The sequence below is a fragment of the Bacillus sp. FSL R5-0286 genome (genome assembly GCF_038593245.1).
In the GTDB taxonomy this organism is placed as follows: domain Bacteria; phylum Bacillota; class Bacilli; order Bacillales; family Bacillaceae; genus Bacillus; species Bacillus altitudinis.
Window position 1 is genome coordinate 1,840,195 of the sequence record NZ_CP151977.1, and the last position, 115,343, is coordinate 1,955,537.

At 42.1% G+C, this 115,343-nt stretch carries 97 protein-coding genes and 3 pseudogenes (2 of these 100 only partly in view); 34 read left to right on the forward strand and 66 right to left on the reverse strand.

The features are described 5' to 3' along the window. The 5 genes from NST24_RS09345 to NST24_RS09365 all read right to left on the reverse strand — a co-directional run. Positions 1-474, reverse strand: the 5' end (the start) of a protein-coding gene (locus tag NST24_RS09345) for a LacI family DNA-binding transcriptional regulator (RefSeq protein WP_342462598.1). Its footprint begins 567 nt before the window's first position; 474 of the gene's 1,041 nt are visible here — the first part of the coding sequence; the start codon lies at positions 472-474; its stop codon lies beyond the left edge, outside the window. A 184-nt stretch (positions 475-658) separates the two neighbouring features. Continuing rightward, a complete protein-coding gene (gene alsE, locus NST24_RS09350) occupies positions 659-1,351 on the reverse strand; it encodes a D-allulose 6-phosphate 3-epimerase (protein WP_008343724.1) in 693 nt (230 codons plus the stop codon). 17 nt (positions 1,352-1,368) lie between these two features. Continuing rightward, the gene (locus NST24_RS09355) at positions 1,369-2,631 is read right to left on the reverse strand and encodes a PTS ascorbate transporter subunit IIC (protein ID WP_282747278.1); all 1,263 of its coding nucleotides are present in this window, start codon (positions 2,629-2,631) and stop codon (positions 1,369-1,371) included. A gap of 25 nt (positions 2,632-2,656) precedes the next feature. Next, positions 2,657-2,923, reverse strand: a complete 267-nt coding sequence (locus tag NST24_RS09360; RefSeq protein ID WP_342462599.1) for a PTS sugar transporter subunit IIB — start codon at positions 2,921-2,923, stop codon at positions 2,657-2,659. Between the two features lie 15 nt (positions 2,924-2,938). Then, a complete protein-coding gene (locus NST24_RS09365; protein ID WP_342462629.1) occupies positions 2,939-5,011 on the reverse strand; it encodes a BglG family transcription antiterminator in 2,073 nt (690 codons plus the stop codon). 257 nt (positions 5,012-5,268) lie between these two features. Here NST24_RS09365 and NST24_RS09370 point away from each other — a divergent pair, with 257 nt between their 5' ends. Further along, positions 5,269-6,231 carry a collagen-like protein gene (locus NST24_RS09370; protein ID WP_342462600.1) on the forward strand — a complete coding sequence of 321 codons (963 nt, stop codon included), beginning with the start codon at positions 5,269-5,271 and terminating at the stop codon, positions 6,229-6,231. Positions 6,232-6,829: 598 nt separating this feature from the next. Here NST24_RS09370 and NST24_RS09375 read toward each other — a convergent pair. The 3 genes from NST24_RS09375 to NST24_RS09385 form a co-directional block, all read right to left on the reverse strand. Next, positions 6,830-7,129, reverse strand: a complete 300-nt coding sequence (locus tag NST24_RS09375) for a contact-dependent growth inhibition system immunity protein (protein ID WP_342462601.1) — start codon at positions 7,127-7,129, stop codon at positions 6,830-6,832. A 143-nt stretch (positions 7,130-7,272) separates the two neighbouring features. Further along, positions 7,273-7,746 (reverse strand): GNAT family N-acetyltransferase, encoded by a 474-nt coding sequence (locus NST24_RS09380; RefSeq protein WP_142155210.1) that lies wholly within the window; start codon positions 7,744-7,746, stop codon positions 7,273-7,275. Between the two features lie 131 nt (positions 7,747-7,877). Beyond that, the gene (locus tag NST24_RS09385; RefSeq protein ID WP_342462630.1) at positions 7,878-8,297 is read right to left on the reverse strand and encodes a MarR family transcriptional regulator; all 420 of its coding nucleotides are present in this window, start codon (positions 8,295-8,297) and stop codon (positions 7,878-7,880) included. Positions 8,298-8,467: 170 nt separating this feature from the next. Between NST24_RS09385 and NST24_RS09390 the strand changes: the two genes are divergently transcribed. Continuing rightward, the gene (locus NST24_RS09390) at positions 8,468-9,991 is read left to right on the forward strand and encodes an MDR family MFS transporter (protein WP_100325072.1); all 1,524 of its coding nucleotides are present in this window, start codon (positions 8,468-8,470) and stop codon (positions 9,989-9,991) included. Between the two features lie 41 nt (positions 9,992-10,032). On the opposite strand, the gene NST24_RS09395 is transcribed toward NST24_RS09390, so the two are convergent. The 5 genes from NST24_RS09395 to NST24_RS09415 form a co-directional block, all read right to left on the reverse strand. Next, positions 10,033-10,902 (reverse strand): class II fructose-bisphosphate aldolase, encoded by an 870-nt coding sequence (locus tag NST24_RS09395; protein ID WP_342462602.1) that lies wholly within the window; start codon positions 10,900-10,902, stop codon positions 10,033-10,035. A gap of 2 nt (positions 10,903-10,904) precedes the next feature. Next, entirely contained in the window at positions 10,905-11,363 is a 459-nt protein-coding gene (locus NST24_RS09400; RefSeq protein ID WP_342462603.1) for a fructose PTS transporter subunit IIA, read from the reverse strand. Positions 11,364-11,378: 15 nt separating this feature from the next. Then, entirely contained in the window at positions 11,379-12,794 is a 1,416-nt protein-coding gene (locus NST24_RS09405; protein WP_045034781.1) for a PTS fructose transporter subunit IIBC, read from the reverse strand. A 12-nt stretch (positions 12,795-12,806) separates the two neighbouring features. Next, positions 12,807-13,721, reverse strand: coding sequence for a 1-phosphofructokinase (gene pfkB, locus NST24_RS09410; protein WP_342462604.1), 915 nt, complete (start codon positions 13,719-13,721; stop codon positions 12,807-12,809). Positions 13,722-13,851: 130 nt separating this feature from the next. Then, a complete protein-coding gene (locus NST24_RS09415; RefSeq protein ID WP_007499235.1) occupies positions 13,852-14,628 on the reverse strand; it encodes a MurR/RpiR family transcriptional regulator in 777 nt (258 codons plus the stop codon). A gap of 160 nt (positions 14,629-14,788) precedes the next feature. Between NST24_RS09415 and NST24_RS09420 the strand changes: the two genes are divergently transcribed. Then, complete coding sequence (locus NST24_RS09420) at positions 14,789-16,195, forward strand: phospholipase D family protein (RefSeq protein ID WP_342462605.1); 1,407 nt, start codon at positions 14,789-14,791, stop codon at positions 16,193-16,195. A 12-nt stretch (positions 16,196-16,207) separates the two neighbouring features. Here NST24_RS09420 and NST24_RS09425 read toward each other — a convergent pair whose 3' ends face one another. From NST24_RS09425 to NST24_RS09435, 3 genes are read right to left on the reverse strand one after another with little or no spacing between them, the layout of a single operon-like run. Beyond that, on the reverse strand, positions 16,208-16,693 hold the full coding sequence (locus NST24_RS09425; RefSeq protein WP_024718278.1) for a DMT family transporter: 486 nt from the start codon (positions 16,691-16,693) through the stop codon (positions 16,208-16,210). A gap of 21 nt (positions 16,694-16,714) precedes the next feature. Then, a complete protein-coding gene (locus NST24_RS09430; RefSeq protein ID WP_342462606.1) occupies positions 16,715-17,401 on the reverse strand; it encodes a Crp/Fnr family transcriptional regulator in 687 nt (228 codons plus the stop codon). 13 nt (positions 17,402-17,414) lie between these two features. Further along, positions 17,415-17,840, reverse strand: a complete 426-nt coding sequence (locus tag NST24_RS09435; protein WP_008343684.1) for a DMT family transporter — start codon at positions 17,838-17,840, stop codon at positions 17,415-17,417. Between the two features lie 211 nt (positions 17,841-18,051). Here NST24_RS09435 and NST24_RS09440 point away from each other — a divergent pair, with 211 nt between their 5' ends. Continuing rightward, positions 18,052-19,479, forward strand: a complete 1,428-nt coding sequence (locus tag NST24_RS09440) for an aldehyde dehydrogenase family protein (protein WP_135008810.1) — start codon at positions 18,052-18,054, stop codon at positions 19,477-19,479. A 179-nt stretch (positions 19,480-19,658) separates the two neighbouring features. On the opposite strand, the gene NST24_RS09445 is transcribed toward NST24_RS09440, so the two are convergent. Next, positions 19,659-20,354, reverse strand: a complete 696-nt coding sequence (locus NST24_RS09445) for a hypothetical protein (protein ID WP_152668752.1) — start codon at positions 20,352-20,354, stop codon at positions 19,659-19,661. 159 nt (positions 20,355-20,513) lie between these two features. Here NST24_RS09445 and NST24_RS09450 point away from each other — a divergent pair, with 159 nt between their 5' ends. Together NST24_RS09450 and cysI are read left to right on the forward strand one after the other, a co-directional pair. Next, the gene (locus NST24_RS09450; RefSeq protein ID WP_342462607.1) at positions 20,514-22,325 is read left to right on the forward strand and encodes an assimilatory sulfite reductase (NADPH) flavoprotein subunit; all 1,812 of its coding nucleotides are present in this window, start codon (positions 20,514-20,516) and stop codon (positions 22,323-22,325) included. A 33-nt stretch (positions 22,326-22,358) separates the two neighbouring features. Then, positions 22,359-24,077 (forward strand): assimilatory sulfite reductase (NADPH) hemoprotein subunit, encoded by a 1,719-nt coding sequence (gene cysI, locus NST24_RS09455; RefSeq protein ID WP_342462608.1) that lies wholly within the window; start codon positions 22,359-22,361, stop codon positions 24,075-24,077. Positions 24,078-24,105: 28 nt separating this feature from the next. Here the strand turns inward: cysI and NST24_RS09460 are convergent, their stop codons facing one another. The 10 genes from NST24_RS09460 to NST24_RS09505 all read right to left on the reverse strand — a co-directional run bounded on the left by NST24_RS09460 (position 24,106) and on the right by NST24_RS09505 (position 36,309). Next, positions 24,106-26,040 carry an AMP-binding protein gene (locus NST24_RS09460; RefSeq protein ID WP_342462609.1) on the reverse strand — a complete coding sequence of 645 codons (1,935 nt, stop codon included), beginning with the start codon at positions 26,038-26,040 and terminating at the stop codon, positions 24,106-24,108. Between the two features lie 14 nt (positions 26,041-26,054). Next, entirely contained in the window at positions 26,055-27,578 is a 1,524-nt protein-coding gene (locus NST24_RS09465; RefSeq protein WP_342462610.1) for an acyl-CoA carboxylase subunit beta, read from the reverse strand. A gap of 18 nt (positions 27,579-27,596) precedes the next feature. Continuing rightward, positions 27,597-28,376, reverse strand: a complete 780-nt coding sequence (locus NST24_RS09470; RefSeq protein ID WP_047947138.1) for an enoyl-CoA hydratase — start codon at positions 28,374-28,376, stop codon at positions 27,597-27,599. A 15-nt stretch (positions 28,377-28,391) separates the two neighbouring features. Continuing rightward, positions 28,392-29,297: a hydroxymethylglutaryl-CoA lyase gene (locus tag NST24_RS09475; protein WP_342462611.1), complete on the reverse strand. Its 906-nt coding sequence runs from the start codon at positions 29,295-29,297 to the stop codon at positions 28,392-28,394. Between the two features lie 12 nt (positions 29,298-29,309). After that, a complete protein-coding gene (locus tag NST24_RS09480) occupies positions 29,310-29,525 on the reverse strand; it encodes an acetyl-CoA carboxylase biotin carboxyl carrier protein subunit (protein WP_017367387.1) in 216 nt (71 codons plus the stop codon). Then, positions 29,522-30,871 (reverse strand): acetyl-CoA carboxylase biotin carboxylase subunit, encoded by a 1,350-nt coding sequence (locus NST24_RS09485; protein ID WP_041507175.1) that lies wholly within the window; start codon positions 30,869-30,871, stop codon positions 29,522-29,524. Before NST24_RS09485 ends, NST24_RS09480 begins: the two co-directional genes overlap by 4 nt. Positions 30,872-30,879: 8 nt before the next feature. Then, positions 30,880-32,517, reverse strand: coding sequence for an AMP-binding protein (locus tag NST24_RS09490; protein ID WP_342462612.1), 1,638 nt, complete (start codon positions 32,515-32,517; stop codon positions 30,880-30,882). A 42-nt stretch (positions 32,518-32,559) separates the two neighbouring features. After that, the gene (locus NST24_RS09495; RefSeq protein ID WP_024718287.1) at positions 32,560-33,702 is read right to left on the reverse strand and encodes an acyl-CoA dehydrogenase family protein; all 1,143 of its coding nucleotides are present in this window, start codon (positions 33,700-33,702) and stop codon (positions 32,560-32,562) included. Positions 33,703-33,861: 159 nt separating this feature from the next. Then, entirely contained in the window at positions 33,862-35,397 is a 1,536-nt protein-coding gene (locus NST24_RS09500; protein WP_342462613.1) for a family 10 glycosylhydrolase, read from the reverse strand. Positions 35,398-35,421: 24 nt separating this feature from the next. Beyond that, positions 35,422-36,309 (reverse strand): tyrosine-protein phosphatase, encoded by an 888-nt coding sequence (locus NST24_RS09505; protein ID WP_326111952.1) that lies wholly within the window; start codon positions 36,307-36,309, stop codon positions 35,422-35,424. 90 nt (positions 36,310-36,399) lie between these two features. Here NST24_RS09505 and NST24_RS09510 point away from each other — a divergent pair, with 90 nt between their 5' ends. Both NST24_RS09510 and NST24_RS09515 read left to right on the forward strand, forming a co-directional pair. Further along, positions 36,400-37,152 (forward strand): DeoR/GlpR family DNA-binding transcription regulator, encoded by a 753-nt coding sequence (locus tag NST24_RS09510; protein ID WP_017359514.1) that lies wholly within the window; start codon positions 36,400-36,402, stop codon positions 37,150-37,152. Positions 37,153-37,273: 121 nt separating this feature from the next. Further along, the gene (locus NST24_RS09515; protein WP_342462614.1) at positions 37,274-37,663 is read left to right on the forward strand and encodes a tautomerase family protein; all 390 of its coding nucleotides are present in this window, start codon (positions 37,274-37,276) and stop codon (positions 37,661-37,663) included. A gap of 33 nt (positions 37,664-37,696) precedes the next feature. On the opposite strand, the gene NST24_RS09520 is transcribed toward NST24_RS09515, so the two are convergent. Beyond that, positions 37,697-38,251: a branched-chain amino acid aminotransferase gene (locus NST24_RS09520; RefSeq protein ID WP_251210671.1), complete on the reverse strand. Its 555-nt coding sequence runs from the start codon at positions 38,249-38,251 to the stop codon at positions 37,697-37,699. Positions 38,252-38,376: 125 nt separating this feature from the next. On the opposite strand from NST24_RS09520, the gene NST24_RS09525 reads away from it, so the two are divergent. The 6 genes from NST24_RS09525 (at position 38,377) to NST24_RS09550 (ending at position 46,110) form a co-directional block, all read left to right on the forward strand. Then, a complete protein-coding gene (locus NST24_RS09525) occupies positions 38,377-39,510 on the forward strand; it encodes a sugar diacid recognition domain-containing protein (RefSeq protein WP_342462615.1) in 1,134 nt (377 codons plus the stop codon). A 77-nt stretch (positions 39,511-39,587) separates the two neighbouring features. After that, positions 39,588-40,997 (forward strand): glycolate oxidase subunit GlcD, encoded by a 1,410-nt coding sequence (gene glcD / locus NST24_RS09530; RefSeq protein WP_024719419.1) that lies wholly within the window; start codon positions 39,588-39,590, stop codon positions 40,995-40,997. After that, on the forward strand, positions 40,994-42,334 hold the full coding sequence (locus NST24_RS09535) for a (Fe-S)-binding protein (protein WP_342462616.1): 1,341 nt from the start codon (positions 40,994-40,996) through the stop codon (positions 42,332-42,334). Before glcD ends, NST24_RS09535 begins: the two co-directional genes overlap by 4 nt. A gap of 69 nt (positions 42,335-42,403) precedes the next feature. Further along, positions 42,404-43,900 carry a spore germination protein gene (locus NST24_RS09540; protein ID WP_342462617.1) on the forward strand — a complete coding sequence of 499 codons (1,497 nt, stop codon included), beginning with the start codon at positions 42,404-42,406 and terminating at the stop codon, positions 43,898-43,900. Between the two features lie 12 nt (positions 43,901-43,912). Further along, positions 43,913-45,013 carry a GerAB/ArcD/ProY family transporter gene (locus NST24_RS09545; RefSeq protein WP_342462618.1) on the forward strand — a complete coding sequence of 367 codons (1,101 nt, stop codon included), beginning with the start codon at positions 43,913-43,915 and terminating at the stop codon, positions 45,011-45,013. After that, positions 45,010-46,110 carry a Ger(x)C family spore germination protein gene (locus tag NST24_RS09550; RefSeq protein ID WP_342462619.1) on the forward strand — a complete coding sequence of 367 codons (1,101 nt, stop codon included), beginning with the start codon at positions 45,010-45,012 and terminating at the stop codon, positions 46,108-46,110. The genes NST24_RS09545 and NST24_RS09550 overlap by 4 nt, the downstream gene beginning before the upstream one ends. A 43-nt stretch (positions 46,111-46,153) precedes the next feature. Here the strand turns inward: NST24_RS09550 and NST24_RS09555 are convergent, their stop codons facing one another. Further along, the gene (locus tag NST24_RS09555; RefSeq protein ID WP_008346618.1) at positions 46,154-46,384 is read right to left on the reverse strand and encodes an excisionase family DNA-binding protein; all 231 of its coding nucleotides are present in this window, start codon (positions 46,382-46,384) and stop codon (positions 46,154-46,156) included. 155 nt (positions 46,385-46,539) lie between these two features. Here NST24_RS09555 and NST24_RS09560 point away from each other — a divergent pair, with 155 nt between their 5' ends. The 3 genes from NST24_RS09560 to NST24_RS09570 are packed head-to-tail and all read left to right on the forward strand — an operon-like array spanning position 46,540 to position 48,501. Next, positions 46,540-46,959, forward strand: coding sequence for a GtrA family protein (locus tag NST24_RS09560; RefSeq protein WP_342462620.1), 420 nt, complete (start codon positions 46,540-46,542; stop codon positions 46,957-46,959). A 4-nt stretch (positions 46,960-46,963) separates the two neighbouring features. Beyond that, positions 46,964-47,845 carry a UTP--glucose-1-phosphate uridylyltransferase GalU gene (gene galU, locus NST24_RS09565; protein ID WP_039167895.1) on the forward strand — a complete coding sequence of 294 codons (882 nt, stop codon included), beginning with the start codon at positions 46,964-46,966 and terminating at the stop codon, positions 47,843-47,845. A 53-nt stretch (positions 47,846-47,898) separates the two neighbouring features. After that, the gene (locus NST24_RS09570) at positions 47,899-48,501 is read left to right on the forward strand and encodes a DedA family protein (RefSeq protein ID WP_007499192.1); all 603 of its coding nucleotides are present in this window, start codon (positions 47,899-47,901) and stop codon (positions 48,499-48,501) included. Between the two features lie 39 nt (positions 48,502-48,540). Here NST24_RS09570 and NST24_RS09575 read toward each other — a convergent pair whose 3' ends face one another. Then, entirely contained in the window at positions 48,541-49,362 is an 822-nt protein-coding gene (locus NST24_RS09575) for a uroporphyrinogen-III synthase (RefSeq protein WP_096881510.1), read from the reverse strand. 148 nt (positions 49,363-49,510) lie between these two features. Between NST24_RS09575 and NST24_RS09580 the strand changes: the two genes are divergently transcribed. Continuing rightward, positions 49,511-50,131 (forward strand): acetate uptake transporter, encoded by a 621-nt coding sequence (locus tag NST24_RS09580; RefSeq protein WP_268363784.1) that lies wholly within the window; start codon positions 49,511-49,513, stop codon positions 50,129-50,131. Between the two features lie 38 nt (positions 50,132-50,169). Here NST24_RS09580 and NST24_RS09585 read toward each other — a convergent pair whose 3' ends face one another. Then, entirely contained in the window at positions 50,170-51,189 is a 1,020-nt protein-coding gene (locus NST24_RS09585; RefSeq protein ID WP_008346608.1) for an LLM class flavin-dependent oxidoreductase, read from the reverse strand. A gap of 175 nt (positions 51,190-51,364) precedes the next feature. On the opposite strand from NST24_RS09585, the pseudogene NST24_RS09590 reads away from it, so the two are divergent. From NST24_RS09590 to NST24_RS09600, 3 pseudogenes are all read left to right on the forward strand, one after another. Beyond that, positions 51,365-52,180, forward strand: a pseudogene (locus tag NST24_RS09590) (hypothetical protein); the annotation flags it as partial. A 14-nt stretch (positions 52,181-52,194) separates the two neighbouring features. Continuing rightward, a pseudogene (locus NST24_RS09595) lies at positions 52,195-52,974 on the forward strand (hypothetical protein); the annotation flags it as partial. A gap of 510 nt (positions 52,975-53,484) precedes the next feature. After that, a pseudogene (locus tag NST24_RS09600) lies at positions 53,485-55,811 on the forward strand (hypothetical protein); the annotation flags it as partial. A 31-nt stretch (positions 55,812-55,842) separates the two neighbouring features. Here the strand turns inward: NST24_RS09600 and NST24_RS09605 are convergent. The 9 genes from NST24_RS09605 to nirB (NST24_RS09645) all read right to left on the reverse strand — a co-directional run bounded on the left by NST24_RS09605 (position 55,843) and on the right by nirB (NST24_RS09645) (position 68,554). Continuing rightward, complete coding sequence (locus NST24_RS09605; RefSeq protein ID WP_135009143.1) at positions 55,843-56,403, reverse strand: CatB-related O-acetyltransferase; 561 nt, start codon at positions 56,401-56,403, stop codon at positions 55,843-55,845. A gap of 64 nt (positions 56,404-56,467) precedes the next feature. Next, a complete protein-coding gene (locus NST24_RS09610) occupies positions 56,468-57,835 on the reverse strand; it encodes an MATE family efflux transporter (protein WP_035703202.1) in 1,368 nt (455 codons plus the stop codon). A gap of 19 nt (positions 57,836-57,854) precedes the next feature. Then, positions 57,855-59,339, reverse strand: a complete 1,485-nt coding sequence (gene dacB, locus NST24_RS09615; protein ID WP_342461693.1) for a D-alanyl-D-alanine carboxypeptidase/D-alanyl-D-alanine-endopeptidase — start codon at positions 59,337-59,339, stop codon at positions 57,855-57,857. A gap of 131 nt (positions 59,340-59,470) precedes the next feature. Then, positions 59,471-60,451 carry a pectinesterase family protein gene (locus NST24_RS09620; protein ID WP_041092812.1) on the reverse strand — a complete coding sequence of 327 codons (981 nt, stop codon included), beginning with the start codon at positions 60,449-60,451 and terminating at the stop codon, positions 59,471-59,473. A 99-nt stretch (positions 60,452-60,550) separates the two neighbouring features. Then, complete coding sequence (locus NST24_RS09625) at positions 60,551-61,243, reverse strand: DUF421 domain-containing protein (RefSeq protein ID WP_024718337.1); 693 nt, start codon at positions 61,241-61,243, stop codon at positions 60,551-60,553. Between the two features lie 66 nt (positions 61,244-61,309). After that, positions 61,310-61,633 (reverse strand): nitrite reductase small subunit NirD, encoded by a 324-nt coding sequence (gene nirD / locus NST24_RS09630; RefSeq protein ID WP_342461694.1) that lies wholly within the window; start codon positions 61,631-61,633, stop codon positions 61,310-61,312. Between the two features lie 23 nt (positions 61,634-61,656). Continuing rightward, entirely contained in the window at positions 61,657-64,068 is a 2,412-nt protein-coding gene (nirB, locus tag NST24_RS09635) for a nitrite reductase large subunit NirB (RefSeq protein WP_058336766.1), read from the reverse strand. Between the two features lie 89 nt (positions 64,069-64,157). Continuing rightward, the gene (locus NST24_RS09640; protein WP_342461695.1) at positions 64,158-66,296 is read right to left on the reverse strand and encodes a nitrate reductase; all 2,139 of its coding nucleotides are present in this window, start codon (positions 66,294-66,296) and stop codon (positions 64,158-64,160) included. After that, positions 66,293-68,554 (reverse strand): nitrite reductase large subunit NirB, encoded by a 2,262-nt coding sequence (gene nirB / locus NST24_RS09645; RefSeq protein ID WP_342461696.1) that lies wholly within the window; start codon positions 68,552-68,554, stop codon positions 66,293-66,295. Before nirB (NST24_RS09645) ends, NST24_RS09640 begins: the two co-directional genes overlap by 4 nt. Before the next feature lie 169 nt (positions 68,555-68,723). Between nirB (NST24_RS09645) and NST24_RS09650 the strand changes: the two genes are divergently transcribed. After that, complete coding sequence (locus tag NST24_RS09650; protein ID WP_008346586.1) at positions 68,724-69,926, forward strand: nitrate/nitrite transporter; 1,203 nt, start codon at positions 68,724-68,726, stop codon at positions 69,924-69,926. Between the two features lie 63 nt (positions 69,927-69,989). Here NST24_RS09650 and gltD read toward each other — a convergent pair whose 3' ends face one another. Both gltD and gltB read right to left on the reverse strand, forming a co-directional pair. Next, positions 69,990-71,474: a glutamate synthase small subunit gene (gene gltD / locus NST24_RS09655; RefSeq protein ID WP_024718332.1), complete on the reverse strand. Its 1,485-nt coding sequence runs from the start codon at positions 71,472-71,474 to the stop codon at positions 69,990-69,992. Positions 71,475-71,490: 16 nt separating this feature from the next. Then, complete coding sequence (gltB, locus tag NST24_RS09660) at positions 71,491-76,062, reverse strand: glutamate synthase large subunit (protein ID WP_138825896.1); 4,572 nt, start codon at positions 76,060-76,062, stop codon at positions 71,491-71,493. Positions 76,063-76,215: 153 nt separating this feature from the next. Between gltB and NST24_RS09665 the strand changes: the two genes are divergently transcribed. The 3 genes from NST24_RS09665 (at position 76,216) to NST24_RS09675 (ending at position 80,772) form a co-directional block, all read left to right on the forward strand. Then, on the forward strand, positions 76,216-77,118 hold the full coding sequence (locus tag NST24_RS09665; protein WP_342461697.1) for a LysR family transcriptional regulator: 903 nt from the start codon (positions 76,216-76,218) through the stop codon (positions 77,116-77,118). 94 nt (positions 77,119-77,212) lie between these two features. Then, a complete protein-coding gene (locus NST24_RS09670; RefSeq protein WP_342461698.1) occupies positions 77,213-78,946 on the forward strand; it encodes an ABC transporter ATP-binding protein in 1,734 nt (577 codons plus the stop codon). Continuing rightward, positions 78,943-80,772, forward strand: coding sequence for an ABC transporter ATP-binding protein (locus tag NST24_RS09675; RefSeq protein WP_342461699.1), 1,830 nt, complete (start codon positions 78,943-78,945; stop codon positions 80,770-80,772). The genes NST24_RS09670 and NST24_RS09675 overlap by 4 nt, the downstream gene beginning before the upstream one ends. A gap of 59 nt (positions 80,773-80,831) precedes the next feature. Here the strand turns inward: NST24_RS09675 and NST24_RS09680 are convergent, their stop codons facing one another. Beyond that, entirely contained in the window at positions 80,832-81,653 is an 822-nt protein-coding gene (locus NST24_RS09680) for a MerR family transcriptional regulator (RefSeq protein ID WP_342461700.1), read from the reverse strand. Positions 81,654-81,741: 88 nt separating this feature from the next. Between NST24_RS09680 and NST24_RS09685 the strand changes: the two genes are divergently transcribed. Then, positions 81,742-82,311, forward strand: a complete 570-nt coding sequence (locus tag NST24_RS09685) for a GNAT family N-acetyltransferase (RefSeq protein WP_274660354.1) — start codon at positions 81,742-81,744, stop codon at positions 82,309-82,311. 198 nt (positions 82,312-82,509) lie between these two features. Here NST24_RS09685 and NST24_RS09690 read toward each other — a convergent pair whose 3' ends face one another. From NST24_RS09690 to proC, 3 genes are read right to left on the reverse strand one after another with little or no spacing between them, the layout of a single operon-like run. After that, complete coding sequence (locus NST24_RS09690; protein ID WP_025207480.1) at positions 82,510-83,778, reverse strand: glutamate-5-semialdehyde dehydrogenase; 1,269 nt, start codon at positions 83,776-83,778, stop codon at positions 82,510-82,512. Between the two features lie 18 nt (positions 83,779-83,796). Next, positions 83,797-84,915, reverse strand: a complete 1,119-nt coding sequence (gene proB / locus NST24_RS09695) for a glutamate 5-kinase (protein ID WP_008346569.1) — start codon at positions 84,913-84,915, stop codon at positions 83,797-83,799. A 27-nt stretch (positions 84,916-84,942) separates the two neighbouring features. Next, the gene (proC, locus tag NST24_RS09700) at positions 84,943-85,788 is read right to left on the reverse strand and encodes a pyrroline-5-carboxylate reductase (RefSeq protein WP_326378012.1); all 846 of its coding nucleotides are present in this window, start codon (positions 85,786-85,788) and stop codon (positions 84,943-84,945) included. 421 nt (positions 85,789-86,209) lie between these two features. On the opposite strand from proC, the gene NST24_RS09705 reads away from it, so the two are divergent. After that, positions 86,210-87,406, forward strand: coding sequence for a cytochrome P450 (locus NST24_RS09705; protein ID WP_342461701.1), 1,197 nt, complete (start codon positions 86,210-86,212; stop codon positions 87,404-87,406). 118 nt (positions 87,407-87,524) lie between these two features. Further along, on the forward strand, positions 87,525-89,564 hold the full coding sequence (locus NST24_RS09710) for a molybdopterin oxidoreductase family protein (RefSeq protein WP_335352414.1): 2,040 nt from the start codon (positions 87,525-87,527) through the stop codon (positions 89,562-89,564). Between the two features lie 46 nt (positions 89,565-89,610). On the opposite strand, the gene NST24_RS09715 is transcribed toward NST24_RS09710, so the two are convergent. The 3 genes from NST24_RS09715 to xylA form a co-directional block, all read right to left on the reverse strand. Then, positions 89,611-90,297, reverse strand: coding sequence for a glycoside hydrolase family 11 protein (locus NST24_RS09715; RefSeq protein WP_008346560.1), 687 nt, complete (start codon positions 90,295-90,297; stop codon positions 89,611-89,613). A 94-nt stretch (positions 90,298-90,391) separates the two neighbouring features. Next, positions 90,392-91,885, reverse strand: a complete 1,494-nt coding sequence (gene xylB / locus NST24_RS09720; protein ID WP_342461702.1) for a xylulokinase — start codon at positions 91,883-91,885, stop codon at positions 90,392-90,394. A gap of 33 nt (positions 91,886-91,918) precedes the next feature. After that, on the reverse strand, positions 91,919-93,256 hold the full coding sequence (xylA, locus tag NST24_RS09725; protein ID WP_024718319.1) for a xylose isomerase: 1,338 nt from the start codon (positions 93,254-93,256) through the stop codon (positions 91,919-91,921). A 213-nt stretch (positions 93,257-93,469) separates the two neighbouring features. Between xylA and NST24_RS09730 the strand changes: the two genes are divergently transcribed. After that, a complete protein-coding gene (locus tag NST24_RS09730) occupies positions 93,470-94,630 on the forward strand; it encodes an ROK family transcriptional regulator (RefSeq protein ID WP_342461703.1) in 1,161 nt (386 codons plus the stop codon). A gap of 46 nt (positions 94,631-94,676) precedes the next feature. Here the strand turns inward: NST24_RS09730 and NST24_RS09735 are convergent, their stop codons facing one another. From NST24_RS09735 to csaA, 3 genes are all read right to left on the reverse strand, one after another. Further along, positions 94,677-96,284 carry a glycoside hydrolase family 43 protein gene (locus NST24_RS09735; protein WP_342461704.1) on the reverse strand — a complete coding sequence of 536 codons (1,608 nt, stop codon included), beginning with the start codon at positions 96,282-96,284 and terminating at the stop codon, positions 94,677-94,679. A gap of 24 nt (positions 96,285-96,308) precedes the next feature. After that, positions 96,309-97,700, reverse strand: coding sequence for an MFS transporter (locus tag NST24_RS09740; RefSeq protein ID WP_041092855.1), 1,392 nt, complete (start codon positions 97,698-97,700; stop codon positions 96,309-96,311). A gap of 517 nt (positions 97,701-98,217) precedes the next feature. Then, positions 98,218-98,550, reverse strand: coding sequence for a chaperone CsaA (csaA, locus tag NST24_RS09745; protein ID WP_017367427.1), 333 nt, complete (start codon positions 98,548-98,550; stop codon positions 98,218-98,220). Positions 98,551-98,816: 266 nt separating this feature from the next. Here csaA and NST24_RS09750 point away from each other — a divergent pair, with 266 nt between their 5' ends. Further along, the gene (locus tag NST24_RS09750; RefSeq protein ID WP_007500681.1) at positions 98,817-99,296 is read left to right on the forward strand and encodes a hypothetical protein; all 480 of its coding nucleotides are present in this window, start codon (positions 98,817-98,819) and stop codon (positions 99,294-99,296) included. Here the strand turns inward: NST24_RS09750 and NST24_RS09755 are convergent. The 7 genes from NST24_RS09755 to NST24_RS09785 all read right to left on the reverse strand — a co-directional run bounded on the left by NST24_RS09755 (position 99,293) and on the right by NST24_RS09785 (position 105,300). Continuing rightward, on the reverse strand, positions 99,293-100,918 hold the full coding sequence (locus tag NST24_RS09755) for a YndJ family protein (RefSeq protein ID WP_342461705.1): 1,626 nt from the start codon (positions 100,916-100,918) through the stop codon (positions 99,293-99,295). The genes NST24_RS09750 and NST24_RS09755 overlap by 4 nt on opposite strands. Then, on the reverse strand, positions 100,911-101,516 hold the full coding sequence (locus tag NST24_RS09760; protein WP_135009153.1) for a DUF4166 domain-containing protein: 606 nt from the start codon (positions 101,514-101,516) through the stop codon (positions 100,911-100,913). The genes NST24_RS09755 and NST24_RS09760 overlap by 8 nt, the downstream gene beginning before the upstream one ends. After that, positions 101,479-102,360, reverse strand: a complete 882-nt coding sequence (locus NST24_RS09765) for a hypothetical protein (RefSeq protein WP_342461706.1) — start codon at positions 102,358-102,360, stop codon at positions 101,479-101,481. Before NST24_RS09765 ends, NST24_RS09760 begins: the two co-directional genes overlap by 38 nt. 151 nt (positions 102,361-102,511) lie before the next feature. Beyond that, a complete protein-coding gene (locus NST24_RS09770) occupies positions 102,512-103,084 on the reverse strand; it encodes a TetR/AcrR family transcriptional regulator (RefSeq protein ID WP_138278622.1) in 573 nt (190 codons plus the stop codon). A 3-nt stretch (positions 103,085-103,087) separates the two neighbouring features. Continuing rightward, a complete protein-coding gene (locus tag NST24_RS09775) occupies positions 103,088-103,807 on the reverse strand; it encodes an MBL fold metallo-hydrolase (protein WP_217967065.1) in 720 nt (239 codons plus the stop codon). A 38-nt stretch (positions 103,808-103,845) separates the two neighbouring features. Beyond that, positions 103,846-104,322 carry a GyrI-like domain-containing protein gene (locus tag NST24_RS09780; protein WP_041507089.1) on the reverse strand — a complete coding sequence of 159 codons (477 nt, stop codon included), beginning with the start codon at positions 104,320-104,322 and terminating at the stop codon, positions 103,846-103,848. Between the two features lie 54 nt (positions 104,323-104,376). Then, a complete protein-coding gene (locus tag NST24_RS09785; RefSeq protein ID WP_217967064.1) occupies positions 104,377-105,300 on the reverse strand; it encodes a YafY family protein in 924 nt (307 codons plus the stop codon). A gap of 118 nt (positions 105,301-105,418) precedes the next feature. Between NST24_RS09785 and NST24_RS09790 the strand changes: the two genes are divergently transcribed. Further along, positions 105,419-105,943, forward strand: a complete 525-nt coding sequence (locus tag NST24_RS09790; RefSeq protein ID WP_144665611.1) for a mother cell-specific membrane sporulation protein — start codon at positions 105,419-105,421, stop codon at positions 105,941-105,943. Between the two features lie 35 nt (positions 105,944-105,978). Here NST24_RS09790 and czrA read toward each other — a convergent pair whose 3' ends face one another. Then, entirely contained in the window at positions 105,979-106,308 is a 330-nt protein-coding gene (gene czrA / locus NST24_RS09795; protein ID WP_007500691.1) for a Zn(II)-responsive metalloregulatory transcriptional repressor CzrA, read from the reverse strand. Positions 106,309-106,495: 187 nt separating this feature from the next. Here czrA and NST24_RS09800 point away from each other — a divergent pair, with 187 nt between their 5' ends. Then, positions 106,496-107,821 (forward strand): APC family permease, encoded by a 1,326-nt coding sequence (locus tag NST24_RS09800; protein WP_017359483.1) that lies wholly within the window; start codon positions 106,496-106,498, stop codon positions 107,819-107,821. 97 nt (positions 107,822-107,918) lie between these two features. Next, positions 107,919-108,581, forward strand: a complete 663-nt coding sequence (locus tag NST24_RS09805) for a lysozyme family protein (protein WP_017359484.1) — start codon at positions 107,919-107,921, stop codon at positions 108,579-108,581. A gap of 174 nt (positions 108,582-108,755) precedes the next feature. Here NST24_RS09805 and NST24_RS09810 read toward each other — a convergent pair whose 3' ends face one another. The 5 genes from NST24_RS09810 to NST24_RS09830 form a co-directional block, all read right to left on the reverse strand. After that, positions 108,756-109,826 carry a hypothetical protein gene (locus tag NST24_RS09810; RefSeq protein ID WP_281201267.1) on the reverse strand — a complete coding sequence of 357 codons (1,071 nt, stop codon included), beginning with the start codon at positions 109,824-109,826 and terminating at the stop codon, positions 108,756-108,758. Between the two features lie 243 nt (positions 109,827-110,069). Next, positions 110,070-110,987, reverse strand: coding sequence for a methylisocitrate lyase (prpB, locus tag NST24_RS09815; protein WP_058336748.1), 918 nt, complete (start codon positions 110,985-110,987; stop codon positions 110,070-110,072). Between the two features lie 12 nt (positions 110,988-110,999). Continuing rightward, the gene (locus tag NST24_RS09820) at positions 111,000-112,436 is read right to left on the reverse strand and encodes a bifunctional 2-methylcitrate dehydratase/aconitate hydratase (protein ID WP_342461707.1); all 1,437 of its coding nucleotides are present in this window, start codon (positions 112,434-112,436) and stop codon (positions 111,000-111,002) included. A 2-nt stretch (positions 112,437-112,438) separates the two neighbouring features. Then, positions 112,439-113,581, reverse strand: a complete 1,143-nt coding sequence (mmgD, locus tag NST24_RS09825) for a citrate synthase (RefSeq protein WP_019743303.1) — start codon at positions 113,579-113,581, stop codon at positions 112,439-112,441. Positions 113,582-113,748: 167 nt separating this feature from the next. Continuing rightward, positions 113,749-114,288, reverse strand: a complete 540-nt coding sequence (locus tag NST24_RS09830; protein ID WP_008346516.1) for a DUF420 domain-containing protein — start codon at positions 114,286-114,288, stop codon at positions 113,749-113,751. Positions 114,289-114,492: 204 nt separating this feature from the next. On the opposite strand from NST24_RS09830, the gene NST24_RS09835 reads away from it, so the two are divergent. Next, positions 114,493-114,999 (forward strand): GNAT family N-acetyltransferase, encoded by a 507-nt coding sequence (locus NST24_RS09835; protein WP_008346514.1) that lies wholly within the window; start codon positions 114,493-114,495, stop codon positions 114,997-114,999. Between the two features lie 152 nt (positions 115,000-115,151). Here NST24_RS09835 and NST24_RS09840 read toward each other — a convergent pair whose 3' ends face one another. After that, a protein-coding gene (locus tag NST24_RS09840; RefSeq protein WP_007500712.1) for a 3D domain-containing protein crosses the window boundary here: on the reverse strand, positions 115,152-115,343 show its 3' end. Its footprint extends 600 nt past the window's final position; only the last 192 of its 792 coding nucleotides appear in the window; its start codon lies off the right edge, out of view; its stop codon occupies positions 115,152-115,154.

Below are 115,343 nucleotides of genomic sequence, written 5' to 3' on the forward strand. Positions count from 1 at the left end.
ATACAAATCTTCATCCGCATAATGATTGATAAAAACGATATGTTCCATTCGGTTTGTCATCTTTTCAACCGTATCAGGGCTGATTCGTCCAATGACAATCAAACCGTCAATATCCTTTAGTATCGCCCCTTTATCCATGTTTCTTAGGCGAAAGGTATGGAGAGTAGACAGACCTTGTTTGGCATATTCTTTTTCAATTCCTTTTCGAATCGATGAAAAAAAGGGATCATTTAATTCTTCGTCAATGGATTGGGCGACAACGACACCGATGACTGGGGATGCGGGTGGGCTTTTTACTTCTGCTTGGTCGGCTTTTCTTGCTCTGACTGGGGTATAGTTTAATTTCTTGGCTATGTCGAGGATGTTTTGTCTTGTTGCGTGTGAAACGGCAAGCGTTTGATCGCCATTTAACACACGGGATACAGTAGAGACGGATACTTTTGCATCATGAGCAATATCTTTGAGTGTAGTCATAGGCAAACTCCTCATCATTTTTGACTAAATGTTTACTAAAGATATTTGAAGAATAACACATAAATAAAGCGCTTTCAATTATAAATTTGTGCTTTTATGAAGTTTTTGAGTATGTTTTGATAAGGAGATAGTTTGTTTAGTAAAATTGCGTAAAAAAAGAGGATGGGCTTCATCCTCCTTTTTACTAAGGTGATTTCATTGTGGCTGTTTCTTTTGCGAACAATTGCTTCATGATTTCCCATGCTTTATCTAATTCTTCGTGAAGTCCAAATAAACCTGAGGTGCCAATGATGTAAATTTCATTTCCTGCCTCAGCAAGCAGCCGGAACGTGCTTTCATTACAAGAGCCGTCTACCTCAATTGAAAACGAGTATCCTCCCTTCTCTTTGATTTCTTTCACCTCTTTCATTTTCGGAAGCATTTCTTTGATAAAAGGCTGACCCGCAAACCCTGGATCAATTGTCATGATTGTCACCCGGTCTATTAAATGAATAAAAGCATCTAATGCTGCAACTGGTGTGGCGGGATTGAGAACAAAGCCGACCTCACACTTTCTTTCGTGGATATGCCGAATGATTCGAAAAACGTCTTTTTGCACCACTTCTGGATGTAAACAAATCATCGTTGCGCCTGCATCAATACATGCATCAATTAAAAATTCCTGAGGCTGTTCGGCCATTAGATGAACATCAATCGGAACGTCTGTCAGTTTCCGAAGTTGTTCAATGAAAAAGGGTGATAAGGTCATATTTTTTACATAGTGACCATCCATGACGTCGACATGATAACGATCTGCCCTTGTGTTCAGAAGCTGAATTTGTTCACGGAAGTGCGTTAAATCCATGCACATCAATGAAGGTGAGAAAATAGCTGTCATCCTGAAATGCCTCCTTTTTAAAGATGAAATATAAATTTGATCAATCCAATCAATATTCCGATGATACCGAAGTCTGTATCGCCAAATGTTGTCCCTTCAAAGCCAAGAGTGCCTAATACAGGAAGTAAACAAGCTGGTAAAAATGAAAGGAGTATTCCATTCACAAAGGAACCGGCGACTGCACCTCTCACTCCCCCTGTTGCATTGCCATATACGCCCGCTGTCGCACCGCAGAAAAAGTGCGGCACAAGTCCAGGAACAATGACAGTTAAACCAAACAAAGGAAGAAGGAAAATAGACACGATGCCTCCTGCAAAACTGCATAAAAAACCGATGATCACCGCATTTGGAGCAAATGGGAAAACAGTTGGCGCATCAAGTGCCGGCTTTGCCCCTTTGACGAAACGATCGGCAATCCCTTTGAAAGCAGGCACAATTTCCCCGATGGCCATCCGTACACCTGCTAAAATAATGTACACCCCAGCAGCAAAGGTAATGGCCTGAATGAGAATGAAGACAGCAAAGTTCGTACCACCACTAATGTTTTCTATGAATGAAATTCCCGCAAACGGTGCAATCGCAAAGAAAAGCAAAGCCATCGTAATGGAGATGGCCACCGATGTATCTCTTAGAAAACCGAGTGATTTAGGCACTTGAATGGTTTCCGTTGATTTCTCTGGGCGCCCGACCCATTTGCCGATCATTCCCGCTGTAAAATAGCCGAACGTACTGAAATGACCGAGCGCCAGATCATCACTTCCAGTGACTTTCCTTGTAAACGGCTGAAGGATTGCGGGAGCAATGACCATCGCTGCACCTAATACGATTGAACCAGTGATGATCAGCAGCGTTCCTTGCATGCCGGCTGTTGACAGAACGACTGCAAGCATAGCCGCCATATATAGCGTATGATGACCAGTTAAAAAGACGTATTTAAAGGGTGTGAATTTTGCCAAAAGCAAATTGACCACCATACCAAAAATCATAATGAGCGCTGTCTGTGTACCGAATTCCTTTTGGGCAATGGCCGCCATGGCATCTGTATTTGGGACAACCCCTTGAATGTGAAACGCTGCTTCAAACATCTTCCTGAAAACCCCAAGTGAATCAGATACGACTGTGGCGCCCGCTCCTAATATTAAAAAACCCATTGTTGTTTTTAAGGTGCCTGATACAGTATCGGCAGCTGACTTTTTCTGCAAAAGTAAACCAGCCAGTGCAAACAAACCGATGAGAATTGCGGGTGTGCCCAATATATCGTTCATGATCAGTTCTATCATGATGTGAATCCCCCTTTTTCGTGGCTTATATGTGTTTGCGAAGGACGTCTTTAATGGCTTCCTGGTCTAACAAGTTATTTAATCCAGCGACCTTTCTTATGCCGTCATCCAGCTGATCGATAATGTCTGTTGCGCCGATATAGAGGTCTGCTTGTTCATTTTTGCTTGTACTGAGATCGGTGTGATCCACTTCCGCTGCAAGCCCTAGCTCTTCTAATGCTTTTTTTACATTCATTTCCACGATGAAGCTGCTTCCTAATCCGTTTCCGCACACAACTAGAATTTTTTTCATTCTCTTTTTCCTCCTTTATACTTGTGAAAATCGATTGATTAGTTGTTGAATGGCAGCTAATTCCTCTGCTTCAATCAATTGTCTCACCCGTTTTTCTTCACTTAACAGCATCGTCAGCTGTTTGAGTGCTTTCAGGTGGGTCATACTGTCAATGGCAGCTAATACAATGATGAGCCGAACTTGCTTTTTTCCATCCTTTGAAAAGGAAACGGGCTGCTGACATGACATAAGTGACATGCTTAATTTGTTCACGCCATCCTCTGGCCTGGCATGCGGAATCGCCACTTGTGGCGCAATCACAATATAAGGGCCATTTTGATGAACAGACTGGATCATCGCTTTCACATAACTTTCCTGAATCGCTTGTTGATCAAGCAAAGGCTGCGCTGCTTTTGTAATGGCCTCCTGCCATGTGTCTGCTGTTTGCTGGAGCTGAATGGTTTCTTCTGTTAATAAATCGTTTAACACTGGTTTCCACCCTTTCTGGTGTGATACATATGTGGAATGAAGCAGTTCCTTCAAGTCATGAAGCAATGCTTTTTCATTTTGAACGATGGTATGCTGCTGAATGATATTGAATAAAGCATTCACATGTTGCTCATCAAGCTTAGGTTCTGAGCCTTCTCCATATTGAAGCAATGTTTTTTTCTCATAAGCAGTGAGAATAGGGTGAACGAGATGAACAGGTTTTCCTTTAAACGAAATAGGTGTCGTTGATACAACAAAGTCGACATCAATGGATGTTAATTCTTCATATGAACGTTTTGATAACAGTCCGCGTATGTCGATGTAGCCGATTAATTCAAGAAGCTGCGTTTTCAGCATGTGACTTGTGCCAATTCCTTCTCCACAAACAATGTAAACAGAACGTTTCGCAATCGACGAAATCCCTTCTCTTCTCATCCAGCCGCCAAAATGCATCGCCACATAGGCAATTTCATGATCGCTCATCTTTGAACAGGTCGCCTTCTCTAAATGGCAAGCAACCTTTTGCGTGATGTCAAACACCTCTGGCTGTGCATGTTTCATGGAATCTGTTAATTCATTGATGATATCAATGTGATAGATGAGCCTATAATAGGCCGGAATTAAATGCATGGTTAAGTTTTGTTCCAAGACTTCTACTTCCTGGAAGGAAATACACGCATAACGCTGAAAGTCAATGATCATTTGTCTCGCAATGGTTCGAATGAGATGTTCTTCTGGTTTTTGACTTGTTGGAAGTTTTTGTTTTTTGGCACTGAGCCATAGCGTACTAAGAAAATAGATTTCATCATCATGAACCAAAAGACTGGTTTCTTTTTGAATTTGCGCCATGAAACGAATAGCAGCCAAGCATTCATCTGTTTCCTGCAGTGTCCGTTTTTCTTCTGTTGAAATGTGTACTGCACGTCCTAGCTTCATCCGTTTAAAGTAGAAAAAGAGATCCATAGACAGCTGATCCAGCATGTCATCTGCAAACTCAAGCTTCAGATCTTGTTCGGATTGTTGAAGAAGATCATGTATTCTCTTATATGAAATGGGACCCTTTAACCAAACCGATGGAAACGTTTTTTCATTTTTTATCATGGTGCGAATGAAATGAATATAAGGTTTCAGCGCCAACCGAATTGTTCTTTCTTCTCCTGAAATTAAATAGCCACTGGCCGCCTGATAGTGAAGTGTAAGCTGCTGTTTTGAAAGTGCTTCTTTTAGTTGTTTCATATCTTCAAGCAGTGTATTGCGGCTTACCTTCGTCATCTCCATAAAATCATCAATTTTTAGATGCTTCTCACTGCATGCAATGGAAAGGAGCAAGATGGCACGTCTTTCTTTTACACATGGTTCATAGTCATGACCGACAAGAACAGTGTCAGCTTTTTCGATAATGACTTCTTTCTCGTGTGGATTTAAATAGTAGCCTCGTTGATCTTTTCGCTGGACGCCACTAAGCTGATGAGTTTCCAGCCAACTATTCATTCGCTTGATTTCAGCGTAGACCGTTCGAGTAGAGACATTCAGTCGATTCTGTAAATCTTCAATTGATAGATAAGTGGTCGTGTGAAGCAGCATCGATAATAAAGTCGTGCCCCTCTTGGTTAAGTGCAGTTGGAATCCCTCCCTTCTTCCCTTTGGTTATAAGTCTAATCAACTCCCATGCGCCAAAGAAGTCCAAATGTTTTCAGTAAGTTTTGTGAAGCTTTTGGGTGCCTTTTTTCATTAAAAAAGCACACCTACATGAGTGTGCTTTCATCGGTGAGTTTTATATGAAAAGTGCCTATTTTTACCGACTTCCATCATAGCCCCTACATATATTCCCACAATTCATATGATATGTATAACTACATTGTTTAAGGGAGCTCGTTATGAAAAAAAGATATTACTGTTGTCGTTGTGGAAAGTGTTTTGAATATTGTTGCTGTATAAAAACCATTGTCGTTCCTGGAAGACGAGGACGACCTGGGCGTATTGGAGATCCTGGCCCAACCGGCGCCACTGGTGTGACAGGAGCTATCGGTCCTACTGGTGCTACTGGCGTGACTGGAGATACCGGTCCTACTGGTGCTACTGGCGTGACAGGAGCTATCGGCCCGACTGGTGCTACTGGCGTGACAGGAGCTATCGGCCCGACTGGTGCTACTGGAGATACTGGAGCTATCGGCCCGACTGGTGCCACTGGTGTGACAGGAGATACCGGTGCTACTGGTGCCACTGGTGTGACAGGAGATACCGGTCCTACTGGTGCTACTGGTGTGACAGGAGCTATCGGCCCGACTGGTGCCACTGGCGTGACAGGAGATACCGGTCCTACTGGTGTTACTGGGCCTACTGGCATTGCAACATTATCAACTAAACCAATATTCTTTGCAGGGACCAATTCTGGTTTTGCAGAATTAGCAGGCTCACCAGGTCAAACATCAGAAACTCTCCCTTATGTTATCACTGGAGATACCGGTAATATTGTTGGTTTTTCTGGGAGCATTAATATCAATAATTTACAAATAGGAACCTATGTTTTTGACATTGTTATTAATATTCCAAACAATTCTAGTACTGCACCACCAGCTAATATTCTGGCTTCAGTGACACTTGTTGTGACTGCAAACATTACTGGCACCCTTAAATTTTCAAGTAAACCAACAGATGTAGGACCGCAAAGTACCTTTCTCTCGAATAATGGAGCTTATACCCTTGCGCCTGCAACTGTCACATGGGCATTTAATGTACCTGGAGCACCTGTAGTTCGAAACGATTCCCTTTCATTATTTACAACACCTACGCCTTCTACAAGTGCATTTTACACAGTTTTCGTAAGAACAGATATTTAAATTTTGTAGAATAAAAAAACAAGACCTCGAAGAATGAGCCCATAAAGTGAAGCAAAAAACACCTTTAAGTTGAAAATCGTGTATAGCATACCTGAATACAAATTGAAGGTGTTTTTGTATAGAATAAAGAGTCCATCCTTCTTTAAAGCTGAATCCATCTTCAGCAAGTACTGTGCACCTTTTGGGTGCTCTTTTATCATCAAAAAAGCACACCCGCATGAGTGTGCTTTAAACTTGTATGCAAAGAGTTTTTAGTCTTCTTTTACGTGATAGAAAACTATTGTAATGTCATGAACGTCCAGGTAAATCTTTTTGAAATCCTATATTTTAATACTTCACAATGCTTTTCGCGTTCTTCCATCACCACTATGTACTGCACCATCACCGACAAAACAACGCACTTAAAGTGCGCAATGATAAGCGTCCGCAGGTTCTTCCTTCTGGACACCATATTTCGTTCGTCTTGCTTGTCTCTATCCTACGATGATTCTTACAAAATAGGTCAATTTAAATCACCCTTTGATTTGGTTTTTTTGAGTTTGAAGCGCAATAAACACAAAAGCCTTGAAAGGGATAAAGCCCATCAAGGTTCATTTTGTTACTTCATTTTCACTGCTTTTTTCATTTCCTCTATTATTTGATTAAACCACTGTAAAGGCTTTATTGAGATCGCCGGAAAGTATATTTCTGCATTATTTTCAATAAAGCTTTCTTTTTTTTGTATTGTTAGAGTACTATTCAAAAAATCCTGACAATCCTTTATAGTAGACAGCAGACATTCTCTGCTAGCTTCATGGATAAACTCATCTAATGCTTCCTCTGGTGAATCAATATCCTGATGAAATGTCCCACCTAAAAAATCTTCTAACTTCTTTAAATAACTGGAGCTCTCATTCATTGAATCACCTCTGCAATGTATTATATCTTTTCTACTATTGAAAAAAGTTAAATAAATGAAAGGGTATAACATGTTTTATATGACGAATATGTTATACCCTTTCTTCTTAAACTAACGCACCTGTTAGCATAACAAAAAAATGATTATTTTATTTTTTTTAGCATTTTAAAATTAGCCAACTTAACCCCCTTTTTTTCCACAGTTTGTGAACAAACAATTTTGTAACCTAGATGTTCAAAAAATGGCTTAGCTGTAATACTTGCTTCGGTATCAATTTCTAAAAGATTTAGTTTCTTTGCCTCAGATTCGAGCATATCAACTAAAGCTGTGGCTATACCTTGTCCTTGATAATCTTTATGAACGAATAGTCTATCTAAGTACCCGGTATGCGTTAAATCGCTAAAACCAACAACTTTACCATTCACTTTAGCAACAAATGTGATATTTTGACTCAATGATTCCTTCCAAGAATTCATTTTAGATTCTTTTTCATCTCTTGGTGCCCAAGCATCCAATTGTACTTGGGAATAATTTTTTGAATTTACGGAATGAACTGTTTCATAAAACAATGAAACAATCTCTTTTGTATCAGTTTCCTTAAACTTTATAATTTCCATTTTTTCACACCTCTCCTTATTAGGATAAGTATCCTATATGGTTATTCTCAATGAGTACTTCTTGCACCTTCATAACACATCTCACATAAAAGATATTACCGCTTCGTCTAAAGACCTCACAGTGTGCTTTCTTACGATTTAGACTTCAGCAATTGCAGCTCTTGATCCATGATTTCAGATGCTTCTGAAATGAATTGGATGATTAAATCTAATTCTTCTCGTTTGTATTCGTTTGTGAGCTGTTTGGTTGATGCTGATAAGGAATGGAAGAGTTCTTTTACCTGTGATTTCCCAGCCGTTAATGGAACAATGATGACCCTTCGCTTGTCTTTTGGGTCCTTCTCCCTTTTGACGTAGCCTGCTTTTTCTAACCGGTCAATGAGAGCGGTGACCGCACCTGAGCTAAGACCGGTTTTTTCACTTAATTCACCTGCTGTGAGTGGTCCAAGTTCATTTAACAAATCTGCTGATTTGAGATCTGTTGGGAAAAGGCCGAGCGATTGAGCGGCTGCTTGGTGAAATAGGACTGTTCGTGTAGCAAGGCGTCTCATCGTATGAATGATCTGGTCCGCTCGATCTTCTGCCTCGTTCTTTGTTGACAACTTGTTCTCCTCCCTTTAAAATCAATTTATCTTGATCATCAAGATAAATGTTCTCTTACTTTATCATTAACTTGATCATAGCAAAAAAGTGAAGAGAACGTAAGCAGGAGGTAAATGAAATGAATAACGTGGATCATAAAGGCAAGGCATCCACTCGCTTTGTTGTCATCGGTTTGCTGTTAGGGATTTTTATGGCAGCGATGGACAACACCATTGTCGCAACAGCAATGGGAAGCATCGTCGCCGATTTGGGCAGTTTTGATAAATTTGCTTGGGTGACTGCTTCTTATATGGTGGCAGTGATGGCCGGTATGCCGATTTATGGAAAGCTTTCAGATATGTATGGTCGAAAGCGTTTTTTTCTGTTTGGACTTATTTTCTTTTTAATTGGATCTGCGCTGTGCGGCATCGCACAAACAATGGATCAGCTCATTATTTACCGTGCGATTCAAGGACTTGGAGGCGGTGCTCTTCTTCCGATCGCTTTCACGATTATCTTTGATATCTTCCCGCCAGAAAAGCGCGGGAAAATGTCCGGTATGTTTGGTGCAGTTTTTGGTCTATCCAGTGTATTAGGACCGCTGTTAGGAGCAATTATTACGGATTCGATCGGCTGGCACTGGGTGTTTTATATTAACGTACCAATCGGTATTGTCAGTGTGTTCTTGATCGCCAAATTTTATCAAGAATCGCTCGAGCATCGTAAGCAGAAAATTGACTGGTCAGGTGCCATTACACTTGTCGTTGCGGTTGTCAGTTTAATGTTCGCTCTTGAGCTTGGCGGAAAATCGTATGCGTGGGATTCTGTTCAAATCTTGACACTATTTGCTGTGTTTGTTGTCTTTGGCACCATCTTCTTCATTGTTGAACGGAAGGCAGAAGAACCGATTATTTCATTTTGGATGTTTAAAAATCGTCTGTTTGCGACATCTCAAATTTTGGCGTTTTTATATGGCGGGACGTTTATTATTCTAGCTGTCTTTATTCCTATCTTCGTCCAGGCGGTGTACGGTGAATCTGCAACAAGTGCCGGGTTCATTTTAACACCGATGATGATTGGTTCCGTGATTGGCAGTATGATTGGTGGAACGATGCAGACGAAAGTACCTTTTAGACGATTAATGACCATCTCTGTGATTTCATTTTTTGCTGGGATGCTGCTGCTTGCCAATATGTCGCCTGATACAGCAAGATTGTGGCTTACGCTCTTTATGATGATTTCAGGTTTTGGCGTTGGATTTAGCTTCTCCCTTCTGCCATCTGCTTCAATGAATGATCTCTCTCCGCGCTACCGCGGCAGTGCTAATTCTACCAATTCGTTCATGAGATCACTTGGGATGACTTTAGGCGTGACGATTTTTGGAACGATTCAAACCAATGTCCTGACAAATCGTTTAGCAGATGCTTTTAGCGGAATGAAAGGAGCTCCATCTCAAGTTGGTGATCCACAAGCCATTTTCCAAGAGGGGGCACGCTCACAAATTCCGCCTGATATTTTAAATAAAGTGATTGATGCGATGTCACAAAGTATTACGTATGTATTTATGATTGCTTTATTCCCGATTGCACTTGCGGCGATTACGGTCGTATTTATGGGAAATGCACGAGTACGTACATCAAATGAAATGAAAGAAAGCGAATAATGTGAAAAAAGCAGAGCGATGCGGCTCTGCTTTTTTTCATTTTATTGATATAAAAGTTGGGCTTTTCCTTCACTGCCAACGATCTTTATTTTAGATGTGACCATGTCTTTGGCTGCTTGTTTTGCTTTTTGTAAATACATACGCGGATCTAAGCTTTCAGGTTCGTTTGAGAAATGATCACGAATCGCTTCAGAGTATGCATTTTTCAGTTCAGTGGACACATTGACCTTTGCCATACCGAGTGCAACACATCTTTTGACATCCTCATCTGGTACAGCTGAACCACCATGAAGGACAAGCGGCACATCGACAAGCGCTGCAATTTGTTCAATGCGGTCAAAGTCGATATCCGGCACCCCTTTATAGATGCCGTGGGCCGTGCCGATCGCAGGTGCTAAAGTAGGTACACCAGTTTCTTCTACAAATTGACGGCATTCTGATGGAATGGCTTTTTCAGCATCTTTTTCATCCACGACAATATCATCTTCTACCCCGCCTACCTTGCCTAACTCGGCTTCTACATTCACACCTACTTTTAAGGCAAGGTCAACCACTTCTTTTGTGCGGCGTACATTTTCTTCATATGAATGCATGGAAGCATCGATCATCACGGATGTATATCCTGCTCGTATACAAGTAAGAATCACATCAAAATCAGTGCAATGATCGAGATGAAGTCCGATTGGCATTTGGTATTGATCAGCTGCCGCCTTTACTGTATCTGCAATGGCTTTTGCGCCAAGCGATTGGACCGTGCCAACCGTTGTTTGCAAAATGACAGGTGATTTTAATTCAGCTGCCGTTTCGAGTACCCAGTAAATACTATCAAAGGAATGTACATTGAATGCGACAATTCCGTATTTTTCTTTTTTTGCTGCTTCAAGCATAGGTGTTGTGGAAAGTAAAGGCATGGTCAAACATCCTCTCTCGTCAAAATATCTGTTTTTAATACAGCGAGCATTTCTTCATTTGTTCTTGTTTCGAGCAGTTTTTGCCGTTTCGTTTCATCCATTAATCCGCGTGAAAGAGCAGAAAGTGCTTGTAAGTGAGTGGTTCCTGCTTCACTTTTTGGAATGAGTAAGGATAAGAAGAAAAAGCAAGGCTTTCCATCAAAAGCGTCCCATTCGATTCCGGTTTCTGTACGGACGATGACGAGTGCCGGTTTTGTGATGGTGTCTGACTGTGTATGCGGAATGGCAAATCCATCTTGAAAGCCGGTTGTACTCAGAGATTCTCTTTCAGCTAGTCCTTTTTTGACAGCCTCAGGAGATGTACAAATCCCTGCTTCAGAGGCAATGTCAGCTATGGCTGCGAAAACGCCAGCCTGTGAAGAAGCTGTTTCATGTAGATTCATATAAATATGTTCCATCATTTTTCTTCCTTCCTATTAAACTGCGGGTTTGTCTATTTTCTTGCGGTAAAGTCCGTATAAAATCGCACCTACAAGTGAGCCGATGAGTATGGAAAGCACCCACTGAAATGCGCCTGTGACGACTGGAAGGACAAGGAATCCGCCATGCGGAGCTGGAACCTGTACGCCAAAGAGATACGTCAATATAGCAGAGATGGCGGAACCAAACATGATAATTGGCAGGACAACGACTGGATTTTTTGCTGCAAATGGAATGGCTCCTTCGGTAATATGAGTCGCTCCGAGAATATAGTTGATCATCCCAGCATTTCGTTCTTGTGGTGTAAAATGTTTTCGGAAAATCGTTGTGGCAATCGCAATGATAAGCGGCGGTGTGATACATGCTGCTGACACCCCTGCCATGAAGTAAAGGTTACCTTCTGCGAGTAAAGCCGTTCCTGTGACATAGGCTGCTTTGTTAAAAGGTCCTCCCATATCAAATCCACACATGGCTCCAACAATTAAACCTAAAAGCAATGGATTTGTGGATTGAACTGATGAGAGAAAATCCATTAATGAATTATTTAGCCCTGTAATTGGAACTAATAGCGGGGTCATGACAGCCCCAATTAAGAAAATACCAATGACAGGATAGATGAAAATTGATTTTAATCCGTCAAGTGATGCTGGTAATTTTTGAAGCAGGAATTGAAGAAGTACGATGATATACCCTGCTGCAAAACCTGCGATAATACCACCTAAGAATCCAGCGCCTCCATCGTTTGCAAGCAAGCCGCCGATAAATCCGACAACCATCCCTGGTCGTTTGGCGATTGAATCAGCGATAAATGCTGCTAAAATAGGCACCATTAAGCTAAAGCCGAGTCCGCCAATGTTTTTCAAGTAGGCAGCAAACGGATGATACGTTTCATGCTGAGGATCAGCTGAGTAAATACCGAATAGAAAAGATAAAGCAATTAAGACCCCGCCCCCAACAACAAATGGAAGCATGTGTGATACACCGTTCATCAAATGTTTGTAGATGGTGTGTATCCACTTATTCGCTGACTTTTGTTGAGCTGATGAAGGCGCAGATGGTTTTTCTGTTCCAGAAGCTCTTCCTTTCACTTGATGAACGGGAGCTTCTCCATTGATAATGCCTTGAATCAGTTCGTTTGGTGTGCGGATACCCTTCGCTACAGGCACTTCAATGAGTGGTTTGCCGTGAAAACGATCTGTATTCACATCTTTGTCAGCAGCGACAATGACCCCATCGGCCTCCAAAATGTCTTGATCCGTTAAAGCGTTTTCAATTCCTACTTGACCATGCGTTTCAACTTTGATGTCGACCCCTAATTGCTCAGCTGCGATTTTTAATGCCTCAGCTGCCATAAATGTGTGCGCAATGCCTGTTGGACAGCCAGTGGCAGCGACAATTTTCTTGCGGCTCATGTGAACTCCCCCTTATATGCTCTGAATGTGTATTTGCTCAATTAATGAATCAATGTCATGTAAATCACTTAACCCTTTTGAAAAGGCGGTAGATGCCCCTGTTGCAATGCCGTAGCGTAAGCATTCTTCATGAGGTTGTCCTTCCAGCTGTTTACTTAGGAATGCAGCGAGCATGGCATCACCAGAACAAGCCGTGTTTACGACCGTTCCTATTGGTGCATTTCCTTTTAATACGGCTTCGTTTGTAAGGAATAGTGCACCTTCTCCTCCTCGGGAAATGAGTACTTGCTCTGCACCCATCTCGATCAGCTTTCGTCCTGATTCAACGAGTTCTGTTTCTGATAAACGGTGGGTTTTTCCAAAAAATGCGGCAATCTCTTCTTCATTTGGTTTTAGTAAATATGGTTTGTATTGAAGTGTTTCTAAAACCGCTTTAGAGCTTGTGTCTAAAATAAATCTCACGTTGTTTTGATGACAAATAGCGGCTATCTCTGAGAAAATGCTAGCAGGAACGCCTTTAGGCAGACTGCCTGACATAATGAAGATGCTGCCTTTTGGAATGGTCGAGATTTTTTCGCGAAAGGCATCAAGCGCTTTTGCCTCAATAGCAGGTCCTTGATTCACAAGCTTGTATTCTTCCGTTGTGTTAATAAATACATTAATGCGTGTAATCCCATCCACTGGGATAAAATCAGTTTGAATGGAGAGATCTTTTAACGATTGTTCAATATATGAACCTGAAAACCCAGCAATAAATCCTAATGCAGTGCTGGTGAAGCCATATTTCTTTAGCATAATGGACACATTAACACCTTTTCCATTTGGCTGATAATCCTCATCTTCCGTGCGGTTGACTGTATCTGCCCGCATTTCTTTTAATGCAATATATAGGTCAATAGCAGGATTTAAGGTGCAGGTATAAATCAATTGGTTTCACCTTCTTTCTTTTCTCTAAAGAAAGTATCTCATACGATTCAGTGAAAATGTTTTCAGATTGTGTAAAGGTTTTCATGTTAAAAAGCCCCCCATCATAAAGTGTGGAAGGCTTTTTGAGTGTTTATTTCATCCGAATCACATAGGCGTCTAGTAAAATGCGGGCAATGACATGAAGCGACAGGCGGGACCTGACTTCATAATCTGGGAAGAATGATTGTTCCCCTTTATATCCGACGAGTGTCATATCTGATATTTTACTTAATGTAGAATCAATTCTAGTTGTGACCGTAATGGTCGTGACCTGCTTCATACTAAGGTTTTGGCAGGCTTCCACTAGTTCCGACGTTTCTCCATTTAATGAAACAAAGATGGCAAGCTCGTTTTTATCAATGTCACGCGATTTGAGCCGAATGATATTCGGGTCGTCATGAACTTCACATGTTTTTCCGATGAGCTGCAATTTGATGGTCATCTCTTTGGCGATCATCTCTGAAAAGCCTCTGCCAAAAATATAAATTTTGTCCGCATCATGGATCTTTTGAACCGCATCCTCAATTTGCCCAATACTTTGCAGTTGAATTGTCTTTAAGACCTCTTCTTCATTTTTTCGAATGGCTAGTTTGATGTCTTCGTCAATATTTTTTAGTTGATCACTATCATCTGTCATTTTCTTTTCTTGTTTCAATCGATATTTAAAGGATGTATAGCCATTGTATCCAATTTTCTTCATCAGTCTGACAATGGTCGCCGTCGACACGTTGGCTCTTTCACTTAATGTGACGATGGATAAGGTGGAGATATCCTCTAAATGCTGGTGAATATAATGCAGTAAATAACGTTCTGTTTCACTTAACGTTTGGTACACATCACTTGGTATATTAAATAATGGTTCATTCAATGCGATTCCCCCTTACTCATTTCATACTATAATTAAATGCCCTATGAAAACAAGGTGATTCTTTTATCCTGTATTTTTTATTAGAAAGCTGGATGAGTGAAATTTTGTTTTTAACATAAGCTAAGAAAAAGAACGGTTTGTGTGAAAGGAGTTGATCACTGTGCTTCAATTCTTGTTTTTTCTGATCCTTTTATATGTGGTGTATGTATTTTTGACCGCATTTGTCTTGTTTTATTTACCGTTTCAAAAAACTTGTAAAGAACATTGCATCTATAAAGCTTCTTCCATCTCAGGAGACGACCAAGGCATAAATCAAGTCATGCTGCTTGATGACGGGTTTGAATCAGGTCAAGTGAGAGTTCAAATGATTCGAGAGGCTAAAAAGAACATTCGTTTGAGTTATTATTCCATTCAAAAAGGAAAAACCGCCGAATGGGTGCTTGGTGCTTTAATTGAAGCGGCTGATCGAGGAGTAAAAGTTCAGCTGTTGTTAGATGGCATTTGCCATAGCCTGCGTGGACCGCTGAAGCATTTGCGTTATGCTGTGGCGAATCATCCGAATATGGCCATTCGTTTTTATGAGCCTTTTCGTTTGTTCAAGCCATGGACGTGGCATAACCGCCTTCACGATAAGCTTCTTTTGGCAGATGGCAGGGTCGCTGTCATGGGCGGCAGAAATATTGGTGATAAATACTTTGCAGATCAGCCCCCGAAAGACTTTGCGTATGACCGAGATGTGCTGCTGTACAACGCCAAAAAAGGAAAAGTATTAGATGAAATGGAGCAGTATTTCGTTTATTTGTGGAATCATGATTTTACGAAAAGAACAAAAGATGTATTTTCCAAGGCAAAAGCGAAAAAAGGAAAAAAGTTAAGAAAACAGCTGCTTCGATCTTATCAGGAAGCCATTCGTACAAAAGAACCCTTTGTCATGGCCACATATGATTGGGCAAAAGACGCCATTCGTGCAAAGCAGATTGCATTTTTCACAAATCCAGTGGAACGCTTAAATAAACGTCCGCTCGTCTTGAAAAAGTTAAACGATCTCGCACAGCGGTCAAAGCGTTCGGTTCTTATCCAGACGCCTTATGTCATACCGACACGGCCAATGAAAGACGGACTCACGCCATTACCAAGTGATATTCAAACGACGATCGTGACGAATTCTCTTACAGCGACACCAAACCCTTTAGCATTTGCAGGATATTTAAGCACGAAAAAGGAACTCATGAAAACGGGTGTTCATTTGTATGAATATCAAGGTCCGTATTCAATTCACGCCAAATCAATGGTCATTGATGATAACTTAAGTATTATTGGAACATATAATCTAGATGCAAGATCCAGCTTTTTAAATACTGAATCGATTTTGGTGATTGATAGTGCACCATTTGCGTTATCTCTGACGGAAGCAATCGAACGAAAAATCGCTTATAGTGTTCTCGTAGCGAAAGATCGAACAGAATATAAAGCAAGCGACTATGGACAGAAAAAAAAGCCTTTCATGAAAAGGCTCCTTTTAACTGGTTTATCTACCATAACGGTTTTATGGCGGCGGTTGATTTAAATAAAAGGGCAGCTACTTTTGTGGCAGCCCTTTTTCTCTTGACTGCTCCTCTTCTACTGGTTCAAGCTTGGTTAACTTAAATACGAGGATTCCTGCCACAATGACAAGTACACCTAATAATTTTGTAAAAGAAAATGTTACTTTTTCTAACCCAAGCCAGCCAAGCGAATCAAATAGAAGCGCACAACCTAGCTGGGAGGTGAGAACAATCGAGATTCCATAAGTGGGACCGAGACGTTTGATGCTCTGAACAAGACAGATGACAACGCCTACCCCGATGGCTCCGCTTATCCAGTACCAGGCTTCCATATGCCTTAATTGAAACATGCCGGTTCCTTCTAACAAAAGACCCATCAGAAGTGAAGCGATAAAGCCCATTCCTAGAACTAGCGTCGTTGTTGACCAAGAGCCTGTATGCTCATTGACTTTACTATTAAAAATGGTTTGTAAGCTGACAAGTGCCCCAGCAGTGACAGCTAATATTATTCCTATGATCATATATAAGTCCCTTCGTTTCTTCTATTCATAAATGTTGTGTTCTGCTATTTCTAAAAGCCCTTTTTGATCATAAATCGTAATCTTTCCTCTTCGCCTTTCAATCAGCCCTTTTTCTTGGAACTGCTGAATGACCCGATTAATATGGCGGTAGCTTGTTCCAATTAAGCTCGCTGCATCCGTGAGGCGAAGCGTGCGTGCGTGCGCGTCATCATCACCTGTTAAAACAGACAATAAATAGCTTGCAAGCCTGACCTCTACAGGGTATAAAAGGTGGAAGCTTAAATCATTTGATTTTGTATAAAATTTGTTTGTGATGCCCTTGAGCAAAAAGGTTAAAACTCGAGGATCGTCCTTTGCATGCCGCATGAGGGCTTGATGAGAAATCCTGAGCATATGTACTTCTGTAACGGCTTCAACTGTATTGACCATATCTGTCTGCTGAACGTATTCAATATCTCCAATCGCTTCAAGAGGGTTTTTAAAGCAAAGAATAAATGTTTTTCCTTCTTTTGTGGTGGTGAAAATCTTTAATTTTCCTTTCACCAGCAAGTACATATACTCCCTTTTATCCCCTTTTGAACAAATCAGCTCACCTTGCTGATAGCGCCACAAGCTCACATGTGAGATGAGTTTTTGATGAAAGACATTCTGTAATTGATGTGTCTTCATATAATAGGAAAAAAGAGATTCATCATGCAACTCCTCCATCTGATGCCCTCCTTTATAGTTTTAAGATGATGACGCCTGCAATCATTAAAAAGATGCCTGCATAATGGGGCCATTTCATTTTTTTCTTCTGAACACCAAACCATCCTTTTGCATCGATGGCAAAGGTAAACGCAAGCTGTGCGATAAGTAAAGCAGCGATGGTGAGTGTCACACCAATGATTTGAATGGCAGTGACCTCATTAAAAATAATAATGGCTGCAAATGCACCTCCAATTAAATAAAGAGGCTGCACTTTTTTGTATTCCTTAAAGTGGCCATCCCGTACGATGAGTAAAATGACGAGAGAGATGATAAACCCTGTCAGCTGCGTGATCGTTGCCGCCTGCCACGTCCCGATATCTTGACTAATTCTGGCGTTGGCTACGCCTTGCAGTGTAATACAAGCGCCTCCTAATAATGCGAAAATAACACCTTTCATTCGTTCAAAATCTCCTTCTTTTTCAGTCTAGTTCCATTAAATGATAGATGCCCTCATGTTGAAAAGGACATATGTCCTACTTTGCGTATTATATCAGAAACTTTTTCTCATGCAGTTTCTCCGTTTTAGATTTTTCACAGTGGGTACAGTTTTATATGAGCTGAAAACAGAATATTGGATTGAATCACATATAAAAAGGAGACATGTCAGAATGAGAAATCAAGAGAAACACTTTATTAATGGAGAATGGGTCGCATCAACAGGAAACGAAACGACGGAGGTCATTAACCCTGCGACAGAGGAAGTCATTGGCACCATTAGTTTAGGAACGAAAGAAGATTTAGATCAAGCTGTCAAAGCAGCTCGAGCTGCCTTCCCTTCTTTCTCAAAAACATCTCGAAATGAACGAGTAGAAATGCTGGAAAACATTGTGCGCGGGTACGAAAAACGTAAGGATGAGCTTGTAGAAGTGATGACAAAAGAGCTTGGTGCACCGCTGAAAGTATCCGAAGAAGTTCATTACAAAATGGGTTATGAACATTTTTCTAAAGCAGCGGAAGCACTGAAATCTTATACATTTACCGAAGACCGCGGTGGACATACGATTATAAAAGAGGCGATTGGTGTCAGTGGATTGATTACACCGTGGAACTTCCCGACGAATCAGACATCTCTTAAAATTGCGGGTGCCATTGCGGCAGGCTCAACAGTTGTCTTAAAACCAGCGGAAATTACCCCTTTTGCTGCGATGATTCTTGCAGACATTATTGATGAAGCAGGTGTACCGAAAGGAGTCTTCAACTTAGTAAACGGAACGGGTGACGTGATTGGTGACGGCATTAGCTCACATCCTGATATTGACTTCGTTTCATTTACAGGATCAGGTGCCGTCGGCTCTAAAATTATGGAAAACGCAGCGGACAATGTGAAGAAAGTAGCACTTGAGCTTGGCGGAAAATCCCCTCTTATCGTCTTAGACGATGCAGATGTGGACGAAGCAGCAGAAACAGCCATTCATCATATTGCGATGAATACAGGTCAAGTGTGTTCTGCAGCTACACGTGTGCTAATTCCAGAATCAATGAAAGACAAGTTTGAAAAAGCGCTGCTGAACGCCCTGCCGAAGTTTACAGTTGGTGATCCGAGAGAAGATCACGCTACTGGCCCGCTTGTTTCTAAAAAACAGTGGGATACAGTGCAATCTTATATTGAAAAAGGAATCGAAGAAGGTGCTACCCTTCTTGCTGGGGGAACTGGAAAGCCAGACGGAATCGATAAAGGATATTTCGCCAAGCATACCATTTTCACCAATGTGAAAAATGATATGACCATTGCGCAAGAAGAAATCTTTGGGCCAGTCATGAGTGTGATCACGTATCAAGACCTCGATCATGCCCTTGAGATCGCCAACGATACAGTGTATGGTCTTGCCGGCTATGTTGTTGGTCAAGATGAAAAAACATTAAAATATGTCGCTGAACATATTCGTGCCGGTCAAATCACCATTAACAATGCAGAAACAGATTACTTTGCCCCATTTGGAGGCTTTAAGCAATCAGGTATCGGAAGAGAATGGGGAGACTTCGGTATCGAGGAATATTTAGAAGTGAAAGCTGTGATGGGACTTCCAACGGCGTAAATTGAGAAAGGAGAAAAACCTTAAGGTTTTTCTCCTTTCTTTATTTAACAATAAGAACCCAGTTCGAATTTTAAGAACATCTCATACTCTCCTACTTATTCTTATCCATAATGATTAGATCATGATAATACTTATCAATAAGAAGAGTATTATTTGATGAATAATCGAGAATTTAATTTTTAACTAATTCCCAAAATTACTTCAACTTCTTTAATATGGTCTAATTCATAGAACATAAAAAATTCAGCTTCTTTTAAATTTGGAGATTTCATCAAAATCTCTAAACGATCAGAATAATAACCAAAAGAGATTACTTTCCAATTCACAGCTCTTATCTTTTGCAATTGTCTATAATCCTCTTGGAATTTTTCCTCTCGTTTTAATTTCATTACATATATTTCATCAATTAAATTGAAAAGTTTATTTGTTTTGGAAACATCAAATCTTCTAATGAGAAGAACGATAAAAACAATTATTAAAATACTTGAAGCAAAATATAAATAAGTATCAAATATACTGAATGAAAGTTTATCAAAATCATTCTGCTGCTCATGTGAGCTATCAAGTAATTTCGGATCGTTAGAATTGTATTTTCTAGAAATAAAATTTAATCCAAAGTTAAAATATGAATTAAAGTAAGAATTCAAAAATAAAAATATTGGCACAATTGTTATTGTAATAATTGAAGCTTTTGTAGAAAAATTGGCAGCTCTTTCGTATTTATCTTTCGCATAAATTCGTAAATCAGAAATTTGACTCAGATTTAATTTTTCTAATTCCTTTCTATGGATTGACACATTCTTTGCTAACTTAAACTTAACTTTTGGATCTTCTAAATCTCTAATAATACTCATATTACCTCCTTGACTAAACATGTTCATTTCACCTTGCACAGCTATTAGAAATCTTAATCATGACAATCAATATTATATATTTTACTTAATGGCAAACTTTCGGTAAAGTTCAAATTGAACCTATATATATAATTCCTATCGAATTAATCTATGTTTATATTCCTTGTGAGGTGGATATTGTTGCAACTTCATGTATTGAACAGTCCGTTTAGCCAGGAGCAGGCAGAGTTACTCAATCAGCTGCTTCCGACTTTAACAGATCAGCAAAAAATTTGGCTTACTGGTTATTTATCAGCGCAGGCAACGCTTGCCGGCTCAGAAGCTGTCACTCCGGCGCCTTCTGCCGCAGCATCTGCCCAGCCTGTGAGCAAAGATGTGACCGTGCTTTATGGGTCGCAAACAGGCAATTCCGAAGGGTTAGCAAAAAAGACAGCCCAGCATCTTGAAGAGAAAGGCTTTCAAGTGACGCTCTCTTCTATGTCCGATTTTAAACCGAATAATCTGAAAAAAATAAACAATTTACTGGTCATTGTCAGCACACATGGCGAAGGAGATCCGCCGGATAATGCCCTTTCGTTCCATGAATATGTTCACGGCAGACGTGCGCCGAAGCTCGATCATTTAAGCTTTTCTGTCCTTTCATTAGGTGACAGTTCATACGAATTCTTCTGTCAGACAGGAAAAGAATTTGATGAACGCTTCGAAGAACTTGGCGGTACTCGCCTGTTTGACCGAGTGGATTGTGACCTTGATTATGATGAGCCGTTTTCAGAATGGCTTCAAGGTGTTGCCTCTTCTTTGAGTGAAGGTGAAGCTGTATCACTGCCGCAAGAATCAGCGGGAGCCAACAGTACGGCCGTTTCTGAATATTCAAGAACGAATCCTTTTTATGCTGAAGTTCTTGAAAATATCAACTTAAATGGGCGTGGATCTAATAAAGAAACACGTCACTTAGAGCTTTCGCTTGAAGGTTCAGGTCTCGTGTATGAGCCAGGTGACAGCCTTGGCATTTATCCGACAAATGATCCTGCGCTTGTCGACGAACTGATTCAAACATGCGGGTGGAATGCAGAAGAATCCGTCACCGTTCATAAAAATGGAGACACTCTTCCTTTAAAAGAAGCACTCACCTCGCATTTTGAGATCACGGTTTTAACAAAACCACTTCTTCAAAAGATCGCTGAACTGACAAAAAGCGAATCCTTGCATGCCCTTTTAGAAGAAGGAAACGAAGAAAAACTGAAAGAATATATCGCAGGCCGGGACTTAGTAGATGCGGCTCGTGATTTCGGTCCTTTTGAAGGAACCGCCGCAGATTTCACAGCCCTTTTAAGAAAAATCCCTGCACGCCTTTATTCCATTGCAAGCAGTCTCAAAGCAAATGACGAAGAGGTTCATTTGACGATAGGGGCTGTCAGATATGATGCGCACGGCAGAGAACGCCAAGGTGTCTGTTCGATTTTATGTGCAGAGCGCCTGCAGCCAGGTGATACGTTACCTGTTTATATTCAGCACAACCAAAACTTTAAGCTTCCTCAAGATCCAGATGCACCGATCATTATGGTAGGACCAGGCACAGGCATCGCCCCTTTCCGTTCATTTATGCAGGAACGTGAGGAACTGGGTGCAAACGGAAAGTCATGGTTATTCTTCGGTGATCAGCATTTTGTGACGGATTTCTTATACCAAACGGAATGGCAAAAGTGGTTAAAGGACGGCGTCTTAACGAAAATGGACGTGGCTTTTTCAAGAGATACTGAGGAAAAAGTATATGTCCAGCACCAAATGAAGAAACAAAGCAAAGAATTATTTGATTGGCTTGAGCAAGGTGCTTACGTGTATATTTGCGGAGATGAAAAGCATATGGCGCATGATGTCCACAATACCCTTCTATCCATTATTCAAGTAGAAGGTGCGATGAGCAAAGAAAAAGCAGAAAGCTATCTTGCCAACTTACAGCAGCAAAAACGCTATCAGCGTGACGTTTATTGATTTGATGCTTGAAAGAAAGGAGCTTTTACTTACATGGTGAAGACAGCATTAACAGCGCCGGATGGACCTCCGAGCGACGTAGAGGAAATCAAAGAAAAAAGTGATTATTTACGGGGTACGTTAAAAGAAGTGATGCTCGATCCGATTTCAGCGGGAATTCCGGATGATGACAACCGTCTGATGAAGCATCACGGCAGCTACTTACAAGACGATCGTGATCTGAGAAATGAACGACAAAAACAAAAGCTTGAGCCTGCCTATCAATTTATGCTGCGTGTCCGTCTGCCTGGCGGAATCGCCACATCTAAGCAGTGGCTTGTGATGGATGAGCTTGCTCACAAATACGGAAACGGTACGTTAAAGCTGACGACTCGTGAAACCTTTCAGCTTCACGGTATTTTAAAATGGAATATGAAAAAAACCATTCAAGACATTCATTCTACTATGCTTGATACAATTGCTGCTTGCGGCGACGTGAACCGGAATGTCATGTGTACATCAAACCCCTATCAATCAGAAGTGCACCATGATGTATACGAGCTGGCGAAAAAATTAAGTGATGACCTGCTCCCACAAACAAGAGCCTATCATGAGATTTGGCTTGATGAGGAAAAGGTTGCGGCAACGCCAGATACGGAAGTTGAACCGATGTATGGTCCGCTTTATTTGCCAAGGAAATTCAAAATTGGTGTGGCGGTCCCTCCTGCTAATGACATTGATGTTTTTTCGCAGGATCTAGGCTTCATTGCCATTATCGAAAACGATCAACTGGTCGGTTTTAATGTCGCAATTGGCGGCGGAATGGGTATGACGCATGGTGATAAAGCGACTTATCCGCAGCTTGCAAAGGTCATCGGCTTTTGTACACCTGAACAGGTCGTAGAAATTGCCAAACAAGTCATCACCATTCAGCGTGACTACGGAAACCGTTCCGTGCGAAAAAATGCCCGCTTTAAATATACGGTGGACCGCCTTGGTCTTGAGAATGTAAAAGAAGAGCTTGAGCGCCGTCTTGGGTTTACTCTTTTAGAGGCAAAGGATTATCACTTTGATCATAACGGTGACCGTTATGGCTGGGTAAAAGGCATCAATGGCAGATGGCATTATACGATGTTTGTGGAAGGCGGACGCATCACAGATTATGATGATTATCCGCTGATGACAGGCATCCGCGAAATCGCCAAAGTTCATACAGGTGACTTCCGTTTAACCGCCAATCAGAATTTAATCATTGGGAATGTGACAACTCATAAAAAGAAACAAATCGAACAGCTCATTCAGAAGTTTGGTTTATCAGACGGCCAGCAGCACTCTGCCCTGCGCCGCAGCTCAATGGCTTGTGTATCTTTGCCAACTTGCGGTTTAGCGATGGCTGAAGCAGAGCGCTACCTTCCACGATTGATTGATAAAATCGAAGACATCGTTGAAGAAAATGGATTAAGTGATAAAGAAATCACCATTCGAATGACTGGTTGTCCAAATGGTTGTGCTCGTCATGCGCTTGGAGAGATTGGATTTATCGGAAAATCACCTGGTAAGTATAATATGTATCTTGGTGCCGCATTTGATGGCAGCAGATTAAGTAAATTATACCGTGAAAATGTGGGTGAGGAAGACATTCTAAAAGAACTTGGCTCTATTCTCCCCCGCTACGCAAAAGAACGAGAAGAAAATGAACATTTCGGCGATTTTGTCATTCGGGCAGGGATTGTGAAAGAGACAACAGATGGAACGAATTTTCATGTGCAATAAAAAAAGACAGGAACCATCCTGTCTTTTTTTATTTTTTCTGTTTCTTATTTAAGTATTCGGTCAGACTCTTATACACATCTGGATTGTCTAATGAAGATAGATCGGGTGAAGGCTGCTTTTCATACGCCCCTTTAAGTAAACGCCGTACGATTTTTCCATTCCTTGTTTTCGGCAAAGCTGAAATGAGATGAACTTCTTTTGGTGTGAGCGCTTTTCCGGCATGTGAACCAACATAGGCTGAAAGCTCTTGGATAAGGGCTGCTTCTTCAAAAGCATGCGGACTGGTCACGATGAAACAGACGAGCGCCTCCCCTTTCACCTCATCCTTTACCCCAATCACAGCGGCTTCATGCACGGCAGGATGCCAGGTAAGGATGGATTCAATTTCAGCTGGCCCGATGCGTTTCCCTGCTGTATTAATGACATCATCCGATCTGCCGGTGATGTGGAATTCTCCGTCCTCTGTTTGCATGACCCAATCTCCGTGTGTCCATACACCATCAAATCGTTTGAAATACGTATCTTCATAACGCTCCGGTTCGTTCCAAAAACCACATGTCATGCCGACCCATGGCTTTTTCACCACAAGCTCCCCTACTTCATTCATCACGCTTTGCCCAGCTTCATTGTATACATCTGCCGCCATTCCTAAGATTGCCGCATTAAAGAGAATCGGTTTGATGGGGCGAAGCAGCGTACTGCCTACAATGCCACCAGAAACCTCGGTTCCTCCTGAATAATTTAAGATTGGAATGTTCTTTTGACCAATGGTGTGAAATAACCATTGCCACGGAGCTTCATTCCATGGTTCCCCTGTAGAAATAATGGCTTTGACATGAGATAGCTCGACCCCATCAATCGTTTGCTGCATCGCAGAACGAACAAATGTAGGGGAAAGTCCAAAATGAGTGACTTTCTTCTCGTGGATGAATGACCAGAGCTGCTGCTCATCTGGATAATCGGGAGCGCCGTCATATAAAACGATGGCAGCTCCATTGATCAAGCCGCCAAAGACGAGGAATGGCCCCATCATCCAGCCCATATCAGTCAGCCAAAACAGCCGGTCTCCTTTTGCCACATCCATACATAGCCCGGCATCAAAAGCTGCCTTTATCGGAAAGCCTGCGTGTGTATGAACGGCTCCCTTAGGTGTGCCGGTTGTGCCTGACGTATACAAGATCATCAGCGGGTCTTCATTTGTGACATAGGTCGCGCCGGTGAACGGCTGTTCTTTTAACAAATCATTCAGCAGGACATCGTCCTGATATCCGGTATGAGAGGAAGTGTGCACAATCACTTTTTGCACAGTTGTGGTTTTGTTGATGGCATCCGCCACACATTCCCGCATGTTGATCGTTTTCCCTCGCCGCATCATTTCATTCGCTGTGACGACAATGGATGCGCCTGACGCACGAATGCGTACAGCGAGTGGCTCGCTTCCATAGCCTGAGAAGACTGGGCTGAAAATAACACCAATCTTTGCAAAGGCAAGCATGACGGCGACCGTTTCTGGAAGCATTGGCATATAGATGATGGCTACATCCCCTTTTTGAAGTCCTTCTTTCAAAAAGCCAGCTGCAAGACGGCTCACTTTCTCTTGAAGTTCGAGAAATGACCATTTCTTTTCTTCACCGGCTTCATTGCTCCAAATGATGGCGGACTGATGCCTCGTCTCTTCTTTTTCAGCCCATTTGTCCACAGCCGTTTCGGTGATGTTTAGTATGCCGCCCTGATACCATTTCGGCCACATCAATGAGTGGTGACCTAATGCCGCTTCATATGGTTTTTTCCACTGAATGCCGACCGCCTTTTCCGCTTCTCTCCAAAACCAGTCTGTGCGTGCAATACTGGCTTGATAGAATGAGTCATACGTAGAAAAACCAAGAGATTTCATCCACTGATACAAACGTGTTTTTTGGCTCTGCTTTTCTTCCGGTATCCATTCTGGTTTCTGGTTGATCATGAGGTCTGCCCCCTTTAGACCGGATAGACCGGATGTTTTCGTTTCGTAAATGTCATGTCTTTCGATGAATAGGCTACTAATCTATGACAAAGTTCCGTTCTGAGACGGTCAAATGGGATGACGCCATCGACAATCATTTCAGAGGCAAGCTCATAGATATTCATATCTTCCTGGTATTCCTTCCGTTTCTCTTGTATAAATGAAGCCCTCTCTTCGGGCGGTAGTTCTGCAATTTTATTTGCATAGACGGCATTTACAGCGGCTTCTGGACCCATCACAGCGATTTGCGCCGATGGAAGAGCGAGACAGCAGTCTGGCTCAAAAGCAGGGCCTGCCATTGCATATAGTCCTGCTCCGTATGCTTTACGGACGATGACGGATATTTTCGGAACGGTCGCTTCTGACATAGCGGAGATCATTTTTGCCCCATGACGAATAATGCCGGCTTGTTCCACTTTTGTTCCAATCATAAATCCTGGTATGTCCGCAAGAAAGAGCAGCGGGATATGAAAGGCATCACAGAGCTGAATAAACTTGGCGGCTTTATCAGCTGAGTCGTGGAATAATACGCCGCCTTTGACTCTTGGCTGATTGGCAATGAGACCGACAGGCTGACCGTTCATTCTGCCAAAGCCGGTGATTAACTCTGCGGCAAACAGCTTTTTGATTTCAAAAAATGACCCTTCATCAATCAGTAAATCGATGAGTTGATACATATCAAATGGGGTATTCTGGCCTTTAGGGATTAAGTCTTGGATAGTGATTTCAGATGGTTTAGGTGCTTTTGCTGCTGTCGTTTTTGGTTTTTCTGTATAGTTGGCAGGCATATAGGTTAAATAATCATGTGCAATTTGAATGGCCTCTTCCTCTGTTTTGGCTAATATATCTCCGCATCCAGAAATGCTACAATGCATTTTCGCACCGCCCATTTCCTCAAGCGATACTTTTTCACCGATCACCATTTCAGCCATTCGCGGCGAGCCTAAATACATAGAGGCATTTCCTTCGACCATGACGACAATGTCACAAAAAGCAGGGATATACGCACCACCGGCTGCAGAAGGACCGAATAGTAAACAAATTTGAGGAATGCGCCCAGACAGCTTGACTTGGTTATAAAAAATGCGCCCTGCTCCTCTTCTGCCTGGGAACATTGCGATTTGATCAGTGATTCTTGCACCCGCAGAATCGACTAAATACAGCATAGGACAATTGAGCTTCTCGGCCGTTTCTTGAATTCGAATGATTTTTTCTACTGTTTTGACACCCCACGATCCTGCTTTAACCGTAGAGTCGTTTGCCATGACACAAACAGTCTGCCCATTCATACGCCCGGTTCCGGTGACGACACCATCTGCTGGTAAATGTTCATCTTTGCACTCTGCAAACATGGCATCTTCAATGAAAGAATCCTCATCTAACAACAAATGGAGCCGATCACGGACAAATAATTTTCCTTTTTCTTTGTTTTTTTGATGGTAGCGTTCTGCCCCGCCCTTTTCAATTCGTTGTTTTTTTAATTCATATTCTTCGATCATAAACATTCCCCTTTCTTGCTATTTCCCTCTGTAATAAGGCGTTCGTTTTTCTTGAAAAGCCTTGAGACCTTCTAGTCGATCTTCTGTATGAATAAGCCGCAGATAAGCTTCGTATTCTTTCGTCAGCCCTGTTTGTAAATCGTGATCAAGGCTGGATTGAATGGCTTGTTTTGCTTCTTTTAAAGCGATCGGCCCATTTTTGGTGATTTGTTTTGCGAGTGTGATGGCATCATTCATCAGTGAATCGGCTGTAGAGATACGTTCAATCAGCCCAATTTGAACGGCTTCTTCTGCTCGTAAAGAAGTGCCTGTGAAGATCATTTCTTTCGCTTTCCCGGGTCCGATCAGGCGCGAAAGTCTTTGTGTGCCCCCTGCTCCCGGCAGGATAGCTAGTCCTGTTTCCGGCAGGCCGAGCGCTGCACCCGCTCTTGCGATGCGGAGATCACAGGCGAGCGCGAGCTCAAGACCTCCGCCAAGTGCGTGTCCGTTTATCACGGCAATGACAGGAACAGGCAAAGATTCAATGTCTGTAAAGGTTTGCTGAATGGTCAGAACGGCTTCTTTGGCTTCTTGTTCTGTCATCAATCGCCGTTCTTTTAAGTCTGCTCCTGCGCAAAAAACTTTAGCGCCAGCTCCTGTCATGAGCAAACAGCGGATGTTTGCATCATGTTTGATTTCTTGAATCGTTTGGTTGATTTCCTCTAGCATAGCAGCGGAGAGAGCATTGGCTTGTGCTGGTCTATTTAATGTCATGATGCCAATGTGATCTTGTATTGAAAAATTGATCAATGAAGTCATGTGATTCACCCTTTATCAAGTAGTGTGAGACTGAAAAGCGCGTAAACAGTGACTTGGCAGGGTTCGATCCACTTTTGCTTCAATCCATTCAGCCGCTTTAATCAAGCAAGGGAGGTCGACATTTGTTTCGATCCCGAGTTTGTGAAGCATGTGCACCACGTCTTCTGTCGCCACGTTTCCGCTGGAGCCAGGTGCATAAGGACAGCCGCCAAGCCCCCCGCTAGAGGCATCAAATATGGTGATGCCGGCTTTTAATGCTGTATAAATATTGGCAAGCCCCATTCCTTTCGTATCATGAAAATGAAGTGCGATTTTATCAGCAGGAAAGCGTTCAAGTAAAAGGTCTAACCGTCTTTCTACTTGCAGCGGATGGGCTTCCCCAATGGTATCCCCAAGTGATATTTCATCAATGCCGAAGGACAGCAGCTGTTCCGTTAATCGCAGCACTTGGTCCATCGGCACTTGTTTTTCATAAGGACATCCAAACACGGTTGAAATATAGGCCCGCGTTTGCCGTCCTTCTGCTTTTAAATCGGCTGTCATTTGTTTGATCACAGGCAATGTTTCCTGTATAGATCGATTCATATTCTTTTTGTTATGTGTCTCACTCGATGAGATAAACATAGCCCCTACCTCAAGGTTTGCTTCAAAAAAATGAGCTAATCCTTTTTCATTTGGGATGAGTGCGGCATAGGTGATATCCTCTTTTTTGTTTAATGATTGGGCTAATTCTTTGGCGTCTTTTAAGGCTGGAACCCATGTCGGATGAACAAATGAGGTGACTTCAATATAAGGAAGATGGGCTTCTTCGAGTAAATGGATCCATGTTCGCTTCTCCATTGTGTCCAGCCAAACGGATTCATTTTGTAGTCCATCGCGCGGGCCGACCTCTCTAATGAGCACGTTTTTTGGTAATGCCATGCGGCTTTCCCCCTATTCTGTCAGCTCCAAAAGTACCTCTCCCTCGTCAACAAATTCCCCCTCCGCCTTGTACACTTTACTGATCACACCTGCTTCTTCTGCAACAATGGGAATCTCCATTTTCATCGATTCTAAGATGGCGACTTCCTGTCCTTTTTGCACATCATCACCCTGTTTCACAAGAAGCTTCCATAAGTTTCCGGCCATTTGTATCGTGACAGTTTTCATGAACGGTTTTCCTCCCTTTTTTTCATCAGATAATCGGTTGTGATGCGGCCATGTAAAAAGGCGGTTGATTCGGCCATTTCCTTTAAAAGCGGTACATTGGTTTTGATCCCTTCTATTTCATATGCTTGTAATGCTGCTTTTAATCGTTCTATGGCGAGTTTTCGAGTATCACCGTACACAATCATTTTCGCAATCATTGGATCGTAAAATGGGGTAATGACACTTCCGCTCGTGACGCTTGACTCATGACGGATATATGGGGCATCAGGTGTAGAAAGCCGAGTGATCGTGCCTGGCGAAGGGTAAAATGTCACAGGGTCTTCAGCGTATATTCTAACTTCAATCGCGTGCCCAATTTGATGAATATCCTCTTGGCTGAAGGACAGGGGCTCTAATGCGGCAATTTTTAGCTGCTCCTCGACAAGGTCAATCCCGGTAATTTCTTCTGTGACAGGGTGTTCTACTTGCAATCTCGTATTCATTTCTAAGAAATAAAATTGCTGGTTTTGATCGACTAAACATTCAATCGTGCCCGCATTTTCATACCCAATCGCTTTGGCAGCTTTGACGGCCATCTGTCCCATTTGCTGTCTCACCGTTTCTTCAAGACAGACGGCTGGTGCCTCTTCAACAATTTTCTGATGTCTTCTTTGGAGTGAACAATCTCTTTCAAATAAGTGAACGCCGTGACCGAACGAATCAAAAAGAACTTGAATTTCGATGTGCCGTGCGTGTTCAATCACCTTTTCCATGTATAAAGTACCGTCTTGAAAGAAACTTTGTGCTCTTTTTTGATTTCCTTCAAACGCTCGATGCAGTTCTTCGTCGTTGCGGACGAGCTGCATACCAATCCCGCCGCCACCACTCGATGCTTTTAGCATAATGGGATAGCCGAGTGTCTGTGCTTTATGAACACCTTCGTCTGCATCATGGAGTGGGGCTGAAACACCAGGAACGATTGGGATGCCCGCTTGTTCCATCGTTTTTCTCGCTTCAATTTTATTTCCCATCTGCTGAATGACTTGTGCAGATGGTCCAATAAAGGCAATGCCTTCGCTCCGGCAGCGCTCAGCAAATGCCGCATTTTCTGATAAAAGACCATATCCCGGGTGGATAGCATCAGCATTTGTTTGTTTGGCAACCTTAATGATCGCTTCCATGTTTAAATAGCTTTCAGAAACTTTAGCGCCGCCGATATAATAGGCGCTGTCTGCTTCTTGCACATGAAGTGCATGCTGATCAGCCTCTGAATAAACGGCAACGGTTTTGATTCCGAGCCGTTTACATGTCCGAATCACTCTACGGGCAATTTCGCCTCGATTGGCGATCAATACTTGTTCAAACATCGCTGCCTTCACTCCTTTATTAGATCAAGCGCCTGCTTTTTCAAGCGGAATTTCTGAATTTTGCCTGAGGCGGTCATTGGGTACTCATCTGTAATGAAAAAGTATTTCGGGATTTTGTAGCGTGCCATTTGCGACTGACAATAGCTCGTTAATGTCTCAATTGAGACCGACTTCCCTTGTTTCAGCCGAATGAATGCGGCTGCTTCCTCGCCGTATGTCTCGTCAGGAATACCAACAACCTGTGCGTCAAGAATGGCAGGGTGAGTGTATAGGACATCCTCAATCTCTTTTGGGTACACATTCTCTCCGCCTCTGATGATCATATCTTTGAGCCGGCCTGTGATTTTCACATAACCGTCATGATCCATCTCAGCTAAATCCCCTGTATGAAGCCATCCGTCCTCATCAATGACTTCATTTGTTGCTTCTTCGTTTTTATAATAGCCCTTCATGACATGGTAACCTCTTGTACAAAGCTCCCCTTGCTGTCCTCTTGGCACTTCTTCTGACGTTCCTGGTAAGGCAATTTTGACTTCAATTTGAGGAAGCGCACGTCCGACCGTTTGAACGCGTCTTTCAAACGAATCATCGGTTCTTGTTTGGGTAATGACGGGTGAACTTTCGGTTTGACCATAGGCAATCGTGAGCTCTCTCAGTCCCATTTTTTCAATGACTGCTTTCATGACGTGGGATGGGCAGAGTGAACCGGCCATAATCCCCGTTCGTAATGTGGACAGGTCATAAGAGTGGAAATTTGGATGATCGAGCTCTGCGATGAACATGGTTGGTACACCGTGAAGAACGGTGCATTTTTCTTTTTCTACTGTTTGAAGGACTCGTTCTGGATGGAAAGATTCAAGTGGAATGATCGTTCCCCCTTTTGTGAGACAAGCAAGTACACCAAGAACAGAGCCGAAGCAATGAAAAAACGGTACTGGGATACACATACGGTCCTGCTCTGTTAATTTCATACAATCTGCGATCTGACTCGCATTACAGACGATGTTTGTGTGGCTGAGCATGACGCCTTTTGGATAGCCGGTTGTGCCTGAAGTGTACTGCATATTAATAACGTCATCAGGCATGAGCTCATTCATTCGCTTCTCCCATTGATGATCTTCGGTTCTTTTGGCTGCCACTTGAAGACGATCCCAGCTGAGCATGCCGTTTGGTACATGCTGACCGATATAGATACATCTTTTTAAATAAGGAAATTGTGTGGAAATGATCTCCTCTTGATGAGCGGTTTGAAGTTCTGGAATCAGCTCTTCAAGCATGTTGACATAGGACGTTTCTTTAAAGCCGTCTACAATAAACAACATTTTGCTGTCAGAATGCTTGAGTAAATAGGCGAGTTCCTGTGATTGAAAATTGGTATTCACAGTGACAAGAACAGCACCAATGGAGGCGCAGGCAAATTGAAGAATGAGCCATTCAGGTATATTTGGTGCCATAATGGCGATGTGATCTCCCTTTTGAACCCCTAATGCCATGAGACCTTTTCCTGTTTCCTTGACCTCTTGATAAAACGCTTCGTACGAATAACGTAAAGAACGTTCTGGGTAAACAATGGCTTCATGTGCTGGGTGCTGTTCTTTTTTTTCTCTTAATAGGGAGCCAATCGTTTGCGGGTGAATCGACATCATTGCTTTCCTCCCTTATGTGTAGTAAGCGTTTTCATTAAGGTATTACGCTAACAACTGTCTTGCGATCACGAGCCGCTGAATTTCAGAGGTCCCTTCTCCGATTTCCATGAGCTTGGCATCTCTCACAAGCCGTTCAACACCGCATTCTTTCATATAGCCTGTTCCGCCATGAATTTGGACCGCATCAAGACTTGCTTTTGTGGCCATTTCTGAAGCAAACAGTTTGGCATAGGCCGCTTCTTTTGTAAATGGTTTGCCTTGATCTTTCAGCCAAGCGGCTTTCCAGACCATTTGTCTTGCAAGCTCTATTTGCATCGCCATATCCGCCAGCTTAAACTGAATGGCCTGGAAGGATGAGAGCGTCTTTCCAAATTGCTTTCTTTCTTTTGCATAGGAAAGTGAAGCATCAAGTGCAGCTTGTGCAATTCCGACAGATAAGGCTGCAATGGAAATTCGTCCGCCGTCCAATGTATATAAAAATTGCTTGAATCCTTTCGATTTGTCTCCCAATATATGATGCGCTGGTACACGCACTTCGTCTAAAATGATTTCAGCCGTATCTGAACCGCGAACCCCCATTTTGTCATATGGATTTGTAATTGAAAGTCCCTTTTGCCCTTTCTCCACAATAAAGGCGGAGATGATCGGACGTCCGTTTTCATCATGATCTGTCACAGCGGTGACAATAATCGTTCTGGCATAATTGGCATTGGTGATCCAGCACTTTTCCCCACTGATGACATATTCTTGTCCGTCTTTAATGGCTTTTGTTTTTGTTCCTTTTGCATCTGATCCGGCGTTTGGTTCTGTTAATCCGAAGGAGCCAAGCGCTGTTCCAGAGGCTAATGGAACAAGATGGTCCATCTTTTGCTCCTCCGTGCCGAAGTAATAAAGTGGACTTGCGCCTAAGGAAACCGCTGCGGCATAACTTAAACCTGTACTGGCACACTGCTTGCCAATTTCCTCGACTGCCAGTGCATAAGAGATCGTATCTCCTCCAGAACCTCCATATTTCTCTGGAAAGGGTATACCCATAAAACCGAGCTCCCCCATTTTTTGAAATGTGTTCACCGGAAATACTGCCTGTTCATCAACTGTTTGGGCGTGTGGTGCAATTTCTGTTTTTGCAAATTCTTTGACCATCTGACGGATCATTTGCTGCTCTTTCGTTAATTCAAAATCCATTTTGCTTCCCCCTTTGGCGCTTTTCTATCATATTTATTATTGAAATAGCTACTTCATGCCAAGCTTGCTTGAATTCAGAAAATTAAAATAAAAATAGTAGAAAAATAGAGAAAGCAAAAAAGCATAAACGGAGGAAACCCCTCATTTATGCTGTCTTTGTTATTTTACTGTTTTTGTAGAAGGTTTGCTTTCATGATGAAGGCGATTGAGTGCCGTCACTTTATAGGTATAGCTCTTCTTTTGATTTGCTAAAATGTCTTTCGTTTGTGTGAAGGAACCTGTTTCTTTTCTGACCGTTTGCACAAATTCGTATGTCCCTTTATGCGACAATCGATAGACTGCATAATAGGATGCACTAGAGCGCGGATCATTTTGTATCTGTAAAACTGCACCATCCTCTGTCTTTTTCACAGATTGAATGATTGGTTTTTTTGGCGCTTTTTGATGAAGCCATGGCATCTCTGGTATGAGAGCCGGTTTGCTATAGGTTTCTTCTATTAATCGTTTCTTTACATTCAAGGGATTCCGATTGATATCTTTCAGACTAAAATGCATGCTTCCTTGTACGAGCTGTGACTGCCTGTTCAGCTCGATCTGGCGAAAATACTCCTCGGGATCAGACCAAGCAGGATCACTGTTTTGATTGATTTTATACGTCGCTTGACCAATGTACAAGTGAACAGGCTGCCCCTTCACTTCATTTGACCACCATTTCGTCAGCACATCATAGGCAGCGGGCTGAAAGCCGATACTCCAATAAATTTGCGGGGTGATATAATCAATATGGTGCTGCTGTATCCACTCTCTTGTATCAGCATACAAATCATCATAATTGGTCATCCCGGCTGTTGTGTTTGAACCGGTTGGGTCATCTTTTATGTTGCGCCATACACCAAATGGGCTAATACCAAATTTCACATACGGCTTTTCTTTCTTAATGGTGTTATTGATCTGCTTCACTAGCTCGTTCACATTATCTCTTCGCCAATCTTCTATATGAGTGAACTTCTGCCCGTAAGTTTCATACGTTTCTTGATCTGGAAATGGCACACCAGCGATTTTATTCGGGTAAAAATAATCATCCATATGCACTGCATCAATATCGTAGTTTTTCACTACTTCCTCTATCCCGTCAACAATGAAGTCCTGAGCATCAGGAATGCCTGGATTAAAGTAAAGCTGATTTCCGTAGGCAATGGTCCACTCAGGGTGTGCTTTTGCAGGATGATCGGCTGATAACCGGTTGAGATCGGTATGATTCATGGTGATTCGATAAGGGTTAAACCAAGCATGAAATTCAAGGCCACGTTTATGTGCTTCTTCTATCATAAATTCAAGCGGGTCATATCCAGGGTCTTTCCCTTGTGTACCAGTCAAATATTCAGACCATGGACCAAATTTTGATGGATAAAAGGCATCTGCTGTTGGTTTAATTTGCATGATGACGGCGTTCATATTCATCGCTTTGATGTCGTCTAACAGTTGAATGAACTCTTGTTTCTGCTCATCTGCGGGTAGTCCTTTCTTTGAAGGCCAATCTAAGTTATAAACTGATGCGACCCACACTGCACGCATCTCTCTTGTGCTCTCAAGCTTCCCTTTTGGCATCGAACGAGCTAGACTGCTAGACGGAATCAATAAGAAGACACCCATGAAAACTAGTGTCAGAACCGTCATACTGATCTTTTTCAGCATGTTTTGCATCACCTCATATTAAGTTTATTCTGCGTTTTGTGATGGAATGCCAGCAGATGGTGTAAGCAAGATGTTTTTTACTTTAAGCAGCTGAGCTTTAGGGACGTCGCAGGCTTCTACTAAATACCGCTCTGCATTTCCGTATGTATCCATCATCTCATTCAGTACATCTTCAAGATAATCTTGTTGCACACCGAGGAGGGGCTGAATTTGTTCTTTTGACACCCGATATAAACTCATCATGCGAATAAATTGTTCTTGTCTTTTCACTAGCATTTTCACGCCTTCATTGGAACGCATGTATTCACTTAAAACGGTATGCACCGGCACACCCGCTGCTAATTGAATAAGAGCAGATAAAAAGCCTGTACGGTCCTTTCCGCTTGTACAGTGAAGCATAAGCGGATAATTTTTTTCATCGGACAGTAATGTAAACAATTGCTGAATCTCTTTTTTTCGCTCATAGAGCATGCTTTGATATACTTCTTTCATGATCGGTGTAAAGGATAGAGATTTTCCTTCTGCTATTAGCATACGAAACATGGTCCATTTGCTAGGCATCATGCTGTCAGGCTGCATAGGGATATGAACAATTTTGTCATGTTCCATGATCTTTGGCGGGTGTGATTTTCGTTCTGAGCTTGTACGTAGGTCACAAATCGTTTGAATTCCAAGTGTTGAGAACGTCAATATATCTTGCTTCGTGAGACGTGATAAATCGGCAGAGCGATAAATCATTCCTTGTTTGATGACCATCTGATCCGTTGTTTGGAGTCCCCCTACTTCTCTAAAATTTGCAAGCTTTGAAAATTGTATATTGTGTTGATTCATAGAAGTGAAAATCCTTTCTATCCTCTTTTCTCTATCATACGCTTTTATGAAAAATGAGAAAAGATAAGAGAAAAAGATCATTCGATTCTCCCATGTTGATCAGTGACATCTTTTACGTGGAATTATTGTTATAATAGAATCAGCATATTCGTATTGATTGGAGATTGTAGCATGATAAAAACAAAACGTATTCAGCAAATAAAAGAGTATGTATTTGACCGGGAATCTGCCTCTCTTGATGAGCTTGTGACGCATTTTGGCGTCTCAAAAAACACCATACGCCGAGATGTACAAGCATTGGTAGAATCCGGCGTGCTAAAGAAAGTGTACGGCGGCGTCGCTGTGAATCACTCAACATTGGTGGTGTATCAGGAGCGAAAGACTCGTCAGCTGAGTAAAAAACAATTGATCGGACAGGCTGCCGCTGCTTTTGTTGAACATGGTGATATGATTTTTGTTGATTCTGGTACAACGACACTGGAGATGCTTCCCTATTTGAAGGAGAAACGGATTACCGTTGTGACAAATAACGTGGATTTCATTACACAGGCTATGCCTTATGAACACCTCACCATCTTTTCAACCGGCGGTATGCTAGAGCGAAAAACAAATTCTTTCGTTGGTTATCAAAGTGTTGAGCGTCTAAAAGCATACAATGTCAATAAAGCATTTATTGCATCAACTGGTTTATCCATTGATCATGGCGTCACGAATTCCTCCCCGCTTGAGACAGATATTAAAAAAACGCTCGTTGAAAAAAACGCCAAAACCTTTTTATTAGTCGATGATAGTAAGTTCGACCATTATGCCTTAACCACGTTTTGTGACTTAAAAGACATAGACATCGTCGTGACGAATGAACAACCAAATGAAGATTACCTTCAATATGGAAAAGAGCATGATGTGAAATTTGTCACGCCTTAGTCCAGAGCAAAAAAGCCAAGCGCCAATGTTTTGGCTTTTTTCTTATGCGCAAAAGAGTGAAACGGCGAAGTGTTGGTTACATTATGATTGTACATTTAACACATGTTTGGAGGTTGACCTGATGCCGTTGTTACGTTTTGACGTGATAGAAGGCCGTTCAAAAGAGGAATTAAAAAAACTGCTGGACACTTGCCATGAAGCAATGGTTGATGCCTTTGGGGTACCTGAACGAGATCGCTATCAAATTGTTCATCAGCACCGCCCTGAAGAGATGATTATTGAAGACACTGGGCTTGGTTATCCGAGAACAAAGGATCTTCTTGTCATTAGTGTTGTCAGTAAAAAGCGGACGAAAGAGCAAAAGGAACAGCTTTATGCACAAATCGCAGAACGTATAGAAAAAGAATGCGGGGTTGCCAAGACGGATGTGATGATCTCCATCGTGGAAAATGGAGACGCCGATTGGAGCTTCGGGATGGGTGAGGCTCAATTCATAAGAGGATTGCTCTAAAAAACGGCTCAGGAATGTGAGCCGTTTTTTGATTCATTCATTTTCAAGCTGCATGAGCAAGTTGAATAAATAGTGGTACACTGCTGAGATCACACCAATTAAAGGCGTATCTTCTTTGATGTCTTCTAGTTCAAGAAGCGGAATGTTGATATCAAATAACCCGTCTTGTCCATTAAATTGAAGCTGAGCACCATTTAATGTTGAGAGCATCTCTTTTAGTAATCCAGTATCTTTTTTAGGACGCTTCAATCCGAATAACACGGTATACGTCTGAAATACTTCATCCCATTCTATGGCAAGTCCGTCGGCTCTCACCACATCAAACCACTTCGACTCGATATAAATGAATTCTTTTTGTTGTTTTTTTACGTATGTAAGAGGTGTATTTAAAAAGGAAGCATTTTCTGTTTGAATCATTTCCTCCGATTCCTTGTCTACACGTTCTATATAAACATCAGCAAAGCGTGCTTCTTCTGTCATTTTTGCCCCTTCTAGCGGCCAATTTTGACTTGCGGCTTTGTTATATTCAAAGTCGGTGAGCGCCTGCCCTTCTTTCAATAAATCTTGTAAGCGATTTTGCAGTGACATGACTGTATCTCCTTTCATCTACTTCATATGCGTTTTTTATTTTAGCATAACACATGAAAAGAAAGATATGCCTGAGCATATGATGGTATGATAGTGTAAAAAGAAACATCTCGGAGGGGACCGTTTTGCTCACAATGACACTGGCAGAAAAAATCGTAGATGAGGTCAAAAAGGTACTGACGGAAGAAATCATCATCACACAAACAAACGGTACCATTATTGCTGCAACAGATCCAGCACGCATTGGTCAATTTCATGAAGGAGCATATGTCACATCCTTAGAAGGGCAGAAACGAATTCTCACAAAGGATGATGTGCTTCAGATGAAAGGCGTCAAAGCCGGTATCAATCTGCCTATTTATTTCAAACAAGAAGTCATTGGGGTCATTGGAATGACAGGTGATCCAAGGCATGTCTCCCCTTTTGGCGACATTTTACGGAAAATGACGGAGCTGCTCATTCAAGAGCATGAATTCTTTCAAGAAACGGAAACAGATGAACGGCAGCTTGAAGCATTTGTATTCGACTGGCTTCATCTGCCAGAGACAGCGGTTGGTATGACCGAGAAGGCGCAGCTGCTTGGCTTTGATGTCAACAAGCAGCGTGTCGCTATTCTCATTGATTGTCAAGACGAATCGTTTATGAAGCAGGATCAATACAAACTGATGAAGGACAAATTGCAACTCACCAATCAGGAGATCATTGTGCGCTGGGGGCATGCACGTTTTTTGCTCCTGCTACAAGCCACACCAGATGGTCGTGATACATGGCACAAGCGCTTGTTCCATATTCATGCTGCGCTCACAGCGCTGTCACCATCGAGGATTTTAATGGGGGCAGGAAAACCAGCAGCTTCTCATGTCATGAAGCAGTCCTTTCATCAAGCTTTTCGCGCTTTAAAATTGGCACATGCTGAAACACCGATTGTGTTTGATGAAGATTTGACGCTTGAACTTTTTATGGAGGAAATCAGTCAGGAAACAAAAGATGCGTTTCTTGATCGAACGATTGCGTCCCTTTTCCCCTATCCTGAACTAGTGAAAACATTGCGGGTTCTCATCGCTTCGGATTACTCATTGAAACATACAGCAGAAGCTATGCATGTCCATATTAATACACTTCATTACAGATTAAAACGGATTCAGGATTTAACGACACTTGATCCAAAGCGCATGCAAGATGCGATGCTTTTTTATTTGGCCTTGCTGCTTTTAGATCATGATACAAAAAATACGATAAAACAGCCTGATATTTTGTAGAATCGTCTATAGTCATGTGACGGTTCTTTTTTTATACTGGTAGAAACGAGACGTTAAATGAGCGGGAGTGATTGTATATGCTAGATTCAGAATTTTCAAATCAATTAAAAGAGATTGTCGGTGCGCCCAATGTCCAAGACAGCAAGGCGGATCGTCTTGCCTACTCTTATGATGCGACACCAAATTTTCAACAGATGCCAGATGCCATCGTGACACCTCGCACGGCAGAAGAAGTGCAGCAAATTGTGAAACTGTGCGCCTCTTACAAGGTGCCGATCGTCCCAAGAGGCTCAGGGACGAATCTGTGCGCAGGAACATGCCCTACTCAGGGCGGATTGGTGATTCTCTTTACTAGAATGAATCAATTATTAGAAATAGACGAAGAAAATTTAACCGCAACGGTGCAGCCTGGCTTAATTACGCAGGAATTGATTCATCAAGTAGAGGAAAAAGGTCTCTTCTACCCGCCTGATCCAAGCTCTATGAAAATTTCCACATTAGGCGGCAATATTAACGAAAATTCAGGGGGACTGCGGGGGTTAAAGTATGGAGTGACAAGAGATTATGTCCTTGGGCTTGAAGTGGTTTTGCCAAATGGTGACATCATCAAAACAGGCGGAAAGCTTGCAAAAGATGTCGCTGGCTATGATATGACTCGATTGTTCGTTGGTTCAGAAGGAACACTCGGGATTGTCACAGAAGCAGTGCTAAAGCTCCTGCCGCTTCCAGAAACGAAACAAACAATGCTTTGTTTATACGAAAGCCTTGAAGAAGCTGCGACTTCTGTATCGGCCATCATTGCTGAGCGTATCATTCCTGCTACATTAGAATTTATGGATCAGCCGACCCTTGAAGTCGTTGAAGATTTTGCAAACATCGGCCTACCCACCGACGTTCAAGCTGTGTTATTAATTGAACAGGACGGCAACCCTGAAGCTGTTTCTCGTGATATCCAAAAAATCGCAGAAGTCTGTGAGCAGCACGGGGCTAAAAGCGTCAAGATTGCACATTCAGAAGAAGAGGCAAGTGCGCTCTTAACAGCGAGACGCTCTGCTTTATCTGCCCTCGCTCGATTAAGTCCTACAACGATTTTAGAAGATGCTACCGTTCCCCGGTCTGAAATTGCCAATATGGTTCGTGCAATCGAAGACATTGCACGAAAGTACGAGGTGAACATTTGTACGTTTGGTCATGCAGGTGATGGCAACTTACACCCCACTTGTGCGACAGATGCAAGAAATGAAGAAGAAATGAAACGTGTAGAAGCTGCCTTTCAGGCCATTTTTGAAAAAGCCGTTGCACTTGGCGGCACCATTACAGGCGAACATGGCGTGGGTCTCATGAAAGCCCCCTATTTGGAGCTGAAGGTCAAAAAAGAAGGAATCGCTGCCATGAAGGCGATTAAACAGGCACTTGACCCGGCAAATATCATGAACCCAGATAAAGTGTTTGGAAAAGCCTCAAGAAAGCGAGTGGTGGTCTCATGAGTTCTTCTTCTAAGCAAAAAGAGATCCAGCAGCAGTTTCAGGAGCAAATGGATGAAAAGGAGCTGCTTAATTGCATGCGCTGCGGATTCTGCCTCCCTTCCTGCCCTACCTATATTGAATCTGGACAACAAGAAACGCACTCTCCTCGGGGCCGAATTGCGTTAATGAAAGCTGTAAGAGATGGCGTCATTGAGCCAGATGAAGATGTTGAACATTCCCTTAATCTTTGTCTTGGCTGCCGTGCATGTGAACCAGTCTGCCCTTCTGGCGTCAAGTATGGACAGTTGCTAGAAGATGCCAGAGACATTATTCAACAACATAAAAAACAATCATTTCCTGTCAAATTGATGAGACGTGTTGTGTTTAAAGGTCTCTTTCCGTCACAAAGTCGTATGCGACAAGCTGCTAGTTTCCTTCGATTTTATCAAACATCTGGTCTGCAAACAGCCGCCAGGAAGACGCGCATACTGAAGGTGCTTCCCTCCCATTTACAGTTGATGGAACAGGCACTTCCAAAGGTGCCGCCTCAAAAGAAAAAACGTTTGAATGAATATAAAGCCATTGGTCAGGCAAAAAAACGGGTGGCGTTTTTTACTGGCTGTTTAATGGATACAGTTTTCTCAAACACAAACAAAGCGACCATTCATCTCTTGCAGCTGGCAGGCTGCGATGTGATCGTTCCTCCTATACAAACGTGCTGCGGTGCGCTTCATGGTCATAGCGGAGAAAAAGACCAAGCAAAACAGTTAGCCAAGCGGAATATTGAAGCATTCGAGGAAACAGATGCCGATGCGATCATCATGAATGCAGGCGGCTGCGGTGCCTTTTTAAGTGATTACGATCATTTGCTTCAGGATGACCCAGATTTTCAAAAACGAAGTAAAGCCTTCTCACAGAAAATAACCGATATATCAAGCATCCTTGTGGAGCTGGAGTTTCACCGCCGCGTGCCACTGGTTTTGCCAGCGCAAGTGATCACCTATCAAGACTCCTGTCATTTACGAAATGGGATGAATGTACAACAGGCGCCGAGGGTGCTCATGAAAGCCATTCAAGGGGTAACGTTTAAAGAAATGAAAGATGCCGGCCGCTGCTGCGGATCTGCAGGAATCTACAATATCTTGCAGCCAGACATGTCGATGCAAATTTTAGATCATAAAATGATGGAAGCGAGCAACACAGCTGCAGCTGCCATTGTGACGTCGAATCCAGGCTGTCAATTACAAATGGCAGCAGGCGTCAAAAAGGCAGGACATATGCCTAGCATGAGAGCGATTCATCTGGCTGACTTTTTATTAGAAGCCGTTCAATATGGAAAAAAAGCGTCCAGCTCATGAAGCTGAACGCTTTTTTTATGCATATCTTCAGACGATTGGTTGGATAATAGAGGAAAATCGCGGAAGGAGATGGTTCAAGTGCTGAAGAAAAACAAATCAAAACAGAAAGACCCGAATTCAGTATTTGAGGCACTATCGCGTTCCTCTGATTTTATCAATGAATTATCAAGTTCCGGAGGTTTCCTTTATAGAATTTCTTTTTTTCGTCCTTTAATTAATGGCAATCTCCTTCATGAACAAATCTTGCCTTTTATTCAGCAATTGCATCTGACACCCACCCTTGAAGAGCTGAAAGAAAACATCCCAATCGAACAAGCTGTGATTACGAGGGATCTTCAAAAAGTGGAAGAAGCTCTTCATCGAGGCAGTATTGCTGTTCGAATTGAGACAGACTGGGGCAAAGCGCTCCTTTTGCCGATTGAAGAAAAGAAAGGCAGACAAGTGAGCCAACCTGAGATTGAATTCGGGATTATCAGTGCGCAGGAAGCCTTTGTGGAAGGGCTGGATACAAACTTAAACTTGCTCAGACGCAGGCTGCCCACTCCTGACCTTAAAGTAGTTGAACACACAGTTGGTACCCTTTCTCAAACGAAAGTAGCCGTTGTATACATAGAGAATATCGCCAACCCGCAGAACATTGAAACCGTTCTTCAGCGGATTCAAGATGTTGACTATGACCAAATTCTAGATTCTAATTATCTTGCGCAAATGCTTTATGATGTGTCCAATACAATCTTTCCATTGTTTTTAAATACAGAACGGCCAGACAGGGTTTCCTCAGGTTTAACGGAAGGAAAAATAGCCATTATGGTTGACGGTTCGCCTCATACCCTGCTTGCACCTACAATTTTACTCGAGTATTTTTCTACAATGGAAGACTATAACATGTCTTGGATCGCAGCATCCTCCTTTCGGCTGTTACGCATTTTTGCTGTAATTTTTTCTATTTTTGCAACCCCTTTGTATGTAGCTGTTTTAACGTTTCACTATGAACTGATTCCTAAGGACTTATTAGAAACGATTGTCGCATCACGCTATCTCGTTCCCTTTCCGCCTATTATTGAAGCATTATTTTTAGAGATATCGATTGAGCTACTTAGGGAAGCCGGGTCTCGCCTTCCTGCAAAAGTCGGACAGACGCTCGGGATTGTTGGAGGTATTGTGATCGGACAGGCTGCGGTTGCAGCGGGATTAACAAGTAATATCCTGCTCATTATTGTCGCATTATCAGCTCTTGCCTCTTTTGTCACCCCTATTTATAAAATGGGGACAACCATTCGTCTCTTACGTTTCCCATTCCTTTTTGCTGCACAAGTGTGGGGAGCGCTAGGGATTTCGCTGATGGGGGCTTTTCTTCTTACACATTTAATGAAATTAACGTCTATAGGCCAGCCTTACTTAGAGCCAATCTTTCCACTTCGATTGGCCGATTTAAAGGGTAGTTTGATTCGGCCACAACTCCGCTTTTTGAAAAAGCGTCCAGAAAATTTACGCCCGCAAAATGAAACGATACACCGCCAGAAGCCAAAGCAAGGGCGTAAGGGGAAAAATGATTTTTATGAATAAGGAAGTGAAGGCATGAGCTCTTCTTCTGTGAAAGAAAAATTTCAAGTGTCCCCTTTTTTTGTGTTTTTTCTGATCAATGCCAGTCAAGTTGGTGTTGGTATTTTAAATTTCCAGACGAATCTTGTCCGGACGATTAATAATGATGGGTGGATCGCCATTTTAATTGCTGGTGCAAGCGTCAATTTGATGATTTTCCTCATTTACTTTTTGTTTAAAAAAGCACCTACTGACGAATTTAGTGACATTACGCAATCTGTGTTTGGTAAATGGCTCGGACAATTCATCAACATTCTCTACATTTTGTATTTTTCTTCATTGTCTTTGATTGTGCTTGTTCATTATATGGATGTGATCCATGTTTGGCTGTTTAAAGAAATTCCTGGTCTTTTATTTGCATCAGTGCTGCTCATCCTCGTCTATTACATTCACACAGGCGGATTTAGAACAATCGCTGGCTGGGCATTCTTTAGCATTGTTCTAACGTACTGGATGACCTTTATCTGCTTTTATGTCATGAAATATAGTCACATCCGGTTTATGTTCCCAATGTTTGATCATTCATTTTCACAACTCATGATGGGGGTCAAAGATGCCTCTTTATCCATGTTTGGTTTTGGAACATTGCTTGTCTATTATCCCTTTATTAAAAAAGCACAAACGTCGCAAAAATTTGCACATATGGGAGTGTTGCTAACTACATGCCTGAATTTGCTTGTATTTCTCGTCTCTATAGCGTACTACTCAAGTGCTCAGCTCGAACTAACGAAATGGCCAACATTGACATTAACCAGCATTGTCAAACTTCCGTTTATCCAGCGCTTTGAATTTATTGAAGTGTCGCTATGGCTTTTGCTTATCGTTCCAAATATCGCTATTCCATTATGGGCAGCCAGCAGAATGGCAAAACAAGTGTTTCACACGAGCCAGCGCACCACGTTAATAGTTCTCAGCCTTTTCATTCTCGTCATGTTTTCATTTTTTATTAGAGCTACCTCATTTGAGACATTTAATAAATGGGTGGAATATAGCGGATACATCCTCATCTATGGATTGATTGGATGTATGATCATTGGGCTGCTGCTGAAAAAAAGGTGGGTGAAAAAACGAACATGAAACATTCTATTCTGGTGTGTCTCATGTTATTGAGCCTTTTCTTAACGAGCTGTGCACAGCCTCGTCTCTTAGATGAATTAAGTATCTCGCAGGCGGCGGGATTTGACTTATTGGAAGATGGAGAAATGAAGGGCTTTTTTGTTTTCCCTGTTTTTAAAAGCGAAGAACAAGGAAGCTATCAAATTGTAAGTGCTAAGTCAAATACCATTAGTAATATTCAGTTTCTTGTTTCGGAAAAATCGCCTTTCCCCGTTGTCATGGGACAAGTACTCGTGATTTTAATAAGTGAAAAGCTGGCGAAAGAAGTGGGTATGATTGATTTGATGAATTACATCTATCGTGATCCGATCATTGGGTCTCGTCAAGTATTTGCCATAGTAGACGGAGAAGTTGAAGATTTATTGCATACAAAAATGAATCAAACCAACTTAAATATCGGTGTATATCTTTCAGATTTACTGGCTCAAAACATGCGAAACGGCAATCAACCTGTGACCAATCAGCATATTTTTATGAATCAGATGATGGCAAAAGGCGTGGATGCCTACCTCCCTTACATTAAAAATACAAGCAACTCTATTAAAGTGTCAGGTGTCGCTCTTTTTGATCAAGAAAAAATGGTTGGGCATATTCCAGGGGAAGATACGTTTACGTTTAAAGCGATGATTGAAAATCATAAAAACGGGATTTATGAGTTTCGATTTAATGACAAAAAGAAAACCCATGTTGTTATTGAAAATATCAAATCACATGTGTCTTATCACATTAAACCAACTGAAAACCTTTCAAAAAAGCCTCATATCACCATTGATATCAAGCTGAAAGGTGAGTTAAAAGAATTCATGAAATCAAAAAAAATCGATACGCCTTCTATCTTGCAGCATGTTGAAAAAGAAGTGGAGAAGCGTGTGGCCCAGCAAGGGCAAGACCTTGTTCAATCCTTTAAAAAGCAAAAAATTGATCCACTTGGACTTGGTTTGAGGTATCGCTCTAAAGATAAAGCCATGACACCGGAGGAATGGAAAAAACTCTACCCTGATGCAGATGTCCAAGTGAATTGTCATATGAACATTGTCCAAACGGGTGTCAGCCAATAAAAAAGACTGTATGAAAAGGTCCTCCCTTCTCGTACAGTCTTTTTTAATCTTCATCTTTTACGTCCGGGTCCTCAGGGATTGGTTCATTTAAGATGTCTTGAATGAGCTCTTTATATTGTTCTAGCTGTTTCATATGGGTTTGAAACTGCCCTTGATAAATGAGATACGATTCCCCGTCAAATACGTAACGAATCTTTTTTTGCTGGATTAATTTTTCAACATATGCTTCTGATACTTCTAAGTATTCAGCTGTTTCTCCAATTGTTAAATACATGCATGTGCACCACCGTTCGTTTCATCTTACAAATTATATCACGAGCTGGTGAAAAAACAGATATCGCTTGTTCATGTTTTTTTCATCTTTTCTTCACTGATTCGTCAACTCGCTTTTGTACAGTATTCATACACCCACTCAAACACTAGGAGGTGATGATCCTTCGCATGACAAAGAAAAATATTCGGACCTATGCCACATTTTTAACTATAGGCGCAAGCAATACGATGATTGACTTTCTGTTCTTCTTTTTTTTCACTGCTTGCTTTGTTCCCTCTTTTCTTGCACAGTGCCTGTCCTATACAGCAGGAATGCTGAACAGTTATGTTTGGAATCGAAAATGGACGTTCCAAGTAAAAAAGAAAGCGGACAGGTGGGAATGGATCAAGTGGGCCACAGTCAACGGCGTCGCGTGTCTCCTCACCTATGTTGTCTTATATGTCATGCAGCAAGCAGGCTTCTCATTATTCATTAGTAAAACGATTGGTACCCTTCTTGGCATGATGATCACTTTTACTGGAAGCCGCCTATGGGTGTTTCCATCAGAAAACAAACGATCAGAAATGGAGCGATGATTCAATGAACATTAAAAAAGCCGTTATACCAGCAGCCGGATTAGGCACACGTTTTTTACCCGCAACGAAAGCACAGCCAAAGGAAATGCTGCCGATTATCGACAAACCCGCCATTCAATACATAGTTGAGGAGGCTGTTCAATCAGGCATTGAAGATATACTGATTATCACAGGAAGAAATAAAAAATCGATTGAAGATCACTTTGACCGTTCGATTGAGCTAGAACACACGTTGCTTGAAAAAGGAAAAAAAGAACAGCTGGCTGAAATCAAACATATTGCGGATATGGCCAATATTCATTATATTCGTCAAAAGGAGCCCTTAGGTCTTGGACATGCGGTATTATGTGCACGTCATTTTACTGGCAATGATCCTTTTGCGGTCCTTTTAGGTGATGATGTCATGGTGTCAGAAAGACCTGCACTCTCTCAGCTCATGGAAGTCTTTGAAGACAAACAAAGAGAGGTCATTGGCGTCCAGCAAGTGGATCGTCTAGATGTCAGTAAGTATGGTATGATAAGACCAGCTAGAGTAGACGGTCAAGTGTTTGAAGTCACAGACTTAGTGGAAAAGCCAGCTATTCATGAAGCTCCTTCCGATTTAGCCGTGATGGGCAGGTATCTGTTAACACCATCGATTTTTCCTATTCTACAAGGAATTGAAAGAGGTGCTGGGAACGAAATCCAGCTGACAGATGCCCTGAAAATCATTGCACATGAATCACCCATTTATGCAAAACAATTAGATGGGATGAGATTTGACGTTGGTGATAAGCTGGGCTCATTTAAGGCAGCGGCTGAAATTGGATTGATGCGTCATGATATGCGGCCAGCCATGCTAGCATATATGCAAAGCATACTCATGAGAGAAGCAAAACAAGCATAGGCTCTTATAAGGATGCTTGAAGAAAATTCGTATTTAAAGGCAGAGTGAAATGAATGGGAACCTTGTTTAATGAAATTTTAACCTGGCTGACAAGCCTTGGTTACGCAGGTGTTGCACTTGGACTGATGATTGAAATTATTCCGAGTGAAATTGTACTTGCCTACGGCGGATATATGGTGTCAACAGGAAGCATTGGATTTGTTGGAGCCGTCATCGCTGGGGTTATTGGAGGAACACTTGCCCAGTGCTTTATTTACTGGATCGGCCTTTACGGCGGAAGACCTTTTTTAACAAAGTATGGGAAGTATTTATTCATCCATGAGCATCATATTGCCACGGCAGAACGCTGGTTTGACCGATATGGAACTGGTGTCGTATTTACAGCTCGTTTTATCCCAGTCGTGCGCCACGCGATCTCGATTCCAGCTGGTATTGCAAAGATGCCATTTCTCAAATTTGTTCTTTTGACCGGATTAGCCGCCATCCCTTGGTCCATCCTATTTATTTATCTTGGAATGCAGCTTGGGACAAAATGGGACCACATTCAAAGTGTCGCTCACACGTATACAACACCAATTATGGTCATTGCCATCGTTCTGATCGTACTGTATTTCGTTTTGAAAAAAATTCGCACAAATCGAAAACGGACAATCTAACAAAAACGCCTTTCACTCGTCATGTGAAAGGCGTTTTTTCTATGCGTGCGTCGATTGTTTTTTCATATATTGAGATAATTCCATAATCATTGCACCCATTCTTTCAAGTGAAGGGGCTAGAATGCGGTTTATCCCCTCTTCTTTTAAAGCTTCAGCTGTGACTTTTCCAACAGCTACAGCTAATACATGCTGCTCGAATAGATGTTGCAGTTCTTCTTTTTTGCCCCATTCTTCTGCTAGTTTGAAAAAGGCATGAACCTGAACAGCAGTTGTAAAACAAACGGCATGGACCTTCCCTTCTTTCATTTCTTGAAGCAAAGTGTCCGCCGCCTCTGGTTCAGGGGGCGTGTGCTGATATGGCATGAGCTGCAAAACGTCTGCTCCCTTGTGATGTAAAAAATCAATGAGAGCTGGTGCATTTTCACCGTGAAGCTGTACCATGACCCGTTTACCTTGAAGTTCTTTGTCTTCTAACTTTGAAATGAGGTCACGAACGGTTCCATCTTCATCAGAAACATCTGGCTGAATGCCGTGTTTTTTTAGAGCCGCAAACGTTTTGTATCCTCTTGAAGCGATATGGGCACTTGATAAAATGTTCATAAATGCTTCTCCAAGCTGGAGCTCTTCTGCACTTTCAATTAATGTGTCTGTGCCGATACCCGTTGTTAAAATGACCCAGTCAGCTCCCTTCTTTACAAAGGTTTCTATGCCTGGCTTCAATTCCTCTTTGGCTAAAAATACAGTGCCCTGAAGAGAACGAATAACAGCTTGTCCTCCTTGCTTTTCAACAAGTGTACGCATTTCTTCTGTTTTTCTTGTTCCGCATATGGCAATGGTCTTTCCAGCTAAGCCTTTACTCATTCTCATCCCTCTTTTTCTATCACATGTATGATGTATTGTATTAAATATAGATTTATTTGGAAGACGTTGCAAGTGTCTACTAAAAAAGAGCTTGACGTTTCTATCGAATTCGAGTATCTTTTGTAAGTGCAAATTGTAGGAGGTCATTATGGAAAAACAGAATGTTCAAGCAATTCGATTATCAATCGCAGACCCAACACCACTTGGTTTGTTTGGTTTAGCAATGGTGACGCTTGTTGCGTCTTCACAAAAACTAGGAATCACAGATGGCACATCCCTTATTTTACCTTGGGCTATCTTCCTTGGAGGAATCGCGCAGCTGATTGCGTCCATACAAGATTCAAAGCATCATAATATTTTTGGAGCCACTGCCTTCGGCGCATTCGGTCTTTTTTGGATGGGCGTTGGAACCACTTGGCTCATTCAAGCGGGCGTTTTTGGGAAAACGCTTGCGGGAGCTGCGGACCCAAAACAACTAGGTTTTGCTTTTATTGGTTATTTGATTTTCAGCTTATTTATGACGATCGGTGCAATGGAAACACATAAAGTATTGTTTTTGATTTTCGTCTTTATTGATTTCTTATTCATTGGCCTGTCCCTAAGCTCGTTTGGTGTGATGTACGATGTGACTCATACGATGGCTGGTATTGCAGAATTGATTATTTCTCTTCTTTCATTTTATGGTGCTGCAGCTGTTGTGCTGAATACACATTTTGGTCGTACAGTACTGCCAGTTGGACAACCATTTCGCGTGTTTACTAAAGCATAAATAAAAAAGAACTGCTCTTGGCAGTTCTTTTTTTATTCTTATTTTTCTTGTTCCTCTTGAAATATCTCTGCAATGATTTCATAAGAACGCATTCTTTCTTGATGGTCAAACATATCAGAATTAATCATGACTTCATCTGCTTGAGTCGCCTCAATAAAGGCTTCTAACTCTTTTTTCACCTTTTGTTTATCCCCGATCATCGTCGAACTTAATTGTTCGTCCACCATCGCCTTCTCATATGGACTCCATAGCCCATCCATACTTTCAACAGGGGCTTTGAGTTTTCCTGGTGTATTGCGAATGAGGCTCAAGAAGCGCTGATAATGAGACGTCGCCAAATATTCAGCCCGCTCTGTTTGATCAGCAGCAAAAACCGTCACACCAACCATCGCATAAGGTTCTTTTAACACATCTGAAGGTTGAAATGACTGTCTGTATAATTCTAAAGCAGGAATGGTATTTTTAGGGGAGAAATGTGCCGCAAAGGCAAATGGCAGTCCCAGTTCTCCTGCAAGCCTTGCACTAAAACCACTTGAACCAAGAAGCCAAATCGGGATATCCAATCCTTCTCCCGGAACGGCTCTTACATGTTTTTTGACCTGACCAGTCGGTTTGAAATATTGCCGAAGTTCTTCAAGCTGCTCAGGGAAATCCTCCCCATTATGAAGATTACGTCTAAGTGCCCTTGCCGTTAACTGATCTGTTCCTGGTGCCCTGCCAAGACCTAAATCAATTCTCCCTGGATACAAAGTCTCCAGTGTTCCAAATTGTTCTGCAATGACGAGTGAAGAATGGTTTGGAAGCATAATCCCCCCAGAACCAACCCGGATCTTTTCAGTCCCTCCAGCAATATATCCAATCAAGACGGATGTTGCTGAACTCGCAACCCCTTCCATATTATGATGCTCCGCAAGCCAATATCTATGGTAGCCCCACTTCTCAGCTTTTTTTGCTAAATCCATACTATGTTCAAATGACTCTTTGATTGTGCCACCTTCTGTTACAGAGGATAAATTTAACACGGAATATGCTGCACGTTGTAAAACTGATTGACTCATACATGATGCCCCATTTCTTTCAAAAATCATACTAGTTTCATTCTTTCAACACCATAACATAAAACGATTTAACTTTTAAATGATTTGATTCGATGAACTTCGAACTAAAAAATATCATTTAGCTGAATTCCGCTTTTTAAATTTCCACATAGAATAAAATATTAACTTTTAGGAGATGGGGAATTTGTATAATCAGTACGATAACAAATGTCCCTTTTGCGGAAAAAAGCATGATTGGCAACCTCATTACAGAAAATCTCGTCACGATAGACCTTTATTTGATGATTGCCCTCTTCTTAAACGAGAATGTAAAAAGAAAAAAGTTGTTAAACATCACAGCACTTGTGCTAAAGCAAAAGGACGAAAAAAAACAAATACTAAGATTGCAAAAAGAGGTCCAACTGGTGCTACTGGACCTACTGGAGATACTGGTCCTACCGGTGCAACTGGTGTAACTGGTGATACTGGTCCTACCGGTGCTACTGGAGTAACTGGTGATACCGGCCCTACCGGTGCAGGATTAACAGGAATTGAAGCGTTTGATCCGGTAGTAAGTCCTACTTACCCGGTAGGGCAAGTAGTGACCTTTAATGGCAGTACGTATGTAGTAAATACTGCACCACCGACAGGTACACCAGATACTTCCCCAGACTACACATTGCTGGCTGCAGCAGGATCAACTGGAGTAACTGGTGATACGGGTTCTACCGGTGTAACTGGAGATACCGGTGCCACTGGTGTAACTGGTGATACCGGACCTACTGGTCCAACCGGTGTAACTGGAGATACCGGAGCTACTGGTGTAACTGGAGTTACTGGTGATACCGGACCTACTGGAGCCACTGGTGTAACTGGAGTTACTGGTGATACCGGTGCGACTGGAGTTACTGGTGATACCGGTGCGACTGGAGTTACTGGTGATACGGGTCCTACCGGAGCCACTGGTGCAACCGGAGATACTGGACCTACCGGAGCCACTGGTGCAACCGGAGAACTGGGCCTACTGGTCCAACCGGAGCTACTGGTGTAACTGGTGATACGGGTCCGACTGGAGCCACTGGTGCAACTGGAGATACCGGACCTACCGGTGCGACTGGTGTAACTGGTGATACCGGACCTACCGGTGCGACTGGTGTAACTGGTGATACCGGACCTACCGGTGCGACTGGTGTAACTGGTGATACGGGTCCTACCGGTGCTACTGGTGTAACTGGAGATACCGGACCTACCGGTGCGACTGGTGTAACTGGTGATACGGGTCCTACCGGTGCTACTGGTGTAACTGGTGATACGGGTCCGACTGGAGCCACTGGTGCAACTGGAGATACCGGACCTACTGGAGCCACTGGTGCAACCGGTGCTACTGGTGATACCGGACCTACTGGTCCAACCGGTGTAACTGGAGATACTGGACCTACCGGTGCGACTGGAGTTACTGGTGATACGGGTCCTACCGGAGCCACTGGTGCAACCGGAGATACTGGACCTACCGGTGCGACTGGTGTAACTGGTGATACCGGACCTACTGGTGCGACTGGTGCGACTGGTGTAACTGGAGATACTGGACCTACTGGTGCGACTGGTGTAACTGGAGATACTGGTCCAACCGGTGCTACTGGTGATACCGGACCTACCGGTGCGACTGGAGTTACTGGTGATACGGGTCCTACCGGAGCCACTGGTGCAACCGGAGATACTGGGCCTACTGGTCCAACCGGTGCTACTGGTGTAACTGGTGATACGGGTCCGACTGGAGCCACTGGTGCAACTGGAGATACCGGACCTACCGGTGCAGGATTAACAGGAATTGAAGCGTTTGATCCGGTAGTAAGTCCTACTTACCCGGTAGGGCAAGTAGTGACCTTTAATGGCAGTACGTATGTAGTAAATACTGCACCACCGACAGGTACACCAGATACTTCCCCAGACTACACATTACTGGCTGCAGCAGGATCAACTGGAGATACCGGACCTACCGGAGCCACTGGTGTAACTGGTGATACCGGACCTACTGGTGCTACTGGAGTAACTGGAGATACCGGACCTACTGGTCCTACCGGTGCCACTGGTGTAACTGGAGTTACTGGTGATACCGGTGCGACTGGAGTTACTGGTGATACGGGTCCTACCGGAGCCACTGGTGCAACCGGAGATACTGGACCTACCGGAGCCACTGGTGCAACCGGAGATACTGGGCCTACTGGTCCAACCGGAGCTACTGGTGTAACTGGTGATACGGGTCCGACTGGAGCCACTGGTGCAACTGGAGATACCGGACCTACCGGTGCGACTGGTGTAACTGGTGATACCGGACCTACCGGTGCGACTGGTGTAACTGGTGATACCGGACCTACCGGTGCGACTGGTGTAACTGGTGATACGGGTCCTACCGGTGCTACTGGTGTAACTGGAGATACCGGACCTACCGGTGCGACTGGTGTAACTGGTGATACGGGTCCTACCGGTGCTACTGGTGTAACTGGTGATACGGGTCCGACTGGAGCCACTGGTGCAACTGGAGATACCGGACCTACCGGTGCAGGATTAACAGGAATTGAAGCGTTTGATCCGGTAGTAAGTCCTACTTACCCGGTAGGGCAAGTAGTGACCTTTAATGGCAGTACGTATGTAGTAAATACTGCACCACCGACAGGTACACCAGATACTTCCCCAGACTACACATTACTGGCTGCAGCAGGATCAACTGGAGATACCGGACCTACCGGAGCCACTGGTGTAACTGGTGATACCGGACCTACTGGTGCTACTGGAGTAACTGGAGATACCGGACCTACTGGTCCTACCGGTGCCACTGGTGTAACTGGAGTTACTGGTGATACCGGACCTACTGGAGCCACTGGTGTAACTGGTGATACGGGTTCTACCGGTGCAACTGGAGCAACTGGAGCCACCGGAGCTACTGGTCCAACTGGAGCCACTGGAGTAACTGGAGATACTGGTCCTACTGGTCCAACCGGTGCCACTGGTGTAACTGGAGTACTGGTGATACGGGTCCTACCGGTGCTACTGGTGTAACTGGTGATACCGGACCTACCGGTGCTACTGGTGCAACCGGAGATACTGGGCCTACCGGTGCTACTGGAGTAACTGGTGATACGGGTCCTACCGGTGCTACTGGTGTAACTGGAGATACCGGACCTACTGGAGCCACTGGAGTAACTGGTGATACGGGTCCTACCGGTGCCACTGGAGTAACTGGTGATACCGGACCTACCGGAGCCACTGGAGTAACTGGTGATACCGGACCTACTGGTGCGACTGGAGTAACTGGAGATACCGGACCTACCGGAGCCACTGGAGTAACTGGTGATACCGGACCTACTGGTCCTACCGGAGCCACTGGTGTAACTGGTGATACCGGACCTACTGGAGCCACTGGTGTAACTGGTGATACCGGACCTACCGGTGCGACTGGAGTAACTGGTGATACGGGTCCTACCGGTGCCACTGGAGTAACTGGAGATACCGGACCTACTGGTCCTACCGGAGCCACTGGTGTAACTGGAGTTACTGGTGATACCGGACCTACTGGAGCCACTGGTGTAACTGGAGATACCGGACCTACCGGTGCAGGATTAACAGGAATTGAAGCGTTTGATCCGGTAGTCAGCCCTTCTTACCAAGTAGGGCAAGTAGTGACCTTTAATGGCAGTACGTATGTAGTAAACACTGCACCACCAACAGGTACACCAGATACTTCCTCAGACTACACATTACTAGCTGCAGCAGGACTAACTGGAAGCACTGGAGCTACCGGAAGCACCGGTCCAACTGGAGCTACTGGAAGCACCGGTCCAACTGGAGCTACTGGAAGCACTGGTCCAACTGGAGCTACCGGAAGCACCGGTCCAACTGGAGCTACTGGAAGCACCGGTCCAACTGGAGCTACTGGAAGCACCGGTCCAACTGGAGCTACTGGAAGCACCGGTCCAACTGGAGCTACTGGAAGCACTGGTCCAACTGGAGCTACTGGAAGCACTGGTCCAACTGGAGCTACTGGAAGCACTGGTCCAACTGGAGCTACTGGAAGCACTGGTCCAACTGGAGCTACTGGAAGCACTGGTCCAACTGGAGCTACTGGAAGCACTGGTCCAACTGGAGCTACTGGAAGCACCGGTCCAACTGGAGCTACCGGAAGCACTGGTCCAACTGGAGCTACCGGAAGCACTGGTCCAACTGGAGCTAGCGGTCCAACTGATACGGCACTTTATGCTGGAAATACAACAGGTCCTACAATCATTACTATTGCTGGTGGTACGAACATTGCTTTACCAAGTAATCAAAATATTAATGGATTTACGCCGAATGGTTTAAATGATACATTCACAGTCCAGCAAACAGGTAAATACTATATCACATATCAAGTAAATACCACTGCTGCACTTTTAGTGAGCACAAGGCTATGGTTGAATGGATCAACTGCTATTCCAGGTTCAATTCAGTCGTCTGCCGTATCTACAACTTTTATGAGCAATACAGTTATTGTCAATTTAACAGCAGGAAATACAATTTCATTACAATTTTTCGGAGCGGTTGTAACAGCCATTCTAATAGGTGGTGGTGCAACCGGTGCCTCACTTACCATCATCAGACTCAGCTAAGCGAAACTAAGCTAAAAAAAGAAAGGCTCTGTCAGCCTTTCTTTTTTCTATCTTCAATTACGTTTATACAATGGTCAATATCAGGAGATTGCAAAAGGTGAAAAATAGACTGTATGATCGAAAACTCTAAATTCCACCATTCTAACAACTGAAGTTTTTCAATGATATCAGAAGAAAACCGATATTTCATGAGCCGCTGTGGGTTCCCTGCGACAATCGCATATGGAGGCACATCTTTTGTAATCAGACTATTTGCTCCAATGACTGCCCCGTTTCCTATCTGTACCCCTGACATGATTGTTGCTCCATATCCAATCCAAACATCGTGCCCTATACACACATCCCCTTTTGATCGTGGATGTCCTTCAATGTGGGCAGCATCTGTGAAAATTTGATTGAAGGGATATGTGGTGACCCAATCTGTTCGGTGTTCACCACCAAGAAAAACTTTTACTTCGTTTGCGATGGAACAAAACTTTCCTACATTCAGCGTTGTTCCTTCTCCCCACGTCAAGACTTGAAAATCTGGTCCAGCATAAGTGAAGTCACCGATATCATACGAACTGAGCTCACTTCTTTGGTTTAAAAACATAGAAGATCAGACCCCCTACAAAGTAATCGATCTTCGTATATATATGCCAGATGATAGGCTCACATTATGATTGGACAAGTGCAACAATCTGCTTTTTCTTCCATACCAGTCGATAATAGCCGTATTGGAGCAATAAGTTTACAAAAAAGGCTGCAGGATATCCTATCCAGATTCCTTTGATCCCAAGCGATGTATGATGTGATAGCACATAAGCCACTGGTACTTCAACAAGCCAAATGGAACAAATACTAAAGATGGTCGGCCATAGAACTGTGCCACTTGCTCTCATTGTGGCTGCAACGATTTGTGCTGTTCCGAAAATGAGATAGCTCCATAGGGTAATCACGACCAAACTATATGCAATGTCGATCGTTGCAGGATCTGTTAAAAAGATAGATAAAATTTGCGGTGCGAAAATATAGACGAAAATAATAATCAATCCGCCTATTGCAAAGTTTAGCCCCAGCCCAATTTTAATGACATCCTTCAAACGATTCATGTTTCCTGCGCCAATGAATTGTGCGGCGAAGATAGAAACCGCAATACCAAGGCTCACTGCAGGCATCTGTACATAACTTACGACTTGATTGACAACGCCATAAGCTGCGGTCGCCTGTGATCCATAATCGTTGACAAAAGAAATGACAGCAATTTCTGATAAAGAAATGAGAATCATATTAATACTAGAAGGGATACTTAACTTTAATAGCGTTTTTAATAAATCCCCTTTCATCAATAAATGCTTTCTAACCGACGCATCAATGCGCAGCGGGTGCTTTGTTTTATAAAGATAGATATGAAGAATGATAAACGTAACGATTGTAGAAATCACAGAAGAATACGCAGCACCATATAAACCAAATGCCGGTAAACCAAGCCAGCCGAATAATAAAATTGGCAGCAATAAAATATTGGTTCCTGTACTAATCATTAAGAAATAAAATGGTGTTTTCGAATCTCCTGTTCCTCGTAAAAAAGTTGTATAGACAAAATAAAGAAATAAGATGGGCATGGAGATGAATAGGATTCTGGCATATGCCGCACTTTCCTCCACAATATTTGCAGGTGTCCCCATCAGATGTAAAATATCTGTGGCAAAAAAACCTCCAATGACAGCTAAAGAAAGTCCGATTAAAAAGGTAAACGAAAGCGTTGTACCGATAATTTCCTTTAACCTCTGCTCATTTTTTGCTCCGTATGCTTGTCCAATCAGGATCGAGCTCCCTGATCCAATCCCAATGGAAAAAGAAACAAGTAAAAAGAAAAGTGGAAAGAATGCAGATATCGCAGCTACTGCATCCTCTCCAATCCATCTACCGACAAGCACAATGGAAACAAGCTGTCCAATTGATTGCAAAATATTACTTAATAAAAGTGGAATTAGAAAGATCGACATGGTTTTTACTAAAGATTGATTATTATCTAACGTCATGATGGTTCTCCTTCTCTGTCTAAAGATCCTCAGCTAACATGCTGACAATGCGGTCTTCTATCTCTTTTCCTTTTTCGTCATCAACGAGATGATTCAATAAGATGGAAAAAGCAAGCGTTTTTCCACTCTGCGTTTCAATATATCCAGATAGTGTGCTGACCGTTGATAGTGTACCTGTTTTTGCACGCACTTTTTCTAGTGTAGCTGGTTCTTTCAATCTATTTCTTAATGTACCTCCCACCATACGCTCACTTGCCCCAGCTAACGGAAGTGCATGGACATAGGTGTTAAACCATTTTTCCTTTTGAATGTTTGTCAAAAATAAAGTGAACTGGTTTGCAGAAACAAGGTTAATGGGTGATATGCCTGATCCGTCTCTTAACACAGTCATGGATGAATCTATGCCAAAGGCAGGAAGACGTTCATTCAGCACGTCAAGCCCTTTGTCAAAACTCCCTTTGTTCTTTACCCGCTTCCCAAGTTCTTTTAACAGAATTTCTGCATGTGTATTGTTGCTTAATTTCATCATCGGAACAAGAAGATCGGATAAAGGCATTGATGTATGGGAAGCGATTTTTTTCGCTTTTCTAGGAACTTGTTTTGTTTTGAGTGGTCCTTTCAGCTGAATCCCCTCAGCCTTTAATGCTCGTTTCATTAAGTCTAAAGCATACGTTGTCGGTTCCCATAATGCGACCCATTGTTTAGACGAGGATGCTTTTAGCGGAATCGTCCCAGTCAGTGTAATTTTGTTTGTACCGTGAGAGCGTTTAAAAGATATTTTCTTCTTTCCGCCTTCTGGCACAGTTTTCACTTGATTGACAACTTGAGCGACGTCAGTCTTCGGGATCATCTTATAGCTGGCCTTCTGCCCTGCTTTCTTTCCCGGCTTGACTTCGAGAATGATCGTTCCTGCATCATAATCCTCATTCGGTGAAGCAGTAAGAGCAGATATTTGAGCGCCGTAATATTGATCTTCATCACTCCACGGCAGATCGATGGAATACCTTGTGTCATCAAACCAAGTATCATCAGCTAAAAGCTGTCCACGAATCGTATGTACTCCGGCCTTTTTGACTTGTTTGGCTAATGCGGCAAAATCGCTTTCTAACAATGTCGGGTCTCCAGTGCCTCGGAGATAAAGATTGCCGTGCAATGTTTTTTTGTGAATTGAACCATCTATCCAAACGTCTGTTGGAAAAGTGTGTGTTTCACCCAGTAGATCGAGTGCGATAGCAGATGTGAGTAATTTCATATTAGAAGCAGGAGTCAGACGGATGTCCGCTTGATGTTCATAAAGAAGAGAAGTGTCAGAAGTATCGCGTACACTGATGCCAGCAATCGCGCCCTCTAAATCAGGTGCTGTTCGAATGAATTCGTCTAAAGAAGTGATCCATTTTGATTGATCATCATGAGCTGTTAGTTGTTCATCTTTCACTGAAAAAGGGAGAAATAACATCGACAAAATACATAGTTGTAAAAACATGACCTGTGAGAAACGTTTCACGCAATCCCTCCTTTTTAGAAAAGCAGCCAAATTTAGCAGATTATGTTCATTATACACAAAAGAACGTTTGTTCTCAAAGGTTTTTTAAACAGAAAAGTCAGCTTTCTTTGACGAAAACTGACAAGCCTCTTTTACCTTTTTTCAGGATTCCAGCCATCGTTTCCGCTAAGTACGGATTGAACGGTGATTTGACTTGCTTCGTTTTTTGTTAATATCGTTGACCACTTCACTCGGTTTGCCACATGACTCCCTGCGCCCGTTGATCCATATTCTTGATATCTAGCCGTTCTTTCGTTGTCTTTGTTATCCCAGTTATGCCATCCCTCAGCTTTAATATGTTCATCCATTTTTGTTTGGAGGAACGTGACAGCCGAATGTGGTCTCCATGGACGGCCTAAGTACACAGATTGAGACGAAGCCGTTCCTTTATTTAATGTGGAATCAATAAAAACGTAGCCATACTTTTGCGCTTCTGTTGTGGATGCCGCTGTAATATACCCATTTCCAAGACTTTTTATTTCAGCTCTTTTAAATACAGCCGTTGCTGAACCAAAGATGAAGTCAACCGTGCCCTCGATATAACAATCTTCATAATATTGTCTCCCTGTGCCAGTGGCATAAAGTGTATCTTGATACCCGAGAACACGTACGTGTTTAAACACAGCCCGGTCCCCGGATACATAAAGGGCAACCGCCTGCCCTGCGTTTCGGCCAGCTGTATTTTGAAACGTGATATTTTCTGCATAAAAATGATTTGCCCGAATCATTGTACTAGAGCTATTGGTTGTGCTCCCGCTGCTTGCATTTGTATCATCATACGTCAGAATCGTCTGATACTGATTTTCTCCAATAAAGGACACATACGGCTTATTTTGCGGAAGGAGAATCTTTTCTTTATACACACCATTTTTAATATATATCGTCGTTTGCTGTTGATTGTTCACTGGTATCGCATCAATGGCAGATTGAACCGTTCGAAATGTCCCATTTCCTTTTTGATCGACAATAAGCACGCGGTTTGTTTGATGGTTGTGTCCAGCTGCTTGCGCATAAGCTGAGTCAAAAAGCAGTAAGGCCAATACCATCATCAGCAGTCGTTTTCCATACTTCATCACACATCTCCCCCTTATATTGTGAACGTTTTCATTGACGTATTCTTTTTGATCCTATTCAGTTATAAAACAAAAAAACACAAAAAAACATCCACTGTGTTAGGTTGTGGATGTTTTTTCATATTTCATCGCATAAATTCCTTCATTTTCAATCCATTCACAAAATAGGACGTCTTTATAGGAGGAAATGTGCTGCTTTTTCAATTGCTCTCTCAGCCACGCTTCATCAAATCCAGCTTCCTTTAAATCTTTTCTTAAAATCTCTCCGTCGATAATAAACGTTCTAGGCAATGTGACTTCTTTTCCTTTCACGTTCACATCTTCGGCTGTAGCTGGTGCATATTTCATTTTCGGAAGCACACTCACAGACCCATCCGTTTCCAAAATGGCAAATTCAATTTCATTAAGAGCAAAATGCCCTTTCGCTCGAATCAGCGTCTGCAGCTGATTTAAATCAAGCATATTTTTCTTTAATCGATTGTAGTGAATCTTTCCTTTATCAATCACAAGAGTGGGTCTTCCCTCTAAAAAAGCGCGAATGGATTTGAATTTTTGTGAAAGCCATTCAACTGTGTAGATTAAAACGCCCCAGACTGCAACTGCAAAAAGGATATGTAGCACGCTGACTTCTGGATCAAAAATGGCGTTACCGACCATCTCCCCTAAAATCAGTGCAGAAATAAAATCAAACGGCGTGATTTGTGCAAATTGTGTTTTCCCTAATAGCTTTGTAATGGAAAATAAAGCGAAAAATCCGATAAAGAGTTCAATCAAAATATTAAAAAATGGCACACATATACCTTCCTTTCTCACTGCATGTACTTACAGCATGTACAGGAAAGGAAGGTTCTAAACCATTTATGAAGGCAGTAAAATAAAGACGTCTTCTCCCTCAACCAATGCTTCATATGTTTTCACGCATCCATGATCTGGTTCTTGAACATTTCCTGATGAAAGATTGATTTTCCAATCATGCATTGGACAGAAGACATGATCTCCGCTCACCATTCCTTCAGCTAGTACACCGCCTTTATGAGGACAGCGATTTTCAATGGCTTTGAACTGCTTGTTAGAGGTTTGAAAAACAGCTAATTCAAGTGGACCGGCTGCGACTGTTTTCCCTAGCTGCAATGGAAAATCTGATATTGTACCAATATGAACTTTTACAATTGAAACTGTCATCTGATCTCATCCCTTCAATTGATTTAGACGGAAGCAGTTGCCTTTTGAAATAATTGTCTTGTTTCTGTTTCGTTCTCTCGAATCTCTTGCCACGGTTCTTCATAAGTTGAAAGTGCGATGTCCATTCTTTCGATTAATGCTGCACGCCTCTGGTCATCTAGCAGTACCGTTTGGATATGATTCAATCCAAGCCGTTCAACCCAAGCGGATGTTCTCTCTAAATAATTTGCGGTTTCTCTGTAATATTGAAGGTAGGCTGCGGCCATTTGTTCTACTTCTTCTGCTGTACTTACTTTCATTAATAAGTCTCCAGCTCGTAAATGTGTCCCTCCATTCCCGCCAGCGTACAATTCAAATCCCCCATCGATACCTACGATGCCAAGATCTTTAATCCCAGATTCAGCACAGTTTCTTGGACAGGCTGATACGGCCATTTTGACTTTGTGCGGTGTGGCAAGTCCTTCAAATTTCTTTTCAAGCGCGATCCCAAGAGATATGGAATCCTGCGTTCCGAATCTGCAAAATTGTTCTCCAACACATGTTTTGACAGTTCTTAATGATTTTCCGTAAGCATAACCAGACGGCATATCTAATTCAGCCCATACTTTTGGTAAATCTTCTTTTTTGACACCTAAAAGGTCGATTCGCTGACCTCCAGTCATTTTCACAAGCGGTATCTCATATTTGTCAACGACATCCGCTATTTTTCTCAGGTCATTAGCATTAGTCACGCCCCCGTACATACGTGGAACGACCGAATAGGTACCATCGTTTTGGATGTTGGCATGCATTCGTTCATTCACAAATCGCGAGCTTTTTTCATCTTTGTAGTCAAGAGGATACATCATCCCTAAATAGTAATTCAGTGCAGGCCGGCACTTTGAACAGCCTTCTTCTGTTTCCCAGTCAAGTACATTCATCACTTCTTTGACATGCTGCAAACCTTTCTCTTTTATTTCATGAATCACTTCATCTCTTGATAAGGTGGTGCAGGCGCAGATGGTTTCTTTTTGCGCAGTGCGGTTTGCATCATCGCCTAAAGTGTGCCATAAAATCTCTTCCACAACAGATTGACAGCCTCCGCATGACCGAGAAGCACTTGTACATTGCTTGACCTCTTGTATAGTCGTTAGGCCTTCTTTTTGAATAGCTGCCACTATTTGACCTTTTGAGACACCATTACAGCCACAAACGATATGGTCGTTTGCCATTTGTTCAATCGTGTTTTCTTGCGCCAGCTCATTTGATGTTAAGACAGATACTTTTTCCATATCTGACATATCAACACCTTCTCTAATGTACGAGAATAAACGTGGTCCATCGCTTGTTTCTCCAAACATGACGGCGCCGACTAATCGGTTTTGCTGGAAGACTAGTTTTTGATAAATACCTTGCTGTTCATCAAAAATTTTAATTGCTTTTTTCTCATCGTTTTCGATAAAATCTCCAGCTGAAAATACATCAACCCCTGATACTTTTAGCTGTGTCGATAGTACAGATCCTTCATAAGGCGTCGGGGCCATATCACAAACATGCTTCGCAAGCACGTTTGCTTGATCGTATAATGGCGCAACAAGACCGTACGTTTGTCCTCTATGTTCAACACATTCTCCGACTGCGTAAATCCGCGGGACACTTGTTTCCATGAAATCATTGACGATAATCCCCCGGTTCACTTCAATGCCGCTCGTTTCGGCAAGCTTGTGATTCGGTTTAATTCCTGCTGCCATGACCACCATATCTGTCTCTAATGTAGAACCATCTGAAAATGTTAGCCCTTCTACCCTTGTATCTCCTAAAATCTCATTTGTCTGTTTTCCTAATAGAAAGCTCATGCCTTGTTTTTCTAAAGCTGCTTGCAGAAGCTGACCTGCCACCGGATCGAGCTGCCGGTCCATTAGATGAGAGCCAAGATGAATGACGGTCACTTCCATTCCTAAGTTTAGTAGACCACGCGCGGCTTCAAGTCCAAGGAGCCCGCCTCCAATGACGGCTGCTTTTTTGTACATCATAGATGCTTTGACCATTTCCTCTGTGTCTTGTAATGTACGAAAAGCTGTTACCCCTTTTTTATCGCTCCCTGGAATGGGCGGGATGAACGGGAGTGACCCTGTCGCTAAAATTAAACGGTCATAATGCACGGTCCGTCCTTGATCACTCATAACGGTTTGATTGTCTGGATCGATCTTCACAATGGTCTCATTTGTAAACAGCTGAATATGATGTTCCTTGTACCAATTCCAATCGTTTAACGTAATATCCTCTGTCTTTGTATCCCCTTGGAGAACTTTCGATAAAAGAATCCGATTATAGTTAGGATACGGCTCAGTTCCAAATACAGTCATGTCGAATCGTTCATTGTCTGTTTTTAAAATGTTTTCGAGCGTTCGGATACCAGCCATACCATTCCCTACTAATACGAGTTTTTCTTTCATGAAAAACACCCCTCATGTGATCGTTTTTTAGAAAGTACCATAATCTAAACAAAGATGGAAAATACATGTTAAAATTTCTCACATAGTTTTCAATTCTTGTAGGCTGACAGCTGTACAGGACAATATTTAAAACCTGGCATTTTACTGTGTGGATCTAACTGTTTACCAATTAATAGGTTAATTGATTGATGTTTATTCCAGTGAAACGGAACAAACACAGTATCTTTTCGGATGCTATCTGTTATGTGGCACCTCATGATGACGCTTCCTCGTTTTGACTGGATGGTGACGAGCTCCCCGTGCTGAATCCCGTAAGCTTCGGCTGTATCAGGATGAAGCTCTACATAAGCTTCAAACTGCCGGGCAACAAGAGAGGTGCTTTTTCTTGTTTGAACGCCCGTTTGGTAATGAGCCATCACCCTGCCGGTCGTTAAATAGAGTGGATATTCTGGACTGACTGGTTCTTTTGCACCCTGTTGTCCATGTGCAACGACTGCAAATTTTGCTAATTTATCAGGATGTGAGAATTGATGCTCAAATAGTCTTTCTGTTCCTCGGTCTTCCAAATGAGAGCAGGGCCATAATATGCCTTGCGTCTTCCTTAACCTGTCATAGGTCATACCGGAATAATCGGCTTTGGCTCCTTTCGTTGCTGTTCTCAATTCCTCAAAGATGTCTTCTGCAGATGAAAAAGAAAAAGAGCCGCCTTTGCCTAATACTGCTGCTATATCACAAATGATTTGCCAATCGTGCTTTCTTTGGTGTTTGAGTGGATAGGTTGCTTCTCTCAGCGTAACGCGTCCTTCTATGTTCGTCATGGTGCCTTCGTCCTCTAAATATGACGAAGCTGGTAAAATAACATCTGCGAGTGCAGCCGTCTCAGAGATAAATAAATCAATTGCGACAAAAAAGGACAGCTGCTCGATGGCTTTTTTGATAAAGCTTGCATGCGGACCTGATTGAACGGGATTAGAACACATTAAAAAGAGCACTTTTATCTCTCCTTTCTGCATTTTTTCAAACATTTCAAAAGCAGATACACCTTTTCCAGGCAGTTCTTTTTCATCGATCTTCCATATTTCAGCCATTTCTTTTCTATGTACTGGGTTTGTGATATCACGGTAACCAGGAAGCTGATCTGCTTTTTGTCCATGCTCTCTTGCACCCTGTCCATTTCCTTGCCCAGTAATCGCGCCATAGCCACACCCAATCCGGCCAATTTTCCCAGTAACAAGCAGAATATTCAGGAAATTACGAACGGATGCTGTCCCGTCTATTTGCTGCTCAATGCCTCTTGCAGTCAGAATCATGCCTGTTTTTTCGCGTGCGAATTTTCTCGCTATTTTTTGAATGACTTTCATCGATACACCGGTTTGCTGCGTAATGTCTTGCAGGGACATGTGTGAAATATGCTGTTTCATTTCTTGAAAACCTGATGTTCGTTTTTTAATAAATTCTTCGTCTAGTAACTGTTCATGAAGCATGACGTGTAAGATTCCATTTGCGAGTGCAGCATCTGACCCAGGCCTTAAGCTGACATGTAAGTCAGCTAGTTTGGCTGTTGCTGTTTTTCGCGGATCGATCACGATGAGAAATGCCCCGTTCTTTTTAGCTTCTTCCAAGTACGGCATGAGGGTCGGCTGACATTCCGCTATATTGGTTCCAACCAATAGTAAAACCCGGGCATGCTTGATGTCACGAAGCGGAAAGGTTAGACCCCGATCAAGTCCAAATGTTTGGTTAGCTGCTGTTGCTGCTGAAGACATACACAGTCTTCCATTGTAATCAATGTATTTCGTTTTAAGGGCGACCCTTGCAAATTTTCCGAGTAAATAAGCTTCTTCATTTGTAATCGATGCACTACCATACACACTGATAGCATCGTGCCCATGTTCCGTCTGAAGGGTTTGAGTGCGTGCTTTGATTTCGTCAAGTGCCTCCTGCCAAGTCGCTTTGACAAATTGACCGTTTCTTTTGATGAGGGGGTGATTTAATCGTTCCTTGTGCAGTGCGTGCTGGTGGGCATGCTGCCCTTTCATACAGATCCTGCCGAACGTGGTTGGATTATGAATACCTATCGTCTGGTAGCGTGTTCGCCCTTCTGCGTGCTGCTCGACTAATTGCATTTTGCACTGCATACTGCAAAACGGACATTGAGATGGGAACACCCTTTTTCGCTCTTGCTGCTCTGATGTTTGCTGCACATATTGTAAGAAAGATTGATTCATACATTCACACCCTTTTGTCTACTTTGCTCAAATTGTTCGCAGAGCTCTTCTCTCATTTCCTCATCGAGCAATTTTTCTCGGATGGAAATGATGCCGTTTTTTTGGATCCAGTCTCCAATAGATTCTTGAAAATATGCACGTTTTCTATAGTCTTCAAGCAGTGCTTTTAAAAAAGGAATCAGCTCATCCGTTCGGCTCACAGAATAAAAAAGCTGACCTGCCTTAGGTTGACGTATGCTGCCTCCTATATAAATGTCCCATTCATCCAGCTGCTTCTTGATGCAGATGTCATAGATGGGGCTGAAACGACATACGCAGGAAGGACCAGCGATATGAATCGATGTGACTGCAGGTAAAAGCGTGTTTTCTAGTTGTCTTTCGATCTCCATGACAAGTGTTGTGACAGATGGATCGTGACGACAATCACATGAAAGAACATGAGAAAGTCTCTTGCTTTCTTGTGGCATGATGTGTCCATGTTCTTTTACAATATGGGCGGCCTCTTGTGAAATACCGATCAGCCGAATTCGTTTATTCTCCGTTAGTTCTACGTGCTGAATTTGCTTTTGCTCTAACAATCCGGTTATCATCTGTAAAAATGTCAGATCAAGACGGCCACCATATAACTGAGGCATTAGTATGTGCTCATGATCTGATGGGCTGTCTTTTACGAAAAGATCTTGAAACTGCTCAAGATAGTATGGAATGGCTGCTCGGCACTTGTCACAGCCGTTATCTGTCATCCAATTAAATTGTCTTCTTACTTGCTCTTCATTCAGCGGATGCTGATTTTTGATATACGAAAAAATGGTCTGTTTCTCTACATTTGTGCACGAGCAAAACGTGTCCAGTGCTTCCGTTAGCTGATTTGATGAGACATGGCAGCAGGCACGAACAAGCTCTTGACAGCCTCCGCAGCCCGTTGCGGCCCCTGTCTGTTTTTTTATCTCTTCTAAATTTGTCAGCTGATGGGCCGATATGCTTTTGAATATCGCTCCCTTCGTCACCGTATGGCATTGGCAGATGAGATCCTCTGCTTTTAATGAATCTAAAGGGGATATCTGCTCTTCATTCAGTGATTTCATGACTACGCTTTTATCACGCCCCACTTTTACATCCTGCAAAAGCTGCTCAGCTCTCTCAAGTTGACCAACTAATACAACGCCTGTGAGCACATCATGTTCAAACACTAGTTTTTTATATACTTCTTGTTCTTCATCTAAGTAAGTCACCACTGAAGCGGAGGGGGATCGGTTTACAATACTGCCAGCAGAATAAATAGATATGTCATTTGCTTTCAATTTCGTTGAATAAATGGTAGGAGGTAAATTCGTGACCAGTTCATCTAATAAATGATTCGCAAGCACGTTTGCTTGTTCATAAATAGGCTGCACAAGACCGTGCACCATCCCCTTATGCTCTGCACATTCTCCAATAGCATAAATATTCTCAACGTTTGTCTGCATGACATCATTTACAACAATGGCTTTTCTTGTATGAATGCCGTGCTGTTTTGCAAGCTCTATATTCGGACGGACCCCTGTTGTGAAAACCACGAGATCAGCATCCACGATGTCTCCACTTTTTAACAGAACGCCTTCTACTCTCTCGTTTCCTAAACATGCAATCGTATGAGCATTTGTTTTTACCTGAATCCCCTTGCGACTTAATTGTTGAGACAAAAGCCCTGCAGCTGTTTCATCTAATTGGCGTTGCATAAGCCAATCCGTGTGATGAATCAAGGTTGTCTTCAGTCCAGCGATCTGTAAACCAGCGGCCACTTCCACACCAAGTACACCACCTCCAATGACTGCTGCACGTTCATAGCGTAAAGAATCAGCGTAAATGGCTTCATAATCGTCAATCGTACGAAAAGCATAGACCCCTTTTTTGGGTACGCCTTGTATAGGCAGAAAATGAGGCGATGAGCCTGTGGCGATAACCAGTTTGTCATACGGGATATTCCGGCGTGCTTCTGTCATGAGCAATTGCCGGCTTGTATCGATGTGCACAACCGTTTCGCCTGTTTGGATGATGATGTCATGTTTGGTGTACCATTCTTTTGGCTTTAGTTCAATTTGAGACAACGATTCACTTTTTTGTAAAACTGACGAAAGTTTTATTCGGTTGTAGGCCGGGTGCTTCTCTTTTCCAATGATCGTGATGGAATAGCGTTCTGGCTGATTCTTTACGATATGTTCGATACATTTCATACTCGCCATGCCGTTTCCGATAAACACGAGTTTACGTTTTGCCATGTGAGATCAACCTTTCTAGCTTTTTGCGCCAAAGCAATGTTTGCCTAGATTATGGCACACATTTGTAAAAAAGTGTTTATCCATGTCATTTTTTCTAACACAATACTTCCATTCCTTCTATCAACTCGCTATCTTTAAGTCAGAAAATTCAAAATAAAGGAGGGGTTTTGTGAAACTCTCAGAATTGACTTCTAGTGGTCATCCTAAGACATTGTTTGGTTCATTTTTATATTTTGACGTGAGTTTCATGATTTGGGTTTTGCTAGGGGCACTCGGTGCTTTTATTGCACAAGATTTTGCCTTATCGACAATAGAAAAAGGCATGATTGTAGCCATTCCGATTTTATCCGGATCTTTTTTTCGAATTGTGCTAGGCCTATTAACAGACCGAATGGGACCTAAAAAAACAGCGATGATGGGCATGATTTTGACCACAATTCCGCTCATATGGGGGTTTTTCGGTGGTACAACCCTTTCAGAGCTAGTACTGATCGGGATTTTATTAGGGGTTGCAGGTGCGAGTTTTGCGGTCGCTTTACCGATGGCAAGCCGCTGGTACCCTCCTCATTTACAAGGGGTAGCGATGGGAATTGCCGGCGCCGGAAACAGCGGAACACTGATCTCGACACTCTTTGGACCAAGGCTTGCGGAGATGTATGGCTGGCATACAGTGATGGGGCTCGCTCTTATTCCTTTAAGTTTCGTCTTTTTGTTTTTTATTTTCACAGCAAAAGATGCACCAAACCAGCCTGCCCCTCAGCCGCTTCGGTCCTATTTTTCAGTCTTTCAAGTGAAAACAACGTGGTTTTTCTGTCTTCTTTATGCGATTACATTCGGTGGTTTTGTCGGCCTTTCAAGTTTCTTGAGTATTTTCTTTGTGGACCAATATGCGATTTCGAAAATTCATGCCGGTGATTTTGTGACGCTTTGCGTGGCGGCAGGCAGCTTCTTTCGGCCAGTTGGCGGTTTGATTGCCGATAAAATTGGCGGGATGAAAGTACTGCTCGGTTTATTTGCTTTGATTGGTATCTGTTTAGGGGCAGTGAGTAGTCTACCTGCTTTACCAGTGGTCATTGCGCTTTTATTTGTCGGAATGATGTGTCTTGGTATGGGGAATGGGGCGGTGTTCCAGCTTGTCCCGCAAGTGTTTCATAAGGAAATTGGGATTGTGACTGGAATTGTAGGGGCTGCAGGAGGCATTGGAGGATTCTTTTTACCAAACGTTCTTGGCAGTTTAAAAGAAATGACGGGCTCCTATACGTTTGGCTTTTTGACCATTTCTCTTTTTGTTCTTGCTGTCTTCCTCTGTTTGGTTGTATCCCAGTTCAAACGTAAAAAAGTCATTATCCAGCCAACCATGTCTGAATCATAAAAAGCCATGACCACTCTTTGGTCATGGCTTTTCTCTATATATGGTAAACACCCTTTGTTTGACCTATTTTGGCAGAACCGAACTCCCCATTAAATAACGGTCTACCTCATGCGCCACTTGTCTGCCTTCGTTAATTGCCCAGACAATTAAGCTTTGACCGCGTCTTGCATCTCCCGCTGCAAATACGCCTTCTACATTCGTTGTATATTCCCCATATTTTGCGTCAATCCGATTGTTTTTGCTGTCCACGCCAAAGTGTTTCACTAGTGGCTGTTCAGTTCCCTCAAAACCAATCGCAATAAAGACTAGCTGAGCTGGCCATACCTTCTCTGTTCCTGGAATCTCATGAAATTCAAACTTCCCTTGTTCGTTTTTCACCTTTTCCATTTGAATGGTATGAAGCTCTTTTAACTTCCCATTTTTATCAGCCACAATCTTTGTGGTTTGAATCGAATATTGGCGCGGGTCTTCTCCAAATTTTGCTTGTGCTTCTTCGTAAGCATAATCTAGAGAGAAGACATAAGGTTGTTCTGGCCACATGTTATCCCCTACACGTGTATCTGGAAGCTTTGGATGCTTTCCGAATTGAACAACACTTTTTGCTTTTTGGCGAAGTGCAGTTGCGACGCAGTCAGCGCCTGTATCTCCTCCGCCAATCACAATGACGTCTTTCCCTTTTGCGTCAATAAAGTTTTTATCTTTGAATCCTGAATCAAGCATGCTTTTTGTTGCGAGTGTTAAATAATCCATTGCCAGGTGAATCCCTTTTGCTTCCCTGCCTTCAATTAACAGGTCACGCTGCTTTTGTGCACCTGTACAAAGGATGACCGCATCAAATTGCTCTTTCAGTTCATCAGCCGTGATATCCACACCAATTTCTGTATTGGTCACAAAGTCAATGCCTTCTTGTCTTAGCAGTTTAACTCTACGCTCAACGACTTCTTTGTCGAGCTTCATATTCGGAATACCATAAGTGAGCAGTCCGCCTAGACGATCAGATCGTTCAAACACGGTTACAGCGTGTCCTGCTTGGTTTAGTTGGTCTGCACTTGCCAGTCCTGCTGGTCCTGATCCGACAATGGCGATCTTTTTCCCTGTACGACTTGAAGGAATTCTTGGTGTAATCCAGCCATTTTCAAAACCTTTATCAATGATCGTTCGTTCGATATTTTTAATCGATACTGCTGGATCATTGATCGCGACGGTACATGAGCCTTCACAAGGTGCTGGACATACTCTTCCAGTAAATTCAGGGAAATTGTTCGTTTTTTGTAGTCTTTCAAGCGCTTCTTTCCATCTGCCCCGGTAGACAAGGTCATTCCATTCTGGAATTAAATTGTAGATCGGGCAGCCAGAAACGCCGCCCCTGATCTCCATCCCAATTTGACAAAACGGTGTTCCGCAATCCATACATCTAGCACCCTGCTGTTTCAATACCTCATCTGTATAAGGAGCTGAATATTCTTTCCAGTCATTTTGACGAGTGAGAGGGTCACGTTCATTTGGCTTTTCTCTTTTATAATCCATAAAACCTGTTGCTTTGCCCATTGTCCTCTCCCCTTTCTTAATGAGCGACGGCTGCTTTTTGCCCGTTTGCCGTTTCTTTATTTTTCGGTTTTGTGTTTGCTTCAAATGCGAACATAACAGCTTCCTCGTGGCTAAGGCCTGCTTGTTTTTGTTCCTCAATGCTTTGAAGCATCATTTTGTAATTTCTCGGAATGATCTTAATGAATTGATTCTTTTCTTGTGCCCAGTTCTCTAGAAGTGCTGCTGCTTTTGAGCTGTTTGTATAATCAAGGTGTTCCTGAATCATTTGCTTCACTTCTTGTTCTTCTTCGTGATCTGTGAGTTTTTCAAACATGATCATTTCCATGTTACACATTCTTTTGAACTGTTTTGCATCGGATGTATGCACATAAGCGATACCGCCAGACATCCCTGCGCCAAAGTTCTTCCCAACGTCACCTAAAATGACAACACGTCCGCCAGTCATGTATTCACAGCCGTGATCACCGATTCCTTCAACGACCACATTGACACCTGAATTACGAACGGCAAATCGTTCACCTGCACGACCGTTAATATACGCTTTTCCGCTTGTCGCGCCGTAAAATGCAACGTTACCGACAATCACGTTCTCATGTCCATTTTGTACAAAGTGATCAGATGTTTTGACAGCAATTTTGCCTCCAGAGAGTCCTTTGCCGATATAGTCATTTGAGTCACCTGTTAAATATAAAGACATCCCCTTTGGAACAAATGCGCCGAAGCTTTGTCCAGCTGAACCAGTGAACCGAAGTGTGATCGTATCCTCTGGCAGACCTTCTTCGCCGTAGCGCTTAGACACTTCACTGCCCGTAATCGTTCCAGCTACACGGTGAATGTTGCGAATGTTTAGTGACAGATCAACTGGTGTTTGATGATCGAGCGCTTCCTGTACATAAGGGAGAATCTCATTCATATCCAGTGATTCATCAATTTTATGATTTTGCGGCGTTCTGAATGTGCGTGGTCCCTCTGGCTGATAAAGCAGGGTTTCAAGGTTCAGCTGTCCTGCTTTCCAGTGTGCTTTTGCTCTTTCACTTACTGATAAAACATCCGTACGCCCAATCAATTCATCCATTGATGTAAAGCCAAGTTCAGCTAAAATTTCTCTTACTTCCTCTGCAATAAACATCATGAAATTGACAATGTGATCAGGGTCACCCATGAATTTTTTGCGAAGTTCAGGGTTTTGAGTAGCGACTCCGACTGGGCAAGTATCTAAATGACATGCTCTCATCATGACGCATCCTAATACGACAAGTGGAGCTGTCGCAAAGCCGTATTCTTCTGCTCCTAAAATCGCAGCCATGACAACGTCGCGTCCTGTCATTAATTTGCCATCCGTCTCAAGAACGACTCGCTCTCGAAGGCCGTTTAAGACAAGGGTTTGATGCGCTTCTGCCAATCCAAGCTCCCAAGGAAGTCCTGTATGTTTAATACTTGTTTTCGGAGAAGCTCCAGTACCGCCATCATATCCACTAATTACGATGACATCAGCTGTCCCTTTTGCTACACCTGCTGCAATCGTACCAACGCCAGCTTTAGAAACTAGCTTGACACTGATGCGTGCATCACGGTTTGCGTTTTTCAAATCATGGATCAATTGAGCCAAATCCTCGATTGAATAAATATCATGGTGAGGCGGTGGTGAGATTAGGCCAACACCTGGCGTAGAACCACGTACGTCTGCGACCCAAGGATATACTTTATTTCCTGGCAGCTGTCCGCCTTCTCCCGGCTTTGCACCTTGCGCCATTTTAATTTGCAGTTCATCTGCATTGACTAAATAATGACTTTTCACGCCAAAGCGGCCAGAAGCAATCTGTTTAATTGCACTTCTGCGATCATCTCCGTGCTCATCTACTGTAAAGCGTGCAGGATCTTCCCCGCCTTCTCCGCTGTTGCTTTTGCCGCCAATTCGGTTCATCGCAATCGCTAGTGCTTCATGCGCTTCTTTACTTAGTGAACCAAATGACATCGCACCTGTCTTAAAGCGGCGTACAATGGATTCAGCAGATTCAACTTCTTCTAGACGAACTGGCTTTTGTTTTGAACGAAAAGCAAATAGATTTCTAAGGAAACCAATTCGTTCTTCATCCGCCGCCTTCGTGTATTGCTTAAATAAATCATAATCTTCGTTGCGGCATGCCCACTGAAGGGTATGAATGGTTTTTGGATTAAAGGCATGATGCTCTCCATTTTTTCTCCATTGGAATTCACTGCCTGATTCTAGCGTTTGATCAGTCGATGCCTGATACCCAGCCTCATGACGAAGCTTTGCTTCACTTGCAATGGTATCAAGATCAATACCGCCTAGCTGTGAAGCTGTTCCTGTGAAATACGCCTGAATGACATCTTCACTAATGCCGACTGCTTCAAAAATTTGTGCGCCTCGATAGCTTTGGACAGTGGAAATTCCCACTTTAGACATTACTTTAACTACGCCCTCAGTCACACTTTTCCCAAACTTTGTGACAGCTTCATCAAAGCTAATCGCAATCGCTTCTTCAGCAATAAGCTGTTTGTATGTTTCGTAAACGAGGTACGGATGGATCGCATCTGCACCGTAGCCAATCAGTGCGGCAAAATGATGAACCTCTCTTACTTCTCCAGATTCGACGATTAAGCTCACCTTTGTTCGTAAGCCTTGACGCACAAGATGCTGATGAAGTGCACTCAATGCAAGAAGTGGTGGAATCGGCACTTTTTCTTCCGTCATGTCACGATCGGAAAGAATTAGTAAAGATACCCCTTCACGAATCGCTTTTTCTGCCTCTTCAAACATCGCATCAAGACCACGTTTTAGGTCATCAGTGAAAAGTGTATGAATCGTTTTGCTTTTAAAGGCGTTATGAACAATCGTTTTCAAGCCGTTGAACTGCCCGCTTGTTAAAACAGGTGTATAAAGTTTAATTCTTCGGCATGAATATTCATTTGGATGTAAAATATCTCCCTCAGCACCTAACCAAGTCATGGTCGATGTAACGAGCTGCTCACGAATGGCATCAATTGGCGGGTTCGTCACTTGAGCAAACAGCTGTTTGAAATAAGAAAACAGCGACTGCGCACGATCTGATAACACAGCAAGCGGTGTATCACTTCCCATCGAGCCGATTGGGTCCTTTCCTTCTTCTAGTAAAGGAATTAAATATTTTTGAATGTCTTCGTACGTATAATGGAAAGCACGCTGACGTGTTAACAAATCACTCATTATACTAGAATTTTCTGAATTTTCTTCAGAGCGATTGACGTGAACCATTTCTTCATCGAGCCATTTTTGATAAGGAAGTTCATTTGCAATTGAAGATTTCACTTCTTCATCAGAAATAATGCGTCCTTCTTCTAAATCAATTAACAGCATTTTACCTGGTTCAAGACGGTCTTTATACTTCACATCTTCTTCATTTGTGTCGATGACGCCGACCTCAGATGAGAAAATGATATGATCGTCATTTGTTACGTAGTATCTCGCAGGTCTTAATCCGTTCCGATCTAAGATGGCGCCGATTTGTTTACCATCCGTAAACGAAATCGCTGTCGGGCCATCCCACGGCTCCATTAACGAACTATGATATTCATAAAATGCCCGTTTCTCTTTAGACATGTGCGTATTCTCCGTCCACGGCTCAGGAATCAGCATCATCGCTGTATGAGCAGGAGTACGCCCTGCAAGCACGAAAAATTCAAAGGCATTGTCTAAAATGGATGAATCACTTCCGTCTGCATTCAGCACTGGCAAAATCTTGTCTAGATCTTCTCCGAAGGCTTCAGACACGAATTGTTGTTCTCTTGCTCTCATCCAATTGATGTTTCCTCTTAATGTGTTGATTTCTCCGTTATGAATTAAGTAACGGTTTGGATGCGCTCGTTCCCATGTCGGGAATGTATTTGTACTAAATCTTGAATGAACGAGTGAAAATGCAGAAACAAATGTTTCATCCTGTAGATCAAGATAAAAAGCATCAACTTGATCTGATGTTAAAAGCCCCTTATATACAATGGTTTGACTAGACAGACTGACAAAGTAAAATTGTTTTTCCTCTGCTGTTCCCCAGTTTTCAGCCTGCTTGCGGATGACGTATAATTTTCGTTCAAATGACAAACGGTCTGTTACGTTGTCGTTTGCTCCGATGAACACTTGCCGGACAACCGGACAGCTCTTCGCTGCAACCGTTCCAATTTTCCCAGCATCAACAGGGACCGTTCTCCAGCCAATTAATGTTTGCCCTTCTTGTTTAATGAAGCCGTTGATCTTTTGTTCGATCGCTTGACGCGTTTTGGCATCATCATCTTTTGAAAAGAACACCATTCCTACCCCGTAACGGCCCTTTTCAGGAAGTGCAAAGTCTTGACAGTTCTTTCTAAAAAAAGCGTCTGGCAGTTGTACCATTAAGCCGGCACCATCACCTGTATACGGATCACTGCCTTGCCCGCCGCGGTGATCAAGCTGGCACAGCATTTGCAATCCCTTTTTGACGATGCTATGTGTCGCCTCCCCTTTTAAATGGGCGTACAGTCCGATTCCACATGCATCATGTTCAAATTCAGGACGGTAGAGACCTTGTGGTTGTGGTAGTTGATTATAAGTCATCGTTTCTCTCCCCCGTTTAAAAGATCCGTTTTTTCACAGTAATAAAATCTCACAAACTCTGTAACTTATTTTAAGTTTTCAAATTAATATAAACAATATATAATTTAGATCAAAACAATCTCTTTTTGAGATAGATGGGTGTGAAGTGCAAAAATGGAGCTTCGTCAATTACGTTATTTTGTAGAAGTTGCTGACCGTGAACACGTGTCAGAAGCGGCTGAAAACTTACACGTTGCCCAATCTGCCATCAGCCGGCAGATTGCCAATTTAGAAGAAGAACTTGGAGTGGCTTTATTCGAACGAGAAGGACGAAATATCAAATTAACGAAAATCGGCAGACAATTTTTGGACCATGTCAGAACCGCCCTAAAAGCGATAGACTACGCCAAAGAACAAATTGATGAATACTTAGACCCCCACAAAGGGACAGTGAACATTGGATTTCCTACAAGTTTAGCAAGCCAAGTGCTCCCTTCTGTCATTTCCGCATTTAAGCTGGAATATCCAGAGGTCGATTTTTTACTTCGGCAAGGTTCCTATAAGTTTCTGATTGAAGCTGTCAAAAATCGAGACATTGATCTTGCCTTTTTAGGACCCGTCCCGACAAACGATCCTCAAATAGAAGGAAATATCTTGTTTTCCGAAAGCATTTATGCCCTTTTGCCTATTAGTCACCCCTTTAGCGGGCACAGAAGTATTCATTTAAGTGATTTGAGAAAAGACCATTTCGTTTTATTTCCTGAAGGGTATGTGCTGAGACAAATTGCGGTTGATGCCTGTAAGCAGGCTGGCTATGAGCCTACTATCTCATCTGAAGGAGAAGATTTGGATGCCATTAAAGGTCTTGTGTCAGCGGGTATGGGCGTTACCTTATTACCCGAAAGTGCTTTTTATGAAACAACACCGCGATTTACAGTGAAAATTCCCATTGATTTCCCGCAAGTGAGAAGAACGGTCGGAATTATTGCGTCTAAATCGAGAGAGATGTCTCCTTCTGCCCATGATTTTTATATGTTTGTAAAGGACTTCTTTTCAAAAATTGAACAATATAAATAATTCATTAAAACAAGACATTTCATTTGTAGAAATAATCCCTCTTTGTATATGATGAGTTACAGAACAACAGACTATATGGAAGAAAGGTAATCGTATGAAATCAATTTTATCGTTTTTAAAGCCCTATCGGCTATCCGTTGTGTCCATTGTGATTCTCACCTTTTTAAGCAGTATGCTCCAGCTGTATTTACCGACGCTTACGGCAGATATCGTTGATGTCGGGATCGTCCAAGGAGATGTCGCTTATATATGGAAAGTTGGGGGCTGGATGGTGGGTTGTTCTTTACTTGCCATCTTGCTCACGATTTGGAAGTCCTACTTGTCATCTAAGACAGCTCTAGGCTTCGGGCGTGATATGAGAAGACAGCTGTTTGTGCATGTCGAACAATTCTCATTAGAAGAATTTCAAAAAATCGGGACATCTTCCTTTATTACAAGATCCACAAATGATGTGAAACAAGTTCAAGATGTCACGATCATGATCTTACAAATGATGACACGGGCGCCTCTTATGCTCGTTGGTGGAATTATTTTGGCTGTATCTAGAGATGCTGTGTTATCTCTCATCTTTTTAGCAGCTCTTCCCCTTCTTGGCGGGTTCATTTATTTAGTGTCAAGAAAAGCGATCCCCCTCTTTGGCCAGCTTCAGAAAAAAACGGACCGGCTGAACTTGATTATGAGAGAGTCGCTTTCAGGCATTCGGGTCATTCGTGCGTTTAACCGAGTAGATGACGAAAAGGAACGTTTTCAAGAAGCCAATACATCGTATAAGGATACTGGCCTTAAAGTCAATCGATTAATGGCGTACTTGTTCCCTTTTATGCTCATTATCATGAACTTCACGAATATCGGCATTGTCTGGATTGGCGCTAATCGGATTGATGCCGGACAGATGGAAGTCGGGAATCTGATCGCCTTCATTCAATATGCGATGATGATTTTAATGGCACTCATTATGCTGTCTATGAGTTTTATTATGGTGCCTAGAGCTCAGGCATCAGCTAAACGGATGAATGAAGTGTTAAATCTAGAACCAAAAATTAAAGACAAAAAAGAAGCTCTCACTAAACTTGATCAGCCAGCCCAGTCCATTCGCTTTGAGGATGTGTCATTTTATTATTCAAATGCTGAAAAACCAGCCGTTCAAGACATGACGTTTGAAGCCAAAAAGGGTGAAACGACGGCGATCATCGGCAGTACAGGTTCCGGGAAAACGACACTTCTTCAGCTGATGACACGTTTTTACGAGGCAACAGAAGGAAAAATTACATTAGATGGTGTCGATATTAGAGAATTGCCTCAAGAGAAACTGAGAAGTCAGATGGGTTATGTTTCTCAAAAAGCCATTTTATTTAGCGGAACCATTGCTGATAATGTGCGCTTTGGCAAACGAGATGCTACAGATGACGAGATTTGGCAGGCACTGCGGACAGCACAGGCCGAAGAATTTGTTTTGCAAAAAGATGGCGGAATTCACGCAGAGATAGACCAAGGGGGTTCGAATCTCTCTGGCGGTCAAAAACAACGTCTTTCGATCGCAAGAGCACTCGTAAGAAAACCTGCATTCTACCTGTTTGACGATAGCTTCTCTGCCCTTGATTACAAAACGGATGCAAAACTTCGGTCAGCGCTAGAAGCTGAAAAAGAGCATGCTGCTTTGATTATTGTGGCTCAAAGAATCAGCACAGTGAAGCATAGCGATAAAATCATTGTGTTAGATGATGGAAAAATAGCAGGTATCGGTACACATGAACAGTTACTGAAAGATAACCTTGTCTATCAAGAAATAGTCGCATCACAGGAAGGTCAGGAGGTGGAGCAAGGATGAGTAAAAAAATGTCTTCTGGAATGGGACATAAAGGCGGTCACCCAAGGGGCCCAGTACAAAAACCGAAGGAATTTAAAAAAACACTTCTTCGTTTAACGGGCTATTTAAAACCGAGGAAATTTCAGCTGATCATTGTCCTGATTGCAGCGATCGGTTCAACCGTTTTTAATGTCGTCAGTCCAAAATTACTTGGGGATGCCACCTCTTCCCTATTTGAAAGTTTTACACAAGGAACTGGCGTTCAATTTGATGTCATTTCACGCATTTTATTGTTGCTTGTTCTATTATATGTCGTGGCATCTCTCTTCTCATTCGTGCAGCAATATGTAATGGCGGGTGTCTCGCAGCAGACCATTGCTGAATTAAGGCAAGAAGCAAATGACAAGCTCACACGTCTCCCCCTTCGTTATTTTGATAAAACAACACACGGAGACACGCTGAGCCGGGTGATGAACGACATTGATAATATTAATACTTCTTTACAGCAGGCACTCACGCAAGTGATCACATCTGTCATTACAGTCATTGGAATTGTCGTCATGATGCTTTTCATCAGTCCGCTACTGACGCTGCTTGTTTGTTTGACGCTGCCTCTTAGTTTGTTTGCGATTCGAGGCATTACATCATTTTCGCAAAAGCATTTTAAAGCACAGCAAAAAGAACTAGGGATGATCAATGGACATATTAATGAAATGTTCACAGGACATCAGACGGTTCGTGCGTATGGCTATGAAAAGAAAGCCATTGATACTTTTGATCAATTAAACGAACAACTATATGAATCTTCAAGAAAAGCACAATTTATCTCCGGCTTAATGATGCCGATGATGACCTTTATTGGGAATCTTGGCTATGTGGCGGTAAGTGTTGCTGGCGGAATTCTTGTCATTAATGGGAATATTCGCGTTGGGGATGTGCAAGCATTTATCCAATACACACAACAAATGTCGCAGCCGCTTGTGCAAGCATCCAGTGTTGCAAACTTAGTTCAATCTGCTATCGCTTCTGCTGAACGGGTGTTTGAAATTCTGGATGAAGAAGAAGAACATGCGCAAGAAGATGAAGCGATTGATCTTAAATCCCTTTCCGGAGATGTGGCCTTTGAGCACGTTCACTTCGGTTATGAGAAAGATCAACCCATTATTAAAGATTTGAATTTACAAGTCCGAGAAGGACAAACGGTGGCCATTGTTGGGCCAACAGGCGCTGGAAAAACAACGATTATTAATCTGTTAATGCGCTTTTACGAGCTAGATCAAGGCTCCATTCGCATTGGCGGCGTAAAAACAACCGACCTCAGCCGAGAGCAAGTGCGTGACTTATTTGCGATGGTTCTTCAGGATACATGGCTCTTTGAAGGCACAATTTATGACAACATCGCATATGGCAGACCAAATGTTTCAAAAGAGGATGTGTTGAAGGCCGCTAAACATGCCTATGCAGACGATTTCATCCGCACCCTTCCAGATGGATATGACACACTCTTAACAGAAGATGCCGGCAACCTCTCACAAGGTCAGCGTCAACTGTTAACCATCGCCCGTGCCATCTTATCTGATCCGAAGATATTAATCTTAGATGAAGCAACAAGCAGTGTCGATACACGGACAGAGATGCATATTCAAAAAGCGATGAATGAATTAATGAACGGCAGAACAAGCTTCGTCATTGCACATCGACTTTCAACGATTAAAGATGCCGATCTCATTTTAGTCATGAAAGATGGCACGATCATTGAAAAAGGAACTCATCGTGAGCTTTTGAAAGAAAAAGGCTTTTATGCAGACCTCTATATGAGTCAATTTGCCGAAAACCAAGTCGGTTAAACAACACCAAAAAGGATAGACAGCATGTAAAAATGCCTGTCTATCCTTTTTGTGATGCCTTAAGCTTCCCGTTTTCTGACTTTCACACTAAGTTTCGTCATGTAATCCGCTTCATTTTTAGACATCAGAGAATGAAGTAAATACTCCTCAAAGACATCTCCATCCAGTATCATATCCTCTGCTTCGATACGATCTAATAAACGTGAATAGGCAGTCTCCATCTCTTCATATGTTCCTTGTTGATACATGACTGCATATAGACCCGCAGGCTTTTTGACTGCATCCGGCCCTTCCATTCGGCAAAACAGCCTATCAGATTGATGATAATGACGCTGCAAAAACTGCTCCTTGTTTAAAACAGAACCATTTGCCGCGGCACCTTTAATACCAATCCCTTTCAGAAATTCTCCTACAATTCGAGAAATTTCTTCTATAGGTGTGTTTGAATCAATCGGGTTTGATGTACTGAGGACGATCGGTTCTTCTGGCAGTTCTTGAAACAAGACCTCCCCTGTTTTCACTGAAGATAATTCATTCGTTGTCTCGATCACACGAAAAAGAAAAGATTGAATATCCCGTAGTTTTTGGATCTCCTCCCCGACCTTTTCTGCTTGCTCAACCGCCAGGCTTTGCAATTTCTCCTGAGAAGGCTCAGTAAAGTATTGTTTTAATTGTTTGATCGGAAATTGAACAGCGCGAAGAGATTGAATGGCCATGAAATGATCAAACTGTTCAAATGTATAATAACGGTACCCATTTTCCTGAACACCTGCCGGCTTAAACAAATCGATCTTATCATAATAGAGCAGTGTATCTTTTTTCACTTCAAATAATGCCGCAAATTCTCCAGTTAAAAATGTTTTTTGAACATCGCTCATCATTTTTAGGGCTCCTTTCTTGACTATGGAGTTACTCCATCCTTTATGATAACATGCAGAAACACCACATATGTGGAGGAAGGATTTACACATGAACAAAATCACACAAGATCAAGTCACATTATCACTTGCAAATCAAGAAGACTTCCCTTTGATGAAAAAGGAACTGCAAGATGCTTTCACAGCTGGCATCATTGATGCATTTGGCGATGCAGAAGGTGGACCAATTCCACCCGATGAATCGATTGATGAATCTTTTTATTCGACTGAGAACCTTGTCTATCATATTTTACTAAACGGTCAAAAGGCAGGAGGGGTTGTTTTAAAAATCAACCATCACACACACCGCAATTCGGTGGACCTGTTATATATCTCTTCATCATCTCACAGCCGAGGCATTGGTCAGGCAGCATGGAAAGCCATTGAGGCGCAATATCCAGAAACGAAGGTGTGGGAAGTTGTCACTCCTTATTTTGAAAAGCGCAACATTCATTTTTATGTGAACAAATGCGGGTTTCAGATTGTTGAGTTTTATCACTTGCACCATCCAGATCCGAGCTTGCCTCATGAGAACGATCAAGAAAATGACCCTTTAGCGCCTGAGACATTTGAATTTTTCAAATTTGAGAAAGTCATGAAAAAAGACCGTTCAAGTTCATAAAAAAACTCCCTCTTATGGGGAGTTTCAGATTGTTGACAAAGGGCTAAAATGGACTTTATTTTAGCCCTTTGTCTTCTTTTTCAAGAGTTGTCAGTGCTTCAGCATCGTTTCCATGTCGTTCCCTTTTTTCTCTCTTCTTTCATCAGTCACTAAAAAACACTACCTCAAGTTAGAAAGGTAGTGTTCTTTACATTCATTCTAGCTTCTAATCTGACCATCACCAGATAGAAGCAGCTTTGTCGTTGTCAGTGCAGGAAGTCCCATTGGCCCTCTTGCGTGCAGCTTTTGAGTAGAAATGCCAATTTCAGCGCCATATCCTAGTGCACCGCCATCTGTAAAACGTGTAGATGCGTTATGATAAACAGCGGCCGCATCGACTTCGTTTAGAAAGATTTGTGCGTTTTTTTCATCCTCTGTTACGATGGCTTCTGAATGTTTCGTTCCGTACTGATCAATGTGGTGAATGGCGTCCTCAATTGAGTCAACGACTTTCACCGCAAGATCAAGACTTAAATACTCATCTGTCCAATCCACTTCCTCCGCAGGAACCGCTTCGGAAAAGAAAGATTGAGCGTCTTGATCTCCATGCACAGTGACATGATGCTGAAGGAGTGCTTCATTCAATGCTGCACCATTTTCTTTCAGCCAATCGCGATGAACGATCAGAGTCTCAAGCGCATTACAAACGGCCGGACGATTTGTTTTCGCATTGATGACAATCTGAATGGCTTTTTCTACATTCGCTGTTTGATCAATAAAGATATGGCAGTTCCCTGTCCCTGTTTCAAGAACTGGAATGGTCGATTCTTCTACAACTGTTTTGATTAAAGAAGCCCCGCCTCTCGGAATTAAAACATCGATCCATTCTTTTAGATGAAACATCGCTTGAACCGATGAACGGTCTGTTTGTTCAATAAACTGTACCGCATCACGAGGGATCTTTGTTTGATCCAATGCCTCATGAATGACGCGGACGATGGCTTTGTTGGAAGAAATAGCGGAGGAACCGCCTTTTAAAATCACTGAGTTGCCTGCCTTGAGGGCAAGCCCTGCTGCATCGACAGTGACATTCGGTCTCGCTTCATAGATCATCCCGATCACGCCGAGCGGTACTCTTCGGCTTTTCACATGTAAGCCGTTCTCAAGAGTCCATTCATCCAATATTTCTCCAACAGGATCTGTTAATCTCGTCACAAGCCGCAAACTTTCCGCAAACTCATGAATTCTCTCTTCATTTAACATTAATCGATCCATTAATGCTTCAGAGAAGCCCTTTTCTTTTCCTGCCTCTAAATCCTTTTGATTTTCCTGTAAAATAAAATCACTTTGCTGTTCGAGTGTTTCTGCTATTTTCAGCAGCGCCTCATTTTTTTCCTCTGTTTGAAGTAAACCTAGTTTTTTTGATACGTGCTTTGCTTTTTTCGCTTTTTCTTTGACCGATGTGACAACTTCAGCTGTCAGTGTCATGAAATTCCTCCCTTATGATTAGCAAACTGGTATTGATAAATCTAAATGACAAACAAACGCTTCAAGATCTACGACATGCACCACTTCATCCTGTAGCAAGTCACCGTTCAGTGCGAGTTCGTCGGACGCATAATTGACAATGCCAAGCCCTATTTCTCTTTCATCTTGATCTAAAATACGGACAACATCGCCTTTTTTAAACGAACCCTTTACATCGACTATGCCGTCAGAATCCAGACTTTTCTCACGATGCATGAGAAGCTCCTGTGTTTTCTCTTGAACAACGATTTCGCCTTTTGGGCCAGAATGAAAAGCAATCCACTGTTTTTTATAATTCAGCGGCGCTAAATTTTCGTCAGCTGTAAAATAAGTGCCGTCCTCTGTCCCATTAATGGCTTTGTCTAAAATGTGAGGCGTATCGGCTTTGCCCAAAAAGCCATTGATGCCTGAGGCCATTGAAATTTTAAAGGCGTCGAGTTTTGATTTCATTCCGCCTGTGCCAACGCTGCTTCCCGCATCTCCAGCGGCTGCTTCGATGTCTTCTGTGATTTCTGTGACTTCTAGAATTCTCTTCGCATTCGGATTTGTATGAGGGTTATCTTCATACAAGCCGTCAATATCAGATAAAATAGCGAGGAAATCCGCATCAATCAGTCCAGCTACTTTTGCAGACAATGTATCATTATCTCCAAACTTCAACCGATTGATCGTCACTGTATCATTTTCATTAATAATCGGGATGATCCCTCGATCTAATAACACATTCATTGTATTTCGCACATTTTGATAGCGCGTTTCATCTGAAAAATCGCTTCTTGTAATTAATAGCTGTGAAGCAATATAACCGTGCGATAAAAATAAAGTAGAATATGACTCCATTAAAAGCCCTTGCCCTATTGAGGCAGACGCCTGTTTTTCTGGCAGTGTTTTCGGTCTATCAATAAACCCTAATTTTCGGTAACCAGCTGCAACCGCACCAGATGAGACCAAAATGACTTCGTGTCCTTCATCTTTGAGTTTTACAATTTGATTGACGAGGTTTTCTAGTTTTTTTAAACTAATCTCACCTTGAAAGCTAGTAAGAGAGCTGCTTCCGATTTTCACAACAATTCGTTTTCTCTCTTTATCTGCGTACACCTTATCACTCCTGTATTGAGGCTCTATTTATATCGTTACTTTTTGTTTTTGCTGTTCACTTATTTCTTTTGATCGATTGGCGGCATGTTTGACGGCCTGTTTGATGGCTTCTCCTCCGCCAAAATCATCTAATGCATCTAGTCCTGCAGCAGTTGTTCCATTAGGTGACGTAATTTTTTCTCTGAGGACAGAAGGATTTTCAGCTGTTTCTTGCAGCATCTTCGCTGCACCGAGAAGTGTCTGTGTACCGATTTGACGGGACATTTCTTTTGATAAGCCAGCTTCTTCTCCAGCCTCTTCGATTCTTTCCATTAAGAAATAAAAATAAGCTGGACCACTTCCGGCAATTCCTGTGAAAATATCCATTTGCTCTTCCTGAATGGTATACACTTCTCCCATTTCAGATAAAAGAGCCCGACTCATGCTTACATGTTCATTTTTCACATAACGTCCAGCAGATAAAGCGGTCGCCGACGCCCCAATCGTACTTGACGTATTTGGCATTACTCGCATAACAGGCTGCCCTTCATGCAGCATGTCTTCAATATACGATGATTTCACACCTGCAAGTACAGACAGGATGAGCTGATCTTTCTGAATATGAGGTTTTAATGATTCAAGTGCTGTTTCAGCATCCTTTGGCTTCATTGCCAGGATCAACATATCCATTTCTTCAAAAGGAAATGAATCCATTGTGGCTATTTGGATTCCGTAGCGTTTCGTTAGTTCGTTTAATCGCTGCTTATTTTGCTTGTTTGTTGCGTAAATTTGGCTGAGCGGCATCTGACCTGATCGCACAATACCTGCAATCATTCCTTCCGCCATAGAACCTGCTCCAATGAAAGCAACTTTCTTTTGATCAATGATATTGATCCTCTCCCTTGTTCGCTTTTTGTTCGTGTTTTTCGCACGTTAGTTATCGTAACATGATGAGAAATCGTGTCAAGAAAGAGCCAGCGCTTTTCAAAAGTCCCGAATACACGCTGAACAGCTTGCGGTATGTATGTTAGCCGTGTTTTTTAAAATCATCAATTTAGATCAAAAGAACTATACAGATTTGAATCATAGTACCCTTTCGTTCGACTGAATTCACCATTTTATTTTTGGTTTCGGTGACTTCAATTCTAGTTTTTAGAAAGCGCTATCATTTTGATGGCTTTCTATTTTCCTATAGGAAGAATGTGTTTGAATCTTTCGATTAGACTATTGACATATTTTAGAAAACATGTCCGTTGAAATGCTTTTTTTGTGGTGATACCGTGAAAGGGAATCAAGAGAAAAAGGAGCGTTCATAATGAAAGTAAAAGAAAATTACGTCAATGTCATCCCAATGAAAGAAATCCGATCTACAGATGACCTTCTTTTCCCATTCCCTATCTACAATGAATTACGATCGCAGGGTGATATTCGATACGATGAAACGAGAAAGTGCTGGGATCTTTTTCGATATGCTGATATTCAGTCCGTTCTGAAGCAGCCAAAAGTGTTTTCATCACAGCGAGGAAGAAGCACATCTAAAACGAGTATTTTAACAATGGACCCTCCAAAACATACCAAAATGAGAGCACTCGTCAATAAAGCCTTCACGCCAAAAGCGATCAAACAAATAGAAGAAAAGATCAAAGACTTGACCCATGATCTATTACATCAAGTAAAGGATCAACGGACCTTCGATATTGTGCAAGATCTGGCCGCTCCCCTACCTGTCATGATCATCGCCGAGCTTCTCGGTGCAGAAGTGAAAGACAGAGAGCTGATCAAAAGACATTCAGATGCTCTAGTTGCAGGAGCCAAAGATGATTCAAAAGAAGCTGTTCAAGTCGTTGTCGACATGCAAAAACAAGCAGAAAAAGAGCTGTCAGAGTACTTTGCTCATTTGATCCAAAAACGAAAAGAAACGCCAGCCGATGACTTAATCTCCCTTCTCATCCAAGCGGAAATTGACGGTGAGCGTTTATCAGAAAATGAACTGCTTGGCTTTTGTATACTCTTACTCGTTGCTGGTAATGAAACAACAACGAATTTAATTACAAATGCCGTACGACTTTTAACAGAGCAGCCGCATATCGCCGAATCAGTGCGGCAAGACCTGTCTCTCATTCCTCAATTGACAGAAGAAACGCTGCGCTATTATCCGCCTGTTCAAGCGATTGGGCGAGTTGCAGCAGAGGATGTTCAGATTGCCGGTTCTCACATTGAAAAAGGAGACTATCTTATCAGCTGGGTGGCATCTGCGAATCGTGATGAACGGAAGTTTGACGATCCAGATACGTTTCGTCTTGACAGAAAATCAAATCCACATTTGAGCTTTGGCTTCGGCATCCATTTTTGTCTTGGTGCCCCTCTCGCCCGGCTTGAGGCTCATCTAGCACTTGAGATTTTACTCCGTACGTTTCGAGAAATCACCTGTGCGGCAGATCAGCTGAAACCGATTCAAAGCACGTTTGTGTTTGGGGTCAAAGAATTCCCTGTGCAGGTCACCCGTTTTTAAAAGTCCCTTTCATTAGGGGCTTTTTTTCATATGCTTATCCTTACCTTCCTCGTCTGAACATGCTAAAATAAAATCCATATGTACAGTGATCACGGAATTCGGAAAGGAAGCTAAACGTATGACCGATTACACAGCAATGAAAGACGGAATATTCAAATCAGTTTGTTCGTTAGATTGCCCTGATCAGTGCGGTCTTTTAATACATAAAGAGAACGGAAAGATCGTTAAAGTTCAAGGAGATCCAGATCATCCAGTCACTCAAGGAAACATTTGCAATAAAGTGCGGAATGTCACAGCTCGTTTATATGATGAAAAACGTCTGACAACACCATTAAAACGTGTAGGTCAAAAAGGTGACCGGCAGTTTGCTCCAATTACGTGGGAAGAAGCGATTGAAACCATTCGTCAAAAATGGACAAAGCTGATCGAAGAAAAAGGACCAGAAAGCATTTTGCCTTACAGCTTCTATGGGAATATGGGGAATCTCAATGCAGAAGGAATGGACCGCCGCTTTTTCTATCGACTTGGCTCAAGTCAGCTAGACCGAACCATTTGTCAGTCAGCCGGAACAACTGGCTATAAATATACAATGGGCGCAAGCATCGGGACAGACCCAGAAGAGACCATTCATACGAAACTATTTATCTTTTGGGGCATCAATGCGGTTTCAACCAATATGCATCAAATCACGTTGGCACAAAAAGCTCGAAAGCAAGGGGCTAAAATTGTCGTCATTGATGTGCACAAAAACCAAACGGGCCGGATGGCAGATTGGTTCATTCCGCTTCGCCCTGGCACTGACAGTGCGCTAGCTCTTGGGATCATGCATGTCCTTTTTAAAGAAGACCTCACAGATGCGTCATTTTTAGAGACTTACACGGTCGGTCACAATGAACTTCGCGAGCATGTGAAGCAGTACGATCCAGAAACGGTTGAACAGGTCACGGGTGTCCCGAAAGAAGACATCATCACACTTGCGAGAATGTACGCAGAGACATCGCCGTCTCTCATTCGTATTGGCAATGGGCTACAGCATCACGATAATGGCGGTATGAGTATTCGAACCATCTCCTGCCTCCCTGCCCTCACCGGTCAATGGCTGCACAAAGGCGGCGGTGCGATGAAATCGAACTCTTCTTTTCTTAGTTATAATGAAATCGCTCTTCAGCGGCCGGAATTATTAAAGGAACGCGAACCTAGAACATTTAATATGAATCAGCTGGGCAGCGTGCTAACGAACGCAGAACCTTCTATTGATTCTCTTTTTGTCTACTCTTGCAACCCGGCTGTTGTGACACCTGAAGCAAATAAAGTAAGAGACGGTTTGATGCGGGAAGACTTATTTACGGTTGTCCATGACTTGTTCATGACAGAGACAGCCACTTATGCGGATATTGTTCTGCCAGCGACCTCTGCCTTTGAAAACGAGGATTTTTATACTTCTTACTGGCATCATTACATTCAAATTCAAGAACCTGTTATAGAACGTTATGGAGAAAGCAAATCAAACACAGAAGTGTTTCGTCTTTTGGCTCATGCGATGGGCTTTGAAGATGAAGCCTTTAAAGACACAGATGCGGAACTAATGGAACAAGCTCTTCATCATCCTGAAAATCCGCACTATGAAAACATTTCATATCAAGCGTTAAAAGAGAAAAAGTGGATCAAAGCAAAACGAGGGCCTTTCGAAGATTTAAAGCTCCCTACCCCAAGCGGGAAAATTGAGCTTTACTCTGAACAAATGAAAAAAGATGGATATCCAGCCCTTCCAACCTATGTACCTTTATTCAAGGAAAGTGATTATCCACTGACGTTTATACCGGGACCAAACCATAATTTTCTTAATTCCACCTTCTCTCTTCATGAGAAGCATCAAAAGCTTGAGAAATATCCGAAGCTTCATATGAATGAACAAGATGCAAAAGAAAGACAGATTGAAGATGGGGACATGGTTCGTGTGCTGAATGATCGAGGAGAATGCGAGCTCATCGTGTCAGTCGGACAAAATGTGTTATCTGGCGTTGTTGTCAGCCAGGGATTATGGGCAGACCAAAAAGGCAAAAAACATTTGGTGAATGGCCTCACACCTGATCGTTTGGCAGATATGGGCGGTGGTGCGACGTTCTTTTCCGGCAGAGTCGAAGTTGAAAAATTATGATAGAAAGAGCCAGGAGTTTTGCTCCCGGCTCTTTTCTTTGACTTTTTTAGTTGCCAATAAACAGCTGATTGGTCATCACATTTGCACTTCCGCTGCTTTGGTAGCCTTCTACAGTAAATGCCGTTTCATACATTTTCCCCATTGGCATCCCTAAGCTTTCCCATTTTTTAAAATGCGCACTGACGGAGACCGTTCCGCTTGTACGTTTCGTTTGACGTACACTCCAATATTGCTTGAAGGTTGCGATCCCGATAATGGAAGGCTGATTGACACGGGTTGTTTCATAAATGTCATATGTGCCCCCGTCTGCATAAAATGTTCCTTTATGTGTGCCTGTTGGACGGTATGTGCCCCATGAATCAACAATGTAGTATTCTGCTAATGGAGATTGTGTCCAGCCATAGACACATAAATAGGAATTCCCGACTGGGTTAAAGCTTGCGTTGTAATTGATGGAGATGTTGCCAAGTTGATGGTGAGTTCTAGTGGAATCAAACTTTTTTCCTTTTCGAAATAAAGCATTTCCGATATTGTTCCAGCCTGCACTAAATGCCCCGCCGTTATTGAGTGTCATCGAGGTGTTTCCATAATCCTTCCATAATTCATAATCGTACCCGCTATGGTTACCCATTTCATTATTCGTAATGGTTCTCGCATGGGCTGGTACAGCCGTCAGTATAAGCGTCAGTCCAATACACATCACAAACAACAGTCTTAATTTTCTCAAATTCATCTTCCATTCCTCTCCTTTTTCATCCTTTTGATTCTGTCATCTCTAAGATGAAACGAATTCATCACCTCCTTTCATGCCCCTACTCACTACTAGATTATCGATACTGTGCTAGACCCGCATGAATGTCTCTTGTGTTTGTATAAATGCTTTGATACAAACGAAAGAGATGATCATATACATCGACATGCTGTTGATTTGGTGTAAATACGGCTGCTTGATGGATAAACTGATCCGCGCACGCCTCAAGTGACTGGTACCAGCCGCATCCAACTGCTGCAAGCATCGCTGCACCTAACGCAGGCCCTTGCTCATTTTCAAGCTGAATCACCTTAGCTTGAAAAATGTCTGCCTGCATTTGAAGCCATGTATGACTTCTCGCACCTCCACCAATGGACACAATAGCATCGATTCTTTTTCCGGCCTGCCTGAATAAAGCGATCGATTCATTTAATGAAAAAGTGATTCCTTCGAGCACAGCTCTAACCATATGCGCTTTTTCATGCCGGCTGTCTAATCCAATGAAGCTTCCACGAATGACTGAATCTGCATGAGGCGTTCTTTCCCCAACTAAATATGGTGTAAACAGCAATCCATTTGCGCCAGGCGCTATATCCTTTGCTCCGGCTAAAAGGGCTTTAAACGAATCATTTGGAGCAAGTAAAGATTTAATCCAATCGAGGCTATAACCTGCTGATAAAGTGACTCCCATTGTATAAAAAGCGTCTTTTTTTGCATGATGGAATAAATGCAAGTTTCCATTCAGCTCTCTGTTATGATTTTCTTCATAGGAAAGAATGACACCTGATGTGCCAATGCTGCATAGTGTGTGACCTGATGATAAAATGCCGGCACCAATGGCACCGCAAGCATTATCCGCGCCACCCGCAAAAACCTTCGCCTCTTCTGTCATCCCGGTTTCCTTTGCGATCTGCGGCAAAAGTGTTCCAACCTCCGCCTCCGATGAAACGAGCGGCGGGCAAATACGAATCGGAATATCAAAGGTTTGACAAATCTCCTCACTCCATGTTTGTTCTCCAATATCCAACAGTAACGTACCAGCCGCATCAGAATAGTCCATATGAATAGCGCCGGTTAATCGATATCTGACATAATCTTTTGGAAGTAAAAACAAATGGATTCGTTGATCAATTTCTGGTTCATGTTCCTTTACCCATAACAACTTTGGCAGTGTAAACCCTTCTAACGCCTGGTTTTTTGTGATCGCTTGCAGCCTGCCTCCTAGCTTTTCTGTCATGCGCCCGCATTGCGATGTTGTTCTTGTGTCATTCCACAAGATGGCAGGCCTGAGCACCTGAAGGGATTCATCCAATAAAACAAGTCCGTGCATTTGTCCAGAAAAACTGATGCCTTCTACCTGCATTGACTGAACAGGCTTTCTCTCCATAAGTTCTGTCATCGCGGCCATCGTCTGCTCTACCCAGTCTTCAGGATTTTGCTCACAATAACCTGGTTTGCTTTGAATGAGGCGGTAAGATTTAGTCGTCTCGCAGCATACCTTCCCGCTCTCATCTACTAATATCACTTTGACTCCGCTCGTTCCAAGATCAATTCCCATCACATACTTCATGTGTTCACTCCTTCAAAACAGCAGCCCGCTCAATTAATCTTCTAACAAATATTGATTCAATCTGGCTTTCAGCTGTTCCTCTCTGCCAGATTCGTTTCTGATGAGCGGATGTTTCAGTGCATATTCTTCTAATGTATGAAAGTTTGCCGTTCCTTCTGAAATCTCCCGCCCAATTCCTTCAGAAAAACTACGGTACCGGTGCTTGATCACATCTTCAAACACACGGTCTTCTATGAGTCTATGAGCCACCCGCAGCCCTTTTGCGAATGCATCCATCCCCGCAATATGGGCATACAGAAGATCTTCCAGTTCAAAGGAGGCTCTTCTGACTTTTGCATCAAAATTGAGACCGCCTGTTCCAAGTCCGCCATTTTGCAAAATTTCATACATGGCGAGTGTTGTGGCATATAAATCCGTTGGGAATTCATCTGTGTCCCAGCCTAGAAGGGAGTTTCCTTGGTTGGCATCAACGGAACCGAGCAGTCCATGAATTCTTGCTACACGCAGCTCATGCTCAAACGTATGACCCGCTAATGTCGCATGATTGGCCTCGATATTTAATTTAAAGTGTGTATCCAATCCATATTGTTTTAAAAAGGCGATCGATGTCGCTGCATCCGTATCATATTGATGAGTTGTCGGTTCCTTCGGCTTTGGCTCAATTAAAAATTGACCTGTAAATCCAATTTCTTTTGCATAATCGACCGCCATATGCAAAAAGGTCGCCAAATGGTCAAGCTCTCTTTTCATATCTGTATTCAGCAGTGTGTCGTAACCTTCTCGTCCTCCCCAGAAAACATAATTTTCTGCGCCGAGTTCCTTTGCTGTTTCGATGCCCTTTTTCACTTGTGCAGCTGCATAGGCAAATACATCGGCATGACAGGATGTCGCTGCACCGTGAACAAATCTTGGATGCTTAAACATATTAGCCGTGTTCCATAGAAGCCGAACCCCGCTTTGCTGCATGTAATCTTTCATTCTTTCTATGATGATGTCTAACTGCTGATTGGTCTCTTGAAGCGTGTCGCCCTCTGGTGCAATATCACGGTCATGGAATGAAAAATACGGAACATCCAATAGATCAAAGAGCTGAAAAGCCACTTCCAATCTAGCTTTCGCCAAATCCATTCCACTATAAGAATCCCAGGCCCTTTTCATCGTGCCAGTTCCAAACATGTCTGTTCCATCAGCAGTCAGTGTATGCCAATAAGCGACGGAAAATCGCAGGTGGTCTTTCATTGTCTTTCCGCCAATCATTTCGCTCGGATTATAATATTTAAATGCGAATGGGTTCTTTGAATGTTTTCCTTCATATTGAATGTTGCCAATCCCCTGTAAACTACTTAACGAAGTCATATTTGATTTGACCATAAGTGATTCCCCCTATATATTCACTTAGTAAGTTGATTCAACAAACGAACGAACGAGTTTACCAACTAATCTCTTTGAATTTTCCATATTTTTTAGTTTTTTAGAAATATTTTCGTTATAATAAAATGAAAAGCATGTTTTATAGAGAATGAACTCGACAAAAAACGGCTTTTCTTCACTTAATCTAAAGACGAAACAAATGGAGTGGATACAATGGATATTGCGGATCAGAACTTTGTGAAAAAAATAAATCAAAAGCTATTGCTAAACGAAATTCTGCACCATGCACCAATTTCCAGAGCAAAATTATCTGAACGCACTGGGTTAAATAAATCGACCGTTTCTTCTCAAGTGAGTACATTAATGAAAGAACATCTTGTTTATGAAATCGGTCAAGGCGAATCTAGCGGCGGAAGAAGACCCGTGCTTCTCATGTTTAATAAACGTGCAGGTTACTCTATCGGCATTGATGTCGGTGTTGATTATGTCAACGGCATTTTAACAGACCTTGAAGGGTCGATTATTCATGATGAGCAGCTCAAGCTCCCATCCAGCACACCTGATGTGACCGTCCGTATATTAATTAAATTGATTCAGCAGTTACGTTCACATATTCCTTCTTCCCCATACGGGCTGATTGGTATAGGGATTTGTATACCAGGTCTGGTCGATGCAGATGAACAAATTGTGTTTACGCCTCATTCAAAATGGAAAAATGTCGATCTAAAAACAAGTCTCCAAGACACATTCCAAGTACCGGTTTTTATCGAGAATGAAGCAAATGCCGGTGCGTACGGTGAAAAAATCTTCGGTGCTGCTAAACATTATGACCATCTGATCTATGCAAGTATCGGCACTGGTATTGGAATAGGCATCATTATCAATCATCATTTATATAGAGGCACGAACGGTTTTTCTGGTGAAATGGGACATATGACGATCGACTTTAATGGACCGATATGTAGCTGCGGAAATCGTGGTTGCTGGGAACTGTATGCATCTGAGAAAGCACTGTTCCAATCGCTCCAAACAGATGGTCAGCCATTCACCTATCAAGATATTGAGCGGCTGGCGAAGTTAAATGATATGAAGACACTCAATGCCTTGCGTAACTTTGGCTTTTACATTGGGGTAGGTCTCACAAACGTTCTGCATACCTTCAACCCACAAGCCGTTATATTACGAAACAAGGTCATTGAATCTGAGCAGGCCGTTCTAAGTGTCATTCAAGATGAAGTATCCTCTAGAATGGATGCACAATTCAGCTCACGGGTGGAGCTGCTTCCTTCGTCATTAGGACAAAACGCACCAGCCTTAGGGATGACATCTCTAGTCACTGAAGCTTTTTTGCGTGATGTCACGCCTTCACCATAATGGAATACATGTTAAAGAGAGACAGCCTTTAGAGTGTTGTCTTTTTTTATTCAGTTGTTTCTTCGTATCGAAAATACTTAAAATCGGCAGGCAGACGTTCGCCGCTTGTGTCTTGGCACTGCATTCCGACAAAAGCCCCTGTAAAGAACCCCCCTCCTCGAATAAAATCATCTGATAAATGGGTCGATTCAAGCGGTACATCTATTTTTTCCCACTCTTGTTGATCAAAAGAATAAGAATACGTGTACGTCTCTCTCTGAACGGTCACTTTTAAATACACATACGGAATCTCGTCTGGGATGATGATTTTTTTAATTAGCGGCTGAGAAAAGGCCAGATTTTCACACACAGATAACTCAAGGATACGGCCAAGCGCCTCGTCATAAGTCACCTGAAGTGCAGTCCAATTTTCCGTATTATAATAATTCACAAGACCTGCCGCTTGCTGAAAATTTTTCGGAAAGAAGGAAACCGCTGTCTCTGCTTCAAAATAAAAGCTTTGCCAGCGCCTCGCAACAAACGCTTGGGTAAATTTAGACGTTAAAGATTCCTGCCCATACAGCCTTAAATGATGAGGATTTTCCGTCACTGAACCAATCTGATCCGTAAATGGGATTCTTAATGTTTGAAAATGTCTATTTAACGATGAATCTTTAAATTCATCGACTATGTGATAGGTTGGAGAGAACTCTTTTACGCTCATCGCAGGCGCTTCAACCTCTAGGAGCCCCTCTTTTCCGCCTACCACATACGGCCAGCCATCTTTCCATTCAAGCTTTTGTATGGCTGTCTCTCTTCCTAAAGGGCACCAGCCTCTTTGCTGAAAAATGGATTCCTTACTTGAATGAATTGGGCGGCCAGTCAGATGAGCCATATACCATTCATTTGTATGCGTTTGTACAATGGAAGCATGCCCGCATTTTTGTAGTGGATGGCTAGGCGCATGAAAAGTCGTTAAAATTGGGTTGTCAGGATGAACCTCGTACGGCCCATCAATACGCGAGGAACGGGCGATTGTGGCTGCATGTTCGTAACGTGTGCCCCCTTCAGCTGTTAATAAATAATAGACATCATTGATGTAATAAAGATGCGGGGCTTCTGTCAGTTTGATTGGCGTGCCTTTAAAAATGACCTTCCGCTCACCGACCAGTTTTTTTTCAGATACACTATATTCCTGCAAGGCTATACCTGCAAAGGAGTGATGTTTTTCTCGATGGTCCCACAGCATATTCAACACGTATTTCTTTCCGCTTGGATCATGGAACAAGGAAGGATCAAACCCAGAACTATTGAGCCGAACCGGATCGCTCCACTCGCCATCTACTTCGTCAGCTGTGACCAAATAATTATGACCATCCTTAAACGGACCATCTACTACTTTAATATCTGAATAGATGAGCCAAAACTGACCATCCGCATAACTTAAACACGGCGCCCAAACCCCGCCGGAATCAGGATTTCCTTTCATATCGAGTTGAGAAGTTTTTTGCAAGGGACGCGCGGCGAGCCGCCAGTGGACGAGATCCTTCGAGTGATAAATTTGCACCCCCGGGAACCATTCAAATGTAGAAACCGCCATGTAATAGTCCTCTCCCGCACGGCAAATACTTGGGTCAGGGTTAAACCCTTTGAGCACTGGATTGGTAATGTTCATTGAATTTCCTCCTCTTTCAGAGAGCTACATTTTAAAATCGTCCATATGATCGATATACACCTTGTCTCTATTCTCAAGCTCTCGTACGACTTTTTTATGTTTTTCTTCATCTAGGTTATAAAAATTAATATCAACCATCGCTAAAATTAGTAAGCATACAGGAATCACCGTTGTCGTGATTAAAATGCCCAGTAAAGCTTCTGGTGTTTGCACTTGGTTTGCAATATAACCAAATCGGTCAAGGACAAGCCCTGGAACGATGCCGCCTAAGGCCATCCCAAATTTAAAGAAGAATCCAATCACTGCGTAGATCAGTCCGCCCATCCTTTTCCCTGTTTTATATTCGCCATATTCAACAGTTTCAGGAATGAGTGCCCACATGTAAGCACCTGCTGTAATACTCCCTGCAGCCGCAACGAGCCTGAAAATAAGTATTAAAGTGATTTGACTCGGCGGGATCACAAGTAATGCAAGAAGGCCTACAATATTCAGCAATAATGAATAATTCAGCAGCTTTTTCTTTCCTAACAACTTGTGCAGCTTAGGAATAAACGGCAACACCATTAAAGCTGGCAGACTGCCAATCAGGCCGTACCACTTCACTAAATCTTCTCTGCCTAGGTTATACGTCACATAATAGATCCCGACTGAGTTGCTGATCGAGTTCACACCAAAGATAATGATAAAGAAAATGCTTAACACAACAAGCGGACGATTCACTCGTAACTGGACAAAGAGATCACTGAACTTGATCTTTTCCTCTGGCTTTTGAAGTGTGACGCGCTCATTCGTACTTTTAAAACAGAAAATCAGTAATCCGCCCCCAAGTACACCGAGAAATGCCATCGTGATCTGCCAGCCAAGTGCTGTATTTCCTGTTGTATCACTCAAAAACGTCGCAAGAAACGGAACAAAAAAAGCAACAACTAACCCACCGAGATTTGCAAAAAGCATACGAACAGACGTAATACTGACGACCTCTTGGTTATTTCTTGTCATTGCGGAAGTTAAAGCACCATAAGGAACATTGATGAACGTGTATGTAAGCGATAAACCAACATACGTGATGTACGCATAAATGAGTTTTCCCATTTCGGAAAAATCCGGTGTCGTAAAACAAAGAATGGCAAGAACGGCAAAAGGTAACGCACCAAATAACAAATAAGGTCTAAACCGGCCAAAACGGCTGTTCGTTCGGTCAACCATCGCCCCAATAAACGGATCTGCAAGCGCATCGATGGCCCGAACCACCAAAAACATCGTCCCTGCTGCTGCTGCTGATAATCCATAGACATCCGTATAAAAGAATAATAGATACGTAGAGACAGTTGCATAAATTAAATTACATGCGAAATCTCCTGAAGCATACCCCACTTTTTCAGACATACGAATCTTCTTTAAATTCTCACTCACCATGAGTTTTCTCCCTTCTTCACTTAGCCTCTTCTAACGGACAGATGGTGCAGGGCAGCAGCAATCAATAGGTCGAAAATAAAGCGCTTTCAATTTGTTGTAAAAATGAAGCTGAACATCTCTTTCTTTCAGCTTAGCCCACATAGCAGCAAATCATTCGCTTTAAACAATAGATCAATAGATGATCGACATCTTAGTTTATCGATTAAACAAACTAAGATGAATTCATTTTATAAAATATGATCTGACTTTTCAATATTTTTCGAAAAAATAATCCAAATAATTGATTTCTTGTCATTTTTTCTATGATATGAGGATATGAACCTTCTTTTTTTCTTCCAAAAACAAAGAGAACTCAAATAATGGTTGCATTCATACCAATCCCATGCTATATTAATCAAGCGATGAGCTGAATTGTGTAAGTCGGGTAACACGTCTCTTTGAGACACACACGAATGTGGCGTGTGGTTATTCCGCCTCAATACGCAAAAGACATCTTCTGATGAAGATGTCTTTTTTATTACCCTATTTTGGTGCCATTTTCAACCGGCTCATCAGTGGCAAGCAGGACAACGTCTTCTTTTGACGGCATGCCTCCTAAAACAAGTACCTCTGATTTAAACCCGGCAATTCTTCTTGGCGGGAAATTGACCACTGCAATAATTTGTTTCCCAGTGAGATTCTCAGCCTGATAACGTTTTGTCAGCTGTGCACTAGATTGTTTTATGCCAATCTCATCCCCAAAGTCAATCTTCAGCTTGAAAGCAGGCACTCTTGCTTCTGCAAAAAATTCTGCTTCTACTATCGTCCCAACACGAATGTCTAACGCTAAAAACTGTTCAATATCTGCCATTAGAATCTCTCTCCCTTTCAATCTTTCATAAAAAGGTCACATTTTTCTTCTGCTAGATGACCACTTGTTTTCCACTAATGTCTTAATTGTAGCACACCCTACTCTTCTAAAAGAAAGAGTTAAAAAGCCTATTCATTGAAAATCCTTTTTAGTTTACATAATGATTTTATAGTAGTCTATTAAATGTTTGCATCATGAAAATGAATTCGGTAAAATGGCAAATAATCCTACTGCTTCCTCTCGAATATTTCGGGGAGGGTTAACACTTGTTTACATTATCAGATATGTGGACGTTTTGCTGGTCGTTTTTCGTCATTCTTCCTATCGTTGCCATCTTGCATCAGCTGGGTCACATTGTAGTCGCCTGGCTGTTTGGAGCAAAGGTTTCGTTTGCGCTTGGTCGAGGCAAAAAAGTATTGAAAATAGGCGTCGTTGAAATTAGAAGAATCTATTTTCTAGATGCATTTTGCCACTATGAAGAAATGAGGAGAAATAACCGTTTCTCACACATTCTTGTCTACTTAGGCGGATCATTATGCAACCTGCTCAGTGTTCTCATATTGAACACAATGATCGCCAACGATTTCCTGCCAGAACATCAATTTTTCTATCAATTTGCTTACTTCTCAGTCTACTATGTATTTTTTGCTTTACTGCCAGTACAGTATGCAGATCATCATCCGAGTGATGGGCAAGCGATTGTGAACATCATTCGTCACGGTGAACCATGCGACATCATTGATTAAGATGAGTGGCTTTCACTGTCGATTTGATACTGAATCGTTAAAAAAGGAATACCGAATAGCTTCATTTGATGAATCGCTGTGAGACTTTTTTCCGTCTCCGGTTTCATATGAAAGCTTTCTTCCATTGGCAGTTTCATGGTGATGAAAGACGTATGCAAATACAATCCTTCATCACCCGTACTGCCTTTTGGACTTTTACTTTTTAATAGAAAATCTTCCTTTTCATTCAAAGGTTTTAAAATAGCCGTAAGCTGTGAAAAAGGAAGCGGCAAAGCAATATTCATATAGACTGTCTCTTCATCATGGTGCTGGGCATAGAGCGCATAAAAGACTTGTTCGCCTTTCTCATTGCGCCTGATCCACACACGTACATTCTGCCTTTCTTCAAGAGGATGTTGAAATCTTGAAAGACTCCCCGGCATTTCATATGGCATTCGTGATGACCCTAAATAGAGCTGTCCTATTTGTCTAAAAACAGGTTGAAGCAAAAAGACAAACGGCCTTACCCACCAATGAAAACAGACGGCTGCTTTTAACGTAAAGGACATCGGGTCCTCATAAAATCTGCGAATAACAGGTGACACACTCTCTGCTGAAAATGCCTTTCCATTTAATTGGTCAAGAGAATCGACTAAACCAATCTTCTCATCATGCTGCATGTCGTCATGTTGAAAAGACATGATCTGAAAACGACCGTGAACTCTCGATACCGGAAAATCCTTCTGTTTCAATCGATCAGCTGGTCTTTCAATCAACCATCCAATGAGGCCTGGTAAAATAACCAAACTTGCATTGATACTGCCATGAAACCAAATCATTTGATCTATGCTGATGTAGGTAACATGTAAAAGCATTCCGGCAGAATAAAGGAATGATAGGACGATGGTTCCCATTAACATGATGCTAGAAAACACAACGAACCCTTTTGCGACAGTTGAACGAAAAGAAGTTTTCATACACAAAATTCCATACAAATAAAGTGCGATCACATACAAAATGACGCTGAACGTATCAAACAGGCGAGAATAGCTGATTCCAACAGCAATCATCACTGGCGACAGTAAAATAACCCAGCCGCCCACTTTGTATAACGTCGTCTCTTTTTTGCGCTGCCTTCCTAATAAGCCATAAAAGATTGGGATAAAAAAAGCCGAATAATGAAAATGAATAGCTGTCAAAAGAACAATCATCGGTGAAAATGTCATCACTTGTATATCTGCTGTGTACAGCCAGAACCAAAGCCCACCTAGAGCGATATACATACATGCGCCATCGATCATCAGCTCATGAAGCGGATGGGCCCCTCTTTTCAGCAAACGGGTGAAACCAAATAAAGCCAGAATCATTGTAAAGAAAAGCCATCCCAATGCAAGCCAAAGAGAATGATAGATGAATGCGCCTGTTGCACATAGAGCTGCTACTGGAAAGGCTTTCATTATGAAGCCGATCAGCCCCTCCTGCTGCCTTTTCTTCTCTTCCTGATAAAAAAAGTGTAAGAAAGCGGGAAGAAAGAATAAAATCGCAATCAAAACAAAAAATTCTGGTATGGGAGCTGTCGTCAAACGGGTAACGAGAAAGCAAGACATCAACACGATGCTACACATCAAATACCATTTATTCATAAGGTGACACCCTTTCCGTAAACCGGCCCTTATAAGTAAAAAGAGTGCCAAAAAGGCGATTTTTCACTTGAACATCAATCGTATACTCACCTGCACGCTCATCGTACCCTTCTGTTACATCAGATTCACCGTAAAGCCAAGAAGGCAGTGGCCACTCTCGCCCAAACAGCAAAAACTTTTGCTTACCTGATTGAATGTGCAAGAACCCTTTTTCCGTGACTGTAAAATGAAGCTCTGACACAAGAAGCCTAGGTTTTCCAAAGTAGTCCAGTACTTGATGGCTCTTCTGATCAATGATCATATCTGCATCAAAATGTCTTTCCTTGTCAGGAAAATAGAACGTTCGAAACCAGTGCATCCCTTCTTCTCCCTTACTTGTCGTAAAAGGCTTGTTCACAATTTGGAAGGGAATATTTCGCCCTCTTTCAGGAAAAAAACAGCGAAACAATGGGCCGATTTTGAATAACAATCGGATGAGCTTTGTCCCGCCTCCTATTTCCTCCATGATGCCTTCGGCCGTAAACGCGCGGTTATAACGTTCTTTTAATGTTGGATGCAGCTTATCGTAGTCCTTTACTTGATGATGATGAACGACCATGTCTACCTCCCCTTTTTCGTTTGATCGAAAACACATCTACACAATCTTTTAAGTTGATCATTCCTGCAACAGATAAAATCAAAAATGCACTCAGCACCAGCGGCTCGTGCAGAGTCGTTTCTGGCGATAAAATCCCGATACCAAGCATCAGCAGCAGAAAGATGCTTTGAAGGATGAATATATATTTCTTTGGCAGTTTAGGCATGAGCCATGATACACCTAATAGCGCATAAAACAATCGAAATCCGGTGCTATGATCAAAAGCAGAAGGTGAAAAAGGAATGATCGCTTGACATAACCAGACGATAGCAAACAACAAACAAATGCCATAATGGGCAAGTGTTCTCTCTAGCAGCAACCGGGGATGCGTGCCCTTTTCAAGCCACGTCTTTAATGCGCCAAAGCTAAAGGCAGTCATAAACCCCATCATTGGTCGAAAAAACAAACGGTCTGCCCATTTCCACCCTTTTCCTTCCTTTGTTTCATAATCAAATTGCGTTTGAAACACAATGTGATCATTCGTTTTCATGTATTTCCAATACCCTCCGCCTTCTTTGATGAAAGACAAAGGGTGTGATGATTTAAATTGAAGTGAGGATGCTCTTTCATGACGCTCATCCTTCACGCTCGTTCGATACGCTCCTGTCCCAGTTACACTAATGCCGAATCCAAGGTGTTTCTCATACAAAAAGGATTGGGGCTGTTCATCACTAGGTCCATTTAATGAAATGGTCGAAAATCGCAAATCCCATTGTTCATGAAGCTTTGGATTTTGCGTATACTCCCATACTTTTTCAATAGGTGCTTGAATGGTTGTTTCCACATAAACAGGCTTTCTTTTCATCTGCCTCTACTCCTCTATGTGAATTATTTCACATAATAAGCATACCATGTTTCACAAAACTGTCAAATCTTTATTGGTTTTTTGCCCAAAAAATGTTTTGATTTGTTTACATCTCCTTCATCATATCGGTTCGATACATAAAAAAGACCTGTCAATGAGACAGATCTTCTTGCTCTTTGATGCCTGCAATATAAAGACGGACCGCATAGCCCACACTATCTTCAAGCTGTTCTTTCCGTTGAAATCCCTTTTTATTTGAAATATCTCCAAAACCGTGCAGTAAGCTTCTGAGCCCTCTGACGACATGCGTCATGTCCTCTTCTTTTACACCAAAACGAGACATGATGGATTGGACAAAATCAGCAAGATTCTCTGCAGCCACACTGACTTCTTTTTCATTCATATGTGAAAAAGCAGCCTCATAAAGACCAGGATGCTGACGAACAAATTGAACATATTGTCTTGCAAATGCTAAAACAGCGTCTTCTTTTTCCAGCCCCGCTGTTACTTGTTTGCCGGCCTCACAAAGCATTGTCAGCCCCTTGACAGCAAGAGCTGCCTGTATTTCATGAAGACCGGATATATGGTTGTAAAGAGATGGTGGTCTGATGTTAAGCCGTTTGGACAATGTAGCAATAGTCAAAGCGGAAAAGCCCTCTTCATCGACAAATTCGATGGCAGATTCAACAATTTTTTCTTGTGTGATACCCATTCTTGGAGACATGGCTTACTGTCCCCCCTTTTGTAGCTGCTGCTTCCTTTTTTCGATAGCGGCTCTGAGCTTTGCCTCAGGCTCTATGATGAGATCACCATGCCCTGCTGCGAGACAAGACAAGGGAAGTGCCAGTAATTTTTCAGCGCTTTTTAGTGCTGTTTCTGCATCCCAAGTGGCAAAAGCCGGGAATGGGAAGGTGAAGCGAAACTCACCCGTTACAAATAAACCGCCTTTTGTCACAACTGCATCACCCGCAATGACAACCCCTGACTTTTCATCGTATAAAGAGATGCTTCCTGGTGTATGTCCTGGTGTGGCAATGACTTTCAGGGACCCAATCTCGTCCCCTTCTTCAACAAGCACGTCTGGTTTTGTGTGAATGTCTTTTGAAAAACTGCCTTTGACTTTTTTCTCTGGCTCACCAGGAAGTAAAGAGAAATCGCCAGCAAACAGGCGAGCATCTCGTTTCGATAAATAAACAACTGCCTCTGGAAAAGCCTTTTTCACTTCATCTAGTGCGCCAATATGATCCATATGACTATGAGTCAGAATAATTTTGTTAATGGGTTTGTTTAATTGATGTGCAAATTCAATTATCGAGCTTGCTGCCATTTTCAAAGCTGCATCAATTAAGATGAGTTCATTCTCTTCCTCAAATACATAACAATTTACCGGAAAAATACGCGGCATTAATGTAAGCTGGTGCAAACGGTCAAATGTTGTCAATCTCATCTTGTTTTCCCCCTAAAACTAATGTCGTTAGTTTTATATTAACTAATAGCATTAGTTTTAGCAACTATTTTTTCATCGACTGCAATATAAATATCAATTTGCGCTTCTTTTGGATCAATCGATCGTTCGTCGTACCATTCAAAATCGCCAGTATATGTTCGCAAATAACGCTGATCCCAACTCCAAATCTGCTGCCATGTTTCAAACACAACCTCTTCAATCGGGCCCTTTCTCGTTTGAAATCTTGCGTAGGTGGAGCCTGGAATCTCTTTTGCATCTTGTGCTAGCTGCTGGTCAACCAATTGCCCCGCTGTGAACAAATAAGCGCCATTTTCATCCTTTTCATAATCTGAATACAGTCCTATGACTGGCGCATGTCCTCCGCGAAGCTGCTGCGTGAAAAATTGCTGCCAAAGCGGTGCAATCTTCCGCTCGTTTGTTTGCTCCATTTCGTTTGTTGTTCGAACAGATAATCCCTTGATCCATTGTTTCTGTAAAATCACGATATCGTACATACATTCTCATCTCCTTTTTTTCCATCATATAAAAAGAAACCTGACAACATTGTGTCAAGTTCCTTTTGGTTTTTGAAATTGTTTCAACTTGAGATCAAATGCTTCCCGAACGGATAGCGGAGAGACAATCTCGATATCTGGCCCTAAATAAAAAAGAAAGCTATATAACCAATCATCCTGAGGCAACGTGATTGTGGCAAGATACGTACCATCTGCACATACGGTGAATTCATTTTCATCTATCCATTCCTTCACTTTACCAACAGAATCTTCAGTCAACCTGAGCGTTAGTGTACTGACGGAAGGTTCTTCGTGCCAAGAATCATTCCAAGGCTTTTCTTCATTTTTTATTCGTTTAGGAAGAAAAGATACTGAATGGGTGATAAGGTCTGACATTCTTTTGAGTTTAAACAGGCGAAACGCTTTTTTCACGCAGCAATACGCATACAAATACCAGTGTCTTCCTTTTAAGACAAGTGTATAAGGCTCTACTTTTCTAGGAAGTGTTTCGCCTTTTGCATTGCGATAGGTGAACTGGATATATTGATGCGCTGTGGCAGCGGTATGAATGAGCTGGAGCTTCTTTTCTAAATAGCTGTCTTTCCCCCAAGAGCTTAAATCAATAAATACATGTTGCTGTTTTTCATTTTGAGGCGGGATCAGGGATTTCATTTTCTTTAGTACATGTTCACTTTCTTTAAAGGTGTATGCACTCGTAATGCTTTCAAGAGCTGTTAAAATCAGTTCAATATCATCATCAGTGAATAATTTTTTCTCTAGACGATAGTCGTCAACGAGTGAAATTCCACCCCCTGCACCTTGTTTTGTGACAACTGGAATCCCCGCTTGATTGATCGTATCAATGTCACGGTATATGGTTCTCACGCTCACTTCATGTAGTTCAGCTAGGTCTTTCGCCTGTACTTGCCGTTTGCTAATCAGTATCATCACAATGGACAAAATGCGATCGATTTTCATGACTTTTCCTCTTTTTCATAAATATAGGTTTTGATTTGATAAAAAAAGAAAGAATGGTAATGATAAGTAACAGCCAGCATTCGTTTACATCCCTGCCTGTGCAGGAGGAGGTTGCATCATGACACATTACGTATGGCAGTTGTTCATGATCGGGATCGTCATGCTCGTCTGGATCATCATTCGAATGAATCGAATGAGACGCTATCAGCTTGTGCGCCCGGTAAATCTTTTCATGAGAATGTATGTATTTAGTCTCACTGCCCTTATTCTCTTATCAGAAGGATGGCAAAATCACAGTATTTTTATCTATGCCGTCATTGGCATGATCTTCGGGAGCAGTCTCGCCATTCACGCCTATCAGACGATTCAGATGAAATTAGAAAATGGCCGGCTGTATATGAAAACAAGTAAATGGATTGAAAGCTTTATTTTATGTTTGTTTTTATCTAGGCTTGCATTTAAATCGGTCAATCTGACAACACATGCGATCACCAAAATGGATATCGTTGAATTGTATCAGCATATTGTCAGCGATGATGCGCTGACAATACTCAGCTTTTTCCTTCTAGCGGCTTACTATATTGTGTTTTCTTATCAAATGATGAAAGCAAATAAACGATCAACCCAAGTACATCATGCATAAAAAACCTTCCTATATAAAAGTAGGAAGGTTTTTTCTCAATCATGCTGTGCATGGTGTATCATTTGTTCAAGCACTTCCATCACATGCTGATCTTCAGGACTGTAAAAAATCGAGGTCCCTGCTCGTCTAGATTTCACGAGACGAAGATTTTTTAAAAAGCGCAGCTGATGAGATACGGTTGATTGCATAAGGTTTAGTGTTTCTGCTATATCATTTACTGAATGTTCACCTTGAGACAGCAAATGCAGAATACGAATACGCGTCGGATCAGATAAGGCTTTAAATGTTTGGGAGACAAGAAATAGACTTTCTTCGTCCAGCTCCATCCGTTCCTGTTCTTGATTTGTATTCAGTTCTTCCTTCATTTCGCTTCACCTTTCTTGTCAGTCAACTCACGACTTATTCTATGTATCATCATATACCAAAACGTGTAGCATGCAAAGCTTCCACACCTTTTGAAAAAAGATTTATTCAAATAGCATTGACACGTGGTAGCATTCTTTTTAAAATGAGCATTATTTATTCATTTTTTTAGAGGAGCTGATAGGCAAATTGACTGAAGAGCCAAGACTAAAACGCAGCCTGACTGTTTTTCCACTTGTTGTGATCGGGCTTGCTTATATGGACCCACTTGTCGTATTTGATTCATACGGCATTGTTGCTCAGCTGACGAAAGGACACGTTGCTGCAGCTTATATCTTTACTTTACTGGCATTACTATTGACAGCGCTTAGCTATGGGAATATGGTGAAGGCTTTTCCAAAAGCAGGATCTGCATATACATACGCGCAAAAAAGTATTCATCCTCACGTCGGCTTCCTTGTAGGATGGACACTATTGCTTGACTATTTATTTTTGCCTATGGTGAATTTTGCAATCGGAAGTGCATATTTAACCGCAGCCTTTCCTGATGTACCTCATTACATTTGGATCATCATACTTGCTATCGCCATAACGACTGTCAATGTAATCGGTATACGTCTTACAGCCAACATTACAGCGCTTTTTGTGACCTTTCAGGTGATTGTCGCTGTGACATTTGTTGGGTTTATTATTTATGGGCTCACGCAGCATGCAGGCACGGGAGAGATACTATCAACCCGTCCGTTTTATTCAGCGAGCTTAGATCCCGCCCTTATTTTTTCCGGCGCGACGATTTTATGTTTTTCTTTTCTAGGATTTGATGCGATTTCGACCATGTCTGAGGAAACAATTAAACCAAAAAGAACGATTCCTCTCGCCATATTTTTAACGGTCGCTATTGGAGGTGTGCTGTTTACCCTCACCTCTTATTTTTTACAGCAGGTGTTTCCAAATTTTCAACAGTTCAAGCATCCAGATGCGGCATCACTTGAAATTGCAGAATTTGTGGGCGGCGCGTTTCTCCACTCATTCTTTTTAGCCGGCACCATGGTCGCTGTCATCTCTTCCTCCCTATCATCACATGCGAGTGCCGCAAGACTCTTGTATGCGATGGGAAGAGATCAATCATTACCAAAGCGTTTCTTCGGTTATATTCACCCAACATTGAAAACGCCTGTATTTAATATTTTATTAATTGGTGTTTTTTCGTTAACCGCAGTTGTTGGTGAGCTTGAGGTCATTTACTCGTTTATCAGCTTCGGGGCATTAATTGGATTTACGTTTGTTAACTTGTCTGTTTTCGCTTACTATTTCATCAAACAAAAACAAAGAGGTGTATTAAACACACTGAGGTATGCCATCATCCCTCTTTGCGGAACGGCTTTTTGTATTTGGCTCTTAACAAGCATCAGTACAAATGCATTAATCATCGGCATGGTGTGGCTCATGATCGGTTTTGTTTATTTCTGCTATAGACTGAAAACAAGAACAGAATTTACGTTTGGCTATGATTGAATATAAGGTTTTCACTTGGTATCCTGTGCAGGATATGGCATAATATAAAGGCTGTACTTCCCTTTTAAAAGCGGGGCAAAACAGGGGTGAACTGACCTTGAAAAAGAAAAAAACAGGATGTTTTGCCATTTCAGGCTGTTTCACGATTTTTCTGTTTGTTTGCGTATTAGCGGCCATTGTCATTTCCTTTAATCAAAAGGAGTTAAAAAAGCTGCCGATTGATACGGAATCAATTGTTTTGTCGAGACTGGATGATTACAAACCGCTTGTAGAAACAGAGTTAAGAGATCAAGATTTAGATCAATATACCGCGTTAATTCTCGGTATGATGTATCAAGAATCAAAAGGCAGAGGCGGAGATCCAATGCAGTCCTCTGAATCTCTTGGTTTGAAACGAAATGAAATCAATGACCCTCAGAAAAGCATTAAACAAGGAGTCCATCATTTTTCAACCATGTACAAGCATGGGAAGAAAAAAGGCGTTGATTTGGAAACCATTATTCAAAGCTATAACATGGGAATCGGCTATATTGATTTTGTTGCAAAAAACGGGGGAAAACATTCCGAAAAATTGGCAAAGCAATACTCCAAAAAGCAAGTGAAGCGAAACCCTGAAGTCTATACATGCGGGGGCGACAAAGATAACTTCCGCTATCCGTATTGCTACGGTGATTTCACTTATGCTGAAAAAGTAAAAGAAAAAACGAAAACAGTTGAAGAAAAGATGAAATTGGCTTCATCATCCACACCATCATCGTAAAAAAAGCACTTCTCATTGATATAGACAGCCCTAACATAGTTAGATTATATCAATGAGAAGAAAGCTGAAATATTATTTTCACCTATCTGTATGAAGATTCTTTTGCACTATCTTTTAGTGTTCAAATTTTCATAAAGTGGGGTTATGAATAAAGTTCATTCTAATGTAGAAATCTTATTTTTTCCTTTTATACAGTGGAAGCCTTGAAAAACTGATTAGTTTATTTCTTAAATTATCCCAGTTCATTTGCATCTCTAATACTGCATTTGTATACTTTTCGTTTTCCATAGTCTCTGTCATAGCATAATCTGTATAAAAATTTGAATTATAATTTTTTTCAGCATAAAATGCTCCATCTATGATATTTTTTAATAGCCCTTCTTCACTGTCTCCACTGCGATAATTTATTTTGTAAATACCACTATCTACACTATTTATAATTGAAAATAATATTAGGACAAAACGGGCTACACTTGGTAAGTGTGTCCTATCAGGCGTATACTCTTCATCATTCAATATACGTTGAGAAATTAAGAAATTACTTCTAATTGCAAAAGACCACCAAAAAAACAAATCAATTGGCTTTATCATTAAAGCAGCATCAACTTTTTCTTCAAAATTATTATATAATATCAATAAATTTCTAAAACTATCTGTGGCTGCAAAAGCATCTGCATCCATTTCCATAGTTCTAATATCTAATGGAGATATATTATTAGTTCTATTATTAATATAGTACATAGGGATATAATTTATATCGTTATTATCATTTAAATATTTACAATGACCATTAAGTAAATGACCCAATTCATGAGTTAAAATGAACCTTGATACAAATACAGTAAGCAAACTTGCTAAATTATAATCTATTGTTTCATTATTTAGTATAATTCCTCCATTATTTTCATCTTGTAAAAGAAGAGAGTATGATCCATCATCTCCTTTATTTTCATCTCTTTTAAAAGGTAGGTTTTTTATGAACTTTTGATTTAGCTTTTCTGCAAAATCATAAAAATAATCAAAGAAATTGTCAATTACTCCTGTATTTATTTCTATATAATCAATATTATTTTTACACCAAGCTTTTCCACCTAAACGCCCATCATTTCTCAGAAAGAAATTTAATTGAGTTTTTGAAATAGACATGTCCTTTGTTAAACTACTTTTCATTATATATTGATAACCTTCGTAAATAGTTTGTGCTCTTTTTTCAATATCTTTATAAAAAACTTCTTTATCCCTCATTTAAACACCTACTTAAACTATTTTGATTATATTAGTCTTAAATATTCAAGTTTTTCAAAACGCTCATTATTCTATATTCTAAATGATAAGGTATTTTTTTACAACGAAAGGCATATTAGAAATAAAACCGACTACGCACTATTAAAGTGTTAATTAAAGTTAACACTTTTCACTAATTTTATATAGCTCATTCTTAATTATCATAAAATGAAAAGCACTTCCTTCATGGAAGTGCTTTTCATTTTATGAATGCTCTTTCCCGATTTCCGGCAGGATCGTTTTGGCTAAATGCTGATCCATTTCTTCATATTCATCATAATGAATCGTTTCATATAGCTCTTTTCTCGTTTGCATGTCCTCCAGCATCCCCTGCTGCGTCCCCTTTTCCTTAATCTCTGTAAATAAACGCTCATACGCTTTTGCAGCAACTCTCAGGGATGACACTGGATAAATCACCATTTGAAAGCCAAACATAGAAAATTCGTCTGTATGATAATAAGGTGTTTTTCCAAACTCCGTCATGTTTGCAAGGAGCGGCCCTTTTATATTGTTTGAAGCATACGTGAAATCTTCTGCTGTAATCAGCGCCTCAGGAAAAATGGCATCTGCTCCTGCTTCTAGATAGAGATTCGCCCGGTGAATGACATCCTCCATCCCGTTTACTGACTTCGCATCCGTTCTTGCGATGACGAGAAGTGTAGGTGCCGCTTGTTTGATCGCTTTGATTTTCGCCATCATGTCTTCTACAGAAACGAGTGATTTTCCGTTTAAATGTCCGCATTTCTTCGGCATTTGCTGATCTTCAATTTGAACAGCCGCTACCTTGCTCTCCACCATTTCTTTTGCTGCCCTAGCTGCATTTAATACCCCGCCATAGCCAGTATCCATATCAACTAAAAGAGGCAGCTGAGAAGCTCGAATGATTTCCTTTGCCTTTTCTGCCATTTCAGTGGAATGAATCATACCGAGGTCAGGAAGCCCTTTGCTTGCGCAAAAAGCGGCACCCGATAAATAAAGCCCTTGAAATCCCATTTTCCTCGCATAGAGCGCAGACATTCCATCGTGAACGCCTGGAATTTGAAATAAAGCGGATTTGTGCATTTGCTCTTTAAAAGCTGCGGCTAAGTCAGCTTGATTTACTTCATCATTCACGATCCACACACTAGCTCCCCCTTATATGACAAATAAATCCATAAATGCTGGTACTGTCGTGGTTTTTAATTGATTTGGATTTTGGCAAAGTGAAACAATTTGATCGACTTGTTTTTGTGGAAATCTCGTTTTCAAATCATATACCCATTTCTTTTCAAGCAGCGGGATCCCTTCCTGCCTTCTTCTGCGATGACCAAGCGGATATTCAATTTCGATTCGATCTGTCATCGTTCCGTCTTTAAAGAAGATTTGAACACAGTTTGCAATTGATCTCTTTTTCGGATCTAAATAGTCTTCTGTATACCGTTTATCTTCTTTGACGATCATTTGATCACGCAAACGGTCAATGAGCGGATTCTGCGCCGTCTCTTCTTCATAATGATCAGCGGTCAGCTCACCATAGATTAACCCAATGGCCGTAATATACTGCAAGCAATGGTCACGGTCTGCCGGGTTGTAAAGCGGTCCTTTTTTATCAATAATTCGAATGGCTGATTCATGTGTCGTAATCTCAATCCTGTCAATCTCATCTAAACGGTCTTTTACCGCATCATGTAGAATGACAGCGGCCTCAGCGGCAGTTTGCGCATGAAATTCTGCTGGATAGGCAATTTTAAAGAGTACATTTTCGATCACATATGACCCGAGCGGCTGGGCAAGTGTGAGTGGTTTTCCTTTCATTAACACATCTTCAAACCCCCACTTTTCTGCACTGAGGGGCGTTTGATAGCCCATTTCTCCTTTCAATGTCATCATCGCTAGTCTCACCGCACGGCTTGTGGCATCCCCTGCTGCCCACGATTTCCTTGATCCTGTGTTCGGGGCATGCCGGTACGTTCTAAGCGGTGAATTATCCACAAATGCTTGTGATAACACATGCTGCACATCTTCTTTCGTTCCGCCAAGCATTGCACAAACAACTGCACTTGATGCCACCTTGACAAAAAGAACATGATCCAAGCCATTTCGATTCAAACAATTTTCTAAAGCAAGCACACCTTGTATTTCATGTGCCTTTACAATCGCATGCAGTACGTCATTCATCGAAAGCGGTTCTTCTCCGTTTGCAAGCCTCGTTCTGCTGATATAATCGCTTACAGCCAATATCCCGCCCAGGTTATCTGAGGGATGGCCCCACTCCTGTGCAAGCCACGTGTCATTATAATCTAACCAGCGGATCATACATCCTATATTAAAAGCCGCTTGAACAGGATCTAACACAAATGAAGTGCCGGGCACTCTTGCTCCGTTAGGGACAACAGTTCCAGGTACGATTGGTCCAAGATGCTTCGTGCATTCTGGAAAGTTGAGCGCCAGCATTCCGCAGCCGAGTGTATCCATGAGTACATACCGAGCTGTTTCAATGGCCTCTTTGCTCGTAATTTCTCCATCCACGGCATAGGCTGCGATATCTTCTAATAGTTGGTCTGTTTGATTGGCTACTGCTGTTTTATTCATATTCATTCCCCCGTTTTTCCATCATCATTTGAGACTTTTAATCCTCTTGGTCCTAAATACCTTACTCTCGGTCTAAAAATCCGATTGTGTGAATGCTGCTCGATGACATGCGCTGCTAATCCGCTTGCTCTCGCAGCAAAGAAAATCGGTGTATAAAGTGAAATAGGAATGCCGAGCACGTAATAAATAGGTGCTGCGTAATAATCAAGGTTTGGATAGAGGTTTTTCTTTTCTTTCATGTATGCCTCGCCTGCGACGCACATGTCATAAAGCGTCGTGTCTCCTTTTGATTCGGTAAGCGTTTTCAATGATCGTTTTAAAAGAGCCGCTCTTGGGTCCATTTTTCTCATGTATACTCGGTGTCCAAAGCCCATCATTTTTTCTTTTGCGGCTAATTTACGTTCAATGAGCGCAAGGAAACCTTCTGTTGTTTTGCCTTCGAGCAGCATGTGCATGACTGCTTCGTTTGCGCCTCCGTGTAAGTCACCTTTTAATGAAGAAATCGCTCCAGTAAAAGCACCATACATGTCAGAATGAGTAGATGCAATGACTCTTGCTGCAAATGTTGAATTCGGCAGCTCATGCTCACTATAAAGCGTGAGCGTTTGGTCAAATGCTTTGATTTCGTCTTGTGCCGGAGTGCGGCCTGTTAACATCGCTAGAAAGTTTTCAGTGTAGGATTTGGTCTGGTCTGGAGTAGGTGTGGTGTCTTGTGTGAGAATATGATAGCTTCCCGCAACAATCGCTGGTAGCTGGCCAAGTAATCGAACGGCACGCGCTTGCTGGCATGCTTCTGATCGATCATTCAGTTGTTCATCGTACCCTGCAAGAGCAGATAAACACGTTCTCATGGCATCCATTGGGTGAGTGGTTTTTGGCAGTTTTGTCAAAATGGTTTGAATGGTTGGATGTAAGCTTGTTTGTGAGGAAATATCTTGCTGAAATTGGTGATATTCCATTGCATCTGGTAATCTTCCATAAATGAGCAGATAGGCTGTTTCTAAGTACGTCTTGCTTTGTGCCAGCTCGATGAGGTCATAACCGCGAATCACAATTTCTTCTTGCTGGACATCTAGGAACGAAATTGACGTTTCGCTTGCCACAATGTCTTCAAGCCCCGGTTTGTACTGCAATTGTTCAGTCATCATATAACCCCCGTTTCGTTCAATTGTGTTCTCCAAACGAGCAAACGGCCAGACATGATGTGATTCTATAGGTGGGAAGATACCGTGCAAGTCGGATACCCAATTCCCATTTTATCCAAAGCACTTCATCTTGTAAATAAAAGAACGTATGCCCAGATGGACATACGTTAGCTGTAGTATGGAGAAATCATAATATATACGATGACACCTGTTAGACTGACATAGAGCCAAAGAGGCATGGTCCATCTTGCAATTTTACGATGACGTTCGACTTGCATTTGTGCGCCTCTAAAGAGAGTGATCAGTGCAAGCGGTACAATGACGGCAGATAAGACGATATGTGTGATGAGAATAAAGAAGTAAATCGGACGAATGATTCCTTCTCCCCCGAAGTGTGTATCAGCTGCCATTGAATGATACGTCACATACGAAATTAAAAAGACAAGCGTTGTTGAAAAAGCCGCAAAGATAAATCGTCTATGGGCTTTAATGTTCTTTTGTTTAATCATAATGAGCGCTGAAAGTAAAAAGATAAACGTAAAACTGTTCATCACGGCATTCAGTAACGGCAGAAATGTAATATCCAGATGACTAAATTTATCTGTTTTTGGCATGAAAAATAATAAAGCAATTAAGCCGTTTATGGCAATTGTTAAAAAGACAACAATGCCGGTGAAATTTTTCGGTTTTTGATTCTGTTCGTTCATGTTTGAAAACCTCTCTTTATTAGTTCCGACTAAGAGTATGTTATTTAACTTTGTCTCTAAAGTCAATGAATTCGCTGTCTTCGTCGAATTTTAGACAAACTTGCCGATTGCCTGCCTTATAGCGGCTTGAAAGATCCACTCACTTCCTTTAGAATGGGAATTTGTGTGGTTTTTATCAACTCTTCTATGAAAGGAGCAATAGACTTGTCAATCTTACAGGAAACAACAAAAGATGTGAAGACATTAGAGCAAGAATTACAGCAGTTGCAGTTCCAAATGTATCGAATGCAAGAAAATATAAAAGATATTTCAAAAAAAGCTAAGATTATTGGCATTGATCAAGCGAAGGAAGATGAATGGATGATCGTCTCTGCAATTGAGAATGCAGATACGTGCAAAATCATGTTAAGCGATTGTGAAAAAGCTTTTCGCGGACAATCTGATTTTTCCTTGATCGCGGAATATCCTGAAGAAGGAAAGATTCACATTGCCGATATTAAAGGCCCGCCTGATAATGGCTATGGATCCATCTGTATGAAGCATTTAAAAGAAATCGCAAGAGAGCAAAACATTCCAGTCATTACTGGGGATCTCGTCAAAAGAGATTGGAACCATGTGGACCGCCTGATTCATTTTTATGAAAAACACCATTTTGATGTTCAAATTAATTGGAAAGAGCAAAGCGGAGAAATTTATTGGGTGGACAGCTAACGACACAAAAACCAGCGTTGAGATGGACTTATACGCTGGTTTTTGTCGAAAATGCGAATTTTTCAGAAAAATATGTGTATTTCCGGCCAAAAAAAGGTATAATAAAAGCATCAGGCCGCCACCTGATGCTTTCTTCCAAAAACAATAGACTACTAGTTAAGTACTTTCACTTTGACTGATTTTACGCCCCAATTTTTAGCTTGGGATTTGCTTGGTACGTGTACATCAATTTTGTTACCTTTAATTGCGCCGCCAGTATCTGCTGCGATGGCTTCACCGTAGCCTTCAACATAAACCTTACTTCCTAATGGAATGACATTAGGATCTACTGCGATTACTTTTGC

Bases quoted from the DNA above. Each gene is read 5' to 3' on its own strand.
- alsE (WP_008343724.1), bottom strand. From the start codon at position 1,351: ATGACAGCTATTTTCTCACCTTCATTGATGTGCATGGATTTAACGCAC.
- NST24_RS09355 (WP_282747278.1), bottom strand. From the start codon at position 2,631: ATGATAGAACTGATCATGAACGATATATTGGGCACACCCGCAATTCTC.
- NST24_RS09360 (WP_342462599.1), bottom strand. From the start codon at position 2,923: ATGAAAAAAATTCTAGTTGTGTGCGGAAACGGATTAGGAAGCAGCTTC.
- NST24_RS09370 (WP_342462600.1), top strand. From the start codon at position 5,269: ATGAAAAAAAGATATTACTGTTGTCGTTGTGGAAAGTGTTTTGAATAT.
- NST24_RS09375 (WP_342462601.1), bottom strand. From the start codon at position 7,129: ATGAATGAGAGCTCCAGTTATTTAAAGAAGTTAGAAGATTTTTTAGGT.
- NST24_RS09380 (WP_142155210.1), bottom strand. From the start codon at position 7,746: ATGGAAATTATAAAGTTTAAGGAAACTGATACAAAAGAGATTGTTTCA.
- NST24_RS09385 (WP_342462630.1), bottom strand. From the start codon at position 8,297: ATGAGACGCCTTGCTACACGAACAGTCCTATTTCACCAAGCAGCCGCT.
- NST24_RS09390 (WP_100325072.1), top strand. From the start codon at position 8,468: ATGAATAACGTGGATCATAAAGGCAAGGCATCCACTCGCTTTGTTGTC.
- NST24_RS09395 (WP_342462602.1), bottom strand. From the start codon at position 10,902: ATGCCTTTACTTTCCACAACACCTATGCTTGAAGCAGCAAAAAAAGAA.
- NST24_RS09400 (WP_342462603.1), bottom strand. From the start codon at position 11,363: ATGATGGAACATATTTATATGAATCTACATGAAACAGCTTCTTCACAG.
- NST24_RS09405 (WP_045034781.1), bottom strand. From the start codon at position 12,794: ATGAGCCGCAAGAAAATTGTCGCTGCCACTGGCTGTCCAACAGGCATT.
- NST24_RS09425 (WP_024718278.1), bottom strand. From the start codon at position 16,693: ATGATCATAGGAATAATATTAGCTGTCACTGCTGGGGCACTTGTCAGC.
- NST24_RS09430 (WP_342462606.1), bottom strand. From the start codon at position 17,401: ATGGAGGAGTTGCATGATGAATCTCTTTTTTCCTATTATATGAAGACA.
- NST24_RS09435 (WP_008343684.1), bottom strand. From the start codon at position 17,840: ATGAAAGGTGTTATTTTCGCATTATTAGGAGGCGCTTGTATTACACTG.
- NST24_RS09440 (WP_135008810.1), top strand. From the start codon at position 18,052: ATGAGAAATCAAGAGAAACACTTTATTAATGGAGAATGGGTCGCATCA.
- NST24_RS09445 (WP_152668752.1), bottom strand. From the start codon at position 20,354: ATGTTTAGTCAAGGAGGTAATATGAGTATTATTAGAGATTTAGAAGAT.
- cysI (WP_342462608.1), top strand. From the start codon at position 22,359: ATGGTGAAGACAGCATTAACAGCGCCGGATGGACCTCCGAGCGACGTA.
- NST24_RS09460 (WP_342462609.1), bottom strand. From the start codon at position 26,040: ATGATCAACCAGAAACCAGAATGGATACCGGAAGAAAAGCAGAGCCAA.
- NST24_RS09465 (WP_342462610.1), bottom strand. From the start codon at position 27,578: ATGATCGAAGAATATGAATTAAAAAAACAACGAATTGAAAAGGGCGGG.
- NST24_RS09470 (WP_047947138.1), bottom strand. From the start codon at position 28,376: ATGACTTCATTGATCAATTTTTCAATACAAGATCACATTGGCATCATG.
- NST24_RS09475 (WP_342462611.1), bottom strand. From the start codon at position 29,297: ATGGCATTACCAAAAAACGTGCTCATTAGAGAGGTCGGCCCGCGCGAT.
- NST24_RS09480 (WP_017367387.1), bottom strand. From the start codon at position 29,525: ATGAAAACTGTCACGATACAAATGGCCGGAAACTTATGGAAGCTTCTT.
- NST24_RS09485 (WP_041507175.1), bottom strand. From the start codon at position 30,871: ATGTTTGAACAAGTATTGATCGCCAATCGAGGCGAAATTGCCCGTAGA.
- NST24_RS09490 (WP_342462612.1), bottom strand. From the start codon at position 32,517: ATGATGTCGATTCACCCGCAAACGATTGGCTCCCTATTAAGAGAAAAA.
- NST24_RS09495 (WP_024718287.1), bottom strand. From the start codon at position 33,702: ATGGATTTTGAATTAACGAAAGAGCAGCAAATGATCCGTCAGATGGTC.
- NST24_RS09500 (WP_342462613.1), bottom strand. From the start codon at position 35,397: ATGCTGAAAAAGATCAGTATGACGGTTCTGACACTAGTTTTCATGGGT.
- NST24_RS09505 (WP_326111952.1), bottom strand. From the start codon at position 36,309: ATGATCTTTTTCTCTTATCTTTTCTCATTTTTCATAAAAGCGTATGAT.
- NST24_RS09510 (WP_017359514.1), top strand. From the start codon at position 36,400: ATGATAAAAACAAAACGTATTCAGCAAATAAAAGAGTATGTATTTGAC.
- NST24_RS09515 (WP_342462614.1), top strand. From the start codon at position 37,274: ATGCCGTTGTTACGTTTTGACGTGATAGAAGGCCGTTCAAAAGAGGAA.
- NST24_RS09520 (WP_251210671.1), bottom strand. From the start codon at position 38,251: ATGTCACTGCAAAATCGCTTACAAGATTTATTGAAAGAAGGGCAGGCG.
- glcD (WP_024719419.1), top strand. From the start codon at position 39,588: ATGCTAGATTCAGAATTTTCAAATCAATTAAAAGAGATTGTCGGTGCG.
- NST24_RS09535 (WP_342462616.1), top strand. From the start codon at position 40,994: ATGAGTTCTTCTTCTAAGCAAAAAGAGATCCAGCAGCAGTTTCAGGAG.
- NST24_RS09540 (WP_342462617.1), top strand. From the start codon at position 42,404: ATGGTTCAAGTGCTGAAGAAAAACAAATCAAAACAGAAAGACCCGAAT.
- NST24_RS09545 (WP_342462618.1), top strand. From the start codon at position 43,913: ATGAGCTCTTCTTCTGTGAAAGAAAAATTTCAAGTGTCCCCTTTTTTT.
- NST24_RS09550 (WP_342462619.1), top strand. From the start codon at position 45,010: ATGAAACATTCTATTCTGGTGTGTCTCATGTTATTGAGCCTTTTCTTA.
- NST24_RS09555 (WP_008346618.1), bottom strand. From the start codon at position 46,384: ATGTATTTAACAATTGGAGAAACAGCTGAATACTTAGAAGTATCAGAA.
- NST24_RS09560 (WP_342462620.1), top strand. From the start codon at position 46,540: ATGATCCTTCGCATGACAAAGAAAAATATTCGGACCTATGCCACATTT.
- galU (WP_039167895.1), top strand. From the start codon at position 46,964: ATGAACATTAAAAAAGCCGTTATACCAGCAGCCGGATTAGGCACACGT.
- NST24_RS09570 (WP_007499192.1), top strand. From the start codon at position 47,899: ATGGGAACCTTGTTTAATGAAATTTTAACCTGGCTGACAAGCCTTGGT.
- NST24_RS09575 (WP_096881510.1), bottom strand. From the start codon at position 49,362: ATGAGTAAAGGCTTAGCTGGAAAGACCATTGCCATATGCGGAACAAGA.
- NST24_RS09580 (WP_268363784.1), top strand. From the start codon at position 49,511: ATGGAAAAACAGAATGTTCAAGCAATTCGATTATCAATCGCAGACCCA.
- NST24_RS09585 (WP_008346608.1), bottom strand. From the start codon at position 51,189: ATGAGTCAATCAGTTTTACAACGTGCAGCATATTCCGTGTTAAATTTA.
- NST24_RS09605 (WP_135009143.1), bottom strand. From the start codon at position 56,403: ATGTTTTTAAACCAAAGAAGTGAGCTCAGTTCGTATGATATCGGTGAC.
- NST24_RS09610 (WP_035703202.1), bottom strand. From the start codon at position 57,835: ATGACGTTAGATAATAATCAATCTTTAGTAAAAACCATGTCGATCTTT.
- NST24_RS09620 (WP_041092812.1), bottom strand. From the start codon at position 60,451: ATGAAGTATGGAAAACGACTGCTGATGATGGTATTGGCCTTACTGCTT.
- nirD (WP_342461694.1), bottom strand. From the start codon at position 61,633: ATGACAGTTTCAATTGTAAAAGTTCATATTGGTACAATATCAGATTTT.
- nirB (WP_058336766.1), bottom strand. From the start codon at position 64,068: ATGAAAGAAAAACTCGTATTAGTAGGGAATGGTATGGCTGGTATCCGA.
- NST24_RS09640 (WP_342461695.1), bottom strand. From the start codon at position 66,296: ATGAATCAATCTTTCTTACAATATGTGCAGCAAACATCAGAGCAGCAA.
- nirB (WP_342461696.1), bottom strand. From the start codon at position 68,554: ATGGCAAAACGTAAACTCGTGTTTATCGGAAACGGCATGGCGAGTATG.
- gltD (WP_024718332.1), bottom strand. From the start codon at position 71,474: ATGGGCAAAGCAACAGGTTTTATGGATTATAAAAGAGAAAAGCCAAAT.
- gltB (WP_138825896.1), bottom strand. From the start codon at position 76,062: ATGACTTATAATCAACTACCACAACCACAAGGTCTCTACCGTCCTGAA.
- NST24_RS09665 (WP_342461697.1), top strand. From the start codon at position 76,216: ATGGAGCTTCGTCAATTACGTTATTTTGTAGAAGTTGCTGACCGTGAA.
- NST24_RS09670 (WP_342461698.1), top strand. From the start codon at position 77,213: ATGAAATCAATTTTATCGTTTTTAAAGCCCTATCGGCTATCCGTTGTG.
- NST24_RS09675 (WP_342461699.1), top strand. From the start codon at position 78,943: ATGAGTAAAAAAATGTCTTCTGGAATGGGACATAAAGGCGGTCACCCA.
- NST24_RS09680 (WP_342461700.1), bottom strand. From the start codon at position 81,653: ATGATGAGCGATGTTCAAAAAACATTTTTAACTGGAGAATTTGCGGCA.
- NST24_RS09685 (WP_274660354.1), top strand. From the start codon at position 81,742: ATGAACAAAATCACACAAGATCAAGTCACATTATCACTTGCAAATCAA.
- NST24_RS09690 (WP_025207480.1), bottom strand. From the start codon at position 83,778: ATGACACTGACAGCTGAAGTTGTCACATCGGTCAAAGAAAAAGCGAAA.
- NST24_RS09705 (WP_342461701.1), top strand. From the start codon at position 86,210: ATGAAAGTAAAAGAAAATTACGTCAATGTCATCCCAATGAAAGAAATC.
- NST24_RS09710 (WP_335352414.1), top strand. From the start codon at position 87,525: ATGACCGATTACACAGCAATGAAAGACGGAATATTCAAATCAGTTTGT.
- NST24_RS09715 (WP_008346560.1), bottom strand. From the start codon at position 90,297: ATGAATTTGAGAAAATTAAGACTGTTGTTTGTGATGTGTATTGGACTG.
- xylB (WP_342461702.1), bottom strand. From the start codon at position 91,885: ATGAAGTATGTGATGGGAATTGATCTTGGAACGAGCGGAGTCAAAGTG.
- xylA (WP_024718319.1), bottom strand. From the start codon at position 93,256: ATGGTCAAATCAAATATGACTTCGTTAAGTAGTTTACAGGGGATTGGC.
- NST24_RS09730 (WP_342461703.1), top strand. From the start codon at position 93,470: ATGGATATTGCGGATCAGAACTTTGTGAAAAAAATAAATCAAAAGCTA.
- NST24_RS09735 (WP_342461704.1), bottom strand. From the start codon at position 96,284: ATGAACATTACCAATCCAGTGCTCAAAGGGTTTAACCCTGACCCAAGT.
- NST24_RS09740 (WP_041092855.1), bottom strand. From the start codon at position 97,700: ATGGTGAGTGAGAATTTAAAGAAGATTCGTATGTCTGAAAAAGTGGGG.
- csaA (WP_017367427.1), bottom strand. From the start codon at position 98,550: ATGGCAGATATTGAACAGTTTTTAGCGTTAGACATTCGTGTTGGGACG.
- NST24_RS09755 (WP_342461705.1), bottom strand. From the start codon at position 100,918: ATGAATAAATGGTATTTGATGTGTAGCATCGTGTTGATGTCTTGCTTT.
- NST24_RS09760 (WP_135009153.1), bottom strand. From the start codon at position 101,516: ATGGTCGTTCATCATCATCAAGTAAAGGACTACGATAAGCTGCATCCA.
- NST24_RS09765 (WP_342461706.1), bottom strand. From the start codon at position 102,360: ATGAAAAGAAAGCCTGTTTATGTGGAAACAACCATTCAAGCACCTATT.
- NST24_RS09770 (WP_138278622.1), bottom strand. From the start codon at position 103,084: ATGTCTCCAAGAATGGGTATCACACAAGAAAAAATTGTTGAATCTGCC.
- NST24_RS09775 (WP_217967065.1), bottom strand. From the start codon at position 103,807: ATGAGATTGACAACATTTGACCGTTTGCACCAGCTTACATTAATGCCG.
- NST24_RS09780 (WP_041507089.1), bottom strand. From the start codon at position 104,322: ATGTACGATATCGTGATTTTACAGAAACAATGGATCAAGGGATTATCT.
- NST24_RS09785 (WP_217967064.1), bottom strand. From the start codon at position 105,300: ATGAAAATCGATCGCATTTTGTCCATTGTGATGATACTGATTAGCAAA.
- NST24_RS09790 (WP_144665611.1), top strand. From the start codon at position 105,419: ATGACACATTACGTATGGCAGTTGTTCATGATCGGGATCGTCATGCTC.
- czrA (WP_007500691.1), bottom strand. From the start codon at position 106,308: ATGAAGGAAGAACTGAATACAAATCAAGAACAGGAACGGATGGAGCTG.
- NST24_RS09810 (WP_281201267.1), bottom strand. From the start codon at position 109,826: ATGAGGGATAAAGAAGTTTTTTATAAAGATATTGAAAAAAGAGCACAA.
- NST24_RS09820 (WP_342461707.1), bottom strand. From the start codon at position 112,436: ATGAATAAAACAGCAGTAGCCAATCAAACAGACCAACTATTAGAAGAT.
- mmgD (WP_019743303.1), bottom strand. From the start codon at position 113,581: ATGACTGAACAATTGCAGTACAAACCGGGGCTTGAAGACATTGTGGCA.
- NST24_RS09830 (WP_008346516.1), bottom strand. From the start codon at position 114,288: ATGAACGAACAGAATCAAAAACCGAAAAATTTCACCGGCATTGTTGTC.